This window comes from Streptomyces sp., from assembly GCF_035645055.1.
In the GTDB taxonomy this organism is placed as follows: Bacteria; Actinomycetota; Actinomycetes; order Streptomycetales; family Streptomycetaceae; genus Streptomyces.
On the sequence record NZ_DASQNH010000056.1, the window covers coordinates 1 to 111,132 of the forward strand.

The 111,132-nt window shown below is 71.8% G+C and carries 123 protein-coding genes, 1 tRNA gene and 2 pseudogenes; 78 read left to right on the forward strand and 48 right to left on the reverse strand.

Annotated features, from left to right (window positions below; all coding sequences use genetic code 11):
* Positions 1–1,560 (reverse strand): diguanylate cyclase CdgB (gene cdgB, locus VE614_RS18750; protein WP_324937988.1); only part of this gene is annotated, 1,560 nt, incomplete at its 3' end.
* Between the two features lie 358 nt (positions 1,561–1,918).
* Here cdgB and VE614_RS18755 point away from each other — a divergent pair.
* Positions 1,919–2,524, forward strand: a complete 606-nt coding sequence (locus VE614_RS18755) for a flavin reductase family protein (RefSeq protein ID WP_414719603.1) — start codon at positions 1,919–1,921, stop codon at positions 2,522–2,524.
* A gap of 123 nt (positions 2,525–2,647) precedes the next feature.
* A complete protein-coding gene (locus tag VE614_RS18760; protein WP_324937990.1) occupies positions 2,648–3,106 on the forward strand; it encodes a GNAT family N-acetyltransferase in 459 nt (152 codons plus the stop codon).
* 11 nt (positions 3,107–3,117) lie between these two features.
* Here the strand turns inward: VE614_RS18760 and VE614_RS18765 are convergent, their stop codons facing one another.
* Both VE614_RS18765 and arfB read right to left on the reverse strand, forming a co-directional pair.
* The gene (locus VE614_RS18765; RefSeq protein WP_324937992.1) at positions 3,118–3,960 is read right to left on the reverse strand and encodes a sigma-70 family RNA polymerase sigma factor; all 843 of its coding nucleotides are present in this window, start codon (positions 3,958–3,960) and stop codon (positions 3,118–3,120) included.
* A gap of 105 nt (positions 3,961–4,065) precedes the next feature.
* Positions 4,066–4,503 carry an alternative ribosome rescue aminoacyl-tRNA hydrolase ArfB gene (gene arfB / locus VE614_RS18770; protein WP_324937994.1) on the reverse strand — a complete coding sequence of 146 codons (438 nt, stop codon included), beginning with the start codon at positions 4,501–4,503 and terminating at the stop codon, positions 4,066–4,068.
* A gap of 158 nt (positions 4,504–4,661) precedes the next feature.
* Here arfB and VE614_RS18775 point away from each other — a divergent pair, with 158 nt between their 5' ends.
* Both VE614_RS18775 and VE614_RS18780 read left to right on the forward strand, forming a co-directional pair.
* Positions 4,662–5,237, forward strand: coding sequence for a TerD family protein (locus VE614_RS18775; protein ID WP_086169621.1), 576 nt, complete (start codon positions 4,662–4,664; stop codon positions 5,235–5,237).
* A gap of 76 nt (positions 5,238–5,313) precedes the next feature.
* A complete protein-coding gene (locus VE614_RS18780) occupies positions 5,314–6,258 on the forward strand; it encodes a bifunctional GNAT family N-acetyltransferase/NUDIX hydrolase (RefSeq protein WP_324937997.1) in 945 nt (314 codons plus the stop codon).
* Between the two features lie 43 nt (positions 6,259–6,301).
* Here VE614_RS18780 and VE614_RS18785 read toward each other — a convergent pair whose 3' ends face one another.
* Positions 6,302–7,684, reverse strand: a complete 1,383-nt coding sequence (locus VE614_RS18785; RefSeq protein ID WP_414719604.1) for a M1 family metallopeptidase — start codon at positions 7,682–7,684, stop codon at positions 6,302–6,304.
* An 81-nt stretch (positions 7,685–7,765) separates the two neighbouring features.
* Here VE614_RS18785 and VE614_RS18790 point away from each other — a divergent pair, with 81 nt between their 5' ends.
* Positions 7,766–8,266, forward strand: coding sequence for a hypothetical protein (locus VE614_RS18790; RefSeq protein WP_324938270.1), 501 nt, complete (start codon positions 7,766–7,768; stop codon positions 8,264–8,266).
* 12 nt (positions 8,267–8,278) lie between these two features.
* On the opposite strand, the gene VE614_RS18795 is transcribed toward VE614_RS18790, so the two are convergent.
* Positions 8,279–8,944 (reverse strand): pentapeptide repeat-containing protein, encoded by a 666-nt coding sequence (locus VE614_RS18795; RefSeq protein ID WP_324937999.1) that lies wholly within the window; start codon positions 8,942–8,944, stop codon positions 8,279–8,281.
* Positions 8,945–9,068: 124 nt separating this feature from the next.
* Here VE614_RS18795 and VE614_RS18800 point away from each other — a divergent pair, with 124 nt between their 5' ends.
* Positions 9,069–10,253, forward strand: a complete 1,185-nt coding sequence (locus VE614_RS18800; RefSeq protein WP_324938001.1) for an NAD(P)-binding protein — start codon at positions 9,069–9,071, stop codon at positions 10,251–10,253.
* Positions 10,254–10,309: 56 nt separating this feature from the next.
* On the forward strand, positions 10,310–11,290 hold the full coding sequence (locus tag VE614_RS18805; protein ID WP_324938003.1) for a zinc-binding dehydrogenase: 981 nt from the start codon (positions 10,310–10,312) through the stop codon (positions 11,288–11,290).
* A gap of 75 nt (positions 11,291–11,365) precedes the next feature.
* Here VE614_RS18805 and VE614_RS18810 read toward each other — a convergent pair whose 3' ends face one another.
* On the reverse strand, positions 11,366–12,763 hold the full coding sequence (locus tag VE614_RS18810; protein WP_324938005.1) for an FAD-binding oxidoreductase: 1,398 nt from the start codon (positions 12,761–12,763) through the stop codon (positions 11,366–11,368).
* Between the two features lie 94 nt (positions 12,764–12,857).
* Between VE614_RS18810 and VE614_RS18815 the strand changes: the two genes are divergently transcribed.
* The gene (locus VE614_RS18815) at positions 12,858–13,751 is read left to right on the forward strand and encodes an aminoglycoside phosphotransferase family protein (protein WP_414719606.1); all 894 of its coding nucleotides are present in this window, start codon (positions 12,858–12,860) and stop codon (positions 13,749–13,751) included.
* A gap of 51 nt (positions 13,752–13,802) precedes the next feature.
* On the opposite strand, the gene VE614_RS18820 is transcribed toward VE614_RS18815, so the two are convergent.
* Positions 13,803–13,876 (reverse strand) — tRNA-Thr (locus VE614_RS18820).
* Positions 13,877–14,221: 345 nt separating this feature from the next.
* Here VE614_RS18820 and VE614_RS18825 point away from each other — a divergent pair.
* The 3 genes from VE614_RS18825 (at position 14,222) to VE614_RS18835 (ending at position 16,878) form a co-directional block, all read left to right on the forward strand.
* Positions 14,222–15,310 carry a sn-glycerol-3-phosphate ABC transporter ATP-binding protein UgpC gene (locus tag VE614_RS18825; RefSeq protein WP_324938009.1) on the forward strand — a complete coding sequence of 363 codons (1,089 nt, stop codon included), beginning with the start codon at positions 14,222–14,224 and terminating at the stop codon, positions 15,308–15,310.
* Positions 15,311–15,530: 220 nt separating this feature from the next.
* Complete coding sequence (locus VE614_RS18830) at positions 15,531–15,986, forward strand: hypothetical protein (RefSeq protein ID WP_324938011.1); 456 nt, start codon at positions 15,531–15,533, stop codon at positions 15,984–15,986.
* 160 nt (positions 15,987–16,146) lie between these two features.
* Complete coding sequence (locus VE614_RS18835) at positions 16,147–16,878, forward strand: nucleotidyltransferase family protein (RefSeq protein ID WP_324938013.1); 732 nt, start codon at positions 16,147–16,149, stop codon at positions 16,876–16,878.
* A 105-nt stretch (positions 16,879–16,983) separates the two neighbouring features.
* Here VE614_RS18835 and VE614_RS18840 read toward each other — a convergent pair whose 3' ends face one another.
* The 6 genes from VE614_RS18840 to VE614_RS18865 form a co-directional block, all read right to left on the reverse strand.
* The gene (locus VE614_RS18840; RefSeq protein ID WP_324938015.1) at positions 16,984–18,735 is read right to left on the reverse strand and encodes a DoxX family protein; all 1,752 of its coding nucleotides are present in this window, start codon (positions 18,733–18,735) and stop codon (positions 16,984–16,986) included.
* Positions 18,736–18,862: 127 nt separating this feature from the next.
* Positions 18,863–19,804, reverse strand: a complete 942-nt coding sequence (gene rlmB / locus VE614_RS18845) for a 23S rRNA (guanosine(2251)-2'-O)-methyltransferase RlmB (RefSeq protein WP_324938016.1) — start codon at positions 19,802–19,804, stop codon at positions 18,863–18,865.
* 110 nt (positions 19,805–19,914) lie between these two features.
* Positions 19,915–21,315 (reverse strand): cysteine--tRNA ligase, encoded by a 1,401-nt coding sequence (cysS, locus tag VE614_RS18850; protein WP_324938017.1) that lies wholly within the window; start codon positions 21,313–21,315, stop codon positions 19,915–19,917.
* A 107-nt stretch (positions 21,316–21,422) separates the two neighbouring features.
* Entirely contained in the window at positions 21,423–21,929 is a 507-nt protein-coding gene (ispF, locus tag VE614_RS18855) for a 2-C-methyl-D-erythritol 2,4-cyclodiphosphate synthase (protein ID WP_324938019.1), read from the reverse strand.
* On the reverse strand, positions 21,919–22,671 hold the full coding sequence (gene ispD, locus VE614_RS18860; protein ID WP_324938021.1) for a 2-C-methyl-D-erythritol 4-phosphate cytidylyltransferase: 753 nt from the start codon (positions 22,669–22,671) through the stop codon (positions 21,919–21,921). The genes ispF and ispD overlap by 11 nt, the downstream gene beginning before the upstream one ends.
* A 305-nt stretch (positions 22,672–22,976) precedes the next feature.
* Positions 22,977–23,459 (reverse strand): CarD family transcriptional regulator, encoded by a 483-nt coding sequence (locus VE614_RS18865; protein WP_003953493.1) that lies wholly within the window; start codon positions 23,457–23,459, stop codon positions 22,977–22,979.
* 607 nt (positions 23,460–24,066) lie between these two features.
* Between VE614_RS18865 and VE614_RS18870 the strand changes: the two genes are divergently transcribed.
* Positions 24,067–24,711, forward strand: a complete 645-nt coding sequence (locus tag VE614_RS18870) for a DUF461 domain-containing protein (RefSeq protein ID WP_324938023.1) — start codon at positions 24,067–24,069, stop codon at positions 24,709–24,711.
* Between the two features lie 67 nt (positions 24,712–24,778).
* Here VE614_RS18870 and VE614_RS18875 read toward each other — a convergent pair whose 3' ends face one another.
* Together VE614_RS18875 and VE614_RS18880 are read right to left on the reverse strand one after the other, a co-directional pair.
* Entirely contained in the window at positions 24,779–25,459 is a 681-nt protein-coding gene (locus tag VE614_RS18875) for a response regulator transcription factor (protein WP_043502011.1), read from the reverse strand.
* Positions 25,456–26,751: a sensor histidine kinase gene (locus VE614_RS18880; RefSeq protein WP_324938026.1), complete on the reverse strand. Its 1,296-nt coding sequence runs from the start codon at positions 26,749–26,751 to the stop codon at positions 25,456–25,458. The genes VE614_RS18875 and VE614_RS18880 overlap by 4 nt, the downstream gene beginning before the upstream one ends.
* A gap of 234 nt (positions 26,752–26,985) precedes the next feature.
* Here VE614_RS18880 and phoU point away from each other — a divergent pair, with 234 nt between their 5' ends.
* The 3 genes from phoU (at position 26,986) to VE614_RS18895 (ending at position 28,290) form a co-directional block, all read left to right on the forward strand.
* Complete coding sequence (gene phoU, locus VE614_RS18885; protein WP_324938028.1) at positions 26,986–27,687, forward strand: phosphate signaling complex protein PhoU; 702 nt, start codon at positions 26,986–26,988, stop codon at positions 27,685–27,687.
* 89 nt (positions 27,688–27,776) lie between these two features.
* On the forward strand, positions 27,777–27,941 hold the full coding sequence (locus tag VE614_RS18890) for a hypothetical protein (protein ID WP_324938030.1): 165 nt from the start codon (positions 27,777–27,779) through the stop codon (positions 27,939–27,941).
* A 100-nt stretch (positions 27,942–28,041) separates the two neighbouring features.
* Positions 28,042–28,290: an SCO4226 family nickel-binding protein gene (locus VE614_RS18895; RefSeq protein WP_324938032.1), complete on the forward strand. Its 249-nt coding sequence runs from the start codon at positions 28,042–28,044 to the stop codon at positions 28,288–28,290.
* Positions 28,291–28,363: 73 nt separating this feature from the next.
* Here VE614_RS18895 and VE614_RS18900 read toward each other — a convergent pair whose 3' ends face one another.
* Entirely contained in the window at positions 28,364–29,125 is a 762-nt protein-coding gene (locus VE614_RS18900; protein ID WP_324938034.1) for a phosphoglyceromutase, read from the reverse strand.
* Positions 29,126–29,321: 196 nt separating this feature from the next.
* Here VE614_RS18900 and VE614_RS18905 point away from each other — a divergent pair, with 196 nt between their 5' ends.
* The 4 genes and pseudogenes from VE614_RS18905 (at position 29,322) to VE614_RS18920 (ending at position 34,776) form a co-directional block, all read left to right on the forward strand.
* A complete protein-coding gene (locus tag VE614_RS18905; protein WP_324938036.1) occupies positions 29,322–31,019 on the forward strand; it encodes a stealth family protein in 1,698 nt (565 codons plus the stop codon).
* A 14-nt stretch (positions 31,020–31,033) separates the two neighbouring features.
* Entirely contained in the window at positions 31,034–32,800 is a 1,767-nt protein-coding gene (locus tag VE614_RS18910; RefSeq protein WP_324938038.1) for a stealth family protein, read from the forward strand.
* A gap of 73 nt (positions 32,801–32,873) precedes the next feature.
* Positions 32,874–33,002, forward strand: a pseudogene (locus VE614_RS18915) (MFS transporter); the annotation flags it as partial.
* Positions 33,003–33,054: 52 nt separating this feature from the next.
* Positions 33,055–34,776 carry a recombinase family protein gene (locus VE614_RS18920; RefSeq protein ID WP_324938040.1) on the forward strand — a complete coding sequence of 574 codons (1,722 nt, stop codon included), beginning with the start codon at positions 33,055–33,057 and terminating at the stop codon, positions 34,774–34,776.
* A gap of 386 nt (positions 34,777–35,162) precedes the next feature.
* Here the strand turns inward: VE614_RS18920 and VE614_RS18925 are convergent, their stop codons facing one another.
* The gene (locus VE614_RS18925) at positions 35,163–35,636 is read right to left on the reverse strand and encodes a helix-turn-helix transcriptional regulator (protein WP_324938042.1); all 474 of its coding nucleotides are present in this window, start codon (positions 35,634–35,636) and stop codon (positions 35,163–35,165) included.
* 165 nt (positions 35,637–35,801) lie between these two features.
* Here VE614_RS18925 and VE614_RS18930 point away from each other — a divergent pair, with 165 nt between their 5' ends.
* The 37 genes from VE614_RS18930 (at position 35,802) to VE614_RS19110 (ending at position 65,733) form a co-directional block, all read left to right on the forward strand.
* The gene (locus VE614_RS18930; RefSeq protein ID WP_324938044.1) at positions 35,802–35,951 is read left to right on the forward strand and encodes a hypothetical protein; all 150 of its coding nucleotides are present in this window, start codon (positions 35,802–35,804) and stop codon (positions 35,949–35,951) included.
* A 12-nt stretch (positions 35,952–35,963) separates the two neighbouring features.
* Positions 35,964–36,239, forward strand: a complete 276-nt coding sequence (locus VE614_RS18935) for a hypothetical protein (RefSeq protein ID WP_324938045.1) — start codon at positions 35,964–35,966, stop codon at positions 36,237–36,239.
* Entirely contained in the window at positions 36,236–37,297 is a 1,062-nt protein-coding gene (locus VE614_RS18940; RefSeq protein WP_324938047.1) for a lambda-exonuclease family protein, read from the forward strand. Before VE614_RS18935 ends, VE614_RS18940 begins: the two co-directional genes overlap by 4 nt.
* Positions 37,294–38,190 (forward strand): recombinase RecT, encoded by an 897-nt coding sequence (locus VE614_RS18945; protein WP_324938049.1) that lies wholly within the window; start codon positions 37,294–37,296, stop codon positions 38,188–38,190. Before VE614_RS18940 ends, VE614_RS18945 begins: the two co-directional genes overlap by 4 nt.
* A gap of 178 nt (positions 38,191–38,368) precedes the next feature.
* On the forward strand, positions 38,369–39,319 hold the full coding sequence (locus tag VE614_RS18950) for a mucin-2 (protein ID WP_324938051.1): 951 nt from the start codon (positions 38,369–38,371) through the stop codon (positions 39,317–39,319).
* Positions 39,316–40,146, forward strand: coding sequence for a zinc finger domain-containing protein (locus VE614_RS18955; protein WP_324938053.1), 831 nt, complete (start codon positions 39,316–39,318; stop codon positions 40,144–40,146). Before VE614_RS18950 ends, VE614_RS18955 begins: the two co-directional genes overlap by 4 nt.
* A complete protein-coding gene (locus VE614_RS18960) occupies positions 40,143–40,388 on the forward strand; it encodes a hypothetical protein (protein WP_324938055.1) in 246 nt (81 codons plus the stop codon). Before VE614_RS18955 ends, VE614_RS18960 begins: the two co-directional genes overlap by 4 nt.
* Positions 40,385–40,567: a hypothetical protein gene (locus VE614_RS18965; RefSeq protein ID WP_324938057.1), complete on the forward strand. Its 183-nt coding sequence runs from the start codon at positions 40,385–40,387 to the stop codon at positions 40,565–40,567. The genes VE614_RS18960 and VE614_RS18965 overlap by 4 nt, the downstream gene beginning before the upstream one ends.
* Positions 40,564–41,010, forward strand: coding sequence for a hypothetical protein (locus tag VE614_RS18970; RefSeq protein ID WP_324938058.1), 447 nt, complete (start codon positions 40,564–40,566; stop codon positions 41,008–41,010). Before VE614_RS18965 ends, VE614_RS18970 begins: the two co-directional genes overlap by 4 nt.
* A gap of 22 nt (positions 41,011–41,032) precedes the next feature.
* Positions 41,033–41,818, forward strand: a complete 786-nt coding sequence (locus tag VE614_RS18975) for a hypothetical protein (protein ID WP_324938060.1) — start codon at positions 41,033–41,035, stop codon at positions 41,816–41,818.
* A gap of 152 nt (positions 41,819–41,970) precedes the next feature.
* Complete coding sequence (locus VE614_RS18980; RefSeq protein ID WP_324938062.1) at positions 41,971–42,315, forward strand: hypothetical protein; 345 nt, start codon at positions 41,971–41,973, stop codon at positions 42,313–42,315.
* Between the two features lie 90 nt (positions 42,316–42,405).
* Positions 42,406–44,109 (forward strand): hypothetical protein, encoded by a 1,704-nt coding sequence (locus VE614_RS18985; RefSeq protein WP_324938064.1) that lies wholly within the window; start codon positions 42,406–42,408, stop codon positions 44,107–44,109.
* A gap of 125 nt (positions 44,110–44,234) precedes the next feature.
* Positions 44,235–44,882 carry a hypothetical protein gene (locus tag VE614_RS18990; RefSeq protein WP_324938066.1) on the forward strand — a complete coding sequence of 216 codons (648 nt, stop codon included), beginning with the start codon at positions 44,235–44,237 and terminating at the stop codon, positions 44,880–44,882.
* Between the two features lie 57 nt (positions 44,883–44,939).
* Positions 44,940–45,413, forward strand: coding sequence for a hypothetical protein (locus VE614_RS18995; protein WP_324938068.1), 474 nt, complete (start codon positions 44,940–44,942; stop codon positions 45,411–45,413).
* Positions 45,414–45,667: 254 nt separating this feature from the next.
* Complete coding sequence (locus VE614_RS19000; protein ID WP_324938070.1) at positions 45,668–46,114, forward strand: helix-turn-helix domain-containing protein; 447 nt, start codon at positions 45,668–45,670, stop codon at positions 46,112–46,114.
* The gene (locus tag VE614_RS19005) at positions 46,114–47,352 is read left to right on the forward strand and encodes a PBSX family phage terminase large subunit (RefSeq protein ID WP_324938072.1); all 1,239 of its coding nucleotides are present in this window, start codon (positions 46,114–46,116) and stop codon (positions 47,350–47,352) included. The genes VE614_RS19000 and VE614_RS19005 overlap by 1 nt, the downstream gene beginning before the upstream one ends.
* Positions 47,353–47,422: 70 nt before the next feature.
* On the forward strand, positions 47,423–47,860 hold the full coding sequence (locus tag VE614_RS19010; RefSeq protein ID WP_324938074.1) for an HNH endonuclease signature motif containing protein: 438 nt from the start codon (positions 47,423–47,425) through the stop codon (positions 47,858–47,860).
* Positions 47,847–49,328 carry a phage portal protein gene (locus tag VE614_RS19015; protein ID WP_324938076.1) on the forward strand — a complete coding sequence of 494 codons (1,482 nt, stop codon included), beginning with the start codon at positions 47,847–47,849 and terminating at the stop codon, positions 49,326–49,328. Before VE614_RS19010 ends, VE614_RS19015 begins: the two co-directional genes overlap by 14 nt.
* An 18-nt stretch (positions 49,329–49,346) precedes the next feature.
* Positions 49,347–51,599 carry a phage minor capsid protein gene (locus VE614_RS19020; protein WP_324938078.1) on the forward strand — a complete coding sequence of 751 codons (2,253 nt, stop codon included), beginning with the start codon at positions 49,347–49,349 and terminating at the stop codon, positions 51,597–51,599.
* Complete coding sequence (locus VE614_RS19025; RefSeq protein ID WP_324938080.1) at positions 51,577–51,777, forward strand: Rmf/CrpP fold protein; 201 nt, start codon at positions 51,577–51,579, stop codon at positions 51,775–51,777. Before VE614_RS19020 ends, VE614_RS19025 begins: the two co-directional genes overlap by 23 nt.
* Before the next feature lie 89 nt (positions 51,778–51,866).
* On the forward strand, positions 51,867–52,529 hold the full coding sequence (locus VE614_RS19030) for a hypothetical protein (protein WP_324938082.1): 663 nt from the start codon (positions 51,867–51,869) through the stop codon (positions 52,527–52,529).
* Between the two features lie 12 nt (positions 52,530–52,541).
* Positions 52,542–53,396 carry a N4-gp56 family major capsid protein gene (locus VE614_RS19035; RefSeq protein WP_324938084.1) on the forward strand — a complete coding sequence of 285 codons (855 nt, stop codon included), beginning with the start codon at positions 52,542–52,544 and terminating at the stop codon, positions 53,394–53,396.
* A gap of 145 nt (positions 53,397–53,541) precedes the next feature.
* Positions 53,542–53,940, forward strand: coding sequence for a hypothetical protein (locus VE614_RS19040; protein ID WP_324938087.1), 399 nt, complete (start codon positions 53,542–53,544; stop codon positions 53,938–53,940).
* Positions 53,934–54,257 (forward strand): hypothetical protein, encoded by a 324-nt coding sequence (locus VE614_RS19045; protein ID WP_324938089.1) that lies wholly within the window; start codon positions 53,934–53,936, stop codon positions 54,255–54,257. Before VE614_RS19040 ends, VE614_RS19045 begins: the two co-directional genes overlap by 7 nt.
* A complete protein-coding gene (locus tag VE614_RS19050; protein WP_324938091.1) occupies positions 54,254–54,610 on the forward strand; it encodes a hypothetical protein in 357 nt (118 codons plus the stop codon). The genes VE614_RS19045 and VE614_RS19050 overlap by 4 nt, the downstream gene beginning before the upstream one ends.
* Positions 54,603–55,022: a minor capsid protein gene (locus VE614_RS19055; RefSeq protein ID WP_324938094.1), complete on the forward strand. Its 420-nt coding sequence runs from the start codon at positions 54,603–54,605 to the stop codon at positions 55,020–55,022. The genes VE614_RS19050 and VE614_RS19055 overlap by 8 nt, the downstream gene beginning before the upstream one ends.
* Before the next feature lie 11 nt (positions 55,023–55,033).
* The gene (locus VE614_RS19060; RefSeq protein WP_324938097.1) at positions 55,034–55,552 is read left to right on the forward strand and encodes a phage tail tube protein; all 519 of its coding nucleotides are present in this window, start codon (positions 55,034–55,036) and stop codon (positions 55,550–55,552) included.
* On the forward strand, positions 55,549–56,013 hold the full coding sequence (locus VE614_RS19065; protein ID WP_324938099.1) for a hypothetical protein: 465 nt from the start codon (positions 55,549–55,551) through the stop codon (positions 56,011–56,013). Before VE614_RS19060 ends, VE614_RS19065 begins: the two co-directional genes overlap by 4 nt.
* 227 nt (positions 56,014–56,240) lie before the next feature.
* Complete coding sequence (locus VE614_RS19070) at positions 56,241–58,661, forward strand: phage tail tape measure protein (protein WP_324938102.1); 2,421 nt, start codon at positions 56,241–56,243, stop codon at positions 58,659–58,661.
* Positions 58,662–58,664: 3 nt separating this feature from the next.
* A complete protein-coding gene (locus VE614_RS19075) occupies positions 58,665–59,570 on the forward strand; it encodes a phage distal tail protein (RefSeq protein WP_324938105.1) in 906 nt (301 codons plus the stop codon).
* 15 nt (positions 59,571–59,585) lie between these two features.
* Positions 59,586–60,569 (forward strand): hypothetical protein, encoded by a 984-nt coding sequence (locus tag VE614_RS19080; RefSeq protein WP_324938108.1) that lies wholly within the window; start codon positions 59,586–59,588, stop codon positions 60,567–60,569.
* Between the two features lie 13 nt (positions 60,570–60,582).
* The gene (locus VE614_RS19085) at positions 60,583–61,686 is read left to right on the forward strand and encodes a hypothetical protein (RefSeq protein ID WP_324938111.1); all 1,104 of its coding nucleotides are present in this window, start codon (positions 60,583–60,585) and stop codon (positions 61,684–61,686) included.
* Positions 61,686–62,540, forward strand: a complete 855-nt coding sequence (locus VE614_RS19090) for a hypothetical protein (RefSeq protein ID WP_324938114.1) — start codon at positions 61,686–61,688, stop codon at positions 62,538–62,540. Before VE614_RS19085 ends, VE614_RS19090 begins: the two co-directional genes overlap by 1 nt.
* A complete protein-coding gene (locus tag VE614_RS19095; protein ID WP_324938117.1) occupies positions 62,530–64,119 on the forward strand; it encodes a phage tail protein in 1,590 nt (529 codons plus the stop codon). The genes VE614_RS19090 and VE614_RS19095 overlap by 11 nt, the downstream gene beginning before the upstream one ends.
* 75 nt (positions 64,120–64,194) lie before the next feature.
* On the forward strand, positions 64,195–65,061 hold the full coding sequence (locus VE614_RS19100; RefSeq protein WP_324938120.1) for a peptidoglycan-binding protein: 867 nt from the start codon (positions 64,195–64,197) through the stop codon (positions 65,059–65,061).
* Positions 65,062–65,131: 70 nt separating this feature from the next.
* Positions 65,132–65,395 carry a hypothetical protein gene (locus VE614_RS19105; RefSeq protein ID WP_324938123.1) on the forward strand — a complete coding sequence of 88 codons (264 nt, stop codon included), beginning with the start codon at positions 65,132–65,134 and terminating at the stop codon, positions 65,393–65,395.
* The gene (locus VE614_RS19110; protein ID WP_324938126.1) at positions 65,392–65,733 is read left to right on the forward strand and encodes a hypothetical protein; all 342 of its coding nucleotides are present in this window, start codon (positions 65,392–65,394) and stop codon (positions 65,731–65,733) included. Before VE614_RS19105 ends, VE614_RS19110 begins: the two co-directional genes overlap by 4 nt.
* Positions 65,734–66,190: 457 nt before the next feature.
* Here VE614_RS19110 and VE614_RS19115 read toward each other — a convergent pair whose 3' ends face one another.
* Positions 66,191–66,592: an ATP-binding protein gene (locus tag VE614_RS19115; protein WP_324938128.1), complete on the reverse strand. Its 402-nt coding sequence runs from the start codon at positions 66,590–66,592 to the stop codon at positions 66,191–66,193.
* 296 nt (positions 66,593–66,888) lie between these two features.
* Between VE614_RS19115 and VE614_RS19120 the strand changes: the two genes are divergently transcribed.
* From VE614_RS19120 to fxsT, 8 genes and pseudogenes are all read left to right on the forward strand, one after another.
* Entirely contained in the window at positions 66,889–67,740 is an 852-nt protein-coding gene (locus tag VE614_RS19120) for a Scr1 family TA system antitoxin-like transcriptional regulator (RefSeq protein WP_324938131.1), read from the forward strand.
* Between the two features lie 13 nt (positions 67,741–67,753).
* On the forward strand, positions 67,754–67,945 hold the full coding sequence (locus VE614_RS19125) for a DUF397 domain-containing protein (RefSeq protein ID WP_324938134.1): 192 nt from the start codon (positions 67,754–67,756) through the stop codon (positions 67,943–67,945).
* A 745-nt stretch (positions 67,946–68,690) separates the two neighbouring features.
* A complete protein-coding gene (locus tag VE614_RS19130; protein WP_324938137.1) occupies positions 68,691–69,791 on the forward strand; it encodes a radical SAM protein in 1,101 nt (366 codons plus the stop codon).
* 14 nt (positions 69,792–69,805) lie between these two features.
* Positions 69,806–69,949: a hypothetical protein gene (locus VE614_RS19135; protein WP_324938140.1), complete on the forward strand. Its 144-nt coding sequence runs from the start codon at positions 69,806–69,808 to the stop codon at positions 69,947–69,949.
* 82 nt (positions 69,950–70,031) lie between these two features.
* Positions 70,032–70,853: an aminoglycoside phosphotransferase gene (locus tag VE614_RS19140; RefSeq protein ID WP_324938273.1), complete on the forward strand. Its 822-nt coding sequence runs from the start codon at positions 70,032–70,034 to the stop codon at positions 70,851–70,853.
* Entirely contained in the window at positions 70,850–71,290 is a 441-nt protein-coding gene (locus tag VE614_RS19145) for a hypothetical protein (protein WP_324938142.1), read from the forward strand. The genes VE614_RS19140 and VE614_RS19145 overlap by 4 nt, the downstream gene beginning before the upstream one ends.
* A 134-nt stretch (positions 71,291–71,424) precedes the next feature.
* Positions 71,425–72,582 (forward strand): annotated as a pseudogene (locus tag VE614_RS19150) (MDR family MFS transporter); the annotation flags it as partial.
* A gap of 104 nt (positions 72,583–72,686) precedes the next feature.
* Positions 72,687–75,434: an FxSxx-COOH system tetratricopeptide repeat protein gene (fxsT, locus tag VE614_RS19155; RefSeq protein ID WP_324938145.1), complete on the forward strand. Its 2,748-nt coding sequence runs from the start codon at positions 72,687–72,689 to the stop codon at positions 75,432–75,434.
* Between the two features lie 30 nt (positions 75,435–75,464).
* Here the strand turns inward: fxsT and VE614_RS19160 are convergent, their stop codons facing one another.
* On the reverse strand, positions 75,465–75,968 hold the full coding sequence (locus VE614_RS19160; RefSeq protein WP_414719607.1) for a YbjN domain-containing protein: 504 nt from the start codon (positions 75,966–75,968) through the stop codon (positions 75,465–75,467).
* A gap of 4 nt (positions 75,969–75,972) precedes the next feature.
* A complete protein-coding gene (gene mshA, locus VE614_RS19165; RefSeq protein WP_324938151.1) occupies positions 75,973–77,310 on the reverse strand; it encodes a D-inositol-3-phosphate glycosyltransferase in 1,338 nt (445 codons plus the stop codon).
* Positions 77,311–77,521: 211 nt separating this feature from the next.
* Here mshA and VE614_RS19170 point away from each other — a divergent pair, with 211 nt between their 5' ends.
* The 3 genes from VE614_RS19170 to VE614_RS19180 all read left to right on the forward strand — a co-directional run bounded on the left by VE614_RS19170 (position 77,522) and on the right by VE614_RS19180 (position 81,340).
* Complete coding sequence (locus tag VE614_RS19170; protein ID WP_414719605.1) at positions 77,522–78,376, forward strand: class I SAM-dependent methyltransferase; 855 nt, start codon at positions 77,522–77,524, stop codon at positions 78,374–78,376.
* A 227-nt stretch (positions 78,377–78,603) separates the two neighbouring features.
* Positions 78,604–79,713 (forward strand): C40 family peptidase, encoded by a 1,110-nt coding sequence (locus VE614_RS19175; protein ID WP_324938154.1) that lies wholly within the window; start codon positions 78,604–78,606, stop codon positions 79,711–79,713.
* Positions 79,714–80,005: 292 nt separating this feature from the next.
* Positions 80,006–81,340: a fused response regulator/phosphatase gene (locus tag VE614_RS19180; protein ID WP_324938156.1), complete on the forward strand. Its 1,335-nt coding sequence runs from the start codon at positions 80,006–80,008 to the stop codon at positions 81,338–81,340.
* A gap of 16 nt (positions 81,341–81,356) precedes the next feature.
* Here VE614_RS19180 and VE614_RS19185 read toward each other — a convergent pair whose 3' ends face one another.
* From VE614_RS19185 to VE614_RS19200, 4 genes are all read right to left on the reverse strand, one after another.
* A complete protein-coding gene (locus VE614_RS19185) occupies positions 81,357–81,689 on the reverse strand; it encodes a DUF2516 family protein (protein WP_324938159.1) in 333 nt (110 codons plus the stop codon).
* A gap of 124 nt (positions 81,690–81,813) precedes the next feature.
* Entirely contained in the window at positions 81,814–82,434 is a 621-nt protein-coding gene (locus VE614_RS19190) for a hypothetical protein (RefSeq protein ID WP_324938161.1), read from the reverse strand.
* Between the two features lie 107 nt (positions 82,435–82,541).
* Complete coding sequence (locus tag VE614_RS19195) at positions 82,542–82,946, reverse strand: helix-turn-helix transcriptional regulator (RefSeq protein WP_324938164.1); 405 nt, start codon at positions 82,944–82,946, stop codon at positions 82,542–82,544.
* A gap of 241 nt (positions 82,947–83,187) precedes the next feature.
* Positions 83,188–83,520 (reverse strand): ArsR/SmtB family transcription factor, encoded by a 333-nt coding sequence (locus tag VE614_RS19200; RefSeq protein WP_324938167.1) that lies wholly within the window; start codon positions 83,518–83,520, stop codon positions 83,188–83,190.
* A gap of 341 nt (positions 83,521–83,861) precedes the next feature.
* Here VE614_RS19200 and VE614_RS19205 point away from each other — a divergent pair, with 341 nt between their 5' ends.
* Positions 83,862–84,164, forward strand: coding sequence for a hypothetical protein (locus VE614_RS19205; protein WP_324938170.1), 303 nt, complete (start codon positions 83,862–83,864; stop codon positions 84,162–84,164).
* Between the two features lie 13 nt (positions 84,165–84,177).
* Here the strand turns inward: VE614_RS19205 and VE614_RS19210 are convergent, their stop codons facing one another.
* Both VE614_RS19210 and VE614_RS19215 read right to left on the reverse strand, forming a co-directional pair.
* Positions 84,178–84,519, reverse strand: coding sequence for a hypothetical protein (locus VE614_RS19210; RefSeq protein ID WP_324938173.1), 342 nt, complete (start codon positions 84,517–84,519; stop codon positions 84,178–84,180).
* A 125-nt stretch (positions 84,520–84,644) separates the two neighbouring features.
* Positions 84,645–84,995: a winged helix-turn-helix transcriptional regulator gene (locus tag VE614_RS19215; protein ID WP_086168904.1), complete on the reverse strand. Its 351-nt coding sequence runs from the start codon at positions 84,993–84,995 to the stop codon at positions 84,645–84,647.
* Positions 84,996–85,027: 32 nt separating this feature from the next.
* On the opposite strand from VE614_RS19215, the gene VE614_RS19220 reads away from it, so the two are divergent.
* Complete coding sequence (locus VE614_RS19220) at positions 85,028–85,990, forward strand: NAD(P)-dependent oxidoreductase (RefSeq protein ID WP_324938177.1); 963 nt, start codon at positions 85,028–85,030, stop codon at positions 85,988–85,990.
* Here VE614_RS19220 and VE614_RS19225 read toward each other — a convergent pair.
* Complete coding sequence (locus VE614_RS19225) at positions 85,947–86,465, reverse strand: HAD domain-containing protein (RefSeq protein WP_324938180.1); 519 nt, start codon at positions 86,463–86,465, stop codon at positions 85,947–85,949. The genes VE614_RS19220 and VE614_RS19225 overlap by 44 nt on opposite strands.
* Before the next feature lie 189 nt (positions 86,466–86,654).
* Here VE614_RS19225 and VE614_RS19230 point away from each other — a divergent pair, with 189 nt between their 5' ends.
* Positions 86,655–87,485, forward strand: coding sequence for a nitroreductase/quinone reductase family protein (locus VE614_RS19230; RefSeq protein ID WP_324938183.1), 831 nt, complete (start codon positions 86,655–86,657; stop codon positions 87,483–87,485).
* 41 nt (positions 87,486–87,526) lie between these two features.
* Here the strand turns inward: VE614_RS19230 and VE614_RS19235 are convergent, their stop codons facing one another.
* Both VE614_RS19235 and VE614_RS19240 read right to left on the reverse strand, forming a co-directional pair.
* Positions 87,527–89,569 carry an AAA family ATPase gene (locus VE614_RS19235; RefSeq protein WP_324938186.1) on the reverse strand — a complete coding sequence of 681 codons (2,043 nt, stop codon included), beginning with the start codon at positions 89,567–89,569 and terminating at the stop codon, positions 87,527–87,529.
* 48 nt (positions 89,570–89,617) lie between these two features.
* Positions 89,618–90,232 (reverse strand): TetR family transcriptional regulator, encoded by a 615-nt coding sequence (locus tag VE614_RS19240; RefSeq protein ID WP_324938189.1) that lies wholly within the window; start codon positions 90,230–90,232, stop codon positions 89,618–89,620.
* 104 nt (positions 90,233–90,336) lie between these two features.
* On the opposite strand from VE614_RS19240, the gene VE614_RS19245 reads away from it, so the two are divergent.
* A complete protein-coding gene (locus VE614_RS19245) occupies positions 90,337–91,305 on the forward strand; it encodes a zinc-binding dehydrogenase (RefSeq protein ID WP_324938192.1) in 969 nt (322 codons plus the stop codon).
* Between the two features lie 144 nt (positions 91,306–91,449).
* Here VE614_RS19245 and VE614_RS19250 read toward each other — a convergent pair whose 3' ends face one another.
* The 5 genes from VE614_RS19250 to VE614_RS19270 form a co-directional block, all read right to left on the reverse strand.
* A complete protein-coding gene (locus VE614_RS19250) occupies positions 91,450–91,632 on the reverse strand; it encodes a hypothetical protein (RefSeq protein ID WP_324938195.1) in 183 nt (60 codons plus the stop codon).
* A gap of 33 nt (positions 91,633–91,665) precedes the next feature.
* Entirely contained in the window at positions 91,666–92,460 is a 795-nt protein-coding gene (locus tag VE614_RS19255) for an HAD family hydrolase (protein WP_324938197.1), read from the reverse strand.
* Positions 92,457–92,603, reverse strand: a complete 147-nt coding sequence (locus VE614_RS19260; protein WP_324938200.1) for a hypothetical protein — start codon at positions 92,601–92,603, stop codon at positions 92,457–92,459. The genes VE614_RS19255 and VE614_RS19260 overlap by 4 nt, the downstream gene beginning before the upstream one ends.
* 51 nt (positions 92,604–92,654) lie before the next feature.
* Positions 92,655–93,911 (reverse strand): GNAT family N-acetyltransferase, encoded by a 1,257-nt coding sequence (locus VE614_RS19265; RefSeq protein ID WP_324938202.1) that lies wholly within the window; start codon positions 93,909–93,911, stop codon positions 92,655–92,657.
* 78 nt (positions 93,912–93,989) lie between these two features.
* Positions 93,990–94,601: an aerial mycelium formation protein gene (locus VE614_RS19270; RefSeq protein ID WP_324938204.1), complete on the reverse strand. Its 612-nt coding sequence runs from the start codon at positions 94,599–94,601 to the stop codon at positions 93,990–93,992.
* 136 nt (positions 94,602–94,737) lie between these two features.
* Here VE614_RS19270 and dtd point away from each other — a divergent pair, with 136 nt between their 5' ends.
* Complete coding sequence (gene dtd / locus VE614_RS19275) at positions 94,738–95,163, forward strand: D-aminoacyl-tRNA deacylase (RefSeq protein WP_324938207.1); 426 nt, start codon at positions 94,738–94,740, stop codon at positions 95,161–95,163.
* A 3-nt stretch (positions 95,164–95,166) separates the two neighbouring features.
* Here the strand turns inward: dtd and VE614_RS19280 are convergent, their stop codons facing one another.
* The 3 genes from VE614_RS19280 to VE614_RS19290 are packed head-to-tail and all read right to left on the reverse strand — an operon-like array spanning position 95,167 to position 97,172.
* Entirely contained in the window at positions 95,167–96,132 is a 966-nt protein-coding gene (locus tag VE614_RS19280) for a folate-binding protein (RefSeq protein ID WP_324938210.1), read from the reverse strand.
* 10 nt (positions 96,133–96,142) lie between these two features.
* A complete protein-coding gene (locus tag VE614_RS19285) occupies positions 96,143–96,580 on the reverse strand; it encodes a Fur family transcriptional regulator (protein WP_324938213.1) in 438 nt (145 codons plus the stop codon).
* 16 nt (positions 96,581–96,596) lie between these two features.
* Complete coding sequence (locus VE614_RS19290) at positions 96,597–97,172, reverse strand: FABP family protein (protein WP_324938216.1); 576 nt, start codon at positions 97,170–97,172, stop codon at positions 96,597–96,599.
* Between the two features lie 219 nt (positions 97,173–97,391).
* On the opposite strand from VE614_RS19290, the gene VE614_RS19295 reads away from it, so the two are divergent.
* Positions 97,392–97,754: a DsrE family protein gene (locus VE614_RS19295; RefSeq protein WP_324938218.1), complete on the forward strand. Its 363-nt coding sequence runs from the start codon at positions 97,392–97,394 to the stop codon at positions 97,752–97,754.
* Here the strand turns inward: VE614_RS19295 and VE614_RS19300 are convergent.
* The 9 genes from VE614_RS19300 to VE614_RS19335 all read right to left on the reverse strand — a co-directional run bounded on the left by VE614_RS19300 (position 97,748) and on the right by VE614_RS19335 (position 103,253).
* The gene (locus VE614_RS19300; RefSeq protein ID WP_324938221.1) at positions 97,748–98,134 is read right to left on the reverse strand and encodes a VOC family protein; all 387 of its coding nucleotides are present in this window, start codon (positions 98,132–98,134) and stop codon (positions 97,748–97,750) included. The genes VE614_RS19295 and VE614_RS19300 overlap by 7 nt on opposite strands.
* Before the next feature lie 37 nt (positions 98,135–98,171).
* Positions 98,172–98,432, reverse strand: coding sequence for a DUF3099 domain-containing protein (locus tag VE614_RS19305; RefSeq protein ID WP_324938224.1), 261 nt, complete (start codon positions 98,430–98,432; stop codon positions 98,172–98,174).
* A gap of 94 nt (positions 98,433–98,526) precedes the next feature.
* On the reverse strand, positions 98,527–98,817 hold the full coding sequence (locus VE614_RS19310) for a DUF1416 domain-containing protein (protein ID WP_043502058.1): 291 nt from the start codon (positions 98,815–98,817) through the stop codon (positions 98,527–98,529).
* A gap of 58 nt (positions 98,818–98,875) precedes the next feature.
* Positions 98,876–99,715 (reverse strand): sulfurtransferase, encoded by an 840-nt coding sequence (locus tag VE614_RS19315; protein WP_324938227.1) that lies wholly within the window; start codon positions 99,713–99,715, stop codon positions 98,876–98,878.
* A 131-nt stretch (positions 99,716–99,846) separates the two neighbouring features.
* Positions 99,847–99,927 carry a putative leader peptide gene (locus tag VE614_RS33790; RefSeq protein ID WP_350203226.1) on the reverse strand — a complete coding sequence of 27 codons (81 nt, stop codon included), beginning with the start codon at positions 99,925–99,927 and terminating at the stop codon, positions 99,847–99,849.
* A 209-nt stretch (positions 99,928–100,136) separates the two neighbouring features.
* Entirely contained in the window at positions 100,137–100,868 is a 732-nt protein-coding gene (locus tag VE614_RS19320) for a DUF2993 domain-containing protein (protein ID WP_324938230.1), read from the reverse strand.
* Positions 100,869–100,972: 104 nt separating this feature from the next.
* Entirely contained in the window at positions 100,973–102,085 is a 1,113-nt protein-coding gene (locus VE614_RS19325) for a hypothetical protein (RefSeq protein ID WP_324938233.1), read from the reverse strand.
* A gap of 8 nt (positions 102,086–102,093) precedes the next feature.
* The gene (locus tag VE614_RS19330; protein ID WP_324938237.1) at positions 102,094–102,348 is read right to left on the reverse strand and encodes a MoaD/ThiS family protein; all 255 of its coding nucleotides are present in this window, start codon (positions 102,346–102,348) and stop codon (positions 102,094–102,096) included.
* Between the two features lie 38 nt (positions 102,349–102,386).
* Positions 102,387–103,253 carry an alpha/beta hydrolase gene (locus VE614_RS19335; RefSeq protein WP_324938240.1) on the reverse strand — a complete coding sequence of 289 codons (867 nt, stop codon included), beginning with the start codon at positions 103,251–103,253 and terminating at the stop codon, positions 102,387–102,389.
* 279 nt (positions 103,254–103,532) lie between these two features.
* Here VE614_RS19335 and VE614_RS19340 point away from each other — a divergent pair, with 279 nt between their 5' ends.
* Together VE614_RS19340 and VE614_RS19345 are read left to right on the forward strand one after the other, a co-directional pair.
* Positions 103,533–104,300 carry a response regulator transcription factor gene (locus VE614_RS19340; RefSeq protein ID WP_324938243.1) on the forward strand — a complete coding sequence of 256 codons (768 nt, stop codon included), beginning with the start codon at positions 103,533–103,535 and terminating at the stop codon, positions 104,298–104,300.
* Between the two features lie 109 nt (positions 104,301–104,409).
* Complete coding sequence (locus VE614_RS19345) at positions 104,410–105,432, forward strand: LacI family DNA-binding transcriptional regulator (protein WP_324938246.1); 1,023 nt, start codon at positions 104,410–104,412, stop codon at positions 105,430–105,432.
* A gap of 49 nt (positions 105,433–105,481) precedes the next feature.
* Here the strand turns inward: VE614_RS19345 and VE614_RS19350 are convergent, their stop codons facing one another.
* Both VE614_RS19350 and VE614_RS19355 read right to left on the reverse strand, forming a co-directional pair.
* Entirely contained in the window at positions 105,482–106,438 is a 957-nt protein-coding gene (locus VE614_RS19350; RefSeq protein WP_324938249.1) for a sigma-70 family RNA polymerase sigma factor, read from the reverse strand.
* A gap of 10 nt (positions 106,439–106,448) precedes the next feature.
* A complete protein-coding gene (locus VE614_RS19355) occupies positions 106,449–107,648 on the reverse strand; it encodes an NAD(P)/FAD-dependent oxidoreductase (RefSeq protein ID WP_324938253.1) in 1,200 nt (399 codons plus the stop codon).
* Between the two features lie 198 nt (positions 107,649–107,846).
* Between VE614_RS19355 and VE614_RS19360 the strand changes: the two genes are divergently transcribed.
* The 3 genes from VE614_RS19360 (at position 107,847) to VE614_RS19370 (ending at position 111,129) form a co-directional block, all read left to right on the forward strand.
* Positions 107,847–108,815, forward strand: coding sequence for a S1C family serine protease (locus VE614_RS19360; RefSeq protein ID WP_414719608.1), 969 nt, complete (start codon positions 107,847–107,849; stop codon positions 108,813–108,815).
* Between the two features lie 140 nt (positions 108,816–108,955).
* Positions 108,956–109,693 (forward strand): response regulator transcription factor, encoded by a 738-nt coding sequence (locus tag VE614_RS19365; RefSeq protein ID WP_324938259.1) that lies wholly within the window; start codon positions 108,956–108,958, stop codon positions 109,691–109,693.
* Positions 109,690–111,129, forward strand: coding sequence for a HAMP domain-containing sensor histidine kinase (locus tag VE614_RS19370; RefSeq protein ID WP_324938262.1), 1,440 nt, complete (start codon positions 109,690–109,692; stop codon positions 111,127–111,129). The genes VE614_RS19365 and VE614_RS19370 overlap by 4 nt, the downstream gene beginning before the upstream one ends.
* Positions 111,130–111,132: the final 3 nt, after the last annotated feature.

Genomic DNA, 111,132 nt, shown 5'->3' on the forward strand with positions numbered 1-111,132 from the left:
GCCGATGCCGAAGCTGGCGCCCACCCGGACGGCCCGGCCCTCGGCCCGGATGGGCTGGATGATCTCGTTGCGCAGCCGCACGGCGAGGTCCTCGGCGTCGGCCCGGCCGAGGCCGTCGGCGAGGATGACGAACTCGTCGCCACCGAGCCGGGCCACGGTGTCGCCGTCGCGGACGCCGTTGCTGAGCCGGCGGGCGACCTCGATGAGCACCGCGTCGCCCGCGTTGTGCCCGAACCGGTCGTTGATCGACTTGAAGCCGTCGAGGTCGCAGAAGAGCACCGCGAGGCCCTTGGTGCCGTCGTCGCGGTCGCCCTCGGGGGCGACGGTGTGCACGTGGTGGTCGTAGACGTCGACCTCGTAGCCGTCGCCGGGCGGGAAGTCGAAGGCGTGGCCGGACTGGTCGTAGCCGTCGTAGCCGGGGTGGCCGTAGGCGGCGTCGTGGGAGTCGGCGGGGCCGGACTGGGGGCGCTGGCAGAGCCGGGCGGAGAGCCGGGAGCGCAGCTCGGCGGAGTTCGGCAGTCCGGTCAGGGAGTCGTGGGAGGCGCGGTGGGCGAGCTGGAGCTCACGGCGCTTGCGCTCCTCGATGTCCTCGACGTGGGTGAGGAGGAAACGGGGGCCGTCGGCGGCGTCGGCGACGACGGAGTTGCGCAGCGAGACCCAGACGTAGGTCCCGTCGCGACGGCCGAGCCGCAGCTCGGCCCGCCCGCCCTCGGCGGAGGTCCGCAGGAGGGTGCCTATGTCCTCGGGGTGGACGAGGTCGGAGAAGGAGTAGCGGCGCATCGCGGAGGCGGGGCGGCCGAGCAGCCGGCACAGGGCGTCGTTGGTCCGGAGGATCCGGCCGTGCTGGTCGCCGCCCATCTCGGCGATGGCCATGCCGGAGGGGGCGTACTCGAAGGCCTGCCGGAAGCTCTCCTCGCTGGCCCGCAGCGCCTGCTGCTCGCGCTCCAGGCGGACCAGGGCGCGCTGCATGTTGGCCCGCAGGCGGGCGTTGCTGATCGCGATGGCGGCCTGGAAGGCGTACATCTGGAGGGCCTCGCGGCCCCAGGCGCCGGGCCTGCGCCCGTTGCGGGGGCGGTCCACGGAGAGCACGCCGATCAGTTCGCCGGAGGCGGGGCCGCCGTGGGCGCCTGGCGCGTACATCGGCGCGAAGAGGCGGTCGGAGGGGTGCCACTCGTCCTCGAAGCGGGGGGCGGGGCCCTCGGTGTACCACTGCGGGACGTCGTCGTCGTCCAGTATCCAGCCCTCGGTGTGGGGTATGAAGACCAGGTCACCCCACTGTTCGCCCATGCTCAGGCGGCGTTCCCAGGAGGCGCGCGAGCCGACCCGGCCGGTGATCAGCGCCTCGGCGGCGGGGTTCCCGGAGAAAGCGGCCACGACCAGGTCGCCGTCGGGCCGGACGAGGTTCACGCACGCCAGCTCGTACCCGAGGGCGGTGACGACGCCGTCCGCGACGGTCTGCAGTGTGTCGGCCAGGCTGCGTGCGGTGTTCATGTCCGCCATGACCTGGTGCAGCTGTCGCAGGGACGCAAGACGGACATACGGTTCCGACTCGGTCTCCATGCTCGCCCTCCCCCCGAAACCTCGCAGCGAATCATGAGGGTTTTCTTCGGCGCAGGTCGCCTCCGGCGCCATTACAGGGTGGTCGCCCTTGTTATCCCCCGCCACTGAATCACAGCGCGCTGCCCACTCGGTACACAGGGTCAACAATTAACGCCCCTTGTGACTCAAGTCACAGTAGAACGTGAATAATTGAGTGGGCTTTCTGCGTTCTCCCCGTCCGTTCACCGAACGCACGGTTTGCGCGAATGACCGCGTTACGCACAAGTCCGCCCTGCATGATGTCCGCCTCCGGCCCTAGGACCCGCCTCGGGCCGAGGTCCGATGCGGCGCGTTCGCACCGGAGACTAGCGTTTCTGACGTGCTGAAGACTCCCCCCTCGACCCCGTCCGCCCCGTCCGCCCCGGCGGTGCCCGTTCAGCCCTCCCCCGGCGGGCATGCTGAGGGGGTGAGCAACGACGAGTTCCGGGCCGCCATGTCCCGGCTGGCCGCCGGTGTGGTCCTGGTGACCGCGGTGGAGCCGCCGCTGGACCCCGACGACCCCGCGGCGCCCGGCGGCGAGGACGTCGGCATGACCGCGACCGCCTTCATGTCCGTCTCCCTCGACCCGCCGCTGGTCCTCGTCAGCCTGCGCGAGGGCTCCCGCATGGACGACCTGCTCGCCGAGCAGCCCCGGTGGGCCGTCTCCGTGCTCGCCGAGAGCCAGCGGCACATCGCGGGCCGGTTCGCCATGAAGGGCCGCCTCAGCGACCGCCTCCTCTTCGCCGACATCCCCTACCAGCGCGGCGAGGCCTCCGGCGCGCCCCTGGTCGGCGGCGCCCTGGCCACCCTGGAGTGCCACACCGAACAGCGCGTCACGGCCGGCGACCACACCCTGGTGATCGGCCGGGTCCTCACGGCGAAGGTACCGAGCGCGGACGGGGGGCCGCTGGCGTACTTCCGGGGCCGGTACCGGCAGCTGGGCTGAACACCGCTGCCACGGCCGCCGCCGGCAGCGGTCCCGGACTTCCGGAACGCGGTGGCGGACCCCGAAACCCCCGCCGCCGAAAACCGGTGTCCGCACGGTGACCGCCTCTCCTACGGTGCCGGGATGATCACCCTCGAAAAGATCACGCCGGGCACTTTCGACGCCGCCACCGGTATCCGGGTCCGCCCCGACCAGGAACACGCCGTCTCCCCCGTGACGCAGTCCCTCGCCGAGGCGTACGTCCACCCGGACGGGGTCGCCTGGCCCCGCCTGATCACCGACGAGGGCCGCCCGGTCGGCTTCCTGATGGCGTTCCTCGACATCGACTGGCACGGCGACGGCACCGTCCACCGCTCCGGCCTGTGGCGGCTGAACATCGCCGCCGGGCAGCAGGGCAAGGGCTACGGCCGGTTCGCCGTCGGGGCCGTGGCCGCCGAGATCCGCCGCCGCGGCGGCACCGAGCTGTACGTCACCTGGCACGCCGGCCCCGACGGGCCCGAGGGGTTCTACCTGGGCCTCGGGTTCCGCACGACCGGGGAGACGAGCGGGGACCAGACGGTCGGGGTGCTCGACCTGACCTGACCCCGGGGGTGTCAGGGGTCGAGGACGAGGCCGGCCGCGGCCGGCCGTCCGGGCTCGGTGAAGAACTCGATGACGGCGATCCGGTCCCGTACGACCGTGAAGGCCAGCGCCCGCTCCGGCCGCCCCTCGACGTCCAGGACGACCACCCCGGGGAGCCCGCCGACCAGCGCGGTCCGGGCGCGGCGGGCGGCGTGGGCGAAGCTCGCGGCCCCCCGGGCCACCGCCTCGGCCCCCTCGTTGACCCAGTTCTCCGCGCGGGCCACCACGTCCGGGTCGAGCACCTTCAGCAGCCCCTCGAAGTCACCGTCCCGCGCGGCGGCCAGGAACGCGTCCACGACCGCCCGCTGCCGCCGCAGATCCACGTCCGGCACCTCCGCCCCCCGCACCCGGCGCCGGGCCCGGCTGGCGAGCTGCCGGGCCGCCGCCGGCGTACGGTCCAGGACCGTCGCGACCTCCTCGAACGGCACCGCGAACAGGTCGTGCAGCACGAACGCCAGCCGTTCGGCGGGGGAGAGGGTCTGCAGGACGACGAGCAGGGCGACGCCCACGGAGTCCGCGAGCAGGGCGTCCTGCTCGGGCCCGGCGACGGGCACGGACTGCCGGTCCGGCTCCAGGGGGTCCTCCCTGCGGGAGGCGCGGGAGCGCAGCATGTCCAGGCAGACCCGGCCCACCACGGTGGTCAGCCAGCCGCCCAGATTGCCGATCCCCCGGACCTCCGCCCGGCTCAGCCGCAACCACGCCTCCTGCACGGCGTCGTCCGCCTCGGCGAACGAGCCGAGCATGCGGTACGCGACGGCCCGCAGCTGGGGGCGGCGCGCTTCGAAACGCTCGGCGAGGAAGTCGGTGCGGCTCATGGGGCGTGGCCTCTCGTCGCGGTCGGATCACCCGGTGGGGTCGGCGTCTTCCGGATGACGGACCGCGGGGAGGAGATGTGACACGGCGACGACCGGGCCTTTGGCCTACGCCCAGTCCCGCGGGGAGCGTCCGCGCTTGGTCTCGGAGCGCTGCTTCTTCTCCCGCAGCCGGCGTTCGTTGATCCCGCGCGGGATCCGGGTCGGCCTGCGCGGCTTCGGCGGCGGCGCGCTCGCCTCGGCGAGCAGCGCGGCGAGGCGTACGGCGGCGGTCTCGCGGTTGCGCCACTGGGACCGGTGCTCGGACGCGCGCACGCTGACGACCCCGTCGACCAGCCGCCCGGCCAGCCGGTCGAGCGCCCGCCGCTTCCACACCTCGGGCAGTGCCTCGGTGCGCGCGAGGTCGAACCGCAGCTCGACCTGGGAGTCGCTGGTGTTGACGTGCTGCCCGCCGGGCCCGGACGACCGCGAGAAACGCCACATCAGCTCGGCCTCCGGGAGGGAGACGGAGCCGCGGATGACGTAGGGACCGGACATGCCGTCCATGTTCCCGTCCGTGTCCGGTCCACGTCACCCGAATATCGCGGGACATCCGGCCGTCCGGGTAAAGAAAGTAAAGGAGCTGGAACCTCGCGTACCCCCGTCGACGTTGAGGGGGTAGCTGTAGCTTTTGCCGTACGCAACGAGGGAAGGGACTCCCAACAATGGCTGTAAGCCTGTCCAAGGGTGGCAACGTCTCGCTCACCAAGGAGGCTCCGGGCCTGACCGCCGTCACCGTGGGCCTCGGCTGGGACGTCCGGACCACCACCGGCACCGACTTCGACCTCGACGCCTCCGCGATCGCGGTCAACACGCAGGGCAAGGTCTACTCGGACCAGCACTTCGTCTTCTTCAACAACAAGCAGAGCCCGGACCAGACCATCGTCCACACCGGTGACAACCTCACCGGCGAGGGCTCCGGCGACGACGAGCAGATCAACGTCAACCTGGCCGGCCTCCCGGCCGACATCGACAAGATCGTCTTCCCGGTCTCCATCTACGACGCGGAGTCCCGCTCGCAGAACTTCGGCCAGGTCCGCAACGCCTACATCCGCATCGTCAACCAGGCCGGCGGCACCGAGATCGCCCGCTACGACCTGTCGGAGGACGCTGCCACCGAGACCGCCATGGTCTTCGGCGAGCTGTACCGCAACGGCGCCGAGTGGAAGTTCCGCGCCGTCGGCCAGGGCTACGCCTCGGGCCTCGCGGGCATCGCGCAGGACTTCGGCGTGAACGTCTGAGCCACGCGCTCACCCGTCTGATCCTCGGGCTCCCCGGTCTCGTGCCGGGGGGCCCGACGGCGTTACGTTGCCGCGCATGATCCTCGAAGCCCTCACGGCCCCCCGCGACCACGCCCTCCCCGGCCCGCTGCTCGCCGAGGTGACCGCGCTCTACGCCGCCAACCGCGAGTTCCAGGCGCTCAGCGGCGACTTCCCGGACCCGGACGCCATCCGGCCGGAGCAGGTGGCGGCGGCGCTGGCGCAGGAGCTGGCGCACCCGCACACGGAGGTGCTGCTGGCACGGAGCCGGGGGCGGCTGATCGGCATGGTGATCACGCTGGCGCACCATCCCGACCCGGCCGACCCGGACCCGTGGATCGGGCTGCTGCTGGTGGACCCGGCCGTGCACCGGCAGGGCTACGGCCGTCGCCTCGCCACGGCCGTCGAGGACCGCTTCCGCGCCGCGGGCCGCGGTGCCGTGCGGCTCGCCGTCCTGGACAACAACCCCAGGGCACTGGCCTTCTGGACCTCCTGCGGCTACGAGATCGTCGGCCACCGCCGCGACCGCGCCCTGAACCGTCCCTGCGCCGTGCTGTCCAAGTCGCTGCGGGCCCCGCGCCGGGCCGCCCGGGTCGCCGTGGTGGACCCGGAGGGCGCGGTGCTGCTCTTCCGGTACGACGACGTCGAGGCCGGCGCCCACTGGGCGCTGCCCGGCGGTGGCCTGGAGCCCGGCGAGACCCCGTCCGAGGGCGCGCTGCGCGCGCTGCGCGAGGAGACCGGCTGGACGGACCTGGAGCCGGGCCCGCTGCTGTGCACCTGGGAACACGACTTCACGCACAGTGGAATCCCCGTCCGCCAGCACGAGCACGTCCACGTCACCCGCGGCCCGCGCCGCGACCCGGCCGGCCCGCGGCTCGCCGCCGCGCACGCCGCGGACGGCATCCCGACCTGGCGCTGGTGGACCCGTCCGGAACTGGCCGAGGAGGCGGAGCCGGTCCGGCCGCCGCGGCTGGCGCGCCTGCTGGACGAGTGGGAGGCCTGAGCGGACTCCCGCGCGGGATCCGGCCCTCGGCACGCGGCCGGCGTCAGGGCAGGCCGGGGCGGCCGTCACCGTACAGCCAGTCCTTCCAGACACCGGTGAAGTCATGTCCGGGCGCCTGCCGTTCGACGTACGCCGTGAAGTCCCCGGTGTCCGCGTTGCCGTGCCGGTGCTCGGCGGCCCAGCCGCGCAGCAGGCGGCGGAAGGCGGTGTCACCGACGGTCTGCCGGATCCTGTGCAGCACCATCGCGCCCCGCTCGTACACCGGGCGCCCGGAGACGGCCTCGGCGGTCGGCGGCTTGGCGGGCGGGAACGCGAACACGTCCTCGTCGGCGTACAGCGCGTCGAAGGTCCGCTCGGCGCTGTCCCCGCCGTGTTCCTCCTCCCACAGCCACTCCGCGTACGTCGCGAAGCCCTCGTTGAGCCACATGTCCCGCCAGCTCTTCGGCGTGACCGAGTTGCCGTACCACTGGTGGGCCAGCTCGTGGACGAGGAGCGGCAGGTCGGGGGCGCCGGGGAAGACCGGCCGGCTCTGGGTCTCCAGGGCGTACCCGGCGGCGTCCTCGGGGGCGATGATCGCGCCGGTGGAGGAGAACGGGTACGGGCCGAAGGCGTCCCGCGCCCAGGCCAGCACCTCGGGGAGCCGGGCCAGCACCGGACGGCTCGCGTCCGCCTGGCCGGGGTGCACGGCGCTGTGGACCGGCAGCCCGTCCGGCGTCCGGCCGTGCCGGATCTCGTAGCGGCCGATCGCGAGCGCGGCGGCGTAGCTCGGCATGGGCTCGGCGGTGCGCCAGGTGTACGTGGTCCGGCCGCCCTCCGTCCGCTCGCCCGCCGGCTCGCCGTTGGAGACGGCCGCGAGGCCCTTCGGCACGGTGACCGCGAGGTCGTAGGCCGCCTTGTCGGAGGGGTGGTGGTTGCCGGGGAACCACGCCATCGAGCCGACCGGCTCACCCAGGGCGAGCGCGCCGCCGGCGGTGGGCAGCCAGCCCTCCTCGGAGCCGTCGGGATCGGTGACGGTGACCGGGGTGCCCTCGTAGCGGACCGTGACGCGGAAGGTGGTGCCCTCACCGAGTTCGTCGGCGGGGCGGACGGTCAGCTCCTGGCCGGTGCGGTTCCAGCGGGCCGCGGTGCCGTCCACGGTGACGGAGCGGACCTCCATGCCGTCCAGGTCCAGGTTGAGGGCGGACAGGGGTTGCGTGGCACGAGCGGTGACGACCGTCCGGCCGGTGAGCCGGCGGCTGTCAGGGGTGTAGGCCAGGGTGAGGGCGTAGCGCGTGACGTCGTAGCCGCCGTTGCCCGCCTTGGGGAAGTACGGATCCCGCACCCCGGAGCCCCCGGGCGTGCCCTCCACCCCGCCGCCGCAGGCGGCCAGGGCCAGGGCGAGGGAGGCGCAGACAGCGAGGGGGACGGCGGGCACGCGACGGGACACGTCAGTGATCCTAGGGCGACGGAATCCGCAGCCGTGCGCCACCGGAATCCGGAGCCCGGAGGCCGTGACACCATCGGCTACGTGCTCGACATCGGCTACGCCCTCTCCAACCGTTTCCCGGACCCGCCCCAGACGGACTACCGCCGCGCGGACGTCCACGCCCTGCGGCACGACCTGTTCTGCGGTGACGTGTACCTCGCCGACACCGAGGCCGACCGGGAGCTGTCCACATCCTGGGGATGGGTGCCGGTGCTCGACTTCGCGTGGGCGCTGTGCGACATCGCGGAGCAGCTGGACCGCGACCCGGCCGGCTCCCGCGCCTCCCGCCCGCAACGCGCGGAACTGGACTTCACCGAGTCCACCGACCGCATGCTCTTCGAGCGCCGGTTCGGCTGGGTGGACATCGAGTCGGACTGGATGCCGGCCGAGGAGCCGCCCCTCACCTTCTCCCACGCCGAACTGCGCCGCGAGGCCCGCGACTTCCTGCACGACCTGATCGCCGACCTGTGCGACCTGCACGAGGCACTGGCGGACAACCCGGCGATCTGGACACTGCAGGCGAAGTTCCCCCGGCTGGGGTGAGCAGGGGCCGCCTCACACCACCTTCACGCCCAGCGCCGCCGCGAACACCGCCGCGAGGTCCATCAGCTGCCCCGGGCTGATCACCGCCCCCGCCAGCCGGTCCAGTCCCCCGGCGATCTCCAGGGGCTCCGCGCCGCGCAGGTCCACGTCCTTCAAGGTGGCCGCGGTGAAGTCGGCGCCCTTCAGCGCACAGCCCACGAACTCCACACGCTCCAGCCGCGCACCCCCGAAGTCGGGCTCCACCAGCACGCAGTTCTCGAAGACGACGTCTCTGAGGCGTGCCGTGCGCAGGTTGAGGAAGTCCAGCTTGCCGCCGCGGATCACCACCCGTTCCAGCACCGCCCCGTGCAGCTGCGCACCGCCCAGGCGGGGCTCCGTCACCTCCACGTCCCGCAGGGTCGCCTCCGCCAGGTCGGTGCCGACGCCCTGGACCGAACCGAGCACCGAGTCGAGGAACCGGGCGTGTCTGAGCCGGGTCTCGGTCACCGTGCAGGACGCGAGAACGCAGTCCAAGAAGCGGGCGCCACCGCCGTCCTGCCCCGTGAGGTCCGCCCCGCGGAACTCCAGGCCGTCGTAGTCCCCGTCGGGTTCCAGGCCCGCGCCGCCGTACGGCTCCACGGGCGGCAGCCTCAGCTCGGGCCGTCGCGCCGGTTTCGGGTCACTCGCGTTCCGCACCATGCCCCCATGCTGCACCGCGCCACTGACAACCACACCGGCCGGCGGAGACGCCCCCGATGTCACATTCGGGGCCGGGCGATCGGTCCTAGCGGGGAGAGACCGAACAGCGACCCCAGGGAGACCCATGCACCGCATCACCGTCATCGGCGGTGGCTTCGCCGGACTCACCGCCGCGATCACCGCCGCCGAAGCGGGCGCCAAAGTCACGCTGTACGAGGCACACCACACCCTCGGCGGACGGGCCCGCACCGCGGACGGCCCGTACCGGACGAACGAGGGCCCGCACGCGCTCTACAACGGCGGCCCGCACTGGACCTGGCTCCGGCAGCGCGACCTCATCGGCCCGCTCGCCCCGCTCCCGCCCCTGGAGGCCGCCCGGCTGCGGCTGCGGCACGACGGCGTACTGCGCCGCACCCCGCCGTTCGCCATGCTGCGACTGCTGCGCCGCAGCGCCCGGCAGGCCCCGGTCGACATCGACTTCCTGACCTGGGCGACCGAGCAGGCCGGCGAGGAAGGCGCCCGCGCGGCCGCGCACTACTCCGCCGTCGCGCTGTTCCACCACGACCCCGGCTCGCTCTCCGCGGCGTTCGTACAGGAGCGGCTGCGCCGGGCCACCAAGCTGCCCCCCGAGGCGCGCTACCCGCGCGGAGGCTGGGCCGGCGTCATCGACCGGATGGCCGGGCGCGCCTGGAACCTGGGCGTGCGCATCGAGACCCTGTCCCGCGTGGACAGCCTGCCCACCGACACGCCCGTCGTCGTCGCGACCTCCCTCGACGCGGCCCGCCGGCTGCTCCGGGACGACTCGCTGACCTGGCCGAGCGGCCGCACGGCCCTGATCGACCTGGCGGTGCGCACCCGCCGCGGCGACGCGTTCGCCGTCTCCGACCTGGACACGCCCGGCTGGATCGAGCGGTTCACCGCGCAGGACCGCACGCTCGCCCCGGCGGGCGAACAGCTGATCCAGGGGCAGATCCCGATCGGCCCGGGCGAGTCCCGCGCGGACGGCGCCGCACGCGCCGAGCAACTGCTCGACCTGGCCTTCGACGGCTGGCGCGAGCGGGTCACCTGGCGGCGCGAGGCGGTCGCCAACGGCCGTACCGGCGCCGTCGACCTGCCCGGCACGACCTGGCGGGACCGCCCGGCCGTGGACCGCGGCGACGGGGTCTACCTGGCGGGGGATCAGGTGGCCGCGCCGGGCGTGCTGTCGGAGGTGTCCTTCACCAGCGCGCTCACGGCGGTGTCACTGGCGCTGGAGGGTGTCCGCACCGGCCGGCGCGGATCACCGCCGCTTGACCTCAAGCATGCTTGAGGCTGCACCGTGGTGCCCGTAACCGACCGGCCCGCCACAGCCTCCGGGGGAGTCCCATGCACGCCATCCGTCTCCACGCCTTCGGCCCCGCCGAGAACCTCACCTACGAGGAGGTCGCCGACCCCACGCCCGGCCCGGGCCAGGTGCGGATCGAGGTCGCCGCCGCCGGCGTCCACCTCCTCGACACCGCGGTCCGCGAGGGCATGCGGGGCCCGCTGCCCGAGCTGCCCGCCCTGCCCACCATCCCGGGCCGCGAGGTCGCCGGAGTCGTCGGCGCGCTCGGCGAGGGCACCGACGAGGCATGGCTCGGCAAGCGGGTCGTCGCCCACCTGGGCTTCGCCCCCGGCGGCTACGCCGAACGGGCCGTCACCGACGCCGAACGCCTGCACGAGATACCGGAGAACCTGGACTTCGCCCAGGCCGTCGCCATGATCGGGACCGGCCGTACCACCATGGGCATCGTCCAGTTCGCCGAACCGGGCCCCACCGACGTGGTGGTGATCCCCGCCGCAGCCGGCGGCATCGGCACCCTGCTCGTGCAGTACGCCAAGAACGCCGGAGCCACCGTCGTCGGCCTGGCCGGCGGCCCCGGGAAGACCGCCCGCGTACAGGCGAACGGCGCCGACCTCGCCGTCGACTACACGGACCCCGGCTGGCCCGAGAAGGCGCGCGCCTGGCTGGGCGGCCGGACGGCCACCATCGTCTTCGACGGCGTCGGCGGAGACACCGCCCGCGCCTGCGTCGACCTGCTCGGCCCCGGCGGCAAGCACATCGTCTTCGGCTGGTCCGGGGAAGGCCTGCACAACGGAACCCCGTACGTCGTCGAAGGAGTCACCGAGCAGGTCCTCGGCCCCGTGATGATGCGCAAGGCGGGCGGGCCCGACCCGGTCCGCACCCTGGAGCTGCGCGCCCTCGCCGAGGCCGCCGCCGGCCGGCTCGTCCCCGCCGTGCACCGCTTCCCCCTCGCCGAGGCGGCCACCGCCCACCACGCCCTGGAGACCAGGGGAACGACCGGAAAGGTCGTCCTGGAACCCTGACCCGGCCCGCCGGGCGGACGGGCGGGTGGACGGGCGGACGGGCGGGCCGGGCGGGCGGACGGGCGGCCCGGCCCCTCAGTGCCGCCCCGCCACCCGGTCCGCCCAGCGCGCCAGCCGCGACGACTCCGCGCGGTGCGTCACGGTCTCCCGCCGGTCCGCCGTGCGGTACGTGGCGTACATGCCGTGCACCCCCAGCCAGCGCAGCGGCTCCGGCTCCCACCTGCGTACCTTGTGCCCGACCCACGGCAGCTCGGTCAGCTCGGTCCGGCCGCCCTGCCCCGAGTCCAGCTGGACCAGGTCCCGCAGGGTACGGCCGGCCAGGTTCGCGGTGGCGACACCGGATCCGACGTAGCCGCCCGCCCAGCCCAGACCCGTCGACCGGTCCAGGGTGACGGTGGCACACCAGTCGCGCGGCACGCCCAGCACGCCCGACCAGGCGTGCTCGATCCGCACCCCGGCGAGCTGTGGAAAGAACGCGACCAGAATGTCGCGCAGCGCCTGAACGGTCCCCGCCTGCGTACGCCCGTCGTTGTCCGTCCGCGACCCGAAGCGGTACGGCACCCCGCGCCCGCCGAGCGCGATCCGGCCGTCGGCGGTGCGCTGGGCGTACATGTACGCGTGCGCCATGTCCCCCAGCGTCTCCCGGCCGTCCCAGCCGATCGCCGCCCACTGCTCATCGGTCAGTGGCTCGGTCGCGACCATCGACGAGTTCATCGGCAGCCAGGTCCGTCGCTGCCCCTTGAGCGAGGCGGTGAAACCCTCCGTGCAACGCAGCACATACGGCGCGCGGACGGTGCCGTACGGCGTCACCGCGTGCTTCGGCCGGATCTCCGTCACCGGCGTCGACTCGTGGATGACCACACCCAACGCCTCCACCGCCGCCGCGAGTCCCTTGACGAGCTTCACCGGGTGCACCCGCGCCCCGTGCGGCGTCCACGACGAGCCGACCGCGTCCGCGACCCGGATCCGCCGCGCCGTCTCCTGCGCGCCGAACAGCTCCCGGTCCTGCTCACCGAACGCGACCTCCGCCGCGTGGAAGGCCCTCAGCCGGGCCAGCTGCGCCGGCGTACGCGCCACCTCCAGCACCCCGCCCTTGTGCAGATCCGCGTCGATGTCCTCGGCCCGCGCGACCCGGATCACCTCGTCCACCGTGTCGTTCATGGCCCGCTGAAGACGCACGGCGGCCTCCTGACCGCGCAGCTTCGCGTACCGGTCCCGCCCCGCGATGCCGTTGTACAACCACCCGCCGTTACGCCCGGAGGCCCCGTAACCGCAGAACTTCTGCTCCAGCACGACGATCCGCAGGAACGGAGCCGCCTTCTTCAGGTAGTACGCCGTCCACAGCCCCGTGTAACCACCGCCGACGATCACCACGTCCGCGGACGCGTCCCCGTCGAGCGGCCGCCGCGTCACCGGATAGCCGTCCGCCGCGTACCAGAAAGAGACCCCACCGTTCACGACACCGCTGCTCATGGCCCCGGACGTTAACCCGCACGGACGGCCGGTGTCTCCTTCGGATCCCGTCGGAAAAACCCAATGAGGCCCTCCACACGCGCGCGTACGCTCGATTCCCGTGATCCACGTCCCGGAAGAACTGGCCGCCTCCCAAGCGAAGTTCAACGGCGAGGCAGGCCGCGCCTTCATCGCCCGGCTGCCGGAACTGGCCGCCGCGTTCCTGGAACACTGGCACCTGCGCCTGGACGGACCGTCGATGTACGGCTGGTGCGCCCTCGTCCTGCCCGTGCTCCGCGCGGACGGCACCCCCGCCGTCCTCAAACTCCAGCTCCTCGACGAGGAGAGCGAAGGCGAACCCGTCGCCCTGCGCGCCTGGAACGGCGACGGAGCGGTCCGGCTCCTCGACCACGACCCGGACACCGGCACCATGCTCCTGGAACGCCTCGACCCGGCCCGCGCGCTCTCCCACGTCCCCGACAGCCGCGCGGCGGTCCAGGACATCGCCCGACTGCTCGCCCACCTCACCGCACGGCCCGCCCCGCCGGAACTGCGCCGCCTCGGCGACATCGCCCACGCCATGCTGGACCAGACCCCATGGGCCCTGGAGCGGATCCCCGACCCCGAGGCACGGCACCTGATCGCCGACTGCGCGGCGGCCGTCCGGGAAGTCGCCGACGAACCCGGCGACCGCCTCCTGCACTGGGACCTGCACTACGACAACGTCCTCGCCGCCGACCGCGCCGACTGGCTGGCCATCGACCCCAAGCCGCTCGCCGGCGACCCCGCCTTCGACCTCCTCCCGGCGATCGACAACCGCTTCGACCCCGCCGAGATCCACTGGCGCTTCGAGGCCATGACCGACATCCTCGCCCTGGACCGCGCCCGCGCCCGCGCCTGGACCCTCGGCCGCGTCCTGCAGAACTCCCTGTGGGAGATCGAGGACGGCCGCCCCCTGGAGGCGGAACAACTGGAGATCGCGCGGCGGCTGCGGGAGCGGGCGCGCTAGCGCCACCTACGCGAAAGCCCAGGTCGGAAGTGCTCCGACCTGGGCTCATCGAGCCTCCTGTCGGGTTCGAACCGACGACCTATCGCTTACAAGGCGATCGCTCTGACCAGCTGAGCTAAGGAGGCACAACAGCGGATCCACTCTACACAGCGCCCCTTTCCCCGAGCCACGAAGTTCCGCACTCCCCACGAGCCGAAATCGACGCGTGACCACCGGTCGGGCGCAGCTCGCCAGGGCCGTGCGCGGCCGGCCGTGGACGGTGGAGCAGGAAGCAGAGAGGCAAAGGCCGAAAAGGGCCGCGCTCTGCTCCATCGAAAGTTTCCGCGAAGTTCACAGCCCTCCGGCTACTGACAGACCAGGTGAACGGCAGGTACCGTCTCGACCCAGTTCACACGGGTGGACTAGACCCACCACCTTCCTACAACGGATCGTCCGGCACGTTCCTGCCGGTAGAAGGGGGCCCATTCACCATGGCCACTGTCACGTTCGACAAGGCGACCCGGATCTACCCGGGTTCCACCAAGCCCGCCGTCGACGCCCTCGACATCGAGATCGCGGACGGCGAGTTCCTCGTCCTGGTCGGCCCGTCCGGCTGCGGCAAGTCCACCTCCCTGCGCATGCTGGCCGGCCTGGAGGACGTCAACGGCGGCGCGATCCGCATCGGTGACCGCGACGTCACCCACCTGCCGCCCAAGGACCGGGACATCGCCATGGTGTTCCAGAACTACGCGCTCTACCCGCACATGACGGTCGCCGACAACATGGGCTTCGCGCTCAAGATCGCGGGCGTCAACAAGGCGGAGATCCGGCAGAAGGTCGAGGAGGCCGCGAAGATCCTCGACCTCACGGAGTACCTGGACCGCAAGCCGAAGGCGCTTTCCGGCGGTCAGCGCCAGCGTGTCGCCATGGGCCGCGCCATCGTGCGTGAGCCGCAGGTCTTCCTCATGGACGAGCCGCTGTCGAACCTCGACGCCAAGCTCCGCGTGTCGACCCGTACGCAGATCGCGTCCCTGCAGCGCCGCCTCGGCATCACCACCGTCTACGTCACCCACGACCAGGTCGAGGCCCTGACGATGGGCGACCGCGTGGCGGTCCTCAAGGACGGCCTGCTCCAGCAGGTCGACACCCCGCGCAACATGTACGACAGGCCCGCGAACCTCTTCGTCGCCGGCTTCATCGGCTCCCCGGCCATGAACCTGGTCGAGGTCCCGGTCACCGACGGCGGAGTGAAGTTCGGCAACTCGGTGGTGCCGGTGCAGCGCGACGCGCTCTCCGCCACCAGCGACAAGACCGTCACGGTGGGCGTCCGCCCCGAGCACTTCGACGTGGCCGGTCCGGACGCCGACCTGGGTGTCGCGGTCACCGTCAACGTCGTGGAGGAGCTGGGCTCCGACGCGTTCGTCTACGGCACCGCCAGCGTCGGCGGCGAGACCAAGGACCTCGTCGTCCGGGTCGGCGGCCGTGAGGTCCCGGAGAAGGGCAGCACGCTGCACGTCGTCCCGCGGGCCGGTGAGACGCACGTCTTCTCCACGTCGACCGGTGCGCGCCTGTCCGACTGAGCGGCAGACCGAGCAGCACAACCCCGGGCAATTCACCCATGTTGACGAAGAGGGCCCCGCAGACCGCTGCGGGGCCCTTCCCGTTGTCGACAAATACCCCGGCACACCCGCACATTTCGAGCAGTGTGCGTCAACACGTCACCCGTGGATCGGCACCTCTCGTCCCCCGAACCGGTGACCAAATGTCGCCAAATCATTACCGCGCGCTACTCTCACGAGCGTGAAGCACTCCACCACCCCTCAGACGCGACGCGGCCGGGGCCCCGCCCGCCGGATCGGCCGCTCCCTCGCCCTCGTCCTGCCCGTCGTCCTGGTGCTCTCCGGGACCCTCGCGGTGACTCACGTCAACTGGTCGGGGAACTCCGAGAGCTCGGTGCTCGCCGCCTCGGACGTCTCGGCCGCTCACGCCTCCACGCGCGGGGCCCGCAAGGCCGCCCACGAGGTGCTGCGCGACCAGCTCCTGACCGAGCTCCAGCGGGAGGACCCGGGCGTCGCCCTCACCCACCTCCAGGAGGCCGTGGACGAGCGTCCCTCGCTCGCCCGGCACTGCGTTTCCATCGCCCGCGCCCTCGGCCGCGCCGCGGTCGTCGCGTACGGCCCGACGCGTGCCCAGTCCTACGCCCGCCCGGTCTGCGACACGTCCTTCGCCTCGGGCGTCCTGGCGGCGCGCGGCTGACTCCCTCTCCGCCCCTGGGGAGGTGCAGCCGACCCGGGGGCGCGGAGCCGTATCGACAGGCGGCTCCGCCGTGGGGGCCGCACACCACGTCCGGCCGGTACCCGCCGACGCGCGGCATCCCTCGAGCCGGTGTGCGCCCGGCGGCACGTACAGTTCGGGCATGACTGATCCGAACGCCGCGACCCGCCCCACCCAGGCGGTCATCCTGGCCGGCGGCCAGGGCTCCCGGCTGCGCCCCTATACCGACGACCGGCCCAAGCCGATGGTCGAGATCCCCGGGACGGGGACGCCGATCATCGGTCATCAGCTTGCCTGGCTCGCGGAAGAGGGCGTGACCGATGTGGTGGTCAGCTGCGGCCATCTCGCCGAGGTCCTCAAGGAGTGGCTGGACTCGGCCGACCTCCCGGTGTCCGTGAGCACCGTCGTGGAGAAGGAGCCGCTCGGCCGCGGTGGCGGCCTGCGGTTCGCCGCCGCCCACCTCCCCCATCCGGACCGCCCCTGGTACGCCACCAACGGCGACATCTGGACCCGCTTCTCACTGCGGGAGATGGCCGACTTCCACACCGAGCGGGACGCCGTGGCGACGCTGGCGCTGGCCCGTCCGCGCATCCCGTGGGGCGCCGTCCGCACCGACGGCTTCGGCCGCATCACGGACTTCATCGAGTCCCCGCCGTCCACGTTCGAGATCAACGCGGGCGTCTACGTCTTCTCCCCCGGGTTCGCCGCCATGCTCCCCGCGCGGGGCGACCACGAGCGCACCACCTTCCCGCACCTGGCCCGGGAGCGCCGCCTGGCCGGCTTCCCGATCCCGCACGGCGCGTACTGGCGGGCCATCGACACGGCGAAGGACCTGACGGAGGCGGCGAAGGAGCTGGCGGCCCTGGGCCGCTGAGACACCCCTCGGCCGGCTCTGGAAGGACACAGAAGAACGGGGCCCCGCGCACCTCGCGCGGGGCCCCGTTCGCCGTACAGCCGTCGTACGGGACGTCGCGGGCCGTTACCCGAGCAGGCCGCCCACCAGACCGGGCTGGCCGCCGGACGAGTTCTCGCCGCTGCCGCCGCCGCTGCCGCCGCCGCCGCTGCCGCTGCCGCCGCTGCCGTCCGGCGCGCCCGTGCCGCCGCCGGTGGCGGTGCCGCCGCCGCTGGAGGTCGGCCCGGCCGTGGTGCTCGGCGCCTGCTGCTCCGGGGAGGACTGCTGCGGCGGCGCCTGGCCCGCCGTGCCCTGTGTCTGGCTGGGCGCCCCGGTGGTGGCGCCCTGGGTGGCGCCCGGCGTGGTCGCGGCCCCCGCGGTGGGCGCGGCCGAGGTGGCGCCCTGGGTGGGCGAGGAGGCGGTGGCGGACGGGCTGGTGTCGGCCCGCCGCTCGCCGGGTTCCTGTGGCAGCGGGGAGCCGGGCAGCTCGTTGCGCGGCGGCTCGCCGGGGCCGGGCACGACCACCCGGTCGGCGTCCCGGACGGCGCCGCCGAGGAGCGAGCCGGCCAGCAGGGTGAGGCCGACGATGACGGCGGTGACGAGGGCGCCGCGGCGCAGCACGTACCACCGCAGGTCCCAGATGTCGGCGCGCGGGCCGAGCCGGCGCCAGGCGAGGCCCGCGAGCCGCCCGTCGACGGAGTAGACCGGCGCGCCGGCGATGATCAGCGGCGACCAGGCGGCGAGGTAGATGATGTCGGGTGCGTCGTAGGCGGGGACGCTCTTCCAGCTGACGGTGACGAGCAGCGCCGCCGAGAGCAGCGCGCCGCCGACGGCGGCGACCCGCTGCCAGCAGCCGAAGACGGACAGCACGCCCACGAGGACCTGGGCGAAGGCGATGACCAGCCCGGAGCCGACGGGGTGCTCCAGGGCGAACTGGCGCAGCGGTTCGGCGACTTCCCAGGGGTGCAGGGTGTTGAGCCACTTGACCATGGAGCCGCGTTTGCCACCGTCGAAGTAGACGGGGTCGCAGAGCTTGCCCATGCCGGCGTAGATGGAGATGAAGCCGAGGAAGATGCGCAGCGGGAGCAGCACGACCCCGAGGTTCATCCGCCGGCCGGGGAAGTAGGCGTGCCGCGCGGGGTCGTCGCCGTGCCGCCGGGAGCGGGCCTCGGAGTCGGCCGTCCCGGGCTCGGTGTCGGTGTCGGTGTCGGTGTCGTAGCGCTCGTCGTCGTAGACGGGCCGGTCGTGCGCGCCCTCGCCGGATCGCATGTGCGGCAGCAGCCGGGTGCCGTCGCCGGGGGTGCGCTGGGCGCCGACGACGGGGGTCTCGACGGTCTGGTCGAGGTCGTCGTAGCCGTCGTATCCGTCGCCGTGATAGCGGTCGCCGTCGTAGCCGTTCCCACCGTGGCCGCCGGTGCCGGGTCCGACGCGCGGGATGACCTGGGTGGCTCCGTCGTCGGCGGCCGAGGCTTCCTCGGCGTGCTGGACGCCCGCACCGCGCACGGCCTGGAGCAGGCGGTGGGCGCCGGTGTCGTCGGGGGCGGACCTGCCGCTCCAGACCACCGGGCGACGGCGGGCGCCGGCCGGGGCGGCTCTGCCCGCAGCCGTACTCGCGGCGGGGATGCGGGCGGTGTCCTCGGCGGCGCTCAAGTGCCGCGCGACCCGCGGCGATTGCGCACGTCGCGAGGAGGCGCCCAGCTGCACGCGGAAGCTCGCGTGATTGACGATGACCTGCGCCGGATCGCTCGGCACCTTCACCATGCTCAGCGCGGGAGCGTCGTCGAATCCCGACGAACGGTCCCCCGTGGGTGTGCGGGGTGTTCTGGTGTCCACGCTCATCTAACCGAGTGGCGTGTGGTTAGGACACTGCTTTGACCCGCCGGATCTGTCCGGACCGCGTCAAGCTTGTCCGGACAGCCCCGATTGCCCCGCACGGGTGACTAAGACGCACACCCGTTCACGTCGGTCACGCGCGTCGGCGCGCCGTCTCGTACAGCACGACGCCCGCCGCCACACCGGCGTTCAGCGACTCGGCGCCACCGGGCATCGGGATCCGCACCCGGACGTCGCAGGTCTCACCGACCAGCCGGGACAGGCCCTTGCCCTCGCTGCCGACCACGATCACGACCGGGCCCTCCAGCGCCTGGAGCTCGCCCAGTTCGACCTCGCCGTCCGCGGCGAGCCCGACGATCACGACACCGGCCTTCTTGTACTGCTCCAGCGCGCGGGTCAGGTTGGTGGCCCGGGCGACCGGCGTACGGGCCGCCGCACCGGCGGAGGTCTTCCAGGCGCCCGCGGTCATGCCGGCCGCGCGGCGCTCGGGGACGACCACGCCGTGCCCGCCGAACGCGGAGACGGACCGCACCACGGCGCCCAGGTTGCGCGGGTCGGTCACCCCGTCCAGGGCGACGATCAGCGCGTCCTCGCCCTCCTCGGCGGCGGCGTCGAGGAGGTCCTCGGGGTGCGCGTACTCGTACGGCGGCACCTGGAGGACCAGGCCCTGGTGGTTGAGCCCGTTGGTCATCCGGTCCAGCTCGGGCCGGGGCGCCTCCATGAGGTTGATGCCGCCGCGCTCGGCGGCGAGCTGAAGCGCCTCACGGACCCGCTCGTCGTTGTCGATGAACTGCTGGACGTAGAGCGTGGAGGCGGGCACGCCCTCGCGCAGCGCCTCGACGACCGGGTTGCGTCCGACGACCAGCTCGGAGGCGGACTTGCCGCCCCGGCCGCGCGGCGCGGGCCGGCGGGCGGCCTGCTTCGACTTGGCGGTGGCGAGGCGGTTCTTCTTGTGCCCCTTGCGCATCTCGGCCGGGGGCGTCGGTCCCTTGCCCTCCAGGCCCCGGCGCCGCTGGCCGCCACTGCCGACCTGCGCGCCCTTCTTGCCGGACATGCGACGGTTGTTCGCGGCCATGACCTACCTGTCTCTGTGTCTTCCAGCCCCGAAATCCTCGGGGGCTGCGTACGTACGTCTATGCAGTGTGCCGCCCGGAGGCCCGGGCGGCACAGTCGATCAAGCGGGCCTCAGGAGGAGCCGAGGCTCCACCGCGGTCCCTGCGGGCTGTCCTCGATGACCAGCCCGGACTGCTTGAGCTGGTCGCGGATGGCGTCGGCGGTCGCCCAGTCCTTGCGGGCCCGGGCCGACTCGCGCTGGTCCAGCACCAGGCGGACGAGGCTGTCGACCACGCTGTGCAGGTCCTCGCTTCGCTCGCTCTCGCCGGCCCACCGCGCGTCCAGCGGGTCGAGGCCGAGCACCCCGAGCATCGCCCGCACCTCGGCGAGCCGGGCCACCGCGGCGTCCTTGTCGTCGGCGGCCAAGGCGGAGTTGCCCTGCCGGACCGTCGTGTGCACCACGGCGAGCGCCTGCGGCACGCCCAGGTCGTCGTCCATCGCCTCGGCGAAGGCGGGCGGCACCTCGGCCGACGGCTCCACCGGGCCGCCGGACAGCTCGACCACGCGCTGCATGAAGCCCTCGATCCGCGTGAACGCGGCCTCGGCCTCCCGCAGCGCCTCCTCGCTGTACTCGATCATCGAACGGTAGTGCGGGGTGCCCAGGTAGTACCGCAGCACGATGGGGCGCCACTTCCTGACCATCTCGGAGACCAGCACCGAGTTGCCGAGCGACTTGGACATCTTCTCGCCGCTCATGGTGACCCAGGCGTTGTGCACCCAGTACCGGGCGAACTCGTCGCCGTAGGCCTTGGCCTGGGCGATCTCGTTCTCGTGGTGCGGAAAGATCAGGTCGAGTCCGCCGCCGTGGATGTCGAAGGCGCTGCCCAGGTACTTGTGCGCCATCGCGGAGCACTCCAGGTGCCAGCCCGGACGCCCCGGTCCCCACGGCGTCTCCCAGGTCGGCTCGCCCGGCTTGGCCGCCTTCCACAGGGCGAAGTCCCGCGGGTCCCGCTTGCCGGTCTCGCCGTCGCCGGAGGGCTGGAGCAGGTTCTCCAGCTCCTGGTTGGACAGCTGGAGGTAGCCGGGGAAGGACCTCACGTCGAAGTAGACGTTGCCGTCGGCCTCGTAGGCGTGCCCGCGCTCGATGAGTCCGCGCATCATCTCGACCATCTCGGTCATGTGCCCGGTGGCGCGCGGCTCGTAGGTGGGCGGCAGGCAGCCGAGCGCGCGGTAACCGTCGTCGAAGGCGCGCTCGTTCTCGTACCCGATCGCCCACCAGGGGCGGCTCTGGTCGGCGGCCTTGGCGATGATCTTGTCGTCGATGTCGGTGACGTTGCGGATGAACGTGACCTCGTAGCCGCGGTACGCGAACCAGCGGCGCATGATGTCGAAGTTCAGCCCCGAGCGGATGTGCCCGATGTGCGGCGCGGCCTGCACGGTGGCGCCACAGAGGTAGATCGAGACACAGCCCGGCTGGAGCGGGGTGAAGTCACGGATCTGCCGGGCGCTGGTGTCGTACAGGCGAATAGTCACCACTCCAGGGTAGTGGTCGCGGCGGACTGCCTTCGACGGCTGTGGACAACCGCGCCGGCCCGCGGCGCGCGGAGCGGAGGAGTGCGGCGCGGTACGGCGGGGCGGCCTCAGCCCGCCGTCCGCACCACCAGCGCCGTCGCCACCGCCATCAGGCCCTCGCCCCGGCCGGGGAAGCCCAGCCCGTCCGTCGTCGCGCCGGAGACGGACACCGGCGCCCCGACCGCGTCGGAGAGGATCTTCTGCGCCTCGTCCCGCCGCTTGCCGATCTTCGGGCGCGGCCCGACCACCTGCACCGCGACGTTCCCGATCCGGAAGCCCGCCGCCCGCACGATCCGCGCGGCCTCCGTCAGCAGGGTGACCCCCGACGCCCCCGACCACTCCGGGCGCCCGGTGCCGAAGTGCTGCCCGAGGTCGCCGAGCCCGGCGGCGGAGAACAGCGCGTTGCAGGCGGCGTGCGCGACCACGTCCGCGTCGGAGTGCCCGGCCAGCCCCGGCCCCTCGCCCTCCCACTTCAGGCCGGCGCACCACAGCTCCCGGCCCTCCTCGAAGGCGTGGATGTCGGTGCCGACGCCGACCTGGGGCAGCGGCGCCTGCAGGGGTGCCTCAGAAGCCATCGTTGAGCCTCCGGCGGGCCAGGACGGCCTCGGCGAGGAGCAGGTCCAGCGGGCGCGTGACCTTGAACGCCTCCTCGTGGCCGGGGACGACCACGACCGTCTCGCCGAGCCGCTCCACCATGCTCGCGTCGTCGGTGACGTCCTCGGTGACGGTCTCGTGCGCCCGCACCAGTGTCGCCCGCGCGAAGCCCTGCGGCGTCTGCACCGCGCGCAGCCGCGCGCGCGACGGCGTGGCCACCACCGGTTCCGGCTCCCCGGGGACCGCCGCGGGCTCGACCTCCTTCACGGTGTCGGCGAGCGGCAGCGCCGGCACCACGGCCGCGGCGCCGGCCCGTACCGCGTCGATCACGGCGTCCACCGTGTCCACCGGCACCAGGGGGCGCGCGGCGTCGTGCACCAGCACGATGTCGTTCCCGGGCGGCACCGCGTCCAGGCCGAGCCGGACGGACTCCTGCCGCGACGCGCCGCCGGGCACGACGACGAAGTCGGTCCGCTCGGGCAGCGCGTGCGCGTCGAGCAGCGACCTGACCTCGGCGGCGCCGTCGGGCGGTGCCACGACCACCACGAGGGACACCGCGCGGGAGGCGGCCATCGCGCGCACCGCGTGGACCAGCATGGGAGTGCCGTTCAGGGCGCGAAGCGCCTTGGGGGCGCCCGGACCGAGGCGTACGCCCCGCCCGGCGGCCGGGATCACGGCGGCGACGGAGGCCGCCCCCGGCGAGGGTCGCGAAACGTCAGACATCGTTTCCTGTCAGGTTTGTGTGCTCGGCCTGGTTGGGTATGGCCCTGGGGGTACCCCCCGCCCACCGAGCGTGGGGAGTGCCGGGCGCGCAGCCTTGACCGGACCCCCTTCCGTGACCCCGGTCGGCCGGCAGCCAGGGCCCGGCACGCACAGTACCGGGGGGAGCATCCTCCGGGGCACGGCGCGTGGCGGCGCAATCGGATACGGACATGCCGCAGCGCCCGGCGACGTCCTGTGCGTCATCGGGCACCGCGGCATTTCGGTGTACTGAGCCGTACCGGGCTTCAGCGGGCTGCTGCCACGCGTCAGGAGGCGAGAACCTCGTCGAGCAGGGCCTCGGCCTTGTCCTCGTTCGTGTTCTCCGCGAGCGCCAGCTCGCTCACCAAAATCTGGCGGGCCTTGGCGAGCATGCGCTTCTCACCGGCGGAGAGTCCGCGCTCGCGCTCGCGACGCCACAGGTCACGCACGACTTCCGCGACCTTGATGACATCACCGGAGGCGAGCTTCTCCAGGTTTGCCTTGTAGCGACGGGACCAGTTCGTGGGCTCCTCGGCGTACGGCGCGCGCAGCACCTCGAAGACCCGGTCCAGCCCGTCCTGGCCGACCACATCACGCACGCCGACGAACTCCGCATTGTCCGCTGGCACACGCACCGTGAGGTCACCCTGGGCGACCTTCAGCACCAAGTAGGTCTTGTCCACGCCTTTGATCTGGCGAGTTTCGATGGCCTCGATCAGCGCGGCCCCGTGATGGGGATAGACCACGGTGTCGCCAACCTTGAACGTCATGTGACAGGTACCCCTTCCGTGGCTATCCAGAGTAACACGGATACGGCGTCTTCTGAATGGCGTTTTCGCAGGTCAGGGCATATCTCGGGGCTTGACAACAGCGACAGGAACGTGCTGCGCGAGGCCGGCGGACGAAGGTATTCGCAGGTGGGAGCGGCTGTCCGGGCCGGGCGAAACGGGCACGCCACACACCGCCGACACGACCCCCAAGCGGCCGAACATCCCCATATGTCCGGTTCCAAGTGCTCGAGTTCCGCTACTCCGTTCGGTGCGTGGCGGCGGGTACCAGACGATTTCGAAATTGATCACGCACCCGATCACCTCGCACACCGTGATCAATTCCGGGGCGGTCACGCATTCCTTCACGGAAATTTCGCGCACCGCCACGGGCCGTATGCCGAACCGTTTGGCCGGGGTCTTACCGCGGGCCCTTACCGGGGGGCTTATGGGAAAGCGGGGCGCTACCCCCCGGCTGAGCGAACCGCGCTCCACGGGGAGGGTCGGGTGCGGCGGCGCGGGAACGGCTCGGTAACCTGGGGCCGCTGACAGCCACTTAGGGCGGCTTTACAAGGGAAGCTGCCCCTGCGTTCAAGGAGTTGCCGCCGCCGTGAGCAGCAGCCTTCGACGCGGCGCCCTCGCCGCCTCCGCCATCGCGTTCTCGATCGCCTCGCTCGCCGCCTGCGGCGCCGGCAACAACGCCCAGACACTGGAGATCAAGCCGGACAACGCGGCCACCAGCGTCGGCGACATCAAGATCCAGAACGCCGTCGTCATCACCCAGCCCGACCCCGAGGCCACCGGCCCCGCGGTCGTCTCCGCCACCGTCTTCAACGGCGGCGACCGCCCCCAGACGCTGGACCGCATCACCCTGGACGGGATCGGCGAGACCGTCGAGATCAAGCCCGCCGGGGGCAAGGGCAAGCTGACCGTCCCGGCCGGCGGGTCCATCATCATCGGCGGCAAGGACAACGCCTCCGCCGTGCTGAAGGAGGGCGAGGGCCTGACCGACGGCGACGCCCACAAGGTCACCTTCTCCTTCAGCGAGACCGGCGACGTGAGCCTGGAGGCCTTCGTGGTCCCGGCCCAGGGCTACTACACCGGCTGGGGCCCGACCGAGGTCCCGGCCGCCCCGGGCGCCTCCCCGTCCGGTGACGCCTCCCCCTCGGGTGACGCGTCCCCGTCCGGCGAGGCCGGGGCGAGCGACGGTGCCTCCGCGTCCTCCTCCGCGGAGCACGACGAAGCCGGTCACTGACGTACGACGAAGGGCGGGGCCTCCACCGGGAGGCCCCGCCCTTCGTCATGTCCCGTACCCGGCCGGCCTACGGCTCGAACTTGTAGCCCAGGCCGCGCACCGTCACCAGGTACCGCGGAGCGCCCGGGTCCGGCTCGATCTTGGCGCGCAGGCGCTTGACGTGGACGTCCAGGGTCTTGGTGTCGCCCACGTAGTCGGCGCCCCACACCCGGTCGATGAGCTGCATCCGGGTCAGCACCCGGCCGGCGTTGCGCAGCAGCATCTCCAGCAGGTCGAACTCCTTCAGCGGCAGATCGACCTTCGAGCCGCCGACCGTGACCACGTGCCGGTCGACGTCCATCCGGACCGGACCGGCCTCCAGGGCGGCCGGGGCCACCTCCTCCGGCTCGCCGCGGCGGCGCAGCACCGCGCGGATGCGCGCCACCAGCTCACGCGAGGAGAACGGCTTGGTGACGTAGTCGTCGGCTCCTATCTCCAGTCCGACGACCTTGTCGATCTCGCTGTCCTTGGCGGTCACCATGATCACGGGAACGTTCGAGCGACCGCGCAGCTGACGGCACACCTCGGTGCCGGGCAGCCCCGGCAGCATCAGGTCGAGGAGGACGAGGTCGGCGCCGTTGCGCTCGAACTCGTCGAGTCCGTCGGGCCCGGTGGTCGCGACCGCGACCTCGAAGCCCTCCTTGCGGAGCATGTACGACAGGGCGTCGGAGAAGGACTCCTCGTCCTCGACGACGAGCACACGGGTCACGGAAGGACCTCCGGGGCGGAAAGTGATTCTTCGTACGGGGGTGCGTCAGGGGACATGCTGCGGGATCGGCCGCTCTCCCCGCCGCCGGCGGAGCGGTGGTGCGCCCCGCCGCCGGTGGAACCGTGGTGCGCCCGGTCGCGGGCGGCGCCCGCCTCCGGCAGCCGCAGGGTGAAGGTGGAGCCCTGTCCCTCGGAGCTCCACACCGTGACCTCCCCGCCGTGCGAGGCGGCCACGTGCTTGACGATGGCCAGCCCGAGCCCCGTGCCGCCGGTGGCGCGGGAGCGGGCCGGGTCCACCCGGTAGAAGCGCTCGAAGATGCGCTCCTTGTCCTTGTCGGAGATGCCTATGCCCTGGTCGGTCACGGCTATCTCGATCATGTCGCCGCCCGGAGCGGTCACCCGGCGGGCGGCGATGCCGACGCGGGTGCGGGCGGGCGAGTAGTTCACGGCGTTCTCGACCAGGTTGCCGAGGGCCGCCGCGAGCTGGCCGCGGTTGCCCCGGACACTCAGGTCGGCGGCGCCTCCGGCGGCCATGGTGATCTGCTTGGTGGAGGCCGCGTGCCGGCAGCGGTCGACGGCCTCGGCGACCAGTTCGTCCACCGCGACCGGCTCGGCGTCCTCCAGCGGGTCGTCGTTCTGCACCCGGGAGAGGTCGATCAGCTCCTGCACCAGGTTGGTCAGCCGGGTCGCCTCGATCTGCATCCGCCCGGCGAAGCGCTGCACGGCCTCCGGGTCGTCGGAGGCGTCCATGACCGCCTCCGAGAGGAGGGAGAGCGCGCCGACGGGGGTCTTCAGCTCATGGCTCACGTTGGCCACGAAGTCCCGTCGGACCGCTTCTATCCGGCGGGCCTCGGTCAGGTCCTCGACCAGCAGCAGCACCAGCCGGGAACCCAGGGGGGCGACCCGCGCGGAGACCGCGAGGGCCTCGCCGCGGCCGGTGCCGCGCCGGGGCAGGTCCAGCTCCACCTGCCGTATCTCGCCGTCGCGGCGGGTGTCACGGGCCATCTGGAGCATCGGCTCCACGGCCAGCTTGCCGCCGCGGACCAGGCCGAGGGCGTAGGCCGCCGAGCTGGCCTTGACCACGCCGTCCGCCTCGTCCAGGACCACGGCCGAGGACCGCAGCACGGACAGGACCGTGTCGACGCCCGGCGGAAGCACCGGGTCGGTGTGCAGAGAGGTCCGGGTGGGCCGCTTCAGGTCGCGTTCGCTCCAGCGGAACGCCAGCATGGCGATGACACCGGTCAGTACCCCGGCTATCGCTGCCGCTGCGGCGACCGCCGCGTTCACGTCCATGCGTCCAGGTTAGGCATGGGACCAGGCCTGGCCACAGCCATCCGCGAGGCAGCTCGAACACTCGTCGCCCAGAGTTCACCCGGGAGCCAGTGACGGTTCATTTGGGGTGGCGGAAACGGACGCGTAGAGGACGGAACGTGGGAGCGTGGGGTTGACGGCACGGGTTTTCGGCAAGGGCCCGGCGGCCCCCGAACCCCCCGGACTCCCCGGAACGACGCACGAGAGGGAACCCTGATGCGGGACGCGTACCACGAGGAACTGGACTCGATCGGCGACGGGCTGGTCGAGATGGCCCGGCTGGTCGGGTCGGCGATCGGGCGCGCCACCACGGCCATCCTCGACGCCGATCTGAAGCTGGCCGAGCACGTGATCGAGGCCGACAAGAAGGTCGACGGCCTCCAGCACGACCTGGAGGCCCGGGCGATAGCCCTGCTGGCCCGCCAGCAGCCCGTGGCGACGGATCTGCGGATCGTCGTCACCTCGCTGCGCATGTCGGCCGACCTGGAGCGCTCCGGCGACCTGGCCCAGCACGTGGCGAAGCTCGCCCGGCTGCGCTTCCCGCAGCGCGCGGTCCCGCACGACCTGCACGCCACCATCCTGGAGATGGGCCAGCTCGCCCAGCGGCTGATGGCGAAGGCCGCTGAGGTGCTGGTCACCAAGGACGTCGACCTGGCGCTCCAGCTGGAGCAGGACGACGACGCCATGGACCTGCTGCACCGCACCCTCTTCCAGCACCTGATGGACGACCGCTGGAAGCACGGCATCGAGACCGCCGTCGACGTCACCCTCCTCGGCCGCTACTACGAGCGGTTCGCCGACCACGCGGTCGCGGTCGCCAAGCGCGTGGTGTTCCTGGTGACCGGCGAGCACGCGGACGAGCTCCAGCAGGAACTCCAGACGGAGATCCAGCCGGCGGCGGGCGGGGACGCGGCCTGAGCGCCGCCCCGGGAACGCCCCTGTGCGCCGTTGATGCGCCCAGGGGACGGGGCATGGAATGGGCACAGGCTCCAGCCCTAGGAGGGACCATGGCCGATTCCCCCGGCACTTCGGGTACGAACCCCGACCCCACGCGGGAACGCGAGACCGAGCAGCCCGCGGAGATCAGGAACCTGATGCTGATCGGCGCGTGCGGCTGCGGCTCGGGCTGCGGCTGCGGGTGCCAGTCGGGCAACCCCTGCCAGTGCGGCTGACACGCCGTACCGACGTACCGACGCCGAAGGGCCCCCGGCGTGCCGCCGGGGGCCCTTCGGCGCAGCATGGAAGGGGATCCAGGGGAAGGAGGTGGGGGCCATGCCCGAGTTCATGGACGTCCACCACCACATGAAGGGCATCACCGCCGACCAGCTGCGCGAGGCGCACCAGGCGGACCTCGCCATCGAGAAGGACGAGCAGGTCCACTTCAAGCAGGCCTGGGCCGACCCGGACTCCGGAGTCGTCTACTGCCTCTCCGAGGCGCCGTCCGCGGAAGCCGTCCAGCGCATCCACGAACGGGCCGGGCACAAGGCGGACGAGGTCCATCCGGTGCCGCTGTCGGTGTGATGCGAGTCCCAGCGGCCGTGCCGGCGGGGAAGCGGGAAGCCCCCCGCCGGCGGCGGCTGGGATAACAGGCTGGTTACTTCTTCTTGCCCTGGTTCTTCACTGCCTCGATCGCCGCCGCGGCCGCGTCCGGGTCGAGGTAGGTGCCGCCGGGGTTGAGCGGCTTGAAGTCGGAATCCAGCTCGTAGGAGAGCGGGATGCCGGTCGGGATGTTGAGGCCCGCGATGTCGGCGTCGGAGATGCCGTCCAGGTGCTTGACCAGGGCTCGGAGGCTGTTGCCGTGGGCGGCGACCAGGACCGTGCGGCCGGTCAGCAGGTCGGGGACGATGGCGTCGAACCAGTACGGCAGCATCCGGACGACGACGTCCTTCAGGCACTCCGTCTGCGGGCGCAGCTCCGGCGGGAGGGTAGCGTAGCGGGGGTCGGAGAACTGGGAGTACTCGGCGTCGCGGTCCAGCGGCGGCGGCGGGGTGTCGTAGGAGCGGCGCCACAGCATGAACTGCTCCTCGCCGAACTCGGCGAGGGTCTGGGCCTTGTCCTTGCCCTGGAGGGCGCCGTAGTGGCGCTCGTTCAGGCGCCAGGAGCGGTGGACCGGGATCCAGAGGCGGTCAGCGGCCTCCAGCGCGAGCTGGGCGGTGCGGATGGCACGCTTCTGGAGGGACGTGTGGACCACGTCGGGCAGCAGGCCGGCGTCCTTGAGCAGCTCGCCGCCGCGCGTCGCCTCCTTCTCGCCCTTCGGGGTGAGGTTGACGTCCACCCAGCCGGTGAACAGGTTCTTCTCGTTCCACTCGCTCTCGCCGTGGCGGAGGAGGATCAGCTTGTACGGTGCGTCGGCCATGGCTTCGAGCCTACCTAAGCTGGTTCGGGGCCGTGGTGGCGCTGGGGCGCCGTCCCGGGCGGAGCGAAGAACCCCTGTGTGATTCGTCTCGCTCCCTTTAATTTAAAGTGAATTCCTCCGCAACCTTTACTCACGCTCACCTGTCAGGGTTGGCGGGGAAGTCTGTTGTCGGGGTCAGTGAAGAGGAGCACAGAACGTGACCGTGCGTTCCTTTGCGCGGCGGATGAAACCGCGAGTCGAGCGGAAGGCCGCCGAGCGGGTGTGGCAGCTGCGTACCATGCGGCGGCGCCGCAAGGCGGCGGTCACTGATCCGGTGCTGCGCCCGGTGGCCGTGCGCGGCCAGCACCTGTACGGGCGGGTGGTGACCCGGTTCACCGCGGCGGAGGCGGCTGCCTCCAACCTCGACCTGGTGGTCGCCGCGCTGGAGCAGGAAGGTATTCCCTACTTCCTGGTCCCGACCTCCCGGATACGCCACACCGTCGGTGTGAACGCCGCCGACCGCGAGCGGTTCCTGGCCGCCCTGGAGACGCGGAACGCGGGCAAGGCCGTGTTCATCGGCCGGCCGCTGCCCGGCGGGCAGCTCAAGAACCCGGCGTTGTTCATGGACGGCGTGCTGCCCTCGCCGCTGCGCACCGCGCCCGTGCTGCGGATCGGCGAGAACCACCTCGGTCCCGAGGGTCAGCTGCTCGCCGGCCCGGAGCTGGCCTGTGACGTGGAGTTCTGGGAGGACGGCGCCGAGCTGCTGGAGTCCGAGGACGGGCCCCGCCGGCTGGCCAAGGTGCAGCCGCAGGCCTCCGAGGACGTGTTCCGCGAGTCGCTGGTCACGCCGCGCAACAACGGCGTCACCGACGTCCTGCCCGCCGACGAGCAGCAGCCCGTGACCGTGCGGGTGGGCGACCGGGAGCTGCCGAGCTTCCTGCCGCTGACCCTGCCGACCGTGAACCGTGTGACCTTCCCGGTCGACGTCGTCTACACGTGGGTGGACGGCGAGGAGCCGGCGATGCGCGCCAAGCGGGCCAAGTACCAGGAGAAGGGCACGGCCGAGATCCTGGACAAGGAGATCAACGAGTCCCGGTACACCAGCCACGACGAGCTGAAGTACTCGCTGCGCTCGCTGGCGATGTACGCCGACTTCGTCCGGCACATCTACATCGTCACCGACGGGCAGAAGCCGCACTGGCTGGACGACAGCGTCGAGGGCATCACCGTCGTCGACCACCGGGACATCTTCCCGGAGGGTGTGCTGCCGGTCTTCAACTCGCACGCCATCGAGACCCGGCTGCACCACATCCCGGGCCTGTCCGACCACTACCTGTACTTCAACGACGACGTCTTCGTCGGCCGCCGGATCACCCCGGAGCACTTCTTCTACGGCAGCGGCCTGATGCGGATCCCGGTCTCCCCGCTCAAGATCGGGGTCGGCAAGCCGCACGCCGAGGAGACCGCCACCAACTCCGCCAGCAAGAACGTCCGGCGGCTGCTGCTGGAGAAGTTCGGCCGGATGACGACGAACAACTTCATGCACACCCCGCTGCCGCAGGACCGCGGAGCGCTGCGGGCGCTGGAGGAGCTGTTCCCGGAGGACATCGCCCGCACCACGGCGTCCCGCTTCCGCTCGCCGACCGACATCGCCATGACGGCCCCGCTGCTGTACCAGTACGCCCTGATGACGGGCCGCGGTGTGCCGGGCAAGTTCAGCTTCCGGTACGTGAACATCAGCCGCCCGGACGCCGAGAAGCGCCTGGCCGATCTGCGCAACTCCCGCCGCTTCGACTTCTTCTGCCTGAACGACGTCGACGTGCCGCCGGAGGAGCGCGAGCAGGTCAGCATCCGGATGCACCAGTTCCTGGAGAACTACTTCCCGTTCCCCAGCCCCTTCGAGAAGCAGAACTGAGCAGGGCCGCGGCCATGGACATCCGTCACCGTCTCGTGGCGCTGCCGGGCCTGCGGGCCGTACGGGAGCTGCTGCCGCGCCTGCGGCTGTGGCTCGCGGGCCGGCTGTGGGCGCTGCGCGCGGTCCCGGCCCGCCGCCGGCTGCGCGCCGCCGTCCCCGGGCTGCGCCGGACCGTCCTCGGTCCGGTGCGGCTGTACGGGCGCACGGTCGCCGCGTACACCGCCGCGGACGCCGCCGCCGCCGACCTGGAACAGGTCTGCGCGGTGCTGGACGCGGCCGAGGTGCCGTACTTCCTGGTCCCCGGCGAGCCGGGGACCGGCGGTCCGCGGCAGGTGATCGGTGTCGCGGAGACGCACCGCGAGACCGTCCTCGCGCGGGCCGCGGAGCATTTCGCCGGTACCGCCCGGTTCATCGGCCTGGTCGATCCGGACGGCTCCGTGACCGGCGCGGCGCTGTGGGCCGACGGGAAGCTGCCGAGGGCGCTGCGGCGGGCGCCGGTGCTCCGCACCGGCGAGGTGCGCCTCGGGCCCGCGGGGCAGGTGCTCAGCGGTCTGGAGTCCGGCTGCGACATCGAGTTCTGGCGGCACGGCCGGGACCTGCGGGCCGAGCCCGGGTATCTCACCGTGCCCGGCGCCAAGCTGCCGGACGTGTTCGGCGAGGCACTGGTGGCGCCGCGCCGCAACCCGGTCTCGGAAGTGGTCCCGCCGGCCGCGCAGCAGCCGGCCGAGGTGCCGGGCCCGCGCCGCACGATCCCGACGTTCGCCGCGTTCGCCGAGCCGGGCATCGACGAGGTGACCTTCCCGGTCGACGCCGTCTACACCTGGGTCGACGGGGACGATCCGGCGATGGCGGCGAAGCGCCGCGCCCACCAGGAGCGGTCCGACAACGTCATAGCCCCGCGCGAGACCGGCGCCTCCCGCTACACCAGCCATGACGAGCTGAAGTACGCGCTGCGCTCGCTGGAGATGTACGCCGGGTTCGTCCGGCACGTCTATCTGGTGACCGACTCCCAGGTCCCGTCCTGGCTGGACCCGGAGGCGGAGGGCATCACGGTGGTCGACCACCGGGACATCCTCCCGGCGGACGCGCTGCCCGTCTTCAACTCGCACGCCATAGAGAGCCGGCTGCACCGCATACCGGGCCTGTCGGACCACTACCTGTACTTCAACGACGACGTCTTCATCAACCGCCCCGTCGGGCCCGAGCGCTTCTTCCACGGCAACGGCATCGCCCGCATACCGCTGTCCCCGCTGAAGCTGGGCGTCGGCGATCCGCATCCGCTGGAGCCGGCGCCGAACTCGGCCGGCAAGAACACCCGCGAGGTGATCCGGCGCTTCCACGGCCGCCAGATCAGGCACAAGTCGCTGCACACGCCGCACCCGCAACTGCGCGCTGTGATGCGGGAGATGGAGAGCGCTGGCATCGAGGAGCTGGAGCGGACCTCGTACTCCCGCTTCCGCTCCACCACGGACATCGCCCCGGCGTCCACGCTGCACCACCACTGGGCGATCGCGACCGGCCGGGCGGTCCCGGCGGAGTACCGCTTCCGCTATGTGCAGTTGGGCACCCCGGACATGCGGCGGCGGCTGGCCCGGCTCGCGGCCGGTGAGGACGTGGACTTCTTCTGCCTGAACGACGTGGACACCGACCCGGCGGACCGGGCGTCGGCGCAGGCGGCCATCCACGCCTTCCTGGAGCGGAAGTTCCCGTTCCCGAGCCGCTTCGAGCGGGCCGCGGCGGTGGTCCCCCGCCAGTCACGTTTGACGCTCCCCGTCAATTGAGTGGCGCACCCGGCGGCCACGTTCGTAAGTTGTGGCCGCCGGTTGAGCCGCTTACCGCTGTGGGGGATCCGCGATGTCGTCAGCCACCCTGGGACGTGCCGTACGGGAAACCGTCTCCGGGCTCCCCCGCGAGTTCTGGTGGCTGTGGACCAGCACCCTGGTGAACCGCCTCGGCGCCTTCGTCGCCACCTTGGTTCCAATTCGCTAGACCGTACGCCCCCGGGGTCGTACGGTCGTTCGACCGAAGGGGGACCATGAACCTTTCAGGCATGCAGCGCGTGCGCGACGGCCTGGCGGGCCTCCGGGCCGGCCTCTACGCGCGCAAGAGCGCTTACCAAGGCAAGAAGAAGCGCCAGGGTGAATCCGTCCGCGAGCAGCTAGACCTCGGTCGAGCTCACGCTGACGAGCTCGGCGCGAACGTCGTCGAGGAGTTCATCGACGACGACCGTTCGGCCTCGACCTACCGCGCGAGGGAGCGCGAAGAGTTCGAGCGCATGATCGATTGGATTGAATCCGGCAAGCTCGACATCGTCATCGCGTGGTCGTCGACCCGCTTGCAGCGCGACATCGTCGTGTACGGCCGTCTGCGCGAGGCGTGCCGGCTGCACGGCGTGCTGTGGAGCTACGGCGGCAAGATCTACGACTTGACGAACAAGGACGACAGGTTCAGGACCGGCCTAGACGCTCTTATCGGCGAGCGTGAGGTCGACGAGATGCGCGACAACGTCTTGCGCACTCTCCGCGCGAACGCGATCAAGGGCAAGCCACACGGGCACGTCGCCTACGGATACCGTCGTGTCTACGACAAGCGGACGGGTGACTACCTCTACACAGAGGAGGACCCCGAGCAGGCACCGGTCGTCAGGGAACTGAAGCGGCGCGTGGGGAACGGCGAGGAACGAACCAAGATCGCTCGTGCCTTCAACCTCCGAGGGATCACGCCGCCGGCCGGCCATTGGCGGGTAGGCATGGTGCGCCGGCTCGCCGAGTGGCATGCAGGACTCAAGGAGAACGAGGACATCCACCCTGACTGGGTGAGGCGGATCGAGGCCGCGGTCGACTTGCGCGAGGAAGCAAGGGCCCGCCTTGATGCAGACGAGGATGCACTCGACATCGCGCGCGACTTCAACAAGCGCGATGAGCCGCTGATCATGGCGCGTTGGCTGTCCGTAACGATCACCGCGTACGCAGTCGACGACCGTTACCTCGGCCGGCGCCGCCACCACGGGAAGGTGACCAACGAGGAAGCGTGGCCGGCGTTGGTAACTCCGGCGGTGCACCTGCGGGCGGTGCAGGCAGTCGAGGCTCGTAAGAAGTCTCGCAAGTACAACCAGCGTCCCGGGCGCGCCATTCACTGGTTGTCCGCGATCATGAAGTGCGACATCTGCGAGATCCGGGTCAACTCGGACCGGCAGCACGGGCTACCGCGGTACTCCTGCCAGGCGCCGGCCGCTGGGGACGCGAAGGGGTACCACGCGAGCGCACAGGTCTCGATCGTCGATCCGTATGTCGAGGGTCGGTTGTTCGAGTGGCTGGCGTCGCCCTCGTTTCGGCGTGCGTTCACGCGCAGCGACGACGAGCTGCTGCGCGAAGCTGAGGACGCCGAGGCCGCGGCGCGGTTGCTTCGAGCGGAGCTTGAGGAGTTCTATGAGCTCGCCGGCAAGGGCCAACTTTCGGCGCGTGCACTGGCCGCGGTCGAGGCTGAGAAGTTGCCGAAGATCGAGGAAGCGGAGCAGAAGGCACAGGCGTTGGGTGTGCCGACTGTCGTACGGGATCTGGTCGGCCTGAGCGAGGACAAGATCGCCGAGGCGTGGAAGGGGCTTGACCTCGGACGTCGACGCAAGATCGCGGAAACGCTCCTTGAGGTACGGCTCAAGCCCCAGGGGCCGGGGAACGTCCTGCCGGCGGAGCAGTTCGTTTCCGTCGTTCCGAAGCAGCTCGCACGGCCCCCGAGGAAGGCCGTCAAGGCTGCTTAGAAGGACGCGGGACGCGAGGGCCGCACGGGTCAATCCGTGCGGCCCTCGCGGCGCTTACGCGTCGCTGGGTCTGTCTTCGTCCACGTCTTGGCCTCGTTGGGGGGCAAGGCCGTTCAGAGCTTGTTCTAGGCCGGCTGCGCCGGTTGGTGTGATGTGGCGGCCGTCAAGATCGATGGTCAGACCGTCCGGTGTGGCTCGAACGACTGCGACTGCTCCCGTGTCCAGTTGGCGGCGGTTTACGCGGATCAAAGGTGCTGCCCCCCTGTTGGCATGGCTAGCCCATGACTCGAACATATGACCGAGTCACGGGGCCCGGACTACCTTACTCCGCCTAACACCGCTGGTCACGCGCATACCACGTAGCGCTACTGACATTGGTTTGACGATCAATCACCGTCCGTTAGTTCCCGAGGTAGCTCGCCTGCGGCGTACCGCCTGAGCAGGTTCTCGACCCTTGGCATGTCGGCGCGCCCCATGCCGGGCGCGTGCACGACGACGACTGTCGACTCATCAGTGCTGGCCTCGAACGGGTCGTCCGCAACGAGGCCGCAATACTGCTGCGACGCTGCGATGCGCACGTCTCGCTCAGGCTTCCCGAGCGCCTGAGCTATGGCCCCGATCACTCCCGGGGCGATCTGTATGCGCTGATCCTGCGCGATCCGGTGAAAGGTCGTGTAACCGACCCGCTCCTCGGTCTTCGGGTCGACTGCCTTTTCGGCGAGCTTGCGGTACGAGATCCCCCGCCCCTCTCTCACCTCACGGACGAGGTCGCCCAGAGGGGTGCCGAAGGGCCAACTTGGGGTGCCGGACTCCGACACGCTCTCACTCCCGTTCTTGTTGCAAAACTCGAACACTCTCATCTAACCAGCGATGACCGGTGTTCGCACACCTGGAACTGCGTTGACGTGCCCTTTCGAGCCGCTTACGGTTGCTGGTGTTCGAGAACTGCAACACCGGGGCGGGCGCTTTCAGGCACTATGCCCCCCTGGTTGTTCGAATTGTGGAACAAGACGGAAGGGGGAGCCGTGACCACAGCGCAGACAACGCCCGAGCCGGTGAGCCCCGAGGACTGGCCCGAGCCGACCGACGAGCAGATCGAGCTCGTTCGACGAGTCCTCGCCCCACTCATCCATCAGGCGCGAGCCGACCGCGCCGAGCAGCCGTCCGCAGCGTGAGGAGAACACCACGTGAGCACCGTTGAATTTGTCGGTCCGCCGCCGGCGCAGCGCAACACCAAGCACGCCCGCATCGCCCGTGAGCTGCGAGCGCACCCGAGGGTTTGGGGAGTCGTCCGCCGGCCCGACACGCTGCCCCGTGCAGCCTCGGCCGCACAGGCGATCCGCGACGCCCGCCTGCCGGCCTACGCGCCGGCCGGCTCGTTCGAGGCCGTCGCCCGCACGGTGACCGAGGGCGGGCGCACCGAGCACCGCGTTTACGCCCGCTACGTCGGCGAGCAGCCGTGACGACCGCGACCGCGCAGCCGGCGCTCGTGACGCCGACGGGTGTCGTCGTCGCCCCCGCCGGCCTGAACCGCGAGCAGTGGCTCAAGGTGCGCCGTACGGGCATCGGTGGCTCAGAAGTCGCCGCCGTGCTCGGCATGACCAAGTACACGTCACCGCTTGAGGTCTACCTCGACAAGGTCGGCGAGCTGCCGCTCGACCGCCCGCAGCACCCGGACCTCGCCGAGGCCGCGTTCTGGGGGCACCAGCACGAGCCGACGATCGCCCGCGTGTTCGCCGAGCGATCCGGCCTCGGCGTCGTCGAGGGCCCGGGAACTCTGGCCCACGTCGAGCGCCGATGGATGCTCGCCAACGTCGACCGGTACGTGCTCGACGAGGACGAGTCGGCACCGTCAAGCCTGCTGGAGATCAAGACCCGCTCGGCCTTTCAGCTCGACGAGTGGCTGCTCGGCGTGCCGGACGGGCCGGCGCTGCAAACGCACTGGTACCTCGCGGTGACCGGTTACTCGCACGCGTACGTCGCTGCGCTGCTCGGCGGTAACCGGCTGCTGATTCACCGGGTGGAGCGCGACGAGGCCCTCGTCGAGCACCTTGTCGAGATCGTCGGGGAGTTCTGGCAGGGGGTGCTCGATCGCCGGCCGCCCGCGGTCGATGGCAGCGAGGCCACCGAGGAACTGCTCGGGCACCTCTACGAGGTCAAGGCCGGCGCCGTGACGGTCGCCGATCCGGCCGAGGTTCTGCCGCTGCTGGAGCGCCGGCGCGAGCTCAAAGCGCGCGAGCAGCGCGTCGTCGACGAGCTGCGCGAGGTCGACAACCGGCTCAAGGCCACCGCCGGCGAGGCCGAGGTCGTCAAGGTCCGCGACCGAGTCGCGTTCACGTGGAAGCAGAACGGCCCGCTCTCACAGAAACGATTCGCCGCAGCTCACCCCGAGCTCGCAGCCCAGTACACGCACAGCGTCGATGCGCTCGATACGAAGCGCCTCGCCGCCGAGCATCCCGACGAGTTCCGCGCCCACCGTGCGCGACGCCTCGTTGTGCCCAAGGAGAACGCCGCAGCGTGAGCAACCTCGCCGAGCGAGTCGTCGCCAAGCACACCAACCGCCCCACCGCCCAGACCAACCGCCCGCAACAGCCGGCAACCCTCGTGCAGTTCGTACAGCAGATGCGCCCGGAGATCGAGCGCGCGCTGCCGGCTCACCTCGGGGGCGCCGACCGAATCGCCCGTATCGCGCTGACTGAGCTGCGCCGCGTCGAGCACCTCGCCGAGTGCAGCCGCGAGTCGTTCGCCGGCGCCCTGATGACCTGTGCGCAGCTCGGCCTCGAACCGGGCGGCGTCTCGGGCGAGGCGTACCTGCTGCCCTTCTGGAACAAGAAGGTTCGCGGGTACGAGGTGCAGCTCGTCCTCGGCTATCAGGGCATGATCAAGCTGTACTGGCAGCACCCCCTCGCCGCCGGCCTCGACACGCACACCGTGTTCGAGGGCGACGAGTTCGAGTACGAGTACGGGCTCAATCCGGTGTTGAAGCACCGGCCAGCCCGGGGCAACGCCAAGGGACAGCCGACGCACTATTACGCCGTGGCTCGGCTCACGAACGGCGGCTCGGCGTTCGTCGTGCTGGACGTCGACGACGTCGAGGCGATCCGCAAGCGCAGCAAGGCCAAGGACTTCGGCCCGTGGGCGAGCGACTACGACGCCATGGCCCGCAAGACGTGCGTACGGCAGTTGTTCAAGCTGCTGCCGAAGTCTGCCGAGCTCGCCCGTGCCGTCGCGCACGACGAGACCGTGCGTCGTGATCCGTCACCCGAGGGCCTCGACGCTCCGGGCGACTACATCGAGGGCGAGATCGTCGAACGGCCGGCCGCCGAGCAGGCAGCGGTCGAGGACGTGCCGGAACGGTTCGCCGGCTGGCCAGAGGCCGCCGAGCCGGCCGTCGCCGAGGCTGCCGCACAGTGACCCGCCGGCCGGCCATTGCCTACCGGTGCCGGCACTGGGACGGGGCGAGGCGCCGCTACTGCGGCGCCCCGGGCGCCCGCCGCTACCTCACCGGCTACCGGTGCCCCCTGCACACCCCCGCGGCCCTCGCCGGCCGCCCCGAACCCGACACCCCACCACCGTAAGGAGGGCCGGCGCCGTGGCGTGGCTCAAGATCGACGACTCAAGCCACATGCACCCGAAGTTCATCGCCGCGGGTAACGCCGCGTTGGGCTTGTGGTTGCGCTGCGGCGCCTACTCCGCGCAGCACCTCACCGAGGGACACGTGCCCGGAGTCGTGGCCAAGCAGTACGGCACCGCTCCCCAGGCGCGCAAGCTCGTCGCGGTCGGTCTGTGGCACGAGCACGGGCACGACTGCCCCCGTTGCGCGCAGCCGACCCCGGGCGACTACGTGGTGCACGACTTCTTCGAGTCCGGTCGCAACGCCACCCGGGCCCAGGTCGAGGCGAACCGCGCCGCCGCCGCCGAGCGCAAGGCCAAGAGCCGAACGCGGGCGAACAGCGCGCGGACCGTCGACGAATCGGCCGCGGATCGTGAGCGAAACACGCACGGTCCGACGCCGAATATCGACGGGAACGAACCCCCGTTTCAGGGCAGAAACGCAGGTCAAGAAGGGGTGTCACGGCGTGACGCTGCGGAGGGTGTCACAGGCCCCCAAGCCAACACCAAGCCTTACCCCTCCACTTCCTACGGAAGTGGAGGGAAACAAGCTAGCTCCGCCGAACCTCGGATCGCCGAGCCTGTACGGCCCCTCGTCGACGCCATGAGCGCCGCCGGAATGGTCGTCTCGTGGGAGCTCGCGCCGGCCGAGTGGCTGCTGCTGCAAGCCCTGATCGAACGCTGCGGCGTCGCCGTCCTCGTCGACCACGCCGGCGGAGCCTGGCAGGCCGCCCGCACACGCCCCCGCTCGGCTCGGTACTTCCTCGCCGGCTGGCGCTCCCTTCCCTCGATGCCCGCCCACACCCCGGACACCAGCCGCGGCCCCAACGTCGTGCCGCTCAAGGCCGGCCGCCCCTCGACCACCGATCAGCGCGTGCGCGACGGACTCGACCTCGCCGCCCGACTCCGCGAACAGGAGGCCACATCATGACCCCGGCCGACGCCGCCGAGCTGCTCACCCTGTGCGCAGCATTCGACCGCCGCACCATCGGCGAGGCCGACGCCCGCGCATGGGCATACGCGCTGCGCGACGTCCCCCTCGACGACGACGCCCGCGACGCAGTCGCCGACCACTACGGGCGTACTGAGGAGTGGATCACCCCCGCCCACGTGCGGAAGGTCCGCGCCCGCATCCGTGCCGACCGCATCGGCGCCGCCCACCCCGTCTACGAACCCCCGCAGGGTGAGTACGAGACTGGCGCCCAGTTCACGGAGCGGCGCCGCGCACAGATCGCTGCCGCGGCTGACGGCAACGTGCCGGCCCGCTCCATCGGGCAGGCCCTCGACGCCGTGCCGCCGCGCGAGGTCCTCGCCTTGGTCGCCGGCATCGGCCGGCCCGTCGACGACGAGCCGGCCCCGTACATCAGACCCGAGCGGCGAGCCGAGGTCCGCGCCCCGTTCAACGGCAAGCGCCCCGCCCTCGTCGAGCTCGCCGTCGACTGCCCGAACGAGCAGTGCCGAGCCGGCCGCCGCCGCTTGTGCAAGGGGTCGCGCGGCGCCGAGCTGCGCACCGGAGTACACGCGAGTCGACGAGACGCCTACGCCACCGCTTACGCCACCTGCCCGGAGTGCGACGCCGGCCCCGGACAGCAGTGCGCCGCGCCCGAGCCGCACCCCGCGCGCATCCGTGCCGCCCTCGCGCCGGCCCCGGACGCCGAGGACGACGACGAGCAGCAGGACCTCGCCCGCCTCATGAGCACCCCACCGCAGCCGCGCACCGCGCGCGCCCGCCACACGACCGGAGGACTCCGCGCATGACTCCGAACGCTGCCCGAGCCACCATCGCCGCCCACCTGACCGACGCACTCGACGTGCACCCGCACCTCGCCACCCTCACCGCATCCGAGCTGCTCGACCGCCTTGCCCGCGACGGATGGCAGATCACCGTCACCCGGGACGCGCGACCGGTCGCGCCTCGCGCGCGGGAGACCTCGCGCGCTCGGCGCCTCGTTGCTCGGCTCACCCGCCGTGCCCGATCGAACGGAGACCCGACCCCATGACGACCGCTGATCTCGTCGTCGCGCTCGTCGTGCTGCTCGTCGTCGCCTCGGGCGTACCGCTCGGCCGGATCGCGTGCCGACGAGACCCGGGCCCGTTGCGCCGGCACCCGGCCGACACTCGCGGCGCCTGCCCGCCGCACTGCATCACCTGCACCGCACTGAACGAGGGGGACCGATGAACACCCGCACCACCCGCACCCGAGCCGACTCTCGCCGCGGCCGGATCGCCGCCCGCGAGACCGAGCGCGACGCCCGCCGCGACCGCTTCCGGCTGCTGCTCGCCCGCGCCGACCGCGGGGTGCTCACCGCCGAGGACTGCGCCCAGCTCCGCGGCGACGTCGAGGCCGAGGTCGCCGAGAACGACACCTTCCGGCGCAGCGCCGGCGGACAGCAGGCCGCCGCGATGCGGCTGCACAAGCGGATCGAGGCCGCCGAGCAGGCGATCGTCGAGACCGAGTCCGACCGCGACGAGCAGGCCGAGCGGCTCGCCACCGCGGCCAAGCTCGCCGGCGCCCTCGGCGACTACCTGCCCGGCGACGGATGGCACCTCGCCGAAACGATCCGGCGCCTGTGCGAGGGCGAGCTCACGCCCGAGCAGGCCCTCGCCGACACCGCCCACTGACCAACCCCAGGGAGCACCACCGATGACGCCCGCCGCCATTGCCCGTCGCGAGACTGCCGACGCGCTGCGCACCGTCCGGGAGCTGTGGGGCGAGCTGCTGCTCGCCATCGAGACCCCGCCGGCCGATGTGTGGCCCCCGCGGCAGCTCGCGCACACTATGCGCGCCGGCGACGACGAGCAGCTCGTCGTCGAGGACCGCGCGCCCCTGGTGTTGCGCGAGCACCCCGCCCCGCTCAACCTCGGCGCGCTCGACGCCGGCCTCGCCATCGAGCGGCAGGTGTTCGCCCTCGCCGACACCCTCGCCGCCGCCGTCCAGCAGGCCGCCGGCGACGACCCTCGCCTGTGGCGCCCTGCCACTGACCGCGGTCCGGGGAGCCGCGCGCACGGGCTGCACTTCGCGTGCGTGTGGGTCGAGGGGCGCGCGCTCGACGAGGACACCGAGCCCGAGCTCGACGAGCACGGCGCCCTCGTCGCTGCCCCGTTCGGCGCCCTGCCCGAGTATCTGCTGCACGAGGCACGGCGCACCGCCCGGAGCGTCGAGGGCCGGCTGCTGCGCGCCCTCGGCCTCGACGAGCGGCACACCCCCCTGCCGGATCGCCCGTGCCCGTGGTGCGCCGGCGAGCTCTCTCTGCACACCGGGCCCGAGCAGGCGCCGACCGTGACGTGCTCGACCGGGGCCGAGTGCCCGGCGCCCGTGGACGTCGACCGGTACGGCCGGCGCGTGTGGGAGTGGGCCGACCTGCTCGCCCTCGTCGCAGTCCTGGCCGCCGGTGAGCAGCCCGGGGCGGTGGGGCCGGCCGCGGCGTAGGGCCGGCCCCAGGGTGGGGTGCCGGGCAACTCCCGCCCGCAAGAGATGAACTGAGTTCACGTCAACACTTGTGAACTCAGTTCATTTCAACTACGGTGAACCTCGTTCCGCCGGGCCTCCAACCGGCACCACCGAGCAAGGGAGCAAACCCCATGCGCACCAACCGAATTGAGCTGCCGCCCTACCCGAGCGACGAGGATCACGCGCCGCTGCTCGTCGACCTCGCCCTCGCCGAGGTCGTGTTCGCCCGGGACGTCGCCGACGGCGACCTCGTCCTCGGCATCGCCGACCTGTTCGGCCGCGTCGAGTACCACAACGACCAGTACACGGCCCGTCCGCAGCCGTTTGACCCGACGTGCCAGTGCGGCGGCTGCAACACCTACGACGCCGCCGAGGGCCCGTTCGTGAACCTCGGCGACGACAACCAATGGCAGGTGTGCGACTCGATGCCCGCTGAGTGGCTCGTCGTGATCGTCCGGGCCGCCCACCTCGCCTGACCTCCCCTCGGGGGCCGCCCACCCGGGCGGCCCCCACCCCGCCGGGTCTCCAACCGGCACCACGCCAACAACCCCAAGGGAGCAAACCCCATGGATCAGCAGACGCTCACCGAGCAGACCGGCATCAGGTACGCCGCCGCCGGACGCCGCGGTAAGCGCGTCCACTACTCGCCCGGGAACGACGACACCCTGTGTGGACGGGCGATCGAGCAGTACCTCGACGCCTCGGAAGCGGTCGCCCTGCTCGACAAGGGGCACGAGCTGTGCACCCCCTGCCACCGCGCGGCCGAGAAGCGAGCCGAGGCGCAGCGCCTCGCCGCCGAGTCCCCCCTCGCCGCCGCCGCGGTCGCCTTCGCCGAGACCGTCGAGCAGGTCGACGCCGAGCGCGCCGAGGCCGAGCAGGACGTCGAGCAGCGATACGTCGTGCACGAGCTCGGCGACGAGTACGGCGTGATGGACACGTACACCGTTGAGTGGGTGATCGAGCAGACCGAGCAGAGCGACGCCGAGGCGACCGCGGCACGACTCAACCGTGAGCACGCCGAGGCCCGCGCCGCCGGCCCGATCGTGCACCGGTTCCACTCCACCGGCGAGGCGTACAACGCAACACAGTGCCGCGACCACATCCGCGACGGCGACGTGCTCGTGATCGAGCGCGAGCAGGTCGTCGGGTTCCTCGTCGACGCGTGGCCGGGCGCCATCACGACCGCGCACGGCGAGCTGCACACGTTCACCACAGACCCTCGGACGCTGGGCAACGGGAAGTACGCCGCATCTGTCGACCTCGCCGAGCAGCTCGCGCGGGAGCTCGGCGCCCCCCTCGCCGCCGAGCAGCGCGTCGTCGAGGGCGTCGTCGTCGAGCACGCCGGCGTCACCGAGGGCAGCACCCCGAGCAACTCCACTCACCCCGACGTGGTCGCCGCGCGCGCCGCGCTCGCTCAGCTCAAGCCGGCCGCGCTCACCGATCACCACGACGTGACCGAGCCGACCGAGGCCGAGGTCGAGGTGCGCGGGTTCATGCTTGACCCGCGCGGGGGCGGGCGCGTTGCCGCCTACTGGCTGGAAGGGGGGCGCATCGTCCGCCACGACGAGCCGGTGAACGGCACGTGCCTTGAAATCCTGGCGATGCGGTTCGAGCGGGCAGGGTGGACCGTCGAGCCCATGCTGCGCAGCTCGCAGTGTGTCTTCGCGCACCGTCCGGCCGAGGCCGCCGCGCCCGCTCCGCAGACGACGGCCGCCGCGGTCGAGCCGGCCCCGGCCGCTATCGAGCCGGCCGCGCCCGAGTGTCTGCACCGGATTGCCGTTCGCCCGGACGTGTCCGGCGACCCGATCACCACGTGCGCCCGCAAGCAGCCCAACCAGGAAGCCGGCGTGTTCAGCGACGAGGGATGTGTCGAGGCGTTCGACTGCGCTGTTCAGGCCGCCAACCGGGCCGCCGAGATGAACGTCGAGGAGGACGCGCCGGCCGGCGACCCGCTGTACCTGTGGGACCTGCTGTGTGTCGAGCACCGTGACGACGAGCAGCAGGTCGACACCTGCGAGAAGTGCAACGCCGTACCGGCTGAGGACCGTTGCCCGGAGTGCTCGGGCAAGGGGTGCCACTGGTGCTACTGGACGGGCGAGAAGCAGCCCGAGCAGACCGAGGCCAGCGTCGGCGAGCAGGGCGTCGACGAGCCCGCGGCCGAGGTCGCCGGCACCTGGCGTGCGGGGTGGATCAAGGCCGAGCAGGCGCCGGCCGGCGATGCGCTGTTCGACCTCGGCGACGACGTCGAGCAGGGGCAGTTGTTCGCGTAGCGCCCACCCGTAAGGATGAACCGAGTTCACCACTCTACTTGTGAACTCGGTTCATCCTCGGTAGTGTGAACCTCGTTCCGCCGGGTCTCCAACCGGCACCACCCACTACCACGGGAGCAAACCCCATGGACCTCGTCACCTTCGCCGCCGCCCGCACCGCTACGCAGCACTTCGGCATCATGGTTGAGGGTGCCCCCTTCACCATCTGCCGCACCTCGGCCTGCAACCTGGCCCCGCTCGACGAGGCCGGCGAGGGGCCGATCTGTCAGACCTGCACGCGCGGGGCGGCCGTTCTGCGGTCGCGTGTGCTGCGTCCCGAGGTGCGCCTGCTGGCCACCGCCCGCAGCGCCACCGCCGCGGGGCACTACCTCATCGAGGCCGAGGGCGAGTCGGTCGCCTACTGCGGTAAGCAGCTCGGCGAGGCCACCCCGAAGAACACCCGCGTCTGCAAGCCGTGCGAGTCGCTGCGCTCTGCGGTCGCCGCGTTCGATCAGGAGCGGCTGAGCGAGCAGTGCGGGTACGCGGTCGACGCCGAGCGGCCGATCGAGTGCGCCGACTGCGATTGGGTGGGCCGGTACGTTGAGGACTCCCCCAAGGGCAAGGCCGAGTGGCGCCGCCACTTCTACGAGGAGTGCGGCGCCGACATGGAGGACGAGGCCGGCGAGCAGCCGCGCGTCGAGGACGTCGTCGGGACGTGGCGCGAGGAGTGGTTCACCGCCGGGCAGCAGGTGCTCGACGGACTGCTCGACGAGCAGGGCGCACTCTTCGCCTGACCATCCCCGCCCGCCCCGGACCCCCGGGGCGGGCCCTTTTCGACTGGAGAGCACACCGTGAGCAGCAAGGGCAACGAGCAGCGCGCCGCCACATACCGCCGCAAGCAGCCGCCGGGCAACGGCACCGAGCAGCGGTCGCTCGCCGAGCAGCAGCGCGCGATCGAGAAGGCATTCGGGGCCAACTCGCCGCGCGGCCGGCTCGTCGCAAGCCTGCTTACCGCCGTTGTCGCGTACGAGGACGAGGAACGGGCGGCACGGGAGCGGGAGACCGCGGAGCGCGCCGCCCTCGCGCGCGACGTGGCAGCCACGCACGACGCCGATCGCGCGGCCGACGAGTTGACACTCGCCGAGGTGGGACGCATCCGGCGCGCGTACAAGCTCGCCGAGGCAGCCACACCGCGCGTGATCATCAAGGCGCACGAACAGCAAGGCATGAACGCGGCGGAGATCGCGCGCGAGCTGGACGTCGCACCCACGTACACGGCACGCATCATCCGGGAGCACAAGGCGGCGACCGAGGGCGAGGCGTAACGGGCCGGCTCGCCGTTCTCCACCGTCGAGCCGACCCTCGCCGCCGGACCGGACCATGGGCGAGCAAACCGCCCGCCGGTCCGCGGCTGCGCACAGGGTATCTCGCCGGCCGACCCGAACAGGCTTGCGTCGTTATCGATCTGTGACCTAATGTTGGGGGTGCCTCCGGCGTGCCCGGAAACAACGACCCTCACCACGTCCCGCCGCATCCCCTCCGCGGCGGGGCGTTCGCATGTCCGCGGGGAGGTGACGCCATGGCCGAGCCGATCCGAGAGAAGGACCGCGCGGCAGTTCGCCGGCTGCACGCCGAGGGCAAGTCTCGTAACCAGATCGCCCGAAGCATCGGGCGCAGCGCCGCCACCGTGAGCAAGATCGCTCGCGAGGAAGGGCTCACCTTCGCCGGGGGCGCCCGCGTCGCCGCGGCCACCGAGGCTCGCCGAGCCGATGCTGCCGCGCGCCGCGAGCTGCTCGCCGACGAGGCCCTCGACGGCGCGCTGCGCCAGGTCGAGCAGGCCGGCGGCGCCGAGTCCGCCCGCGACGCACGCGACCGGGCCACCGCCGCCCGCGCGCTCACCGAGGTACACGCCCGCGTTTCCGAGCTCACCCGCCAGACCAGTACCGGCAGCGCCGGCGCCTCGATGCTCGACCGCCTCGCCGATGCCCTGATCGGGCCGAGCGGGGGTGACCGCGAGGGGGTGTGATGCCCGCGCCGCTCCCCCTGTCCGACAAGCAACTGCGCTCGATCCGTGAGTCGTTCACCGCCCGTATCTCGATATGGCACGGCAGCGTGCGGTCGGGAAAGACCGTGGCCTCGTTGCTGGCGTTCCTGCTGTCGATCCGGCGTGCGCCGGCAACCGGGTTGATCCTGCTGTGCGGGCGAAGCTTGCAGACGATCGAGCGCAACATCATCGAGCCGCTGTCCGACCCCGAGCTGTTCGGGGCGGACGTCGCCTCGGAGATCCGGCACACCCGCGGCGCGACCGTCGCAACGATCCTCGGCCGCACCGTGCACCTGATCGGCGCGAGCGATGCGCGCGCCGAGGGCCGGCTGCGCGGCGCGACTGCCTGCCTGGCCTACGTCGACGAGGCCACCCTCGTACCCGAGCCGTTCTTCGTGCAGTTGCTCGCGCGACTGTCCGTACCGGGGGCGCGGCTGCTGTGCACCACGAACCCCGACTCGCCCCGGCATTGGCTGCGTAAGGGCTACCTTGACCGGGCCGGCGAGCTGGACCTCGCCGAATGGCACTTCCGCCTCGCCGACAACCCCTCGCTTTCGCCGGCCTACGTCACCGCCCTGTCCGCCGAGTACACCGGTCTCTGGCGCCGGCGCATGATCGACGGGGCATGGGTGGTCGCCGAGGGCGCGATCTACGACATGTACGACGAGCAGCGGCACGTCGTCGACGAGCTGCCGGCCATGCGCCGGCACTGGCTCGGCATCGACTACGGCACGACCGCGCCTTTCTCCGCGGTGCTGCTCGGCCTCGGCGACGACGACCGGCTGTACGCCTGTGCCGAGTGGCGGTACGACTCCCGCGCGCGGCATCGGCAGATGACCGACGCGCAGTACAGCGCCGCCGTCCGCGGCTGGTTGGCCAAGCTCGGCGTCGAACCCGAGTGGACGTTCGTGGACCCGAGCGCGACGAGCTTTTCGGCGCAGCTCTGGGCCGATGGGCACCCCCGGGTCGCGCGGGCCGATAACAGCGTGCTCGACGGCATCCGCAGCATGTCGAACGCGCTCGACGCCGGCCTGCTGCTCATCCATCGCTCATGCGAGGGGCTGCTCGACGAGCTGCCCGAGTACGCGTGGTCGGAAGAGGCCGCCGCCCGCGGTGAAGACCAGCCGATCAAGGCGAACGATCACTCGGTCGACGCCGCCCGCTACGTGCTGCACAGCACCGCGCACGAGTGGCGCCACCTGCTGACCCTCGCCGCCTAGTCCCCCAACCACCGCCCGGCCGCCCAGTGATGGCGCTCAGGGCCGCACGCGTGCCGAAGGGGGGTGAGGCATGTCTGCCGACTGGACCGACCGTTTCCTCGCGCGCGTCGTCGACACCCCCGCCGGCTGCTGGCAGTGGACCGGCTACCTGATGCCGAACGGCTACGCCCGCATCTCGATCGCCGGCGAGCGCCAGTACGCGCACCGCGTCGCGTACGAGGCCATGGTCGGGCCGATAGCCGAGGGCCTCGTGATTGACCATCTGTGCCGCAACCGCGGGTGCGTCAACCCCGACCACCTCGACGCCGTGACGCAGCGAACCAACGTGCTGCGAGGCGAGTCGCACGCCGCCACGCGGGCGCGGCAAACCGCCTGCATCCGAGGTCACGCATTCGACCGAGCCAACACCTACCGGGCCGGCAACGGCACCCGGAAGTGCCGCAAGTGCCGCGCCGCGGCGCGCGAGCGAGCTCGACGCAGACAGGGGGTGACGCGTGTCCCTGCCTGAGAACGGCGCCCCGTGGCCGCCGCCTCACCTGTCCAGCCTGTACCGGGAGATCACCGTCAATGACGCGTGGTACTCGGGCGACCGGCGCCGGCTCGCCGAGGTCTACCGCACCGAGCGGCAGCGGCGCAGCGACGGCCGGCGCCGGCTGTGGGCACGGCACCGCACAGCGGATCGGACCAAGGGTGACGACGGCCGGCTGCACATTCCCCTCGCCGGCGACATCGCGAGCGCCTCGGCCGAGCTGCTGTTCGCCGAGCCCTTCACGTTCACCGTGGCCGACACCGGCACACAGGGCCGGCTCGAAGACATCGCCGAGGCCGGCGGACTGGCAAACACCCTGCTTGAGGCTGCCGAGGTCGGGGCCGCCCTCGGCGGAACCTTCCTCCGGGTTACCTGGGATTCCGAGCTTGCCGCCCGTCCGCTGATCACTGTCATGCATCCCGACAAGGCGCTGCCCGAGTTCTCGTACGGGACGCTGCGCGCCGTGACGTTCTGGCGCGAGCTGCCCGGCAGCGACGACGACACCGTATGGCGCCACCTCGAACGGCACGAGCGCGGGCGCATCGTCCACGCCCTGTATCAGGGGACGTCCGACCGCATCGGCACCCGCGTGCCGCTCACCGAGCACCCCGATACGGCCGGCCTCGTCGACTCCCTCGACGCCGAGGGCGACACCATCACCACCGGCGTTGACGCGCTCACCGCGGCGTACGTGCCCAACGCGTTGCCCAACCGCCGCCACCGCGGCTCACCGTTCGGACGCTCCGACTACGACGCACCCCTGCATGACCTCATGGACGCACTCGACGAGACATGGTCGAGTTGGCTGCGCGACATCAGGCTCGCCCGCGCGCGGCTGATCGTCCCGGACGCCTACCTACGCGACCACGGCCCCGGCCGCGGCGCCTCATTCGACGACGACCGGGAAATCTGGGCCGCCCTGTCCATCCCGCCCACCGAGGGCGCCGGCATCACCCTGTCGCAGTTCGCGATCAGAGTCGCCGAACATCAGACGACGTCCGACGCGATCGTGCGCCAGGCCGTACAGTCCGCCGGCTACTCACCGGCCACGTTCGGCATGGACGATCAGGGCGCCGTGACCGCGACCGAGGTCAAGGCCCGGATGCGGCGCAGCATGACCACACGCGAGAAGAAGTCGCGTTACTGGGCGCCGGCCCTCGCCGACATCCTGCACGTGGCGCTCATGCTCGACCGCCACCTGTTCACTCCCTCGCTCGTCGTCGAGCGGCCCCGAGTGGCGTTCGGCGACGGAGTGAGCGAGGACCCGACCAGCGTCGCTCAAACCCTGTCGCTGCTCACCCAAGCACAGGCCGCGAGCGTCGACACGCGCGTGCGCATCCTGCACCCCGATTGGGACGACGACGCCGTGCGGGCCGAGGTCGACCGCATCCTCGTCGAGACTGGCGCCGCCGTGCCCGACCCCATGCAGGCCGGCGCCCTCGCCTGACATAAGGAGGGGGGCGCCGTGCCGATTCACCCCGGCCTCGTCGAGGACCTGTCCGCCGGCGTCCGCAGCCTGTACGAGGACGCCGAGCAGCGGTTGCTCGGAATCATCGCCCGGCAGCTCGCCGACGGGTACGACGCCCCGGGGTGGGCCGTGGCCAAGCTCGCCGATATCCAGCCGCTACGGCGCGCGGCGCAGCAGGTCGTCGACTCGCTCTCGACCGCCCTCGACCTTGAGGTGTGGGACGTGATCGCCGAGGCGTACAACGTCGGGGCGCAGGCTGGCCTCGCCGAGCTTGGCGCCCTGGGCGACGACGACGCCCGGCGGATCGCCGAGACGACGCCGGCGACGCGCGCCGTCGACCGGCTCGCGCAGGAAACGGTCGACCTCGTCACCGAGACGCACCGCGGCATTCTCCGCGGCGTCGAGGACGGGTACAGGCAGGTGATCGCCGAGGTAGCGGCAACGCCGCTGCTCGGCATCGACACCCGCCGCCAGGCCACGCAGCGCGCTATGGAGCGGTTCGCCGACCGCGGCTTTCGATCGTTTGTCGACCGCTCCGGGCGCGCGTGGCAGATGACGAGCTACGCCGAGATGGCCACCCGCACCGCCCTGGGGCGAGCCGCGGTCGAGGGGCACACCGACCGACTGCGCGCGGCCGGCCTCGGCCTCGTCATCGTCTCCAACGCCCCGCACGAGTGCCCGCTCTGCAAGCCGTTCGAGGGCAAGGTGCTGTCGATCGACGGCCCCGACGGGCCGCGCGAGGTCACCGTCGAGCACGCCATCGAGGACGACCGCACCGTGCGCGTGCACGTGGTCGGCTCGCTCAACGAGGCGCGCGCCAGGGGCTTTCAGCATCCCAACTGCCGGCACTCCGTCGCCGCCTACCTCCCTGGTGTGACCCGCGTCCCCGAGGACGCGTCCGAGGACCCCGACGGGTACGAGGCGACACAGAAGCAGCGCGCCATCGAGCGCAACATCAGGAAGTGGAAGAAGCGTTCAGCCGCCGCCCTCACACCCGAGGCCAAGCGCGCGGCCGAGGCCCGCGTGCGCGCGTGGCAGGGACGGATGCGCGGACACCTCGCCGACCATCCCGAGCTCATCCGCCGGCGCGAGCGCGAGCAGCTCGGCGCCGGCAACCTCCCCCCGGACAGTGGCACCGCCGGCCGGCCCGGCACACCGGCCGGCCCCGGCTCGGACGTGTTCGAGGCCGCGCGCGTGCGCGCCGGCGACGAGCGCACGCTGCCCGAGCTCACCGACGAGCAGCTCGGCGCCGCCATCCGGCCCGGTGTCCTCGATCAGCGCGACCTCGACCGCATCCGCAGCGAGGCTGACCGGCGCGATACGGCCGAGTTGCTCGCCCGGCTGCGCCCGAACGGCCGGCTCGCCGAGCCGCTTACGCAGTTCAGCGACGACGAGCTCGCCCACGCGATCGGGCACCTGGGCGACGACGAGTTGCTGCGCGTCGTGGCCGAGCTCGACCGGCGCGACGTCGACGCCGCCCTGCCGGCCGCGCGCCGCGACCTGATCGGGCTATCCGACCGCGAGCTCGCCGCACGGGCCCGCAACGTCGACGAGGCCGAGCGCGCCGAGATCGCCGCCGAGGCCAACCGGCGCCGGCTGCTGGCCGAGGTCTTCCCCGGCGGCCGGCTCGCCGCGGACCTGTCCACCATCGGCGACGACGTCCTCGGGTGGGCGATCCGGTACGCGACGCCCGAGGACGTCGAGCGGATCGCCGACGAGCTCGACCGCCGGTACCCGCCGGCCCCGCTTCCCGAGGCCGCCGGCGCGCACACCATCGAGGGGCAACTCGCCGACCGGGCCGCCATCGACGAGGCACTCGCGCCGGCCGAGACGCCCGACGAGTGGGGGTCACTCGCCCTCGACGAGGACCCGTACGCCGGAATGACCGCCGCCGAGCGATGGATCGCCGAGCGTGAGTACGAGGCCGAGCAGCAGCGCACCGCCTACACCCGCGCGCAGATACGCGAGATGTACCGCGAACACGTGTGGGCGCAGTACCTCGCCGCCGAGGACGCTACGAACGGCTATCTCCTCAACCGCAAGGCGCGCGCGGCCGGCGTCGACCCGGCGACCTTGTTCACCGGGCCCGCGCACGTCGCGTACGCCCGCGCGAGTGAGGACCTGATTCGGTGGTGGCAGGATCACCCGCGCCTTACGCTTGCCGAGTACACAGAGCAGATCACCGGCGTGCGGAACGCCGCCGCGGACACCGCGCGCAAGTCGCGCGATGATCAGCAGAACCGACTCTGAGGGGGCAGCAGTGGGCAGTCGTGGCGAGCTCGCCCGAGCCATCAACGCCGGCGCCGAGGCCGGCCGCAACGGTGACCCGGTCACCTCGTGCCCGTTCCCCGCTGGTGACCTACGCCGCTCGGCATGGGTCCGCGGGTACGCCGGCGCGCGACCGCTCCCCGACGAGTCCGCCGACTAGACGCTCGGCCACCTCCAACACCCCGTAAGGGCCTGCCAGATGGCGGGCCCTTTTTTCATGCCCGCACACCGCCCAAGGACGGATCACGCATGTCTGAACCCACCTCGACGCCGGCCCCCGCCCCGGCCCCGACCGACCCGCCCGCGGCCCCGGCACCGACGCCCCCGGCACCGCCCGCGCCGGCCGCTCCCGCGGCGCCGGCCCCCGCGGTCGACCCGGCGGCCGAGCAGCGCGCCACCGAGGCCGAGCAGGCAGCGCAGCGCGCACAGGCCGAGCGCGACGAGCTGCTCGCCGCACTGCGCAGTGTGCTGGACCCGAGCGGCGCGGCCGGCGAGCAGGACCCGGCCAAGCTCGCCGAGCAGGCCGCCACCGAGCGCGACGCCGCGCTCGCCGAGGCCCGGCAGCTCCGCGTCGAGCTCGCCGCCCACCAGGCCGCGCACAAGGCCGGCGCCGACCCCGCGCGGCTGCTCGACTCCCGCACGGTCGAGAAGCAGCTCGCCGCCCTCGACCCGACCGACCCCAAGTTCGCCGAGCAGCTCGACACCGTGATCGCCGCGGCGGTCGAGGCAAACCCGCTGCTGCGCGCCGAGGGCACCGCGCCGGCCCCGCCCAAGGGGGGCGCCGACTTCACCCCGGGCACCCCGCAGACGGTCACCCCCGAGCAGTTCGCCCGCATGACCTACGCGCAGCGCGTCGAGCTCCACCAGTCCGACCCCGATCTGTACGCGCGGCTGTCCGCCGCAAGCGAGTAAGGAGGGCAGCCGATGCCCGCAGGAAAGACCACCGCGGCACAGATGATCGTGCCGGACGTCTGGGCCGACATGGTGCAGGCGAAGTTCAAAGGCGCGCTCATCCTGGGCACGCTCGCAGTCGACGACAACACCCTCGAAGGTAAGCCCGGCGACAGCGTCAGCTTTCCGAAGTGGACCTCGCTTGGTGAGGCTGAGGACCTGACCGAGGGCACGCCGATGACGCCCGAGCAGCTCGGCACGAACCCCGGCAGCGAGGCGACGATCAAGGAGGCCGGCAAGGCGGTCGAGCTCACCGACAAGTCGAGGCTTGTCGCGTTCGGCGACCCCTACGCCGAGACGCAGCGGCAGCTCGGCGTACTGATCGCGCGGAAGATCGACAAGGATCTGACCGCCGCGGCCGAGGCCCCCGGCGTGATCACCGTGGACGCCTCGACGAGCGCCCTGTCGTGGAACGTCATGGTTTCCGGCATCGAGCGCTTCGGGGACGAGTGGGACCCGGAGAACATGGCCGGTCTGGTCATTCACTCTGTGCAGCGTGCCGCCCTGCTGCGTGATCCGAACTTCATCAGCGCCGACAAGCTCGGCGCCGGCGCCGTGATCCCGCGCGGCGTGATCGGTCAGGTGGGCGGCGTGAACATCTACGTTTCCGACCGCGTCACCACCGCGGGGACCGGGGCCGACATCACGTACAACGCGCTGCTCATCCGGCGTGGCGCCCTCGGCCTGCTCTACAAGCGCCGGCCCATCGTCGAGACAGACCGCGACATCCTCGCGCGCACCACGGTCGTCACGACCAACGTGCACTACGCGACGCACCGACTCGACGACGAGGGAATCGTCGTGCTCAAGACGAAGGGTGCGGCGTGATGATGCTTCGCCGCTACCACCGCGGAAACGATCCTTCGGACGACGAGGACGAGCAGCAGACAACGGAAGACGAGCAGACAGACGGGCCGCCGGCGAAGAAGCCGACGGCCCGTTCTGCTGCCCGCGGCAAGCCGAGGGGGTGATCGTGGCCCGACAGCCCTACGCCACCCCCGAGCAGCTCGCCGCATGGCTCGGCCGGCCCACACCGGCGGACGCCGAGCGGCTGCTCGCACGGGCCGGCGAGGACATCGACTCGGCCCTGCTCACCGCCGTATACGCGGTCGACGAGGACGGCGACCCGCTCGACCCAGACGTGCGAGCCGCGCTGAGCAGTGCCACGTGTGCACAGGTCGAGTACCAACTCGCCGCCGGCGACGACGGCACCGGCGCAGGCGGACAGTGGGACTCGGTATCGATCGGGCCCGTAAGCCTGTCCGGGCGCGGCCGGCGCGCAACAGCGACGGCCGGCGTCGACCTGGCCCCCCGCGCCGAGCGCGCGCTGCGACGGGCCGGCCTCACCCCGGGGCAGGTGTTCCCATGGTGACCCGCGTCCCCGAGGTCCTGCTGCGCCACCGCATCCGCATCGAGCCGTACGCCGGCGACTCCGCGTACGGGCCCACCTACCGGCCGGCGGTCGAGGACGTGCCGGCCCTCGTCGACCCCTCGCCGCGCCTGGTGCGCGCACCGGACGGTCGCGAGGTCACCGCGGCGGCGACGTTCATCGCCGGCCCCGGGCTCGACTGTCCGCCCGGCTCGCGCGTGACGCTGCCCGACGGCCGCACCGCGACCGCGCTCACCGTCGCCCACCACACCGCCCCGGGCCTCCCGGTGCCTGCCTGTACGGAGGTGAGTTGCGAGTGAGCCGTGCCCGTACCCGCATCCGCTGGAACGGCGACGCAGTCCTCGGCCGCGCCCGCGCCGGCGCCGCGCGCGGACTGCGACTCGGCGCCGAGCACCTGCTCGCCGAGTCCCGAACCGAGGTCCCGATCGCCGAGGGCACCCTCGAACGCTCCGGTACCGCCACCGTCGACGAGCGCGACCTCGTCGCCGGCGTCAGCTACGACACCCCGTACGCCGCGCGCGTGCACGAGGACCTCACCGCCCGGCACTCCCCGGGCCGTAAGGCGAAGTTCCTTGAGGACCCGGCCAACCGCGAGGCCGGCGCCATCGGCGAGTTGATCGCCGCCGAGGTCCGACGGGCGATGCGTGGCTGACCTGCTCGACGGCGTCGCCCGCTACCTCGACGAGCTCGGGCTGCTCACCTACGACCCCACCGGCACGAGCGGCGACACGTTCGTCGAGACGTTGCCGCCCGAGCCGGCCGAGGTAGTCGGCCTGTGGCTCTACGGGGCCGGCGAGCAGGACGCCCGCAACGGCTACGACACCCGATCACTACAGGTGCGCGTGCGCGGCACCGCGGACCCGCGCACCTCGCGCCGCCGCGCCGAGGCCCTGTACGGCGCCCTTCACGGACTCGCCGGCCTCGAACTCCCCGACGGCTCATGGCTCGTGCTCGCCGCCGCACAGGCGCCGGCCCCGATCGGCACCGACGCCTCGGGCCGGCACGAGCACACGGTGAACGTCCGCCTCGACGTGGCCAACCCCACCACCCACCGACCCGACTAGGAGGTGCTCCCATGGCCGCGAACAGTCGGCCCATTGACGCCCGCGGTTGGCTGTTCGAGGTCCTCGACGCCACCGTGACCAGCCCCGAAACGTGGCTCCCGATCGCTGGCCTTACCTCGTTCACCCACAACCCGGGGGAGAACGAGGAGACCGCCGAGACGACCGCGTTCGACAGCGAGGGCTATTACGAACAGGACGTGATGCAGCGGGGCGCCACCCTCGAAATCGAGGGGCAGTACCGCATCGACCCCACCACCAAGACGCGCGACGTCGGGCAGGCGTACGTCGATGAAGTCTGGGCGAACCGACTTGGCATCGACTCGCACAACAAGGTGCGGTGGCGCCACAAGAGCCAGACACAGTGGGTGATCTGGGACGCCACCGTGACCCCGGGTGAGCAGGGCGGCGAGACCAACGACAAGACGAGTTGGTCGGCGACGATCACCAGGAGCGGCAAGCCGACGTCGGCCGCGGTATCCGGCGGGACGACCCCGGCGACGCTCGCGAGCAAGACGGGGGGTGACGCGTGACCGAGGTCCCCGAGCAGCTCGTCGAGGTCGAGTCCGCAGACTTCGATGCGTTCTTCGCCGAGCAGGCGCCCGCCCGCCCCCGGGTGACGTTCACCCTGTACGGGCGCGAGTACACCCTGCCCGACTCCCTGCCGCTGCTGTTCACGCTCAAGATGGAGCAGGTTCAGCACAGCTCCGACCCCGACGACGTGCGCGCCATGCTCGCGACCCTCTTCGGCGAGGGCGCCCTCGACACGTGGGCCGAACACGGCATGACCGACCGGCAGCTCGGCGTCGTGCTGATCTACTCCGCCGCCAACGTGCGCAAGCCCGGCTCGATGACCATGCAGCGCGCCGCCGAGCTGCACGACGAGCAGGAAGCGGCCAAGGAGGGAAAAGTGGCGCCGGCCCCGAACCGAGCAGCCCGTCGGGCGAGCAAGAAGAAGGGCAAGACGCCGGCGCGTTCTGGCGCGCGGTCCTAACGCACTGGCCCGCGGTCGAGGCGGACCTCGCCCGCGAGTACGGCCTCGACGCCGCGCAGCTCGCCGCCCTCTCTACCCGCCGTTTCCTCGTCCTCGTCGCCGGCCTGCCGGCCGAGGCCCGGTTCGCCCGCGCGTGGGCCCGCACGCCGCGCGAGGTCGACAACCCGGCGGAGATCGCAGCAATCACCGGCCTACCGGCCGGCCCGACCGACGGGGGGTGATCTGCTGTGGCGCTCACCGTGGCCGAACTGCTCGCGACGATCGACGTCGACGACCGCCAGGCCGAGCGGGGCCTCGCGCGCGCCGAGGCGAGCGTCGTCGCCGCGGCCGAGTCCATCACCGCCGAGGCCGCCCGCGCCGGCGACCGCGCCGGACAGCAGCTCGGCGAAGGTCTCGCCGACGGAGCCGAGGACGGAGCCGAGCAGGCCGCCGGTGGACTGCGCGACAAGCTGAGCGCGTTCGGATGGGCCGCCGTCGGCGCGACCGTCGGCGCGGCCCTGCTGGGCGGCGTCAGTAAGGCGCTCGACGAGCAGAAGTCGAACAGCCTGCTCGCCGCGCAGCTCGGCGCCGACCCGGCACAGGCAAAGCGGCTCGGCCAGGCGGCCGGCTCTCTCTACAGCAAGGGGTACACAGACTCAGTCGCCGACGCGAACGAGGCTCTCAAGTCCTTGTGGCAGCAGGGCCTCGTACCCGCGGATGCGACGCAGAAAGAGCTCGAAAAGATCGGCGGCCGGCTCTCGCAGGTCGCACAGATCATGGGCGAGGAGGTCGGGCCCACCTCGGCCGCGGTCGGCCAGATGCTCAAAACGGGAATGGCCAAGAACGCCGAAGAGGCATTCGACATTCTCGTAAAGGGCACGCAGAACGGCCTGAATAAGTCCGAGGATCTGCTCGATACTTTCAACGAGTATTCGACGCAGTTTCGCGACATGGGAATGTCGGGACAGCAGGCAATGGGCCTCATTCAGCAGGGGCTCACTGCTGGTGCCCGAGACGCCGATATCGTCGCGGACGCGTTCAAAGAACTTAACATCCGCATCAAGTCGGGTGAGGCGGCCGACGCGCTCAAGTCCATTGGACTGAACGCCGATGAAATGGCCGCGGCTTTCACCAAGGGTGGGCCGACCGCCAATGCGGCACTCGATACATTGATGGACCGCCTACGGGCGGTAAAGGACCCGACGGAACGCTCGCGCCTCGCGGTTGCCTTGCTGGGCACGCAGGCCGAGGACCTCGCCGGCGCGCTTTTCTCCCTCGACCCCTCGACCGCCGTTGCATCGCTCGGCAAGGTCGACGGGGCAGCGAAGAAGGCCGGCGACACGATGCGGGATAACGCATCGACGCGCGTCACGGAGTTCACCCGCACCCTTGAGCACGGCTTCGTGAGCGTAGTGGGGAACCACGTTGTACCGGCCCTATCGGCTGCGGCCGATGGCGCGGTCGCCGTTGGCTCTGCCTTCGGTACCGGCGCCGCGTTCGTCTCCGAGCACGGCGTCGCGTTCGGCATCGTCGCCGGCATCATCACCGCCGTCATGCTGCCGGCCCTTATCGCCCTCGGGGTGCAGGCGTACACGACGTCGGTCGCCACGGTGACGAGCTGGGCCACGCAGACCGCGGCCGGCGTCACCGCGGCAGCGCGATTCGTCGCCACAAACGCGGTGATCGTCGCCGGCTGGGTAGCGCAAGGCGTAGCCGCTGGTGGCACCGCGCTACGGGTGGTGGGCGCGTGGGTGCTCATGGGCGCGCAGTCGTCCATACAGGCGGCGCGCATGGCCGCTGCCTGGCTGATCGCCATGGGCCCGGTTGCTTTTGTGATCGCCGCTGTTGTCGGCCTCGTCGCGCTCGTCGTGTCCAATTGGGACGCGATAAAGAACGCCACTCTCGCGGCATGGAATTGGGTTTGGGAAAAGATCAAGTGGGTTGGCGAAAAGCTCGTCGCTTTCTTCCTCAACTTCACTTTGGTTGGCCTGATCATCAAGCATTGGGATTCAATCAAGGCAGGAACTAGACGAGTCTGGGACGCAACGGTTCAGTTCGTCCGAAGCATCCCGGGCAAGCTCGTTTCCTTCTTCCTGAATTTCACTTTGATCGGGCTCATTATCAAGCATTGGCAGTCGATCAAGGAGGGAACGGCAAGGAAAGCGGGCGAAATGCTCGCATTCGTGCGCGGACTGCCCGGAAAGGTTGTCGGATATTTCGGCAACTTCGGCACGATGCTGTACGACAAGGGCGCGGATCTGATCCGCGGTTTGTATAACGGCGTCAAGAACATGGGATCGTGGCTAAAGGGAAAACTGATCTCTTTCGCCAAAAACATGATCCCGGGGCCGATCGCGAAGGCACTCGGAATTAGTTCACCATCCCGCGTCATGGCGCGCGATGTAGGCCGCTGGATTCCCGCCGGCGTGGTCAAGGGCATTCGCTCCGGGCAGGGGGCGGTCGACCGCACCATGCGCACACTCATCCCCTCCCCCCGCATGCCCGCCCCCGCACTGGCCGGTGCCTCGGCGTACGGATCACCGGGCGCGCTCGGCCTTACCGCACCGGCCGGCCCAACTGTCCGTATCGAGCACTGGCACGCCGCGGACACCGGCACTCCCGAGCAGAACGCCGCCGCGCTCGCCTGGCACATGAAGCAAAGGGGGTAAGACATGGCCGCGGGCGACCGCGTCACCGCCCCCGGACACATTCAGTACGGCGACGAGCTGCTGCTCGGCCCCGGTACCCCGTTCCGGTGGCGCACCCTTTCAGGCTGGGAGGAACTTCCCGCCCTCGACTCGGGCAGCGTCAACCGGAGCGATGCACACGGCAGTTACCCCGGACGCTTGCTCGCGCAGCCGCGCACGATCACCGTCGACGACGTGATCGTGCGCGCGCCGGCCGCAACGATCGGGGCCACGCTGCGCGCGCTGAACGCCGCAACCGCAGTCGCCGACGACGAGCTGCCGCTCGTGGTGTGGCTCGACGACCGCGGGCCGCTGCTCGTCGGCGCCCGCGTTCTGCGCCGTGCGGTTCCCGTCGGTCTCGGTTACCGGGTCGGCACGATCACCGGCGCCGCCATCCAGTGGGAGGCATCCGACCCGCGCCGGTACGGACTCGTCGAGCAGCAGGTCGAGACGCAACTGCCCATGGCCGAGGCCGGCCTCGACTGGCACCTCGACCCCGGGCCCGAGCACCTCGCGTACCCGCTCGTCTTCGGCGAGCCCGGCAGTACCGGCACCGTCGCCACCCTCAACGAGGGCGACGCCATCACGCACCCGCTGATCACCTTCCGCGGACCGGTGGAACTGCCCTCGATCACCAATCTCCGTACCGGCGACACCCTCGAATACGACATCGAGCTCGCCGCCGACGACACGCTGCTCGTCGATACCGCGGCCGGCACGGTGACGCTCAACCGCACCGCAAGCCGGCTCTACACCGCGACCGCCCGCTCGGTCCCAGAGAACACGTTCACCCTCGCCCCCGGCACGACCGCGCTCACGTTCCGCGCCGCCCCGGGGTCGGCCGACCCACGCGCCTCGTGCTCGATCCGGTGGCGCTCGGCCTACTGGTAAGGAGGTGACCGCCCTGTGACCGTGCGCGCCGGATGGCTGCTGCCAACAGGGCAGACCCGCGAAGACACACGCCTCGTCCCCCTCGGGACGATGGCGCCCGAGTCCACGATGACGAGCCGCGACGGTGTGATCGCCGGCGGAAACCCTCTCGCCGCGACCGGCGTCGGCACCATGCAGGTACAGATCGGCACCGGCCGCGCCATCGTGCAAGGGACCACGGCCCAAGGCGCCTACCCCGTGGCAGTCACGAGCCCCGAAACGCTCACCCTCGCCGACGGGCACGCGCAGTTCAACCGCATCGACTCCGTGGTGCTGCGGGTGCGCGACGGGCTGTACGACACCAGCGAGCAGACCACGGTCACCGTTGAAATCGTCCAAGGGCCAGCGACCGCGACACCGACCGCACCGACGATCCCGGCCGGCGCGCTGCGCCTGTGGGATATCACCGTTCCGGCCGGCGCCTCGGCCGGAACCGGCGGGATCACATGGAACTCGGCACTCGCCGACCGCCGGCGGTACACCGCGGCGTACGGCGGGATCATCCCGCGTGGGTGGGGGCTCAGCTTCGCCGGCGCCTACCCGGGCCAGTACCGCGACAACGGCACCGGCCTTGACCGGTGGGACGGTACGACGTGGCAACCGCTCGAACCGTCGGTCGGGTGGACCGCGGTAACGCTCGCCTCGGGCTTCAGCAACAACGGCAACGCACAGGGCATCGTGCGGTACAGGCGCATCACGATCGCCGGCGTGCCGTTCCTCCAGCTCCGGGGCGGCGTGTCTTGGGCGACGTCCGGCTCGATCCCCAACAGCGGAAACCTGCTCGCCTCGGTGCTGCCGGCGGGCTACCGGCCGGCCGCACTCACGTCCCTACCGATCGCTGCCGGCGGCGTCGACATCAAGCTCGACGCACAGACGTCGGGGCAACTGCGCCTGATCAGCAGCTCAGGAGTGACCACCTGGGCCGCTCTGTCCGGGGTGCAGTACCCGCTCGACGCGTAAGGGGGGTGGCCCGTTGCCCTCTCCCCCGTACCGGGCGCTGCTGTGCGATCTTCGGTCCGATCAGGTCCTCGACGCGCTGCCGCTCGCCGACGTGTCCCTCGACGACTACATCGGCAAGGTAGGCGCAGCCTCGGCGACGATCCCGATACCGAACCGGCAGCTCGCCGCCCGCGCACGGGCCGCCGTGGTCCCGGGCCGTACGGCTTTGTGGATCGAACGGGGGCCCGAGCTGTGGTGGGGCGGGGTGCTCTGGACTGCGAACCTCACGAGCGACGACCGCGGGTTTCTTGGCCTACAGGTACAGGCCGGCGGGTGGGCGAGCTACCTCGATCACCGCGTGCTGTTCCACACCCAAGAGGCCAAGGGAACCGATCAATTCGACCTCGTCCGGGCGCTGCTCGACTACGCCGCCGGCCTGCCCGGGGGCGACATCGGCATCGAGTACGGGGCCGAGCTCTCCGGAGTGCTGCGCGACCGCACGTACAGCCGCTACGACCAGCCGCGCATTCGCGAGTTGATCGACCAACTCGGCGCGGTCGAGAACGGTTTCGAGTGGCGCATCGCCAGCCACCGCGACCCCGGCAGCGGCCGGCGCGTCAAACGACTACAGCTCGGCTCGCCGACCATTCGGGCCGGCACGTCCGAGATCGTGCTCGACCACCCCGGGCCCGTGCTCGCCTACGGGTGGCCGATCGACGCCACCGTGCAGGCCAACGTTTGGCAGGCGCGCGGAGCGTCGGACAACCGCAACCAAGCCGCGGAATCGGTGCCGATCGTGTCCGAGCTGCTCGTCGACGCGGGCGAGCTCGCGGCCGGCTGGCCGCGGCTGGACGGGACCTCGGACTACTCCACCGTGACCGAGCCGCCCACCCTCGCCGCCCATGCGCGGGCAGACCTCGCCGCCTCGCTCCACCCGCGCACCATCCCCGAGGTGACCGTCGCACTCGACCGCGTCGCCCTCTCGCCGGCCCTGCTCGGCGCGACCATCCGACTCCGCATTCGCGATCTGTGGTGGCCCGAGGGCCTCGACGAGCGGTACCGCGTCGTCGGCCTCGCGATCTCCCCGCCCCTCCGCGGCCGGCCCGAAACCGCCCGCCTGTACTTGGAGGCTGCCTAGTGGCTGCGATCCCGCAAGACCTACTCGACCGAATCCGCGAGCTCGAACGCAAGGTGCGCGAGCTCGCTGGCCGCTCACAGATCCGCCCCGCCCTTACCGAGGTCCTGCACGGCGACATCGTCATCGGCGAGGGCGGACAGCTCATGGCCAAGACACCCGACGGTCAGACGACATTCATCGTCGGCGACACCAAGCAAGGCGACTGGGGCGTCGGCATCGGCCGCCACGACGGCAGCGCCGCCCTGACCGTCGGCGACGACGTCAACGGCAGCGAGCGACAGATGATCCGCATGTGGTCCCGCGACCGCAACGCCCCCGACCGCATCCTCGTCATGGATGACGCCTTCTCCGACCGCTACCTCGGCCGGCCGTGGCTCCCGTTCCCCATGTACCCGACCCCCAACTCGACGATGCAAGGCACGACGTCATGGCAGTACGCATGGCTCGGCCGGATGCCCGTGCAGAACGCAGTCGCCGTCATCAGCTTCTCGACGATCTCAAGCGCCGGCGGACAGGTCCGCATCAACTACGTACCGCCGAGCGGCGCCCCCCAGACGATCAACACATGGACCGTCCCGAGCGGCTCGCAGTGGATCAACCAGACAGTGACACAGCCACTCCACGGGACCGAGTGGGGCGACTCCGTCCTGTTCCAGATCGAGCACCGCAACAGCGCCAGCACCGGCGCCATTGAGACCCGGATGTTCTCCGCCTACACCCGCAACACCCGATCGCCCAGTGATGCGCCCAACATGCCCACGCGCACCGCCGCCTCGGCCCTCGCCTCGTTCGAGCTCGATGCGGACGCTCCCACCGACCAGCAGGAGGAGGGAACCGCCGGCAGTGCTGCCTGAGTCCATCCCCACCGTCACCGTTCGTGCCCGCTTCCTCTCACCGGACGGCCGCCCCTTGTCGGGGTCGATCGTCTTCCGCGCCCCGAGTCAGATCACGTTCTCGCAAGCCGACGTGATCCTCGGTGGTCCGGTCGTCGCGCAGCTCGACGCCCAGGGCGCCATCGAGGTAACGCTGCCGGCCACCGACGCGCCGGGTATGGACCCGGCCGACTGGTCATACACCGTGACCGAGCAACTCGCCGGCATCCAGCCAGGCCGCTCGTACGCGCTGCTGCTGCCGGCCGAGCAGCCCGAGGTCGACCTCGCCGACGTCGCCCCGCGCGACCCCAGCAAGCCGCAGTATGTCGCCGTACGGGGCGCCTCGGCCTACGAGGTTGCCGTCGCCGAGGGCTTCACCGGTACCGAGCAGCAGTGGCTCGCCTCGCTCGTCGGCCCCACCGGAGCGAAGGGAGATCAGGGCCCGGTCGGGCCCACCGGCCCCCAGGGACCAGCCGGCGCCACCGGGCCGCGCGGCGAGCAAGGCCCGGTCGGGCCCACCGGTCCGCAAGGGCCGGCCGGACCCACCGGCGCCACGGGGCCAGCCGGCCCCACCGGTCCGGCCGGCGTCGTCCAGTCCGTCAATGGCCAGTCGTCCGCCGACATTGTCCTCGCTGCTGCCGACGTCGGCGCGATCCCGACTACTGCGGCCGGCAGTGCCGGCGGCGTCGCCACCCTCGGCCCTGACGGCAAGGTGCCCACGGCGCAGCTCCCCGCCACGTCAGGCGGCGGCGCGGTGACGTCCGTCAACGGCAAGCAGGGCGACGTCGTCCTCAACGCCGGCGATGTGGGAGCGGCCACGTCCACACACACCCACACAGCCGCGGAGGTGGGAGCCGAAGCCGCCGGGACCGCGGTACTCCTCGCCGGCACGCAGACGATCAGCGGCGCCAAGACGTTCAGCACCGTGCCCTCGTCGACCGCAGCCCCGACGACCGCGAACCACCTTGCCCGGAAGTCGTACGTAGACGCCGCGGCGTTCGCCGGCGAGTGGTCGCCGGCTGATCACGGACTGCTCGCCTGGGCGTTCGACCCCGTGCTCGCACAGTCCACGGCCCTCTACCCCGGATCGGGCCCGATCCGAGTAACCGCCCTGATCCTCCGAGCGCCAGCAACGATTGACCGCGTCGTGTGGTTCGCGACCGGATACGCCGGCGGCCTCACCGCGGGATCGTGGGCAGCGATCTACAACAGCGCCGGCACCCGCGTTGCAGCGACCGGCGACATGTCCACCGCCACGTACGAACCGGCCGAGGTGCACAACGCCGGCGGCGCGACGATCAGCTCGCCGCTCACGGGCGCGTACTCGGCCGCGGCCGGCATCTACTACGTGGCCTGGCGACTCCAGTACAACACCACGACCGGCAACGGGCCCATGCTGCTCGCCGCGGAGTCCAGCGCCGGCGCTCCCCCGAACGTCTTCGGATACACCGCCGTCAAGCGCTTCGGCGTGTTCGCCACCGGCGGCACCTCCGCCCCGGCCTCGATCAACCTCGGCGCCATGGAGAACGGCGCCAACCGCTTCTGGTGCGGCTTGGCATAGCCCCGCACCCCTCCCTCTTTCGCACGCCCCGGCACTGTGCCGCGGGCGTTTCTTCATGTCTGGAGACACCCACCCATGGCAACCCCCTTCACCCCCGATCGGCTCGCCGCGATTCTGCGCACCGAGGGCGTACGCGTCATCGAGTACGGCCAGTGGCGCACCCACAACCGCAACCACCGCGGGACGTTCGGGCCCATCAATGGCGTCATGATCCACCACACCGTTTCCAGCGGCACCGACCACTCGGTGCGCCTCTGCTACGACGGGTACGCCGCACTCCCGGGCCCGCTGTGTCACGGCGTGATTGCCAAGAACGGTGACGTCTACCTGATCAGCGCCGGCCGCGCCAACCACGCCGGCGCCGGCGACGCCGACGTGCTCGCCGCCGTCCGCGACGAGCGTGCGCTGCCGGCCCCGAACGACCGCAGCGCCGACGGCAACGTGCACTTCTACGGGTTCGAAGCCATCAACCTCGGTAATGGTGCCGACCCGTGGCCCGACGAGCAGCTCGACGCCATCGAGCGCGTGTCCGCGGCAATCTGCCGTGCGTACGGGTGGAGCGCCGCGAGCGTGATCGGCCACAAGGAGTGGACCAACCAGAAGACCGACCCGCGCGGTTTCTCCATGACCACCATGCGTGAGCGCATCGACCGCCGGCTCTCCACCAAGCCGGGCCGGCCCGTGCCGGCCCCGAAGTTCGAGCCGTTCCCGGGGGTCGAGTTCTTCAAGCGGTACCCGCGCTCGGCGATCATCACGGCCATGGGCCGGCGCCTCGTCGCCGAGCGCTGCGGCGCCTACAGCCAGGGACCGGGCCCGCAGTTCACTGCCGCCGACCTCCGCTCGTACGCGAAGTGGCAGCGCAAGCTCGGATACACCGGGCGCGACGCCGACGGTTGGCCCGGCCGCAAGAGCTGGGACGCGCTCAAGGTCCCCAAGGTCTGACCACCCACCCCACGGGCCACCCGCACACACGCGCGGGTGGCCCGTTCCCATAGGAAGTGAGGCACCACCCATGACCGACGCCAACCGCCGCACCGCCCGCACAGTTGTGCAGACCGCGGTCGCCCTGGCCGTACTACTGCCGGCCATCGTCGACGCGTCCGGCATCCCCGCATCCCTCCCGTGGGTCGCCGGCGCGCTCGCCGTCGCCGGCGGACTGGCACGCGTGATGAGCCTTCCGGGCGTACAGGCCCTACTGCCCGCCTGGCTGCGCGCCGAGCCGACCGCCGACGACCGGCTGCTCGCCCTGTCCCGAAAGGAAGACCGCACCGAGTGAGCGCAGCGACGACCGGTGTCGCATCCCTCGACGCCGCGGTGCTCTGGTGCGGCGCGGTCGTCGCCATCACGGGCGCGCTCACCCTCGCGTGGCGCGCGACGCGATCCGTGCGCCGCATCGCCGGCAAGGTCGAGGACTTCGTCGATGACTGGCAGGGAACACCGGGCCGCCCGGGTGTGCCGGCCCGTCCCGGCGTCATGAGCCGGCTCGGCACCATCGAGGCCAAGCTCGAACGCGTCGAGCACGAACTGCACCCCAATTCCGGCGCATCCTTGCGTGACGCCGTCGACCGAGTCGACGAGCGCACACGACGGATCGCCCCCGACGACACCCCCTGAGACACTGCGCCCCCGCTACCGGCCTCGTGCCAGTAGCGGGGGCGCCCTTTGTCGTTGCTGGACACGCGAGAGGACCCTCGACGGCCGCGGAACGTCGAGGGCCCTCTCTAGGGGGTCACCATGCGCACGACTTACACAGCCGCGGGCATAGGAACTGCTCTCCCCTCCCTGCCGCCGTCCGCCCCCACGTTGGGAGACGAGCTCGGGCGGACGCGGTGGACCTTTGGGGCGCGTGCGTGGCGCGCGTGCTTCCTCTTGGGCGGTGGCTCGGCAAGGATCGTGACGCGCACGGTGTCCTGCCAGCAGAAGCAGGTGTACGTGTACCCGTCCCGGTCCAACGGCGGCGGCGTGAAACCGCGGTGCGGGTTCGGCAACAGGGCCCACATGATCAGCAGCGCGAGCAGTAAGGCGCTCACAGCGAGGATCAACGCTCCCCAGAACACGCGGTCGTTGAACATCATGCGGCGGCGCTCCCTTCATGGTCGATGAGCGTGAAATAGACCGCCTTCGCGTGATCGCCCAGGATTCGCACGTTCCAGTCGGCGGCGAGGGAGTCGACCAGCAGCAGGCCGCGCCCGTGCTCGTCGCGTGCGTATCGGTCTGCGGGAACGAGCAGCGGCAGCTCGTTCGGGTTGTTGTCGCGCACGAGCACAGTCGTCTGCCGGTGCGCGAGCGTTACCTCGACGGTGATCAACGAGGTTCGGCTGTGCCAGTGGGCGTTGGTGACCACCTCGGAGGTACAGACCCGGGCCGGCTCGACGAGCCGCGGCAGGTTCGCGGTCCGGAGCACCAGGGCGACCCAGTCTCGGGCGATCTTCGGCGTAGTGGCCAGGCTCGGAGCGGTGAGCCGGTAGCTCACGCCCCTTACACCTGGCTGTGCGGGAGGTACTAAGGCTGTGTTCGTCATGTCGTCGTCTCCCAACGCGGTCCATAGCTCGCGCTGCTCGCCACCGTGGCCGGGCCACATGAGGGGGCGCAGGCGCACCGAGGCACGCCGCGCCATGGCTGCACTGCGGATTTACCGGCAGGCTGCGCGGTGCTGTGAAGACGGTAGCGTGTGCGTATCAACAGTGGTACCCCTCGGGCTCACCTTTGGAACGAGGTGGACCCTTGTTAGGACACGGGCCACACTGAGACCCGACAGGAGGGGAGCCCATGCCACCCAGGAAGGCCCCGACCGCGCGGCAGCGTCGGCTCGGTTCGGAGCTGCGGAAGCTCAGGGAGCACGCCGGCCTATCGCTCGTCGATGCGGGGGCGCTGCTCAGCACCGATCGGACGAGCATCAGCAACACCGAGTCGGGCCGTTTCGGCGTGAGCGGTGAACGCGTGCGCACATGGGCGAGCCTGTATGGATGCCCGGATGAGCAGTACGTCGAGGCACTCGCAGACATGGCCGAGGAACGCGGAAAGGGATGGTGGGAGGACTACCGCAACGATCTTTCCGCCGGCGCGCTCGATCTGGCCGAGCTGGAGCACCATGCGCGTGCGCTTCGCGCCGTTCAGATCATGCATATGCCTGGCTTGCTTCAGACCGAGGACTACGCTCGGGCCGTTTTCGAGGAAGCCGTTCCACCGCTCAGCCCGATAGCCCTTCGGCGACGACTGTCGCATCGCTTGAAGCGCCGCGACGTGCTCGACCGCCCGAACGCGCCGACCTGCACTTTCTTGATCCACGAGGCTGCGCTGCGCATGTCCTTTGGTGGCCCCGAGATCGCTCGCGCTCAGCTCGACTACCTGCTGAAGCAGTCCGAACGAGACAACGTGACCGTGCGGGTCATTCCCTTTCACGTCGGAGGTTTCCCGAACGCCGGAAGCTCGACACTCTATGTGTATGGGGTAGTGCCCCAGCTCGACACGGTGCAGACGGATACGCCGCACGGTCCCGCGTTTCTCGACGCCGAAACGCGTCTCGCCAACTACCGAGCAGTTCTTGATCGAACCGAAGAGAAATCACTCGATCCCGAACGAACACGCGACTTTATCCGCGAAATTGCACAACAAGTATGAAGGCGTGGGAATAGTGGAAATCAACTGGCAAAAGTCCTCATACTCGACGGACTCTGAGGGCAACTGCCTGGAGCTCGCCGAGCACGGCGGCGAGATCCTCATGCGCGAGAGCGACAATCCCGACGTGGTCGTGCGGACGAGCCGCACGAAGCTGCTCGCCTTCCTGCTGGGCGCCAAGGATGGCGAGTTCGACAACTTGATCTGATCGCCCCGCCAGCACGAGCGGCCCCTCGCCATCCGGCGGGGGGCCGCACTCGTTGCTCGTATCAACGGTTGGCATATGCCGTCTCACTCATTAGACGTCAAACGGTTGATACGCAACCGTCGCTCGCGCTACGTTCCGGGGGCGCCGTCGTCCGGGCTAGGCCAGGCAGGACCGGGCTTGCGACGACGCGTAACTCTCCCTGCATGTACGCCTGTTGGGAGAGCCCCCGAGGGTTGCCCCCTGCCTGACCGGCCAGCCCCGTTCAACAGGCAGGGGGCAACGTTGACCCGTGGTTGGAGGGCAGGCCATGCACGCGTTGCGCCCCCGAGTGGGATCACCCGGAGCAACCTTGCCAACGGTCGACGTGGCTTTCTGGTGCGAGCGAGTGCGGTACCGCTCGCTTACAGCCGGCAAAGTCGACGAGGCGAACCGCTACGAGGTCAGCACACCAGCCGAGGCGATCCGCCGAGTGCGGATCGAGGTGCGAACCCTCGCCTCATCCCTTCCCCCGATAGAGCGAAACCGCGCACTCGAATGGACCGACAGCGGCGGTTGCCTGCACGCAGTCGCCGCACTGCACCGCCGCGAACCGTGCGGCTTCTCCCTCAGCGACGGATCAGCCTGGGTTGAGTGGGCAATCCGGCCGTTCCTCCGCTTCCGCGTACCCGATCACCGCCTGCTGCCTATCGTTCCGCCCCACGGCACGCCCGCACACGGCGAGTCCATCTGAGCTGCTGGAGGCACCATGCACGAGCTCATCGCAAGCCCATTTCTCGACGAGTACCTCGTGCTACGCCCCGGGGACTCCAGCGGAATCAAGATCAAGGGACACCACTACTTGGAGTTACGCCAAGCAGTCGCCGACGAGACCCTGCCCGACTGGCTGCGCACCGCCGCCCGCCGGCGGTGGCAGCTCGACCTCGGCGACAAGCAGCCGAGCACCGCCGTACTGATCCGCGACCCCTCGCCCTACGGCCACGGCCGCGCCTCGTACGAGGTCAACGCCGGCTGCAACTGGAGCTGCGACCACTGCGTCTACGGCGAGAAGAAGCACGACGGACTCGCGTGGGAGCCCCGCGAGCGTCTGCTGCACATCCTTCGAGACGCCGGCGTGCTGTGGATCGAGCTGGGCGGCGGCGAGTGCACCATCGACCGCCATTTCCCCGAGACGTACGCACTCGCCTACGACCTCGGCATGATGGTGGAAATCCTCACGAACGGGTCAACGCTCGGCCGGCCAGGTATGCGCGCCCTGCTCAGCACACGCCGGCCCTACCGCGTCACCATGAGCGTGTACGGGGCCACGGAAGCCACCTTCGACGCCTTCACCAACCGCCGCGGCGCCTTCCGATCCTTCATGCACGGGTTGCATGCCGCACGCGAGGCCGAACTGCCGCTCTCCCTCAGTGTCGTGATCACGCGCAAGAACGCCCACGAGGCCGAGGCAATGCGCGCCCTCGCCGAGGAGTTCGCCCCACGCGTGCGCGAGTACCGGCACATGTCGCCCACCTTCGCCGGCGACGACGACCCCCTCGCGCAGCAGGCACCCGAGTACCTGCACAACCGAACCCCCTTCACCGGATGCGACGCCGGCCACACGTCCCTCAACGTGACCCCCTTCGGCCTGGCGACCGTCTGCAAAGTCTCCCGTGACCATCCGATTCCACTCCTGAAAGAGGGGGTCGCGGGTCTCGCCCGGCTCGGGAACGCCGCCGACCGAGCGCTACAGCGTCACAGCGGGTGTAGTGGATGCGCCCTCCAGAAGACGTGCACCACCTGCATGCCGCTCGTGACCCTGTACCGCAAAGCCGGCTCGCCCCTGGACCGGTACTGCCAGCACGCATGAGAGGAAGTACACCCATGGCCCCTGTAGCGACTGCACCCGTCGCCGTAACGATCACCAACCGGCCGGACGTCGAGGACGAGATCGAGTTCGTCGAGGACCTCGACGCCCTCGCCGGCAACGAGGTGATGCGCGGCTGCGGCGAAGACAACCCTTACTAGGCCGCACCACCACACGAGGCCGCCCGCCGCGCGCGGGCGGCCTCGCCCATTCCCGAGCCCTACACTCCCGCACGTGGTGACCATGAGACAGCAATGGGACGACCTACCCGACGCCACCCGCGACGCAGTCGCAGCCCGTACCGGGCCCATCTACGCCGCAAGAACCGCCGACACCGGCCGTAACTCCGAAATCGCCGCCACCCTCGACACCCGCACCGGCCCCGTGTTCGTCAAGGGACTGACCTGCAACCACCCCCGCGCGTGGACACAGCAACGCGAGGCCACCATCGCCCCGTACGTCGCCGGCCTCGCCCCACGCCTGCTGTGGGAGATCAACGACGGAACGTGGCACCTGCTCGGTTTCGAGCACCTCGACGGCCGCCCCGCCGACTACCGCCCCCACTCAGACGACCTACCGCTCGTCGCTGAGGCGATCATCAACCTGTCCAGCGTGCGCGCTCCCGTCGACCTCGACCTGAAGCACATCGAGCAGCGCCTCGCCGACTACCTCGACCACCCCGACGACGCCGAGCTGCTGCGCGGCGAGACCCTGCTACACACCGACTGGACACCCGACAACGTCCTGATCGTGAACGGCGCCGCCCGCGTCGTCGACTGGGCATGGCCCACCCGCGGCGCCGCATGGATCGACGCCGCATGCTGGGTCGTCTGGCTCATCTCCGCCGGCCACACCCCCGCAGACGCCGAACAGTGGGCCGCCAAGACCCCGACATGGTCCACCGCCCCCACGCGCGCACTCGACATCTTCGCCACCGCGCAGCAACGCCTCTGGGCCGGCATCGCCGAGGAAGCCCCCGAAGTCGAATGGAAACGGGCCCTCGCGACCGCAGCCGACCAGTGGGCGAGCTACCGCCGGCCGCAAGACCAGGAGAGCACCCCGTGACCGATCCTCTGATCCACCCGCACGAGACGCTCACCACCCGTACCGGGGAACCCGTCGCCATCGATGCGGACATGGTCCCCGTCATCCGGGAACTGTGGCGCCTCGGGTACACGACGACCGCCTGCTGCCAAGACGTAGGCGAGGCCACCGCCGGCGTGCGAGCCGAGCGCGACACCCCGCTCGGCTACGGCGGCGAGGCGTTCATCGCCTACCACCGCGGCTGGGCCCTGCTCAAAATGCCGATCCCCGACGCAATGCGATTCGTGGCCCTGCTCGCCAAGACACCCGCGTTCGCCGACCACGTCAGCCACCCATGGCGCCCCGGTTCCTGGCGTATGAACGTGCCCCTCGAACCCGACGGACTCAGCGAGGCCGCACTGCTGCACTTCCCGCGCCAGCAACTCCCGCAGCTCGTCGACACCCTTCGCCAGCAGTAGAGCAGCGTCCCCGACCCGCCCGCCGGCGCCCCTCCATCGGTGCCGGCGGGCGGACTGTTCCTCGGCCCGTTCGGGAATGCCCCCGATTCGACGAACGCACCGAGGGCCGGCCGTTGCGTACGGTTTAGCAAAGAGCTACCTTCATGGCGCTCTACCTCACCCTCGACCGCGGCTACTCCGCCTCCTACGCCGGACTCGTCGCCGCCCTGCACGGCCTCGGCGGGGTGATCTCCTCCCTCGGCGCGGGCGTGATGACCGACCGGCTGGGCCGGCGGCCCACCCTGCTGATCGCCCAGTCGTCGACCGCCCTGTCCGTCGCGCTGCTCGGCTTCATGCACGACCCCGTCGCCATCGCGGCCGTCGCCTTCCTGGTCGGCATGGCCTCCAACGCCTCCCGCCCGGCGGTGCAGGCGATGATGGCCGACATCGTGCGCCCCGAGGACCGGGTGCGCGCCTTCTCCCTCAACTACTGGGCGATCAACCTCGGCTTCGCCGTCTCCTCCATGGCCGCCGGCTTCATCGCCGAGTCCAGCTATCTCGCCGGCTTCCTGATCGAGGCGGCGATGACGATGGCCTGCGCCATCCTCGTCTTCGTGAAGCTGCCGGAGTCCCGGCCGGAGCGGACCCCGGTCGAGAGGGCCGCCGAGGCGACCGGGCTCGGCACGGTGCTGCGCGACGGGCGGTTCATGAGCGTCGTGGGCCTGTCCTTCCTCGTGGCGCTGGTCTTCCAGCAGGGCTCGGTCGGCCTGCCGGTCGCGATGGGCGAGGCCGGGTTCACGCCCGCCGAGTACGGCCTGGCGATCGCGGTGAACGGCGTCCTCATCGTCGTCCTCCAGATCCCCGTCACCCGCTTCATCCAGCACCGCGACCCGCGCCGCCTGCTGGTGGTCTCCTCCGTCCTCGCCGGGTACGGCTTCGGCCTCACCGCATTCGCCGGATCGGTCGGCGCGATCGCGCTCACCGTCTGCGTGTGGACCCTCGCCGAGATCGTCAACGCGCCCACCCAGACCGGGATCGTCGTACGGCTCTCCCCCGTGCACGGGCGCGGGCGCTACCAGGGCATGTACACCATGTCGTGGGCCGTCGCCGGGCTCGTCGCCCCGCTGGTGTCCGGGTACGTCATCGACCGGTACGGGGCCGAGTGGCTGTGGGCGATGTGCGCGGCCGTCGGCACCGTGGCGGGGCTCGGGTACGGGCTGCTGATGCGGCGGCTGCCGCCCGAGAAGACCGGGGAGCAGCCGGCCGCGGCACCGGTGCCGGCCGCGCCCAGGCCGGCGACCGAAGTGGCCTGACACCGGCTCCACGCGGAAGGGCGTACGCCGCACGTCCCGTACGGCACGATGGAGAAGTACGTGCCGTAAACGGTCCCTTGAGGCCGCCGGGGTGGGAGACGCGGATGCCCGACGAGTCCGAACTGATCTTCGTCAGCCATGCCGGGCGGGACGACCAGTGGGCGGAGTGGGTGGCCTGGCATCTGGAACAGGCCGGGTACCGGGTCGAACTGGCGCTGTGGCACTGGCGGGCCGGCGACGACTTCGTGGCGAAGATGAGCGAGGCGCTGGAGCAGGCGTCCGCCGTCGTCGCCGTGCTCTCCCCGCACTGCTTCGAGCCCGGCCGCCACACGGAGGACCAGTGGCGCGCCGCCGTCGCCCGCGGGGGACGGCTCATCCCCGTGGTGGTCGAGCCGCTGGAACGGGACCGGTTGCCGGCGTTCCTGTCCTCGCGGATCCAGGTGGACCTGCACGAGCTGCCGGACGAGAAGGAGGCGGTCAAGGCACTCACGGAGGCGGTCCGGGGCCGGGGCCGCCCCGAACGCCCGCCGCTGTACCCGCCGGCCGCCGCGCCCGGTCCGCAGCCGCGCTTCCCCGCCACCGCCTCGGCATCGGCGGTGTGGGAGGTGCGGCGGCGGCGCAACCCGCATTTCACCGGACGGGACGACGTGATCGGCGAGATACGGCGGAAGCTGCTCGCGGAGCGGCACGCCGCCGTGCAGGCGCTGCACGGCACGGGCGGCATCGGCAAGACGCAGGTCGCGCTGGAGTACGTGTACCGGTTCCGCGAGCAGTACGACATCGTCTGGTGGATCGACGCCGAGCAGGCCGACCAGATCCCCGTGCACTACGCCGAACTGGCCGCCCGCGCCGGGGTCGCCAAGCCGGACGCGGGCGTGGAGTTCAACGCCCGTTACGCGCTGGACCACCTGCGGTCCCAGGAGCGATGGCTGATCGTCCTGGACAACGCGGAGGACCCGGAGCGGCTGGAGGCGCTGCTGCCGGACGGGCCCGGACACGTGCTGATCACCTCCCGGAACCCGGCGTGGGGGAAGATCGTGCCCGGCCTGCAGCTGGGGGTGTTCAGCCGCGAGGAGTCGATGGGGCACCTCACCGGCCAGCTGCCGTCCCTCACCGAGGAACAGGCCGACGCGCTGGCCGAGGCGCTCGGCGATCTGCCGCTGGCGCTGACGCAGGCGGCGGGCGTACTGAGCGACGGCATGCCGGTCGACCAGTACCTGCGGGTCCTGGAGACCAACACCGCGCAACTCCTCGACCACGGCAAGGCGCACGGCTATCCGGCCTCACTGGCCGCGAGCATCGGCATCGCCCAGGACCGGCTGAAGGACGGCCACCAGGAGGCCGTCGCCGTCCTGCGGCTCGCCTCGCTGCTGGGGCCGGAGCCGGTGCCGACGGGGTGGCTGGTGGCGGCGCGACCCCGGCTCACCACCGTCCCGGGGGACCCCGGCGACTTCCGCTGGCCCCAGAACGCCCTCAATCCGCTGGCGCGGTACGGGCTGGCGGTGGTGGGAACGGACGCCTTCCAGGTGCACCGGCTCACCCAGGCGGTCGTACGGCAGGAGGCGACGGGCGACGTTGACGCCGGGGCGTTGTGGGACGACGTGGCGGCGCTGCTGACCAGGGTGGAGCCGGGGGATCCGGATCTGCCGGAGGCGTGGCCGGGGTGGGCGGCGCTGACCCCGCACCTGACCTCGGGACTGGAGCCGTTGAGCGGCCGGGCCGAGCTGCGGCGCACACTGCTGATGGCCGCCACCTACCTGGTACGCAGCGCCCAGCCGCAGGCGGCCCGGCAGCTCGCGGAGAGCCTGCACCGAACCTGGGCGGTGGCACTCGGTGAGGACCATCCGGACGTGCTGGACGCGGCGCACATGGTGACCTGGGCGCTCGACGGGTTGGGGGCCCACCCGGAGGTGCTGCCGCTGGTCGAGGACGTCCTGGAACGGCGCCGCAGGGTGCTCGGCGAGGACCATCCCGACACTCTGCGTTCCTCGTACGATCTGGGCGTCACCCAGGGCAATCTGGGCCGGCCCATGCTCGCGCTCGCCATACTCCAGGACGTCCTCACCCGGCGCCGGGCGACGCTGGGCGACGACCATCTGGAAACACTCCGCTCAGCCGACGCCGTGGCCGGGGCCCTGGGCGATCTCGGCCGGTACGAAGAAGCCCACGAGATGACCGTCGACGTCTTGGAACGCCGCCGCAGCATGTCCGGCGACGGCCACCCCCACACCCTCGGGAGCACCCAGAACCTCGTCCTCTGCCTGACTTCACTGGGCCGGGGAACGGAGGCCCACCGCCTGGCGACCGACACACTGGAGCGGTACCGCGCGGTGTTCGGCGACGACCACCCGGAAACCCTCCGCATGGTCAGGACGCTGGTCGGAGCTTTGCTCACGCTCGACAAGGTCACCGAGGCCCACCGTGTGTCCACCGACGCGCTGGACCGATGCCGCGCGCTGTTCGCCGAGGACCACACCCAGACCGTCCACGCCGCTCACGGCGTCGGAGTGACGCTCCTTCTCATCGGCCGGCCCGAGGACGCGCACCGCATGCTGTCGGACGTCCTCGAACGGCGTCGGCAGAAGTACAGCGACGACCACCCGCACAGCCTCCAGGCAACGCACAACCTGGCCAGGGCGCTCCACGATCTCGGCAGCCACTCCGAGGCCGAACGGCTGCTGAGAGCCATCAGAGCGCGTATCCCCCGCGTCCTGGGTGACACCCACAGGCTCAACCAAGCGGTCGCTCTGACCCTGGCGGACGCGCTGGCCGCCCAGGGGAAGCACTTCGAGGCCCAGAAGCTGAGGTCGGCGACCGTGCGCAAGATCCGGTCCCAGCTCCGCCGCCGCTGACGCCCGAACGCGCGCTGCCCTTCGGCCCGCTCAGTCCCCCGGCCGCTCGATCAGACGCGTGAACGCGTCGAGATTGCGGGTCGACTCCCCGCGCGACACCCGCCACTCGTACTCCCGGCGGATCGCGCTCGCGAAGCCCAGCTCCAGGAGGCTGTTGAAGGCGCCGTCGGCCGCCTCCAGGACCTGGCCGAGCAGCCGGTCGACCTCCTCCGCGGTGACGGCGGCCAGCGGCAGTCTGCCGGTGACGTAGACGTCGCCGAGCGGGTCGACGGCGTAACTCACGCCGTAGAGCTTGAGGTTGCGTTCCAGGAGCCAGCGGTGGACGCCCGCCTCGTTCTCGTCGGGGTGGCGGATGACGAACGCGTTGAGGGACAGGGAGTGCCGGCCGGCGATCAGCGAGACGGTCGTCGACAGCTTGCGGCTGCCGGGGAGCTTCACCACGTAGTGGCCGGGCTCCGGGCCCTCCCACTCCAGTTCGGCGTCCTTCAGGACGCCCTCGATGATCTGCGCGGCCTGTCGTTGTGCCTCACCCATGGACTCACCCATGGGGCGAGCGTACGCGACGCCGGTGGGCGTGCAGCGCGGCCGTGTAGACCTCCGCGGTGGCCGCGGCGGACGCCTCCCAGCCGAACGAGCGGGCGTGGGCGGCGGCGGCCGCGCCCATCCGGTCGGTCAGGGTGGGGTCGGCGGCGAAGTCGTGCAGCACGCGCGCGTAGGCCGCCGGATCGTGACCCTGGACGAGGACGCCGGTACGGCCGTCGCGGACGGCCACCGGCAGGCCGCCGACGGAGGCCGCGAGGACCGGCGTACCGGACGCCTGGGCCTCGATGGCGACCAGACCGAAGGATTCGCTGTACGACGGCATCACCAGCACGGACGCCGCGCGGAACCAGTCGGCGAGACGGTCCTGGTCGACAGGCGGGCGGAACCGGACGACGTCGGCGATGCCGAGCCGCGCGGCGAGTTTCTGCAGGCCCTCCGGCCTGGCGAGGCCGCTGCCGCTGGGGCCGCCGACGACGGGGACGAGGACGCGGGAGCGCAGTTCGGGGTTGCGGTCCAGCAGCACGGCGACCGCGCGGAGCAGCACGTCCGGCGCCTTCAGGGGCTGGATGCGGCCCGCGAAGAGGGGGATCAGGGCGTCCTGGGGCAGTCCGAGGCGGGCGCGGGCGGCGGCGCGGCCGTCGGCCGGGGAGAAGCGCTCCAGGTTCACGCCGGGGTGGACGACGGCGACCTTGGCGGGGTCGGCGGCGTAGTGCCGGACGAGTTCGCCGGCCTCCTCGGCGGTGTTGGCGATCAGCCGGTCGGCGGCGACGACGATCTGGGTCTCGCCGATGACCCGGGCGGCGGGCTCGGGGGTGTCGCCGTCGGCGAGGCTGGCGTTCTTGACCTTGGCCATGGTGTGCATGGCGTGCACCAGCGGGACGCCCCAGCGCTGGGCGGCGAGCCAGCCGACGTGGCCGGAGAGCCAGTAGTGGGAGTGGACCAGGTCGTAGTGGCCGGGGCGCTGGCCGGCCCAGGCCTGCATCACGCCGTGGGTGAAGGCGCACAGCTGGGCGGGCAGTTCCTCCTTGGCCAGGCCCTCGTAGGGGCCCGCGTCGACGTGCCGGACGAGGACGCCGGGCGCGAGCTGCACGGAGGGCGGGAGGCCGCCGGCGGTCGCCCGGGTGAAGATTTCGACCTCGATGTTGATCGCGGCGAGCCGCCGGGCCAGCTCCACGATGTACACGTTCATGCCGCCGGCGTCGCCCGTGCCGGGCTGGTGCAGCGGGGAGGTGTGCACGGAGAGCATCGCGACGCGGCGCGGCCTGCGGTGCAGCCGCAGCCGCGGGGGTACGGCCGGGGAGCGACGTCCGAGCCTGCCGATGTACTGGCTCACGTGCCGTTCCTCCTTGCTGCGGGCATGCCTGCGCGAGGACGTGCGGGCCCTCCACGAGGGGGAACACCGGAGCTGCCCCCTCCATTTCCACCCCGCCGGTCTTTGCCGAATCATTACCGACTATCGCTCAACCGTTCGAGTGCCGACCGCGTGGTGCCACATCGTCCCGTACGGTCCTGCGCGGCCCCCGCCTCCGCCTACCCTCGAAGGCATGACACCCCGCGCGACGACCCTCCCCCACTCGCGGCCCCGCTCGAGCGGGGCGACCCCCGTCGTGGGAACGGTCACGCGCGGGACCACCAACCCCAACCGGCTGCGCCGCATGGACCGCTGGATCGCGGCCGCGCACGGCGCCGAACTGCGCCGCGCCGCCGCCCCGGTCGCCGTCGACCTCGGCTACGGCGCCGCCCCCTGGACGGCCGTCGAGCTGCTGACCCGGCTGCGGACCGTGACGCCCCACGCGCGCGTGGTCGGGATCGAGATCGAACCGTCCCGGGTCGCGGCGGCACGGCCGTACGAGCGGGACGGGCTCGTCTTCCGGCACGGCGGCTTCGAGGTGCCCGTCGACCGGCGCCCGCACCTCATCCGCGCGGCCAATGTGCTGCGCCAGTACGACGAAACCCAGGTGGCCGCCGTCTGGGAGCGGCTGTGCGCCCGGCTCGCCCCCGCCGACCCGGCGACCGGCGCGCGCGGCGGACTGCTGGTCGAGGGCACCTGCGACGAGATCGGCCGGCGGCACGTCTGGGTCGCGCTCGGCCCCGAGGGCCCGCGCACGGTCACCTTCGCGACCCGCCTCGGTTCCCTGGAGCGCCCCTCCGACCTGGCGGAGCGGCTCCCCAAGGCGCTGATCCACCGCAATGTCCCCGGCGAGCCGGTGCACGCCTTCCTGCGCGACTTCGACCGCGCCTGGGCCGCCGCCGCGCCGTACGCCGCGTACGGCGCCCGGCAGCGCTGGATCCGCGCGGTGCGCGAGCTGACGGCGGACTGGCCGGTGACGGACGGTCCGGCGCGCTGGCGGCAGGGCGAAGTGACCGTGCGCTGGCAGGCGTTGGCGCCGCGCGGCTGACCCGGAGCCGGACCGCCGGGGACGTCCCGCGCGGGCCGCCGGAACCATCCCCCGCGGGCCGCCGGAACGATCTTCCCGGGACGCGCGTCCCACAGTCGGGGGCCACGGGCGTACGGCGGACGGATCCGGTGAGTGATTCACCACCTCTGTCGTTTTCCGCCCGGGCATGGCACGATCCCTCCGACGTCCATAAGTTACTGACGGTAAATCAGGTTGGGGGCAGGGGTATGGCAAGGGGCAAGCGCGGCTTGATCTCGGTGGCCGTGGCCGTCGTCTGCGCGGTCACCGTGCTCGCGGCACCCGGCACGGCGTTCGCGGCGTCCAGCGCCCCCCACCCCGCGCCCACCCCCTCCGCCTCGCCCTCCGCCACCCCCTCGGCGGCCTCGACCGCCGCGCAGGACAAGGAGCTTGAGGCCGTCCGCGAGAAGCTGGACAAGCTGTACCGCGAGGCCGCCTCCGCCACCGACGCCTACAACGCCGCCGAGGAGAAGGCCGAACTCCAGTCGGAGCAGATCGTCGAACTGGCGAAGAAGATCGCCGATGCCAAGAGGCAACTGGCCGGCCTCAAGGACCGCGCGGGCGCCGCGGCCCGCGCCCAGTACCGCTCCGGAGGACTGCCGCCCGAGGCCCGCCTCATGCTCAGCGACGACCCCGACGCGTTCCTCGACGGCACCGGCCGGGTCCTGCAGGGCGAGCGCGCCACCCGGCACCTGATCGAGGAAACCCGCCGCACCCGGCAGGACTTGGAGACGTACTCCGCCGACGCCTCCGCCCAGTGGAAGAAGCTGGAGGCCAACCGCAAGGCCAAGGCAACCGCCCGGAAGAAGATCGAGAAGCAGATCGCGGCGGCGGAAAGGCTGGAGTCCCAGCTGGAGAAGGAGGAGAAGGAGCGGCTGGCCGAACTGGAGCGGGAGGCCGCCCGCAGGGCGCAGAACGACTGGCTGGACACCGGCGTCCTCGACGGCGCCGACGGCACGGCCACCACCCGGGGCGAGCAGGCCGTGAAGTACGCCACGGCACAGATCGGCAAGCCGTACGTCTGGGGCGCCGAGGGCCCCGAGTCGTACGACTGCTCCGGACTGACCTCACAGGCCTGGGCGAGCGCCGGCCAGGGCATCCCGCGCACCTCGCAGCAGCAGTGGAAGCAGCTCCCGAAGGTGGACGTGACGGACATGCGCCCGGGTGACCTGGTCATCTACTTCGACGACGCCAGCCATGTCGGCGTGTACATCGGCGACGGCGCGATCGTCCACGCCCCGCGCCCCGGCCGGACGGTCACGATCGCGGGCGCCGGCTCGATGCCGATCCTGGGGGTCGTACGGCCGGACGCGGGCTGAACCCCGCCGAGGGCCACCCAGTTGGTGACCTGGACCACGTGACCCACCCCACGTGACCCACCCCACGTTCCCGCCGCATCCAAACTCCCCGGCGACGTGACGTTCGTCATTCCGGCAGGTCGGGCGCCCTGTCCAACTGCGGTACGGAACGCGGCATATGACAGCGGCCCGCGACCGGCCGAGGTGCCGCACACCATTCCGCTGCGGCGCCGACACCCGCTATGGTCCCCGTCGGTGGGTCGAGGTCCCTCGCCCCGCCGTGCCCTCGGGGGGAGGGAAGGAACCCAAGACAATGCCCGTACCCGTACCGCGGCAGAGAGCGATCCCGGCCGTGGAGAGTGGTCAGGCGCCCGCCGCGTCCACCGGCGGCCCCTCCGGAGATCCCGGTGCCGTGGCCCCGCGCAAGGAAGACACGGCCCAGAACACCTCCCACACCACCGCCACCGTCCACCACACCAACCTGACGCTGCTGCTGATCGAGGACGACCCCGGCGGCTCGCCGATCGTGCCCGAGCTGCTCGACCAGACCGGCAAGCCCATCCGGGTGCGCACCGCCCGCAACCTCACCGAGGCCGAGCGGCTGCTCACCGACGACGTCCACTGCATCCTGCTGGACCTCGCGCTGCCGGCCCCCGGACGGGCGGGCGAGACCGACGACGAGCTGGCCGTGCTCCGCCATGTGCTGGAGCTGGCGCCCCGGCACGCCGTCCTCGCCCTCACCGCGTCCGGCGACGCCGAGCGCGGCGCGGAGGCGGTCCGCGTGGGCGCACAGGACTATCTGTTCCGCGACGAGCTGGACGGCCGGCTGCTGAGCCGGGCCATTCAGTACGCCGTCGAGCGGAAGCGATCCGACACGGCCGAGCGGCGGCTCGCCGAGGGCCGGATGCGCGCCCAGGAGAACCGCCGCCTGGAGCGCGGCCTGCTGCCGACCCCGCTGCTGGAGGGCTCCTCGCTGCGGTTCGCCGCGCGCTACCGGCCCGGCCGCTCGCGCGCGCTGCTCGGCGGCGACTTCTACGACGTCGTCCGCACCCCCGACGGCACCGTGCACGCCATGATCGGCGACGTCTGCGGACACGGCCCCGACGAGGCCGCGCTGGGCGTGGAGCTGCGCATCGCCTGGCGGGCGCTGACCCTGGCCGGGCTGTGCGGGGACCAGCTGCTGAACACCCTCCAGCAGGTGCTGGAGCACGAGCGGTCCGACGACGAGATCTTCGCGACCCTGTGCACGGTCGACATAGCCCCCGACGGCCGCCGCGCGGGCCTGTGCCTGGCCGGTCACCCGGCGCCCCTGGTCGCCCGTCCCGGCCGCGCGCCGCGCCTGCTGCCGTACGACAACAACGGCCCCGCCCTCGGTCTGCTCCCCGGGGCCCGCTGGCCGCGGCTGCAGGTGGAGCTGGGCGCCGAGTGGAGCCTGATGCTGTACACCGACGGGCTGATCGAGGGCCGGGTCGGCGAGGGCGGGGAGCGGCTCGGCCAGGACGGCATGGTCGAGATGATCAGCCGCCAGCTGGCCGCCGGCCTCACCGGCGAGGAACTGCTGCGGGCCGCCGTGACCGAGGTCCGCGAAATGAACGGCGGCGAGCTGACGGACGACGTGGCGGTGCTGCTGCTGGACCGGGTGCCGTAGGGCACCCGGGGCGGGGTCAGCGGCCGCCGTTGTAGGGCCCGTACGGGCCGTCGCTGCTGGAGCCGCGGCGGGGGCGGCCGCCGCCGGGCAGGCCGCGCAGGGCCGGGCGGACGTCGACCATGTACACGATCGTCGCGATCAGGCCGATGATCGGCAGGAACGACAGGATGCCGAAGATCAGGCTGACCACGAGGGCCAGACCGAGGACGATCAGCCAGAACGGCTTGGTCTGCTTGTCCGCCGCGCGGTAGGCGTCCTCGCGGCGCGTGGCGGCGTCGATCAGCGCGAAGCCGGTGAAAAGGATCAGGGCCAGGTTCAGCAACCACAGGAACCCAGCGAAACCCTGCATCAGCACAACGTCCACCACCCGACTCGGCTCGTCCTTACGCGGTCACCGTACCCGCAACAGGCTTCCGGCTACCCGGACAACGGTCCGGGCACCCCCCGAGTGCCCGGCCGTCCTTCGTGCGCCGTCACTGGGCGGGCGGCGTCGGCTTCTTCGCGGCCGGCTTGCGGGCCGGGGCCTTCTTCGCCGGGGACTTCTTGGCGTCCGGCGCCTCGGCCGCCGCCGGCTCGGCCCCGGCGGGCTCGTCCTTGACCGTGACCGGCTGGACCTTGGGCTCGGGGTCCGGCTCGACGGCCACGGCCAGGTCCTCGATGCTCTCGGCCGCCTCGCCGCGCCAGGTCTTCACGGCCTGCTCGCCGTGCTCCGCGACCTTCTCGTAGGTCTCCCGGGCCTTCACGGCGTACTCGGCGGCGACGCCGACACCGCGCAGGGCCAGGTCCTGGGCGGTCTCGCCCAGCTTCTTCAGATCGACCTTCTTCAGGTCGGCGTCCAGGGCCCCGAACAGCTCCGTGACCTTGGACTGGAGGGTCTCCTGCGTCTCCTTCACCCGGGCGGCGGCCTTCTCCTGGACGGCCTTGGGGTCGGTGTTGCGGACCGCGTCGATGCGGGCCGGGGCCTCCGCGCGCAGCTGCTCGACCAGACCGGGCACCTTCCGGGCCTGCTGGAAGGCCAGGTCGGCGGTACCGGCGGCGAAGTAGAGCGGGGTCGGGTCGCTGAAGGTCTTGCGCAGGTCGTCGGTGATGGCCATGGTGAGGGTCCTCCCGGTTCGATGGCGATCCTTGTCGATCGCTCGTCGATCGCTTTCGGCTGAGGGTGGGCGGTCCGCGGCCGCCGGCCGGTCTTTCCCTGGTCCGGTCAACCGGCCGTCTGCTGCGGACCGGCATCGCTCGCGTCGTCCGGGGCGGTCTCCCCGTGCCCGTTCTCCTTGCGGAACGACTCGTACACCTGGAGCAGCACCTGCTTCTGCCGCTCGTTCAGCGTGGGGTCGGCGAGGATGACCGCACGGGTCTCGACCTCGTCCGGGTCCCGCTCGGCGTCGAGGATTCCGGCACGGACGTACAGCGTCTCCGCGGAGATCCGCAGCGCCTTGGCGACCTGCTGGAGCACCTCCGCGCTCGGCTTGCGCAGCCCGCGCTCGATCTGACTCAGATACGGGTTGGACACCCCGGCCGCCTCGGCGAGCTGCCGCAGCGACAGCTGCGCGCTGCGCCGCTGCTCGCGCAGGTACTCCCCGAGATTGCCGACGTTGAGCGATGCCATACGTCCACCATGCCCCACCCCTGCTAACAATTGCAAGCACCCTGCTTGCAAGAGTGCACGGCGCGTCGGAAGGGCCCCGCTCCCCCTTGTCCTGTCTCTGCGATGTGTAGGCAGTCCCGCTTCTACGGTCCAAGCGGCCGGTCGGCGTCGTACCGGAGGTCCGGACGGATGTGAGCGACCAGGAGGAGCACGATGTCTCCCCAGCCGCCCCACGCGCTGCTGCTGTCCGTCGCCAGTGAGTTCACTTCTTCTCGTCCTTGTCCTTGTCGGGAAGAGTGGGGGCAGCCGCCGCGATGACAGCCGGTGTCAGACGGACATCGAACGGCGCCACTTCGTAGTACTTCATCGCCTTGCCGTCATCGGACAGCTCCAGAGTGCTGGTAACGAGTCCTGCCACTTCCAACCGCTGCAGGTGCATCTGCAGGAGTCGGCGGCTCATGCACAGATCGCGAGCGAGCTGGCTGACGTAGTTCCGCCCCCCGGCAAGAGCCGCGACGACCCGCAGCCGGTGCGGGCTGGCCAGCGCAGACAGCGTCTGCACCACCTCATCACCCGAAAGACGACCTCGGCTCATGTCGACTCCCTTTGGCGCATGCCAGAAAAATTTGCACGTCACCGTTGATCGTCAACAGGTTCACTCGGATGCTGGTCCCACCTGGCTACAACACCGCCGACGGCCACACGGTCGACAGTGACCGGTTGGGCGGAACATCTGATCACCGGCCTGTCCCACTCAACCGTAGGCATCGCAGCTCAGAGCCTCACTCCGCCCACATTTATCTGGGACAGGACACCCCTGCCCGGCCCCGGTTGCCGATCCCCCCGCCCGCGCCATCCTGGAAGGGACGGGACTCAGGGGACTGACGGGACTCAGGGGAACGCCGGTCCCACCCCTTCCACGAGGAGGTGGCACGGATGCCACCCAGCGACCTCGACGGCGGACTCCCTCCGGGCGGCGCGCCGGGTCAGTGCGGCTTCGGACCGTGCCCCGTGTGCAGCGAGGACCGGCAGATGTCGTCCCCCTGCTTCCTCCAGGCCGGGCACGGAGGCGATCACCGGTGCGCGCAGGGCGACGTCTGGGAGCAGGCGGACCCCGGGGCGGCACCGCAGCGCAAGTTCTGCGGCTCGAAGTGCCCGGAGCCCGGCTGCGGCAAGACCTGCACACGGCAGTTCATCCACGAGACCCCTCACATGTGCCCGCTGGGGCACACGTGGTGAAGCGGGGCAGGACTCAGGCGACCTCGAACCCGTTCGTCTGGTGGTCCCGGCGGCCCGAGCCGGGGTTGACGTAGACCAGGACGCTGTGGGACCCCTCGCCGAGGCGGCCCAGGCTGACATAGCCGGTGTCCGGGACCCCGGGATCGAGGTGGCCCGAGGTCCATTCGGGGCCGACGACGTTTCCGTCGCACTCGACCGTGACCCGGGCGTTTCCGCCGACGTCACCGACGTTGACCAGGTCGAAGCTGATCCGGGTGCCGGCGTCGTGGTGGGGGACGACGTGCCCGTCGGGGTTGTCCGCCGGGTCGGGCATGAGCCCGATGCCGCCGTCCGCCAGCTCGAACATCGCTGACATGGCACTTTCCTCCTCTCTTTCCAGCATGGCACCGCCTGCCGCGGGCCGCCCTGCGGGACGGAACACCCACAAAAAAGTGGGTACTTGGCATCGTTCCGTGCCCGTAGGAGGCTGGTCGCGGGTGGTCAGGAGGCCACCACGGGCGCCGCGAGGCGTTCCAGGCGGCGGTGCCCCCAGTCGGAGAGAGGAGCGAGGGCCTCGGACAGTTCACGGCCGAAGCCGGTGAGCGTGTACACCGTCTTCGGCGGCAGGACGGCGAACACCTCCCGGTGCACGAGACCGTCCTCCTCCATCTCGCGCAGAGCCTGAGTCAGCACCTTCTCGCTCAGGCCCGGCAGCTTCCGGCGCAGTTCGGCGGGTCGATGCGGGCCCGATTCCAGCAGCCACAGCAGCGACGTCTTCCACTTGCCGTCGATCACCGAGATCGCGGCGGTCACTCCGCAGACATTCAGGTCCCGGGCCCGGCTGCGCGTCATCTTCGCCCCATTCATTGCGGTTTGTCCGTCAGTTGTGCAGTCAGTTCAGTCAGCTAGTCAGTGCAGTCAGAAACAGCAGGAGCTTCTTCATGTCTACGAACGTCACCGACCCCGCCTCCGCTTCCGTGACCGTCCTCGGACTCGGCCCCATGGGCCGCGCCCTCGCCGCCGCCTTCCTGGCCGCCGGTGTGCGCACCACCGTCTGGAACCGCACCCCGGGCCGGGACGCCGAGCTGGTGGCGAGCGGCGCGGTGGCGGCCGGGTCGGCGGAGGAGGCGGTGGCGGCGAGCGACCTCGTGGTCGTGTGCGTCGTCAACTACGACGCCTCCGACGCCGTCCTGCGGCGCGAGTCCGTCACCGACGCCCTGAAGGGCCGTACGGTGGTCAACCTCAGCGCGGACACCCCGGCCCGCGCCCGGGACACCGGCGAGTGGGCCGCCCGGCACGGCGTCCGCTACCTGGACGGCGCGATCATGACGCCGACCCCCACCATCGGCACCTCCGACGCCGTGTTCCTGCACAGCGGCCCCCGGGACCTCTACGAGGAGCACAAGCCCGTCCTCGATGTGCTCGGCGGCACCCACACCCACCTCGGCGAGGACATCGGCCGGGCGGCCACGTACGACATCGCCCTGCTGGACATCTTCTGGACGGCGATGGGCGGCTACGCGCACGCGGTCGCCGTGGCCCGCGCCGAGGGCGTCTCCGCGCGCGAGCTGGCCCCGTTCGCGCAGGGCATCGCCGCGATCCTGCCGCCGCTCTTCGAGGAGTTCGCGGACGACGTGGACGCCGGTTCCTACTCGGGCGGGCTGAATCCGATCACCTCCGCCGCGTCCACCATGGCGCACATCGTCCACGTCTCCGAGGAGCACGGGATCGAGGCGAGCCTGATGCGGGCGATCGAGGGACAGGCCCACCGGGTGATCGGGCTGGGTCACGGCTCGGACGGTTTCATGCGGGTCGCGGAGGTGCTGGGGCGCACCCGGCGTCCCTGAGCCAGGCCCGCACCGCCGCGAAGTCGGCTTCCCGCATGCCGTGGCGGTGGTCCACGCGGTGCAGCAGGGCCGGGCCGGGGTGGTGTGCGGCCACCCAGGCCCGGTCGGCGCCGGTGATCTCGTCGTCGACCCAGACGAAGGGCCGGCCCGCCGCCCGCGCGACGACCGGACCGGTCTTCCAGTGCCGTCCGCCGGGTGGCGGGTCCTCGGCGCCGGGCGGCACGTCCACGACCGGCAGCGGCGGCAGGCCCAGCCACGGCGCCAGCACGGTGTTCGCGTCGTCCTGCCAGGTCGTCACCCACAGTGGCTCGCACCCGAGGGCGAGCAGGCGGGGGCCGAGCGCCGGGTCCACGCGGTCCAGCAGGGGGTGGCCGGCGGGCGGCGGGCCGTACGGGCCCTCGTGGGCGGGATACGGGCCGTCACCGCCGAACGGGAGCAGGACCCCGTCGACATCGAGGAAGAGCAGCGCGCGCATCCGTCCGACTCTAATGCCCTTGCCCGGCAAGGGAGTCGAGGGCTAACGTCCTCGCCATGACTGCCGGGTCGGCCTCGGGCCACGAGCGAGTTGGGTGCCCGGCCTCCGTATGAGGCCGCGGCGGGCGAGGAGCCCGCCTTCTTCTCTGTGCAAGCGCTGCCAGCGACATCACACAGAGAAGGAAGAGCATTGCCCAACGACTTCAACCAACAGATCATCGACGAGTTCCGGGCCAACAAGGGCCGGCTCACCGGCATGTTCGAGAACGCCCGGCTGATCCTGCTGACCACCACCGGCGCCCGCTCGGGCAAGCCGCACACCACGCCCGTCGGCTATCTGCCCGACGGCGCCGAGCGCGTCCTGGTCATCGCCTCCGCGGGCGGTTCGCCCCGCCATCCGGCCTGGTACCACAATCTCCTCGCCCATCCCGAAGTCACCGTCGAGGACGGCGCGTTCATCTACCGGGCGCGGGCCGAACCGCTGACCGGCGAGGAGCGTGACCAGGCGTTCGCGCGGGCCGTGGAGAGCGACCCGGGCTGGGCGGCGTACCAGGAGAAGACCTCACGGCTGATCCCCGTGGTCGCCCTGTACGAGATCCCGAGCGACGGCCCGCCCACCTTCAACGCCGGTTCCCTGGGCGAGGCGGTCAAGGTCGTCCACGACGCCTTCCGGCGCGAACTCGCCCTGCTCAGACAGGAGATCGCCGGGGCCGGTACCGCCCTCGGCGCCCAGCTCCGCGCCAACTGCCTCACGTTCTGCCACGGTCTGCACAACCACCACACCGGCGAGGACCTGGGCCTCTTCCCGATGATCGAGAGCCGCCATCCGGAATCCGCCCCGGCCATCGCCCTGCTGCGCGAGGAGCACGAGCGCATCGCCGCCCTGGTGGAGGAGCTGCGCGGGGTCGTCGCCGGCCCGGCGGACCCGGCGGCCGTCCGCGCGGAGGTGGACCGGCTGACCAGCGAACTGGAGGCCCATCTGACACACGAGGAGGAACAGCTGATACCGCTTCTCGGCTGACCCGCGATACCCCCGCTCGGCTGACCCGGCTCCCGGCTGGCCTAGAAGGGCAGGGGCCGCCCGTGCACCACCGTCAGCGCCGACACCGCGCGGGTCAGCACCACGTACAGCCGGTGCAGGCCCCGCTGCTCCGCCTCCGCGATCGCGGCCGGTTCGACGGCCACGACATGGTCGTACTCCAGGCCCTTGACCAGGCCGGCGGGCAGTACCGCGACCCGGGCGTCCGCCGCCGGCCCGCCCGTCGTGCCGAGACCGGCGGCGGCCAGGGCCCGGCGCAGCCGGGGCACGTCCGCATCGGCCGCGATCACCCCGACGGAGCCCTCGCCGGCGAGGGCGTCGCGGACGGCCGTGACGACCGCGCCGGGCACGTCGTCGGTCGCGCGGACGGTCAGCTCGCCGTCCCGGCGCAGCGAGCGGGGCTCGGGGACGGCGACGTCGAGGCGTCGCAGGACGCGGTTGGCGAGGCCGAGGACGGCCGCCGGGACGCGGAAGCCGGTGGTCAGCGGGACGACGGCGGCGTCCGGCTTGCCGAGGTGGCGCAGGAGGACGGTCCAGTCGCGGGCGGCCCACGGGGTGGTGCCCTGGGCCAGGTCGCCGAGGACGGTGAGGGAGCCGTAGACCGAGCGGCGGGCTACGGCCCGGCACTCCATCGGGGAGAGGTCCTGGGCCTCGTCGACGACGACGTGGGCATAGCCCTCGGGGTGCTCGATCAGCCCGGCGACCTCGTCGAGGAGCACCAGGTCGGCGGCCGACCAGCGGGCCGACTTCCAGGAGCGCGGCGGGCGCGGCCACAGCAGCGCCTTCTGCTCGTCCGCGTCCAGCAGCCCGTCGGCGGCCTCCGCGAGGGCGGCCGGGTCGGCGAGCAGTCCGGCGACGACCTCCTCGGGACGCGCCCGCGGCCATACGGCGTCCAGCCACGCGCCGAGCGGGCGGGCGCGTTCGATCCGCCGCGCCCAGGCGGTGGTGCGGGGTCCGCCGCGCCGCTCGGCCCGCGCCCGCAGCGCGGCCACCACGCGCGCGCGTACCCGTTCCCGCCCGACCGCGTACGGCGGCTGCTCGGCCCGTACGTCCGCCACGATCGCCCGCAACTCCTCCGCGGGCACCCGCCAGCGGTAGGAGCCGTCGGGCACGGCGAGGGAGTCGGCGCGCGCGTCGGGGCACGCGCGCGCGTAGAGCGCCCGCCGCAGCACCTCGGCCATGCGGGCGTCGTGCTTGACGACGGCGGTGCGCTCGTCGTCGGTCCCGGTGACCGGGTGCCGGGCGATCTCCTCCCGGACGGTGGACTGCCGTACGCCGGTCTCGCCGAGCGCGGGCAGCACCTCGGCGATGTAGTCGAGGAAGGTGCGGTTGGGCCCGAGGATCAGCAGTCCGCCGCGCCGGACGCGCTGCGGGTGGGTGTAGAGCAGATAGGCGGCCCGGTGCAGGCCGACGGCGGTCTTGCCGGTGCCGGGGGCGCCCTGGACGCACACGGAGGCGGTGAGGGCGGCGCGCACGAGGTCGTCCTGCTCGGGCTGGATGGTGGCCGCGATGTCCCGCATCGGACCGACCCGGGGGCGTTCGATCTCCCGGGCGACGATCTCGCTCGCGCGGCTCTCGCCGCGGCCCAGATGCTCGTCCTCCAGGCCGGTCAGATCGGCGGAGTCGCCCCGGCTGCCGGGGGCCCAGCCGAAGCGGCGGCGGACCTCGACGCCCCGCGGGTCGTGGGGGCCGGCCTGGTAGAAGGCGCGGGCGACGGGGGCGCGCCAGTCGACGACGAGCGGCGGGGCGGCCGGGTTCTCGGTGATCCGCAGCCGGCCGATGTGCAGGGGGCCGTGCGCGCCGCCGTGGGCTTCGGGGGCGGCGGGGTCGAAGTCGAGCCGGCCGAAGAACAGCGGGCCTTCCGGGAGTTCGCGCAGTTCCTTGGCACGGCTGCGCAGCCAGTAGCCGAGGACTTCGGCGTCGGCGCCGGAGGCCGAGGCGTCCTCGCCGATGACGACCTGCTCCTGGGCGTCCTCGACCATGGCGGCGAGGGCGGCACGACAGCGGTCGTGGTGGGCGCGTTCGACGTGGAGGGCGTGCTGGAGGGCGGGGTCGGGTGACGTCATTCCAACGAGCGTACTGGATAACGTGACCGAGTTAAATTTTTTACCGAGTCAGCGATCGGCGAACCGGGGCAGCCCGGCGGCCAGCAGGTCGAACGCGCGTTCCGCCGCCGTCACCGCCTCCCCCCGGAGGTGCGCCGCGCGCTCCCCCGCCGCGATCCGCCGCCAGTTCTCCTGCGCCAGGATCCGCTGGACGGCGATGATCTGCCCCGCCGCCAGCCGGGCCTCCAGATCACCGCCCAGCACGCCGGCGAGCGCCGCCTCCGAACGCTCCAGGTGGCCGTGCAGCCGGGCGACCAGGGCGGGGGTGCCGTAGAGCAGGGTGTGGAAGGCCAGGACCTCGGGATCGTCGTTGAGTCCGGTGACCGGATCGCACCGGTCGAGCCCGGCGAGGAAGTCGCGGCGCAGCGCTACCAGCGGGGCCGCGTCCGAGGCCGCGACCACCCGGGCCGCCTGGCCCTCGTGGTCCGCGATCCGGTGCAGGACCAGGTCCTCCTTGGCCGGGAAGTACCGGAACAGCGTCGGCTTGGAGATCTCCGCGGCGGCCGCCACCTCGGCGACCGACACCGCGTCGAACCCCTTCTCCAGGAACAGTCCGATCGCGAGGTCCGACACCACCTGGTACATCCGCTGCCGCTTGCGCTCACGCAGCCCGATCTCAGCCATGCAACGAGCCTACGGTCGTCCCCCCGCCGCTCCTTGACCTCAACTCCGCTTCAGGTCGAAGACTGCCCCCGGAAACGATGATCCGACGGGCGGAGGGGTGAGCCATGCTCACGGCGCAGGTGAAGGAGTTCGGCGGGCCGGAGGTGCTGGTGCCGGTGGAGGCACCCGATCCGGAACCGGGACCCGGCGAGGTGCTGATCGAGGTGTCCCACGCCGACACGATCTACCTGGAGACCCAGCTGCGAGCGGGCTGGGGTGGCGAGTACTTCACGGTGACCCCGCCGTACGTGCCCGGCGGCGGGGTGGCCGGAACCGTGCGTGACCTGGGACCCGGAGTCGAGGAGCGGTGGCGGGGGCGCCGGGTCGCCGCCTTCGTCGACGGCAGCTACGCCGAGCGCGCGCTCGCCCCGGCCGACGCCCTCACCGCCGTACCGGACGGCCTCGCTCCGCGCGCCGCGGCGGCCCTGGTCCACGACGGGGTGACCGCGCTGGGCCTCCTGGAGCGGACCGCCCTCGCGGCCGGCGACCGGGTGCTGATCCTCGGCGCGTCCGGCGGCATGGGCACCCTGCTCGTCCAGCTGGCCCACGCCCGCGGCGCCCGGGTGGTCGCGGCGGCCCGGGGCACGGAGAAACTGGCCCTCGTCCGGCGGCTGGGCGCCGACGAGGCGGTCGACGTCGGCGCCCCCGACTGGCCGGAGCGGGCCCGCCGGGCGCTGGGCGGCGCCGCCGACGTCGTCCTCGACGGAGTGGGCGGCTCACTCGGCGCCGCCGCCCTCCCGCTCACCGCGCCCGGCGGGCGCTTCTCCGCCCACGGCGCCCCGACCGGCGGTTTCGCCGACCTCGACCGGGCGGACGCGGCCCGGCGCGGCATCACCCTGTACGGCATCGCCGACGCGCGGTACCCGGTGGCGGAGATCGTGCGGCTGCGGGCCGCCGCCTTCGCCGAGGCGGCGGCCGGCCGGCTCACGCCGGTGGTCGGAGCGGAGGTCCCCCTCGCGGAGGCGGCCCGGGCGCACGCGCTGATCGAAGGGCGGGGTGTGGTGGGGAAGGTGGTGCTGGACGTGCGGGGGTGACGGTCCCTCAGGTGGTGTCACCCGGGACGGTGCCACTCCGGCAACGCCTCCGCGATCCCTTCGTCGCCGGTACGTCCAACCCCGTAGCCCGTGCGGATGCCCGGGGCAGGGCGGCGGCCGGAGGACCGCCCCTGGTGACGCCGGTCAGCCGGCCCTCTTCGCGCAGGGCGCGCAGGCCTGGCGTACGGTCGCGCGCTCCACGCCGGACTCCGCCGCCGGCTCGGCCCGGGTGGGCGGCTCGGCGCCCACTTCGAGCGTGCCCTCGCGGATGCGGGTGCGGGGGCCTTCGGCGATCTCGTGGGCCGAGGGCCTGCTGGTGGCGGTCACGTGCCGATGTCCTTCGGTGCGGGCCGTCCGCGGCTAGTCGCGCGCACGCGGCGCGGCCGCATCTCGATGCCGCCCCGTGCCCAGGGCAGGGAGTCCTCGCGCCCTCAGAACGCGCAGCACCGGTTCCAGCGAATCCACCACGTCGCCCGCTCCCGCGTCCCTCAGCAGGCGGGCCTTGCGATCATTTCTCGCATACCCCAGGAACGGGATCCCCGCCCGTCGCGCCGCCTCGTGGTCGGTCGGGGTGTCCCCGATGAACAGGGCCGTCTCCGGGGCGGCCGTCAGCGCGTCCAGGGCGCGGTCGAGGTGGTGGGGGCCCGGTTCCAGGCGGTGCGGGTCCGGGTCGCGGCCGTAGATGTGGGGTCCGAAGCACTCGGCGAGACCGCGGCCCGCGAGGTAGGCGCCGATGACCCGCGGGGAGTTGCCGGAGGCCACGGCGAGGCGGGCGCCGACCGCGGTCCAGGTGCGGATCAGCGGGTCGGCCCAGGCGGTGGGCATGGCGGTGGCGGTGGCCCGCAGTTCCTCCTGGGTGAGGCGTTCCTCCAGCTCCGCCACCACGCCCCGGCCGAGCCGGGCGCGGTCCACGGCGCGCAGCACGGCCTGCGGGTCGGTCGTGTGCCGTTCCGCCTCGGTGAGCAGGGCGCGCAGCCCGCGCCCCTCCAGCCAGTCCACGAGGCCGCCGGCCACCCCGGGTGCCGGGTGCCCGGCGAAGAGGCGGCAGATCGGTCCGTCGAAGTCCCAGAGCACGACCTCGGCACGGGTGACCAGTTCCCGCAGCCGGTCGGTCGGGCTCACCACCGGTTCGGTCCGCGTCGTATCAGAAGTCACCAGGAAAGTGTCAGGTCCCGGGCGATGGTTTCCCAGAGGGCGTCGAACGACTTCTGGGATCCGTCCACGAAGGAGGCGTCCCGCCGTCCGGTGCCCCGCTCGAAGGGAAGGAGCGGGGACTCGCCGGCCGGCACGTCGTACATGCCGAGGACGCCGGCCTCGGTGGACCCGTCACCGGCCGGCGGGAGGAGGCTTCAGAAGGAGTCCGGGCACCAGGGACGCCGGGACGTGCGCAGCAGGGCGTCGGCCCGCCGGGCGGCGCCCGCTCGTGTCTCCCGCACCCGCCCCGCGGCCGCCAGCCGCACCGCCGACTCGTCCCCCAGCCACAGCGCCCCGAGGCCGGACACGTCCAGCGTGAGGTCGGCCTCCCGCGAGGTCGCCGCGCAGACCCCGCGGCCGTCCTCCCCGGCCTGAAGCAGATACCGTCCGCCCGTGAACCCGCCCGGGTCGACGACCTCCAGCACCAGCTCCCCGGCCCCCTGGTAGCTCCGCGCTTCCAGCGCCGCTACGACGTCCAGGATCCGCACCCACATCCAGTCCGCCTGCGTGGTGATCCGGGCGGCGCGCGGGTCCGGCAGACACAGCGGCAGCAGATCGTCCGGGGCCCGCCAGCCCGACTTCACCCGGGTGACCCAGTCGATGGAGCACAGCTGGCGCCACAGCGCCCGTTCGGCCCGCGGCTCCGCCGCGACCAGCCACTTCACGGTGGCGGTGTTCCCCGGCTGCTTGGCGTCGCCCCACCGGTCGTCCACGGTGTACGCCGCCATGCCCTCGACCTCGCCGGCCGGCGAGCGGTACACCGCGTAGAACGGGTCCTTCCAGTCCGGGAGGACGCGCAGCGCGCCCGTGTTGATCTGCCACCACCGCTCGTCGCGGTTCACCGCGCCGTGCTGGGCGCGCCGCACCCGCTCGTACAGCTCCGGGCCCAGCTTGCGCACCTCGGCGCCGTCGGCCAGGTCGATCCGCCCGCCGTCCGCGGGCCCCGCCCAGCGCGGATCGAGCCCGGCGCGCGGCACGTCGACGGTCCACTCGGCGGTCGTGGTGGCCGGTCCGAAGCCGTACCGGCCGTAGATCGGGTACTCGGCGGCGATCAGCGTCGCCACCACGTCGCCGCGCTCCTTCGCCGCCGCCAGGTCCCGGCCCATCATCCGGGTGAGCAGCCCGCGCCGGCGGTGCGTGGCGGACACGGTCACGTTGGTGACGGCGTTCGCGGCCACCACAGCGCCGCCGACCGCCGTCAGCTCCTGCGGGAAGGACCGCAGCGTCGCCACGCACCGGCCGCCGTCGAAGGCGCCGACGGTGCGGTCCGTCAGGATGCCGGAGGCGCGGGCCGCGATCTCCTCCTCGGTGATCGTCTCGCTGCGCAGGAAGCCGACGGCCACCGCCCGCAGCCAGTCCGGTATCTCGTCCTCGGTGATCAGGCGTACGTCGAGGTCGTCACGATCGCTCATGGCGTCACGGTAGGTGCCCCCGGCCCGGCACGTCGCGTGGATTTCGGGCCGCCGGCCTGGCGGGACACCCTGACCGCCTCACAGCAGCAGGTCGTCGACCTGCGCCTCCCCGTCCCGGTACCGCCGGGCGATCTCCGCGCTGCACCCGTCGGCGGTGCGCTGGAGCCGCTGGCGGCGCCGGGAGACCTGCTGCTCGTAGCGGACGAGCCGCCCGATCCCGTCGGCCAGCTCCGCGTCCGTGCGGGCGTCGAGGGCGGACAGCTCCACCTCGGCCAGCATCTCGGCGGCCAGCCGCCGGTACTCCTCGCGCCGCGGCGTCCCCAGCCTCACATGCCGGGCCGAGGAGCGCTGCCGGGCCGGGGCGTCGGTCAGGATCTCCGGCAGCCGCTCCACCACCGACGCCTCCCCCACGGCCGGCACGGACGTGGACCCGCGCCGCGCCAGCTCCGCGCGCAGGATGTCGATCCGCCCCTGGAGCAGCCGCCGTACATAGCTGAGGTCCGCCTCGTCGCGCTGGGCGTCCCGGCGCACCGCGCGCAGCTCGGGCAGGCTCAGCGCGCCCAGGTCGGGCTCGGGCGGATCGGGTTGCCGCGGCGGGCGGGCGGCGCCGTCCGGGCCGTCGGGACTGTCGGTGCGCTGCGCGGGCGGCCGCAGTGTCCCCAGTTCCTCACCCGTGCTCGGTGTGCTCATGTGCCTCTACCGTCCCCTCGACCGGTGTGTGGGAAGCATCGTGCCACCCCAAGTGGCCGCTATGTGATCGAGTGCCCCCGAACAGCCCCAGATGGACGGGTTAGGGATCGAAAAGCGGCCACGGCATGATGGTCATATGCGAGCTGTGGTGCAGAGGGTGGACGGCGCGAGCGTCGTGGTGGACGGCCGGACCGTCGGGGAGATCATCGGCGAGGGACTGTGCGTGCTGGTGGGCGTGACCCACGAGGACACCCGGGAGAAGGCGGCCCAGCTGGCCCGCAAGCTCTGGTCCGTCCGGATGCTGCACGACGAGAAGTCGTGCAGCGACGTCGACGCCCCGCTGCTGGTGATCAGCCAGTTCACCCTCTACGGCGACGCCCGCAAGGGCCGCCGCCCCACCTGGAACGCCGCGGCGCCCGGCGAGGTCGCCGAGCCGCTGGTCGACGAGGTGGTCGCCCAGCTGCGGGCGCTGGGCGCGACGGTGGAGACGGGCCGGTTCGGCGCGCAGATGCGGGTGTCGCTGACGAACGACGGCCCGTTCACCGTCCTGCTGGAGATCTGACCGCTACGGCGCCACGACGACTTCCTGGGCCGCCGCCGTGTCCCCGGCCACCAAGCGGGCGTCCACGGGCACGTTCCGCTTCACCAGGGCGAGGGCGACCGGGCCCAGCTCGTGATGGCGGACGGACGTGGTGATGAAGCCGATCTTCCGCCCGTCGGGGCCCTCGTCGGCGAGCCGGATCTCGGTGCCGGCCGGGGGCAGATGGACCTCGCTGCCGTCCAGGTGCAGGAAGACCAGCCGGCGCGGCGGCTTGCCCAGGTTCTGCACCCGGGCGACGGTCTCCTGACCCCGGTAGCAGCCCTTCTGCAGGTGCACGGCGGTGCCGATCCAGCCCAGCTCGTGCGGGATGGTCCGGTGGTCGGTCTCGAAGCCCAGGCGCGGCCGGTGATGCTCGACGCGCAGCGCCTCGTACGCCAGCAGCCCGGCCGCCGGTCCGGCCGACGCGGCGTACTCCTCCAGCCGTTCGCGCGGCAGGAAGAGATCGCGGCCGTACGCCGTCTGCCGGACGACGACGCCGTCCGGGACCTCGGCGATGGAGCCGGCGGGCAGGTGGACGACGGCGAAGTCCGCGGTGCGGTCGGCGACCTCCACCCGGTAGAAGAACTTCATCGACTCCAGGTACTGGAGCAGCGCGCCCTCGGTGCCGGGCTCGACGTGCGCCCACACCGTCGTCCCGTCGTCGACGAGGTACAGCGCGTGCTCGATGTGGCCGTGGGCGGAGAGGATCAGCGCCTCGGTGGCCTCACCGGTGGGCAGTTCGCTGACGTGCTGGGTGAGCAGCAGATGCAGCCAGCTCAGCCGGTCCTCGCCGGTGACGGTGACGACCCCGCGGTGGGACAGGTCGACGAAACCGGTGCCGGCGGCGAGGGCGCGCTGCTCGCGGAACAGGTCGCCGTAATGGGCGGCGACGCCTTCGTCCACGCCCTCGGCGGGGACCGCGCCGGGCAGGGACAGCAGGGGGCTCTTCATGGACCCAAGCCTACGACTCGGTACTTGAACCCTTCAGGGAACAGTCCTCGCACCGGCCGAAGATCGCGAAGTGCTTCATGTCCGTGTCGAATCCGAACTGCTCGCGCAGCTTCGCGGTGAACTCGGCGGCCACGCTCACATCCGCCTCGATGACGTCGGAGCAGTCGCGGCAGACCAGGTGGATGTGATGGTGCCGGTCGGCCAGGTGATACGTCGGCGCCCCGTGCCCCAGGTGGGCGTGGCTGACCAGCCCCAGCTCCTCCAGGAGCTCCAGGGTGCGGTAGACCGTGGAAATGTTGACCCCCGACGCCGTCTTCCTCACCTCGCTGAGGATGTCGTCGGGGGTCGCGTGCTCCAGGGTGTCCACGGCTTCGAGCACGAGTTGCCGCTGCGGGGTCAGCCGATAGCCGCGCTGCCGCAGATCGCTCTTCCAGTCGGTGCTCACCACACTGGAAGTCTAAGAGCTACTTGAAGAAGGCGATGCCGTCGTCCGGCATGTCGTCGGGCAGGGCCTTCGCCCAGCGCTCGACGTCCTCCGGGGTGACGACCTTCTTCAGGTGGGCCGACATGTAGGGACGCAGCTCGACCTCGGGGGTCTGCTTCTCGCCGACCCACATCAGGTCGCTCTTCACATAGCCGTAGAGCCGCTTGCCGCCGCTGTACGGCCGGGAGCCGGCGGTGCGCGCCACGGCGTCCGTGACCAGGTCGATCTGCGGTTTCTGGTGGGCCATCTCGCCGTACCAGATCTCGATGACGCCGTCGTCGCGGGTCATCGTGATCTCGACCTTGCGGGCGTCGTCGATCCGCCAGAAGCCGTGCTCCGACTCCAGCGGGCGCACCTTGTTGCCGTCGTTGTCCAGCACCCAGGTGTGGGAGTGGTACTCGAGGAAGTCCCGGCCGTCGTGGGTGAAGCTGACCTCCTGCCCGAAGTTGCACTTCTCCGAGCCGGGGAAGTCGTGCACGCCCGCGCCCGCCCAGTTGCCGAGCAGGAAGGCGAGGGGGACCAGGTCCTTGTGGAGGTCGGACGGGATCTCGATCATGAGAGGCGTTTCCTGGCTATTCCTGGCTAGTGGGTCAGCGCTGGCCCTGGTACAGCTTCTTCACGGTCAGACCGGCGAAGGCGAGAACGCCGACGGCGACCAGGACCAGCAGGATTTCGAAGAAGAGCTCCACGGCGTGCTCCTTGTTGGGCGAGGGTGAGCGGTACACAAGGCCGGGGACCAGCTTACGCGGGTGCCTCGCGCACTACGATTCCGGCTATGGCGAAGAAGCTCGTGATCAAGGTGACGGCGGGGGCGGACGCCCCCGAGCGGTGCTCGCAGGCGTTCACGGTGGCCGCGGTGGCCGTGGCCAGCGGGGTGGACGTCTCCGTCTGGCTGACCGGCGAGTCCGCCTGGTTCGCGCTGCCCGGCCGGGCGGCCGAGTTCGAGCTGCCGCACGCGGCACCGCTGCCCGGCCTGATCGACTCGGTCCTCGCCGCGGGCAGGCTGACGCTGTGCACCCAGTGCGCGGCCCGGCGGGACATCACGGAGCAGGACGTCATCGAGGGCGTCCGGATCGCCGGCGCGCAGGTCTTCGTACAGGAGGCGCTGGCGGAGGACACCCAGGCGCTCGTCTACTGATCGCCGGTCCGCGCCGGCACGTAGAGGCAGAAGGGGTGGCCCGCCGGGTCCAGCAGCACCCGTACGTGCGACTGGGGCTGGAACGCGGCGAGCCGGGCGCCCGCGAGAAGGGCGGCGGCCGTCTCGCCCTCCAGATCGTCGACCTGAATGTCCAGGTGGCTCATCATCTGCTGCCGGTCCGGCTCGCCGGGCCAGACGGGCGGCTCGTACCGGGGCTCGGTCTGGAAGGACAGGCCGGTGCCGCCGTCCGGCGGGCGGATGTGCACCCAGTCCGGTCCCTCCTCGCCGTTCCACACCCGCCAGCCGGGCAGCAGCCTCAGATAGAAGTCCGCCAGCTCACGCGCGTTCGGCGCGTCCAGGGTCGTCGCCACGAGTCTCATGCGCCGGGGGTACCCCGTACGGCCGGGCCGGCACCCGTCACCCCGGGCGCTTCCTGCCGTCCAGCTCGTCCCACCACTGGTCCGACTGGGGATCCCCGGAGGGGTCGTCCCACCAGCGGTCGTCGGCACCGCGACGGTTGGCGATCACCGCGGCGACGGGCGGGATCACCATCGCGATCACGCACATCGCGACGGCCGCCTCGGTCGACCACAGGCGCACGACGGCCCACGCCAGGACGAAGAGCACCAGGCAGGTGCCCATCAAGGCGAAGTACGTGTGACGTCGCCGTGCGTACATACGTCCAGGGTAGGCAGGGCCGCGGGCACGGAGAAGGGCCGCACCCCAGGCGTCCAACCCGGGGGGTGCGGCCCTTCCGCCGTACGGGTCCTCGTCAGACCGCGATCGCGACCTCGGCCAGGGCGCCCTTCTCGGCGACGACGACCGTGCGGTCGGCGGTGCCACCGGGCACCAGGGCGCGGACGGTCCAGGTGCCCTCGGCCGCGTAGAAGCGGAACTGGCCCGTGGCGGAGGTGGGAACCTCCGCGGTGAACTCGCCGGTCGAGTCCAGGAGCCGGACGTAACCGGTCACCGGCTCGCCGTCGCGGGTCACCTGGCCCTGGATGGTGGTCTCACCGGGCTTGATCGTCGAGGCGTCGGGGCCGCCGGCCTTCGCTCCACACATGTCTTTCTCCAAGAGGGGTCTGACCGGAAGGCCGGTCGGATCGGTTGCTTGCCGGGGATTACTTGTTGGCGCCGAGCTCGATCGGCACGCCGACGAGGGAGCCGTACTCGGTCCAGGAGCCGTCGTAGTTCTTGACGTTCTCCACGCCCAGCAGCTCGTGCAGGACGAACCAGGTCAGCGCGGAGCGCTCACCGATGCGGCAGTAGGCGATGGTGTCCTTGGAGAGGTCGATGCTCTCCTCTTCGTAGAGCTTCTTCAGCTCGTCGTCCGACTTGAACGTGCCGTCGTCGTTGGCGTTCTTCGACCACGGGATGTTGCGGGCGGTCGGGACGTGGCCCGGGCGCTGCGACTGCTCCTGCGGCAGGTGGGCCGGGGCGAGCAGCTTGCCGGAGAACTCGTCGGGCGAACGGACGTCGACCAGGTTCTGGCTGCCGATGGCGTTGACGACGTCGTCGCGGAAGGCGCGGATCGCGGTGTTCTGCGGCTTGGCCTTGTACTCGGTCGCCGGGCGCTCGGGCACCTCCTCGACCAGCTCGCGGGCGTCCAGCTCCCACTTCTTGCGGCCGCCGTCGAGAAGCTTGACGTTCTCGTGGCCGTAGAGCTTGAAGTACCAGTAGGCGTACGAGGCGAACCAGTTGTTGTTGCCGCCGTAGAGCACGACCAGGGTGTCGTTGCCGATGCCCTTCGCCGACAGGAGCTTCTCGAAGCCCTCCTGGTCGATGAAGTCGCGGCGGACCGGGTCCTGGAGGTCCTGCGTCCAGTCGATCCTGATCGCGTTGCGGATGTGGTTCTTGTCGTACGCGGACGTGTCCTCGTCGACCTCGACGACGGCGATGTCGGGGTTGTCGAGGTTGTCCTGCAACCAGTCGGCGTCGACCAGGACGTCGCTGCGGCTCATGCTCTTTCTCCTCCGGGGCAGTTGCGGCGGGGCGTGCGAGTGTGAGGCGTGCGCGAGGTGCCGCGGGGCGGCGCGGCGCACGGATGCCCTGAGCAGGGCGGGTGGGTGAAGGCGGAAGGCGGTGCTGCCGCTCAGACGGTGCGACAGAGCATGGCGGCAACGCGGCACAGGTCCACTGCCCGCCGCTTTGTGAGATCCGCCTGTCGCTTCATGGCGTCGATCGTAGGGACGGACGGGCGGGCGTGTCACCGGCGTGTCGCATTGTGAGACAGGATCGTCCGCATATCGAGAACAGAGTGCCGTCCGGACCGCCGCCGCAGCGCTCCCGGGCACGCGTTTCGGTCGTCACATCTGCGCTTCGGACTCGGGCGTCTCGCCTGTCGGACAGACCGTGTCCACCGGCCCGCCGTCCGCCGCGTTCCTACCCGGCCAGCCGGACGTCGGAACCCTTCACCGAGATCTCCACACCGTCCGCCGCCGCCTCGACCTTGTCCAGCCGGATGCCGCCCGGGAGGTCGTCGATGGCCTGCTGGAAGTCGGTGATCTGCCGGACCGACTCCTCGGCCAGGTCGAGCCCCGCCAGCTGCGGCAGCGAGTCGGTGCGCACCTCGACCTTGTCGCCCTCGACGCTGACCGTGCTGAGCACGGAGAGCCGCTGGGTGCCGAGGACCGGGACGTCGGCCTCGACCCCGACCTTGATCTTGCCGTTGCCGCCGTCGGCGAGGCTGACCACGCGGGCGGTGATGCCGGGCGCCACTTCGGTGGGCTCCGACTTGGCGGCCTTCAGCAGCTCGTCGTAGGCGATGGTGGCCGTGCCGGTGGCGGAGGCGGCCGTCGCGGAGCTGTAGTCGCCGGAGAACCGGACCCCGTTCATCCGCGCCCGCAGGTCGCCGATGCGGATCTTCTCCCCGTCGCCCGCCGCGGCCTCGTAGTCGTGGATGCCGACCTCGACCTCGTCCAGCTCGCCGCCCGCGAGCTGGGTCAGGAACGGGAAGCCGTTGATCGACACGTCCGGGGTCGAGGACAGGTTCTCACTGGCCCGCAGCCGGTCCGCGACCTCGCCCTCGGCGAAGTGCACGGCGATGCGGTCCACGGCCACGAAGAGTCCGCCGAGAATCACGACGACGATCAGAAGTATTCGCAGCGCGCGCATCTTTCCCCACTTCGGCCTTCGGCAACGAACGGCCAACGTAACCCCGCCGGGCCGCCCGGCCGCGGAATTGTGGATCGACTGTGACAGGCGCCGCGCCGGGCCGGTCAGCCCAGCGCCCGGCCCAGCACCCACGCCACCGGTGCCGCGGCGCTCAGCGGCAGGGCGACGCCCGCGGTGAAGTGGACGAAGCGGGAGGGGTAGTCGTAGCTCGCGACCCGGTGGCCGATCAGGGCGCACACCGCGGCCGCCGCGCCGAGCAGCGCGCCTTGCGCGCCCACACCGGTCATGCCGCCCACCGCGATGCCCGCGCCCGCGGCGGCGAGCAGCGAGACGACCACGGAGACCGGGGTCGGCAACGGCAGCGCGCGGGCCGGGACCGCGACCGCGACCGCCGCCGCGGCGATGGTCACCGCGTCGGGCTCGGCCGCCAGATAGCCGGTCGCCACGACCGCCAGGGCCGCCGAGACGACCGTGGCCATCAGGCCGTACAGCCGCTCGTCCGGGTCGGCGTGCGAGCGCAGCTGGAGGACCAGCGACAGCAGCACCCAGACACCGAGCGTGCCGAGGATCGCCGCCGGGCCGTTGTCCCGGCCCGCCACCAGCAGGGCCACGTCCGCGGTGAGCGCGCCCGCGAAGGCCAGCGCGATGCCCTGCCGGGCCGGCCACATGCCGTTGAGCCGGAACCAGCCGGCCGCGGTCACCGCCTGGAGGGCGACGAGCGGCACCAGCAGCGCGTACGAGCCGACCGCAGCCGCGCCGGACAGCAGCAGGCCGAGCAGCGCGGTGAGCGCGGCGGGCTGAAGACCGGGCTCGATGATCGGGGAACGGCCCTCGGCGCGGGCCCGCTGGGCCGCGGTGAGCACCGGCTGCGGCGTGGGAGCGGCCTCCGGCACCGGCGCCGCCACGGGCGCCTGGGGCTCGTAGGCCTGCTGCGGGGCGTAGGGCTGGGGCTGGGGCGCGGCGTACTGCTGCTGCGGCGCGTACTCCGCCGTCGCCTGCTGGAGCTGGGTGTCCCAGGTCTGCCCCTCCCACTGCTGGGTGTACTGGGCGGCGGCGTACTCCTCCTGGTACCCGGCCTGCTGCTGGTACTGCTGGTACTGCTCGGGCTGTTGGTGCTGTCGGGGCTGTTGGTACTGGTGAGGCTGATAGGGGTCGTACCCCGGGTACTGCTGCCCCGCGTACCCGTCGTACCCCTCGTACGGCTGCTGGTCGCTCATCGCTCTGGTCACCCTCCTGCGAACGGCGGGAGCACCTCGACCGTGCCGCCCTCGGCCAGCCGTACCGTCTCATGCCCGCGGGTCCCGACGGGGTCGCCGTCGACGAGGAACGAGCAGCGCAGCAGCACGCGCGCGAGTTCGCCGGGGTGCCGTTCCCGCACCGCGGCGAGCGCGTCGGCGAGCGTGGCCGCCTCGTACGGCTCCTCGGCGACCCCGGCCGCGGCCTTCGCGGCGGCCCAGTAGCGCACCGTGACCTTTGCCATCTCGTCCCTCACGTCAGTCCACTCGTGACACGGCCAGGCTAGCCCGCCGCGCCGGCGGCCCAGTCCCCGATCCGGGCGAGCAGGGCCTCGCCGGCCGCGTGTTCGGCGTGGCCCATACCGGGTTCGATCCAGAGTTCGCCGTGGTCACCGGCCGCCGCGGCCAGCATGTGCGGGTGGTCCAGCGGGAAGTAGCCGTCCCGGTCGCCGTGCACGACGAGCAGCGGGGTGGGGGCGATCCGCGGCACCGCCTCCACCGGGGAGAGCGGGACCGGGTCCCAGTCGCGGTGGTGGATGCGGGTGCGGAAGCCGTAGCGGCCGACCAGGCGGCCCGCGGGGCGGGTCACCAGCCAGTGCAGGCGGCGCATGGGGGCGGTGCCCCGGTAGTACCAGCGGGCCGGCGCGCTGACCGAGACCACCGCGGCGAGTTCGTGCTCCCGGTGCAGCGCGGCGTGCCGCAGCACCACCGAGCCGCCCATGGAGAATCCGACGGTCACCACGCGCGTGTGCCCGAGGCCGCGCGCCCAGTCCACGGCGGCGGCGAGGTCCAGCACCTCGCGGTCGCCGACGGTGGACCGGCCGCCGGAGGCGCCGTGGCCACGGAAGGAGAAGGTGACGACGGCGCCGTGGCGGGCGAGGGCGCGCGCGATCCGGCGCACGTGTGGGCGGCTCACATCACCGGTGAAGCCGTGCGCCACCACGAACACGAGGTGGCCGGCGGCGGGCCGGGAGATGTCCTGGGAACCGACGGCCGCCGGTTCGTACACGGCTTCGATCACCACTCCGTCGGCCGTGTACAGGAACGTCCGCTTTCGGGCGGGTCCGCTCACCCGGTTCGTCTCGGAGTGTGGACGATTGGTGGATGGCGGGGTGGATCGGGCCACATGACCTGCCGGACCTGAGCTCATGTGGGCTATTCTGCTGGGCAGAGGACTCGGGCAGCGCAGCCCCCGGGTCCTTTTGTGCTTTCGGAAGCGTTGTATACGACGCGGGAGACCGCGGGTGTACGGGCCTCGATCGCATGAGTGGCAACAAGCGGCCCCCGGGCCGCCGCGGATCCCAGGGGCGCGGGAGCCGCACCGTACGAGCAGTGCCGCAAACGTCCTCGCAGGGACCGAGGAGGAACCAGACGTTATGGGCGAGCGAACCGTGCACGAACGTATGACGACCCAGGCAGGTGGGGCGCGATGAGCTCTCTGCTGCTTCTCACCAATGCCCTTCAGCCGTCCACGGAGGTGCTGCCCGCTCTCGGCCTGCTGCTGCACAACGTGCGGGTGGCCCCGGCGGAGGGGCCGGCCCTCGTCGACACCCCGGGTGCCGACGTCATCCTGATCGACGGCCGCCGCGACCTCCCGCAGGTCCGCAGCCTCTGCCAGCTCCTGCGCTCGACCGGACCCGGCTGTCCGCTGGTCCTCGTCGTGACCGAGGGCGGCCTCGCCGCCGTCACCGCCGACTGGGGCATCGACGACGTCCTCCTCGACACCGCGGGGCCGGCCGAGGTCGAGGCACGGCTGCGGCTCGCGATGGGCCGCCAGCAGATCGTCGCCGACGACTCCCCGATGGAGATCCGCAACGGCGACCTGTCGGTGGACGAGGCGACGTACTCCGCCAAGCTCAAGGGCCGGGTCCTCGACCTGACCTTCAAGGAGTTCGAGCTGCTGAAGTACCTCGCTCAGCACCCGGGCCGGGTCTTCACCCGCGCCCAGCTGCTCCAGGAGGTCTGGGGCTACGACTACTTCGGCGGCACCCGGACGGTCGATGTGCACGTACGGCGGCTGCGGGCCAAGCTCGGCCCGGAGCACGAGTCGCTGATCGGCACCGTCCGCAACGTCGGCTACCGGTTCGTCACACCGGAGAAGGTGGAGCGCGCCGCGGAGGAGGCCAAGGCCAAGGCCGACCGAGCAAAGGCGGACAAGGCGGACAGCCTGACCGGTCCGGTCGCCACCGAGGCCTGATCCGCGTACCGGCCCGCAGTGCGGACACCGCGGGCCGGTCCCCCGTACGGGTGGGGCCAAGGCGTAAGACGCCCTGCCCAGAGCGGGTCTCTCCGCGTAGACTCCGCGCGTGGCCAAGGTGACTCGGGATGACGTGGCGCGGCTGGCGGGGACTTCGACCGCCGTCGTCAGCTACGTCATCAACAACGGACCCCGGCCGGTCGCCCCGGCCACGCGCGAGCGTGTCCTCGCCGCGATCAAGGAACTGGGGTACCGGCCCGACCGGGTCGCCCAGGCCATGGCCTCCCGCCGCACCGATCTCATAGGCCTGATCATCCCCGACGCCCGCCAGCCCTTCTTCGGGGAGATGGCGCACGCCGTCGAGCAGGCCGCCTCCGAGCGCGGAAAGATGGTCCTCGTCGGCAACACCGACTACGTCGGCGAGCGCGAGGTCCACTATCTGCGGGCCTTCCTCGGTATGCGGGTCTCCGGCCTGATCCTCGTCTCGCACGCGCTGAACGACCTCGCCGCCGCCGAGATCGAGGCCTGGGACGCGCGGGTGGTGCTGCTGCACGAGCGCCCCGAGTCCATCGACGACGTCGCCGTGGTCACCGACGACCTGGGCGGCGCCCAGCTCGCCGTGCGCCACCTCCTGGAGCACGGCTACGAGTACGTCGCCTGTGTGGGCGGCACCGCCGAGACCCCGGCCGTCGGCGACCCCGTCTCCGACCACGTCGAGGGCTGGCGGCGCGCCATGGACGAGGCGGGCATCCCCACCGAGGGCCGGCTCTTCGAGGCGCCGTACAACCGCTACGACGCCTACCGGGTGGCCCTGGAGCTGCTGTCCGGGCCGGACCGTCCCCCGGCGGTCTTCTGCTCCACCGACGACCAGGCCATCGGGCTGCTGCGCGCGGCCCGCGAGCTGCGCATCGACGTCCCCGGCGAGCTGGGGGTGGCCGGCTTCGACGACATCAAGGAGGCGGCGCTCGCCGACCCGCCCCTGACCACGGTCGCCTCGGACCGCTCGGCGATGGCCCGCGCGGCGGTGGACCTCGTCCTGGACGACGGGGTGCGGGTGACGGGGTCCCGGCGGGAGCGGCTGAAGGTGTTCCCGTCCCGCCTGGTGATACGGCGGTCGTGCGGCTGTGAGTGAGCTTCCGTAGGGCCTCTTCGGTACCCCTTTCCTCGCAGCGCGGTCCAGTTCACCACTGGGCGACGAGCGGCGTGTCCGGTTCCTGCCGCCGCCAGGCCTCGCTGAGGCGGACGAGCCGGTCGGGGGCGGCGATGCCGCGCACCGTGGCGATCCTGCCGCTGGCGATGTCGAACGTCACGGCCCCGACGACCCGGTCGTCGCCGAGCACGAAGAGGATGGCGGGAGCCCCGTTGACGAGCGCGTAGTGGACGGCGGGCGTGCCGCCGGCGAGTCGCCGTTTCGCGGGCGTGGGTCTGAAGCCGGCCCGCGCGACGGCGGCGATGCGCTGCGGAGTGTCGTACCGCAGCAGTTTCTCGGTCAGGCCGGCGCCGTCGGAGATCGCGGTCGCGTCGTCGGTGAGCAGTGCCACCAGCCGTTCGGTGCGGCCCGAGGAGGCGGCGGCGAGGAACTCCTCGACGATCCTGCGGGCGGATTCCGGGTCGATTTCGCCGCCGCGGCGGCGCGCGGCGGTGAGGCGGCGCCGGGCCCGGTGGAGGTGCTGCTGGCTCGCGGACTCGCTGATGTCGAGGATCTCGGCGATCTCGGCGTGGCTGTGGGAGAACGCCTCGCGCAGAAGGTAGACGGCCCGCTCGAGGGGTGACAGGCGCTCCAGCAGCGTCAGCACGGCCAGGGAGACCGATTCGCGCTGTTCGAACGTGTCGGCCGGGCCGAGCATCGGATCGCCGTCGAGGAGCGGTTCGGGCAGCCAGGCGCCCACGGCGCGTTCGCGGCGGGCCTGTGCCGAGCGGAGCCGGTCGAGGCAGAGGTTGGTGACGACCTTGGTCAGCCATGCTTCCGGCACCTTGATCCGCTGCCGGTCGGCGGCCTGCCAGTGCAGGAACGCGTCCTGCACGGCGTCCTCGGCGTCGGTGGCGGAGCCCAGCAGGCGGTACGCCAGCGAGGCCAGCCGGTTCCGGCTGGCCTCGAACCGGCTGGTGTCGAAGCGATCAGTGGCGATGCTGTCCACGGGGACGACCCTAGGCGGCTACGCGCTTCTCGTCGGACGCGTCCGACGAGGCGGCCAGGCGGCGCTTGCGCTTGGGCAGACCGAAGGTCGGGTGCGAGGTGGCCCACAGCGACATCCCGAGGATGCCCGCCTTGATCCGCGCGGCCTTCCGGCCGCCCAGGTACTTGGGCTTCGCCCGCCCTTCGCCGTCGACCATCTGAAGGATCGCGTCCCGCCGCCCGAGGCTGATGTGGTTGGCCACGTACTCCAGCTTGGTGTTCGTGATCTCGCGGCCGGTCAGGCGTCCCATGATCGCTTCCGTGGCCTGCCGGCCGGTGCAGCCGGCCGAGGCGCAGGACATCGGCAGCGGCCGGCCGTTGTCGCCGATGGCGTGGGCGCTGTCGCCGACGGCGTAGACGTCCGGGTGAGAGACCGACCGCATGGTGCGATCGACGACGATCCGGCCGTTCTCGGTGACCTCCAGCCCGCCGGCGGCGGCGATGGGGTGGACCGCGAACCCGGCCGTCCACACGGTCGCGTCGGACGCCAGGACGGTGCCGTCGGCGCACAGCACCCGCGTCGCCTCGACGGCTTCGACGGTGGTGTGCTCCAGGACGGTGACGCCCAGCCGGTCGCAGGCCCGGCGGAGGTGGCCGCGGGCTCCGGCGGAGAGCGGGGCGCCCAGTTCGCCGCGGGCGATCAGCGTCACCGACAGGCCGGGCCGGGATTCGGCTGTCTCGGTGGCGGTCTCGATGCCGGTCAGTCCGTCGCCGACGACCAGCACGCTCCCGCCGCCCCGCCCGTCCAGGCCGTCCAGGCGCTCGCGCAGGCGCAGCGCCGAGGGCCGGCCGGTGACATCGAAGGCGTGCTCGGTCACACCGGGGACGCCGTGGTCGGCGACGTGGCTGCCGAGCGCGTAGAGAAGGGTGTCGTAGCCGAGTTCGCCGCCACCGGCGGCGTCGGCCACGGCGACGACCCGGCGTTCGGGGTCGACGGCGGTGACACGAGCCAGGCGCAGCCGTATCCCGGTGCCCGCGAAGACGTCGGCGAGCTTCGGGGCCTCGATCTCCTGGCCGGCCGCGAACTGGTGCAGTCGCAGCCGCTGGACGAAGTCCGGCTCGGCGTTGACCACGGTGATCCCGGTGTCCGCCGGGGACAGGCGACGGGCCAGGTTCCCGGCCACGAACGCCCCGGCATACCCGGCGCCGAGGACGACGATGCGGTGCTTCATGTGCAGCTCCTGTCGTTTCGCTTCGTGAGTTGAGCGGGACGGCGAGCCGATTGCTGACAGGAACTGCATGTGACGTGCGCCACAAGAGGGGGAGCGGGCGCCGCCGGGCGAGGCGCCGGAACTTATATCGGGCATACGAGGTTCTGCCGGGCTTCTCAGGCAGCACTCAGGTGGCTCTCATGGTCGCGCGTGAAGCTCATGGACATGACCGAGAGCAACGTGAACCCCGAGTGGCCGCCCCCTCCGGCGTACCAGCCGCATCAGCCCACCGCGCTCCTGACGGAGCCCGTGTCCCGGCGGCGCGCCAAGAAGCGCGGGCCCGTCGCCCTGCTCACCGCCGTCGCGATCGTGGCCGCGGCGGTCGGCGGCGGCACGGCGTACGGCATTCAGGAGCTGACCGGCGGCACGTCCGCCGTGGTCGCGGGCTCCACCAGCACCGATGTGGTCCCGGCCAGCCAGAAGGGCACCGTCGCCGGGGTCGCCAAGGCGGTCAGCCCGAGCATCGTCGAGATCAACGCCACCTCGAACGCCGGGTCCTCCACCGGCTCCGGCGTGATCATCACCGGTGACGGCGAGATCATCACCAACAACCACGTCGTCTCCGGCGCCTCGCGGATCACGGTGACGACCAGTGACGGCAAGGAGTACACCGCCCAGGTCGTCGGCACCGACAGCGGCAAGGACCTCGCCCTGATCAAGCTGGACAACGCCTCCGGTCTGAAGGCGGCCACCCTCGGCGACTCCTCCGGGCTGCGGGTCGGCGACCAGGTCGTGGCGATCGGCTCCCCCGAAGGGCTGACCGGCACGGTGACCAGCGGCATCGTCTCCGCCCTCGACCGTGACGTCACCGTCCCCACCGAGGAGGGGCAGCAACAGCAGCCCGGCGGGGGCTGGCCGTTCGAGTTCGGCGGCCAGGAGTTCAACGGCGACACCGGTTCGTCCACGACCACGTACAAGGCCATCCAGACCGACGCGTCCCTCAACCCCGGCAACTCCGGCGGCGCGCTGATCGACATGAACGGCGACATCATCGGCATCAACTCGGCGATGTACTCGGCGAGCGGTTCCTCCTCGTCCGACGCGGGCAGCGTCGGCCTCGGCTTCGCGATCCCGGTCAACACCGTCAAGGCCGACCTGGCGAAGCTGCGGGCCGGCGCCACGGACTGAGGACCACGGCTGAGGAGACGACCGGCTCAGGAGACGACCGGCTCAGGAGACAACCGGCTGAGGAGACAACCGGCTGAGCGGACGTGCGAGGCTGAGAACGTCAGCGCCCGCCCGCCGAACCCACCCCGAGGAACCACGCCATGAGCCCCGCCGAAGGCGACCGTGCCCCCCAGCGCATCCTGATCGTCGACGACGAGCCCGCGGTACGCGAAGCGCTCCAGCGCAGCCTGGCCTTCGAGGGATACGACACCGAGGTCGCGGTCGACGGCGCGGACGCCCTGGCGAAGGCGGCCGCGTACCGGCCCGACCTCGTCGTCCTCGACATCCAGATGCCGCGCATGGACGGGCTGACCGCGGCCCGCCGGATCCGGGGCGCCGGGGACACCACGCCGATCCTCATGCTCACCGCCCGCGACACGGTCGGCGACCGGGTGACGGGGCTGGACGCCGGGGCGGACGACTACCTGGTCAAGCCGTTCGAACTCGACGAACTCCTCGCCCGGATCCGGGCCCTGCTGCGGCGCAGCTCGTACGCGGCGGCGGTCGCGGCCGCGGCAGCCGACGACGGCGAGGTGCTGGCCTTCGCCGACCTCCGCATGGACCTCGCGACCCGCGAGGTGACCCGCGGCGGACGGGCGGTGGAGCTGACCCGGACCGAGTTCACCCTGCTGGAGATGTTCATGGCGCACCCGCGCCAGGTCCTCACCCGCGAGCAGATCCTCAAGGCGGTGTGGGGCTTCGACTTCGAGCCGTCGTCGAACTCCCTCGACGTGTACGTCATGTACCTGCGCCGCAAGACGGAGGCCGGGGGCGAGCCGCGGCTCGTGCACACCGTGCGCGGCGTCGGATACGTCCTGCGCCAGGGCGGCACCGAGTGAACACGGCGGTACGCCGTCTGCGCGGCCTGCCGATCCGCTCCCGGCTGGCGCTGCTGGTCGCGGCGGCGGTGGCGTTCGCGGTGGCGGCGGTGTCCGTGACCTGCTGGTTCCTGGTGCGCGAGCGGCTGTACGCCCAGCTGGACGAGCAGCTGCGCAGCGAGCAGGTCTCGACCGGCCTGCTCCAGCTGATGCTGGACAACTGCCGGCAGGCCGAGCCCCGGCAACTCCCCCTGCCCCCGACCTCCCCCATCGTCACGATCCTGTACTCGGACGGGTCCACCTGCACCAATCCCGGCATCGAGAACGTGCCGGTGCAGGACGCCGACCTGGCCGTCGCCGACGGCGAGGCGGAGACGGCCCTGCACTCCGGGAGGACCACCGGCGGCACGGCCGTCCGCGTCTACACCCGCCCGGTCGTCGACCGCGACACCCGCGAGGTGCAGCCCGGGATCGCCGTCTCCGTCGCCAAGCCGCTCGGGGACGTCACCAAGCCGCTCAACTCGCTGGCCTGGGTGCTGCTGGCCGTCTCCGGCATCGGAGTGGTGGGCGCGGGCGTCGCGGGCCTCGCGGTGGCGCGGGCCGGTCTGCGCCCGGTGGACCGGCTGACGGAGGCCGTGGAACACGTGGCCCGGACCGAGGACCTGGCCATCCGCATCCCCGTGGAGGACGAGGACGAGGACGAGATCGCCCGCCTCTCCCGCTCCTTCAACTCGATGACGTCCGCGCTGGCCAGCTCCCGCGACCTCCAGCAGCAGCTGATCGCGGACGCCGGCCACGAGCTGCGCACCCCGCTCACCTCGCTGCGCACCAACATCGAACTCCTCAGCCGCAGCGAGGAGACCGGCCGCCCGATCCCGGAGGCGGACCGCAAGGCGCTGCTCGCCTCGGTGAAGGCGCAGATGACGGAGCTGGCCGCGCTCATCGGCGACCTCCAGGAGCTGTCCCGCCCGGACACCGGCCAGCACGGCGGCCGGACCCAGGTGATCCCGTTCCAGGAGGCGGTGGAGTCGGCTCTGCGGCGGGCGAGGCTGCGCGGCCCGGAGCTGACGATCACGGCGGACGTGCGGCCGTGGTACGTGCGGGCGGAGCCGTCCGCGCTGGAGCGGGCGGTGGTCAACGTGCTCGACAACGCGGTGAAGTTCAGCCCCGGGGGCGGCCGGATCGACGTACGCCTCACCGACGGCGTCCTCACCGTCCGCGACCACGGCCCCGGCATCCCCGCCGACGAACTCCCGCACGTCTTCGACCGCTTCTGGCGCAGCCCGGGCGCGCGGGCCCTGCCGGGTTCCGGTCTGGGTCTGTCGATCGTGGCCCGCACGGTGCAGCAGGCGGGCGGCGAGGTCGCCCTGACCCCGGCGGAGGGCGGCGGCACGGTGGTGACGATCCGCCTGCCGGGGGCACCGACGCCGCCGCCGGAGGACCTGCCGTCGGCCTGAGGG

Coding starts and splice junctions, on each gene's coding strand:
- VE614_RS18760 (WP_324937990.1), top strand. CDS start 2,648: ATGATCACCCTCGAAAAGATCACGCCGGGCACTTTCGACGCCGCCACC.
- VE614_RS18765 (WP_324937992.1), bottom strand. CDS start 3,960: ATGAGCCGCACCGACTTCCTCGCCGAGCGTTTCGAAGCGCGCCGCCCC.
- arfB (WP_324937994.1), bottom strand. CDS start 4,503: ATGGACGGCATGTCCGGTCCCTACGTCATCCGCGGCTCCGTCTCCCTC.
- VE614_RS18775 (WP_086169621.1), top strand. CDS start 4,662: ATGGCTGTAAGCCTGTCCAAGGGTGGCAACGTCTCGCTCACCAAGGAG.
- VE614_RS18780 (WP_324937997.1), top strand. CDS start 5,314: ATGATCCTCGAAGCCCTCACGGCCCCCCGCGACCACGCCCTCCCCGGC.
- VE614_RS18795 (WP_324937999.1), bottom strand. CDS start 8,944: ATGGTGCGGAACGCGAGTGACCCGAAACCGGCGCGACGGCCCGAGCTG.
- VE614_RS18800 (WP_324938001.1), top strand. CDS start 9,069: ATGCACCGCATCACCGTCATCGGCGGTGGCTTCGCCGGACTCACCGCC.
- VE614_RS18805 (WP_324938003.1), top strand. CDS start 10,310: ATGCACGCCATCCGTCTCCACGCCTTCGGCCCCGCCGAGAACCTCACC.
- VE614_RS18810 (WP_324938005.1), bottom strand. CDS start 12,763: ATGAGCAGCGGTGTCGTGAACGGTGGGGTCTCTTTCTGGTACGCGGCG.
- VE614_RS18825 (WP_324938009.1), top strand. CDS start 14,222: ATGGCCACTGTCACGTTCGACAAGGCGACCCGGATCTACCCGGGTTCC.
- VE614_RS18835 (WP_324938013.1), top strand. CDS start 16,147: ATGACTGATCCGAACGCCGCGACCCGCCCCACCCAGGCGGTCATCCTG.
- VE614_RS18840 (WP_324938015.1), bottom strand. CDS start 18,735: ATGAGCGTGGACACCAGAACACCCCGCACACCCACGGGGGACCGTTCG.
- rlmB (WP_324938016.1), bottom strand. CDS start 19,804: ATGGCCGCGAACAACCGTCGCATGTCCGGCAAGAAGGGCGCGCAGGTC.
- ispF (WP_324938019.1), bottom strand. CDS start 21,929: ATGGCTTCTGAGGCACCCCTGCAGGCGCCGCTGCCCCAGGTCGGCGTC.
- ispD (WP_324938021.1), bottom strand. CDS start 22,671: ATGTCTGACGTTTCGCGACCCTCGCCGGGGGCGGCCTCCGTCGCCGCC.
- VE614_RS18865 (WP_003953493.1), bottom strand. CDS start 23,459: ATGACGTTCAAGGTTGGCGACACCGTGGTCTATCCCCATCACGGGGCC.
- VE614_RS18880 (WP_324938026.1), bottom strand. CDS start 26,751: ATGGACGTGAACGCGGCGGTCGCCGCAGCGGCAGCGATAGCCGGGGTA.
- phoU (WP_324938028.1), top strand. CDS start 26,986: ATGCGGGACGCGTACCACGAGGAACTGGACTCGATCGGCGACGGGCTG.
- VE614_RS18890 (WP_324938030.1), top strand. CDS start 27,777: ATGGCCGATTCCCCCGGCACTTCGGGTACGAACCCCGACCCCACGCGG.
- VE614_RS18895 (WP_324938032.1), top strand. CDS start 28,042: ATGCCCGAGTTCATGGACGTCCACCACCACATGAAGGGCATCACCGCC.
- VE614_RS18900 (WP_324938034.1), bottom strand. CDS start 29,125: ATGGCCGACGCACCGTACAAGCTGATCCTCCTCCGCCACGGCGAGAGC.
- VE614_RS18910 (WP_324938038.1), top strand. CDS start 31,034: ATGGACATCCGTCACCGTCTCGTGGCGCTGCCGGGCCTGCGGGCCGTA.
- VE614_RS18920 (WP_324938040.1), top strand. CDS start 33,055: ATGAACCTTTCAGGCATGCAGCGCGTGCGCGACGGCCTGGCGGGCCTC.
- VE614_RS18925 (WP_324938042.1), bottom strand. CDS start 35,636: ATGAGAGTGTTCGAGTTTTGCAACAAGAACGGGAGTGAGAGCGTGTCG.
- VE614_RS18955 (WP_324938053.1), top strand. CDS start 39,316: ATGACCCCGGCCGACGCCGCCGAGCTGCTCACCCTGTGCGCAGCATTC.
- VE614_RS18960 (WP_324938055.1), top strand. CDS start 40,143: ATGACTCCGAACGCTGCCCGAGCCACCATCGCCGCCCACCTGACCGAC.
- VE614_RS18965 (WP_324938057.1), top strand. CDS start 40,385: ATGACGACCGCTGATCTCGTCGTCGCGCTCGTCGTGCTGCTCGTCGTC.
- VE614_RS18970 (WP_324938058.1), top strand. CDS start 40,564: ATGAACACCCGCACCACCCGCACCCGAGCCGACTCTCGCCGCGGCCGG.
- VE614_RS18975 (WP_324938060.1), top strand. CDS start 41,033: ATGACGCCCGCCGCCATTGCCCGTCGCGAGACTGCCGACGCGCTGCGC.
- VE614_RS18980 (WP_324938062.1), top strand. CDS start 41,971: ATGCGCACCAACCGAATTGAGCTGCCGCCCTACCCGAGCGACGAGGAT.
- VE614_RS18985 (WP_324938064.1), top strand. CDS start 42,406: ATGGATCAGCAGACGCTCACCGAGCAGACCGGCATCAGGTACGCCGCC.
- VE614_RS18990 (WP_324938066.1), top strand. CDS start 44,235: ATGGACCTCGTCACCTTCGCCGCCGCCCGCACCGCTACGCAGCACTTC.
- VE614_RS19000 (WP_324938070.1), top strand. CDS start 45,668: ATGGCCGAGCCGATCCGAGAGAAGGACCGCGCGGCAGTTCGCCGGCTG.
- VE614_RS19005 (WP_324938072.1), top strand. CDS start 46,114: ATGCCCGCGCCGCTCCCCCTGTCCGACAAGCAACTGCGCTCGATCCGT.
- VE614_RS19010 (WP_324938074.1), top strand. CDS start 47,423: ATGTCTGCCGACTGGACCGACCGTTTCCTCGCGCGCGTCGTCGACACC.
- VE614_RS19025 (WP_324938080.1), top strand. CDS start 51,577: ATGATCAGCAGAACCGACTCTGAGGGGGCAGCAGTGGGCAGTCGTGGC.
- VE614_RS19030 (WP_324938082.1), top strand. CDS start 51,867: ATGTCTGAACCCACCTCGACGCCGGCCCCCGCCCCGGCCCCGACCGAC.
- VE614_RS19035 (WP_324938084.1), top strand. CDS start 52,542: ATGCCCGCAGGAAAGACCACCGCGGCACAGATGATCGTGCCGGACGTC.
- VE614_RS19045 (WP_324938089.1), top strand. CDS start 53,934: ATGGTGACCCGCGTCCCCGAGGTCCTGCTGCGCCACCGCATCCGCATC.
- VE614_RS19060 (WP_324938097.1), top strand. CDS start 55,034: ATGGCCGCGAACAGTCGGCCCATTGACGCCCGCGGTTGGCTGTTCGAG.
- VE614_RS19075 (WP_324938105.1), top strand. CDS start 58,665: ATGGCCGCGGGCGACCGCGTCACCGCCCCCGGACACATTCAGTACGGC.
- VE614_RS19100 (WP_324938120.1), top strand. CDS start 64,195: ATGGCAACCCCCTTCACCCCCGATCGGCTCGCCGCGATTCTGCGCACC.
- VE614_RS19105 (WP_324938123.1), top strand. CDS start 65,132: ATGACCGACGCCAACCGCCGCACCGCCCGCACAGTTGTGCAGACCGCG.
- VE614_RS19120 (WP_324938131.1), top strand. CDS start 66,889: ATGCCACCCAGGAAGGCCCCGACCGCGCGGCAGCGTCGGCTCGGTTCG.
- VE614_RS19130 (WP_324938137.1), top strand. CDS start 68,691: ATGCACGAGCTCATCGCAAGCCCATTTCTCGACGAGTACCTCGTGCTA.
- VE614_RS19135 (WP_324938140.1), top strand. CDS start 69,806: ATGGCCCCTGTAGCGACTGCACCCGTCGCCGTAACGATCACCAACCGG.
- VE614_RS19140 (WP_324938273.1), top strand. CDS start 70,032: ATGAGACAGCAATGGGACGACCTACCCGACGCCACCCGCGACGCAGTC.
- fxsT (WP_324938145.1), top strand. CDS start 72,687: ATGCCCGACGAGTCCGAACTGATCTTCGTCAGCCATGCCGGGCGGGAC.
- VE614_RS19160 (WP_414719607.1), bottom strand. CDS start 75,968: ATGGGTGAGGCACAACGACAGGCCGCGCAGATCATCGAGGGCGTCCTG.
- VE614_RS19170 (WP_414719605.1), top strand. CDS start 77,522: ATGACACCCCGCGCGACGACCCTCCCCCACTCGCGGCCCCGCTCGAGC.
- VE614_RS19175 (WP_324938154.1), top strand. CDS start 78,604: ATGGCAAGGGGCAAGCGCGGCTTGATCTCGGTGGCCGTGGCCGTCGTC.
- VE614_RS19180 (WP_324938156.1), top strand. CDS start 80,006: ATGCCCGTACCCGTACCGCGGCAGAGAGCGATCCCGGCCGTGGAGAGT.
- VE614_RS19185 (WP_324938159.1), bottom strand. CDS start 81,689: ATGCAGGGTTTCGCTGGGTTCCTGTGGTTGCTGAACCTGGCCCTGATC.
- VE614_RS19190 (WP_324938161.1), bottom strand. CDS start 82,434: ATGGCCATCACCGACGACCTGCGCAAGACCTTCAGCGACCCGACCCCG.
- VE614_RS19195 (WP_324938164.1), bottom strand. CDS start 82,946: ATGGCATCGCTCAACGTCGGCAATCTCGGGGAGTACCTGCGCGAGCAG.
- VE614_RS19200 (WP_324938167.1), bottom strand. CDS start 83,520: ATGAGCCGAGGTCGTCTTTCGGGTGATGAGGTGGTGCAGACGCTGTCT.
- VE614_RS19205 (WP_324938170.1), top strand. CDS start 83,862: ATGCCACCCAGCGACCTCGACGGCGGACTCCCTCCGGGCGGCGCGCCG.
- VE614_RS19210 (WP_324938173.1), bottom strand. CDS start 84,519: ATGTCAGCGATGTTCGAGCTGGCGGACGGCGGCATCGGGCTCATGCCC.
- VE614_RS19215 (WP_086168904.1), bottom strand. CDS start 84,995: ATGACGCGCAGCCGGGCCCGGGACCTGAATGTCTGCGGAGTGACCGCC.
- VE614_RS19225 (WP_324938180.1), bottom strand. CDS start 86,465: ATGCGCGCGCTGCTCTTCCTCGATGTCGACGGGGTCCTGCTCCCGTTC.
- VE614_RS19235 (WP_324938186.1), bottom strand. CDS start 89,569: ATGACGTCACCCGACCCCGCCCTCCAGCACGCCCTCCACGTCGAACGC.
- VE614_RS19240 (WP_324938189.1), bottom strand. CDS start 90,232: ATGGCTGAGATCGGGCTGCGTGAGCGCAAGCGGCAGCGGATGTACCAG.
- VE614_RS19245 (WP_324938192.1), top strand. CDS start 90,337: ATGCTCACGGCGCAGGTGAAGGAGTTCGGCGGGCCGGAGGTGCTGGTG.
- VE614_RS19260 (WP_324938200.1), bottom strand. CDS start 92,603: ATGTACGACGTGCCGGCCGGCGAGTCCCCGCTCCTTCCCTTCGAGCGG.
- VE614_RS19265 (WP_324938202.1), bottom strand. CDS start 93,911: ATGAGCGATCGTGACGACCTCGACGTACGCCTGATCACCGAGGACGAG.
- VE614_RS19270 (WP_324938204.1), bottom strand. CDS start 94,601: ATGAGCACACCGAGCACGGGTGAGGAACTGGGGACACTGCGGCCGCCC.
- dtd (WP_324938207.1), top strand. CDS start 94,738: ATGCGAGCTGTGGTGCAGAGGGTGGACGGCGCGAGCGTCGTGGTGGAC.
- VE614_RS19280 (WP_324938210.1), bottom strand. CDS start 96,132: ATGAAGAGCCCCCTGCTGTCCCTGCCCGGCGCGGTCCCCGCCGAGGGC.
- VE614_RS19290 (WP_324938216.1), bottom strand. CDS start 97,172: ATGATCGAGATCCCGTCCGACCTCCACAAGGACCTGGTCCCCCTCGCC.
- VE614_RS19295 (WP_324938218.1), top strand. CDS start 97,392: ATGGCGAAGAAGCTCGTGATCAAGGTGACGGCGGGGGCGGACGCCCCC.
- VE614_RS19300 (WP_324938221.1), bottom strand. CDS start 98,134: ATGAGACTCGTGGCGACGACCCTGGACGCGCCGAACGCGCGTGAGCTG.
- VE614_RS19305 (WP_324938224.1), bottom strand. CDS start 98,432: ATGTACGCACGGCGACGTCACACGTACTTCGCCTTGATGGGCACCTGC.
- VE614_RS19310 (WP_043502058.1), bottom strand. CDS start 98,817: ATGTGTGGAGCGAAGGCCGGCGGCCCCGACGCCTCGACGATCAAGCCC.
- VE614_RS19315 (WP_324938227.1), bottom strand. CDS start 99,715: ATGAGCCGCAGCGACGTCCTGGTCGACGCCGACTGGTTGCAGGACAAC.
- VE614_RS33790 (WP_350203226.1), bottom strand. CDS start 99,927: ATGAAGCGACAGGCGGATCTCACAAAGCGGCGGGCAGTGGACCTGTGC.
- VE614_RS19320 (WP_324938230.1), bottom strand. CDS start 100,868: ATGCGCGCGCTGCGAATACTTCTGATCGTCGTCGTGATTCTCGGCGGA.
- VE614_RS19325 (WP_324938233.1), bottom strand. CDS start 102,085: ATGAGCGACCAGCAGCCGTACGAGGGGTACGACGGGTACGCGGGGCAG.
- VE614_RS19330 (WP_324938237.1), bottom strand. CDS start 102,348: ATGGCAAAGGTCACGGTGCGCTACTGGGCCGCCGCGAAGGCCGCGGCC.
- VE614_RS19335 (WP_324938240.1), bottom strand. CDS start 103,253: ATGAGCTCAGGTCCGGCAGGTCATGTGGCCCGATCCACCCCGCCATCC.
- VE614_RS19340 (WP_324938243.1), top strand. CDS start 103,533: ATGAGCTCTCTGCTGCTTCTCACCAATGCCCTTCAGCCGTCCACGGAG.
- VE614_RS19355 (WP_324938253.1), bottom strand. CDS start 107,648: ATGAAGCACCGCATCGTCGTCCTCGGCGCCGGGTATGCCGGGGCGTTC.
- VE614_RS19360 (WP_414719608.1), top strand. CDS start 107,847: ATGGACATGACCGAGAGCAACGTGAACCCCGAGTGGCCGCCCCCTCCG.
- VE614_RS19365 (WP_324938259.1), top strand. CDS start 108,956: ATGAGCCCCGCCGAAGGCGACCGTGCCCCCCAGCGCATCCTGATCGTC.